105 protein-coding genes, 1 tRNA gene and 1 pseudogene (2 of these 107 running past the window's edge) are annotated in these 113,717 nt (G+C 63.6%); 57 read left to right on the plus strand and 50 right to left on the minus strand.

The genetic code is table 11. The features are described from left to right. The 6 genes from proB to rplU form a co-directional block, all read right to left on the minus strand. Positions 1–518, minus strand: the start of a protein-coding gene (gene proB, locus ACFHWW_RS12770) for a glutamate 5-kinase (RefSeq protein ID WP_275597185.1). 664 nt of this gene lie to the left of the window's left edge; only the first 518 of its 1,182 coding nucleotides appear in the window; it begins with the start codon at positions 516–518; the stop codon falls past the left edge of the window. 2 nt (positions 519–520) lie between these two features. Continuing rightward, complete coding sequence (gene obgE / locus ACFHWW_RS12775; protein ID WP_379938523.1) at positions 521–1,531, minus strand: GTPase ObgE; 1,011 nt, start codon at positions 1,529–1,531, stop codon at positions 521–523. A 176-nt stretch (positions 1,532–1,707) separates the two neighbouring features. Continuing rightward, positions 1,708–2,295: a GNAT family N-acetyltransferase gene (locus ACFHWW_RS12780; protein WP_379938525.1), complete on the minus strand. Its 588-nt coding sequence runs from the start codon at positions 2,293–2,295 to the stop codon at positions 1,708–1,710. Next, the gene (locus ACFHWW_RS12785) at positions 2,292–2,924 is read right to left on the minus strand and encodes a GNAT family N-acetyltransferase (RefSeq protein ID WP_018097332.1); all 633 of its coding nucleotides are present in this window, start codon (positions 2,922–2,924) and stop codon (positions 2,292–2,294) included. Before ACFHWW_RS12785 ends, ACFHWW_RS12780 begins: the two co-directional genes overlap by 4 nt. 130 nt (positions 2,925–3,054) lie before the next feature. After that, a complete protein-coding gene (gene rpmA / locus ACFHWW_RS12790) occupies positions 3,055–3,324 on the minus strand; it encodes a 50S ribosomal protein L27 (RefSeq protein WP_018097331.1) in 270 nt (89 codons plus the stop codon). Between the two features lie 33 nt (positions 3,325–3,357). Continuing rightward, on the minus strand, positions 3,358–3,729 hold the full coding sequence (gene rplU / locus ACFHWW_RS12795) for a 50S ribosomal protein L21 (protein ID WP_003531204.1): 372 nt from the start codon (positions 3,727–3,729) through the stop codon (positions 3,358–3,360). Between the two features lie 300 nt (positions 3,730–4,029). Between rplU and ACFHWW_RS12800 the strand changes: the two genes are divergently transcribed. Then, positions 4,030–4,119, plus strand: a tRNA-Ser gene (locus tag ACFHWW_RS12800). A 190-nt stretch (positions 4,120–4,309) separates the two neighbouring features. Here the strand turns inward: ACFHWW_RS12800 and ACFHWW_RS12805 are convergent. Next, positions 4,310–4,813 (minus strand): hypothetical protein, encoded by a 504-nt coding sequence (locus ACFHWW_RS12805; RefSeq protein ID WP_379938528.1) that lies wholly within the window; start codon positions 4,811–4,813, stop codon positions 4,310–4,312. Positions 4,814–5,090: 277 nt separating this feature from the next. Here ACFHWW_RS12805 and ACFHWW_RS12810 point away from each other — a divergent pair, with 277 nt between their 5' ends. Beyond that, positions 5,091–5,252, plus strand: a complete 162-nt coding sequence (locus ACFHWW_RS12810; RefSeq protein WP_100672764.1) for a hypothetical protein — start codon at positions 5,091–5,093, stop codon at positions 5,250–5,252. A 60-nt stretch (positions 5,253–5,312) separates the two neighbouring features. Here ACFHWW_RS12810 and ACFHWW_RS12815 read toward each other — a convergent pair whose 3' ends face one another. Continuing rightward, positions 5,313–6,620: an amidase gene (locus ACFHWW_RS12815; protein WP_379938530.1), complete on the minus strand. Its 1,308-nt coding sequence runs from the start codon at positions 6,618–6,620 to the stop codon at positions 5,313–5,315. Positions 6,621–6,743: 123 nt separating this feature from the next. On the opposite strand from ACFHWW_RS12815, the gene ACFHWW_RS12820 reads away from it, so the two are divergent. From ACFHWW_RS12820 to ACFHWW_RS12835, 4 genes are all read left to right on the plus strand, one after another. After that, the gene (locus ACFHWW_RS12820; RefSeq protein ID WP_100672766.1) at positions 6,744–6,965 is read left to right on the plus strand and encodes a KTSC domain-containing protein; all 222 of its coding nucleotides are present in this window, start codon (positions 6,744–6,746) and stop codon (positions 6,963–6,965) included. A gap of 330 nt (positions 6,966–7,295) precedes the next feature. Beyond that, entirely contained in the window at positions 7,296–8,858 is a 1,563-nt protein-coding gene (locus ACFHWW_RS12825; protein ID WP_379938532.1) for an alkaline phosphatase D family protein, read from the plus strand. Positions 8,859–8,993: 135 nt separating this feature from the next. Then, positions 8,994–10,820 (plus strand): translational GTPase TypA, encoded by a 1,827-nt coding sequence (typA, locus tag ACFHWW_RS12830; protein WP_338284009.1) that lies wholly within the window; start codon positions 8,994–8,996, stop codon positions 10,818–10,820. Positions 10,821–11,131: 311 nt separating this feature from the next. Continuing rightward, on the plus strand, positions 11,132–11,638 hold the full coding sequence (locus ACFHWW_RS12835; protein ID WP_003531187.1) for a GNAT family N-acetyltransferase: 507 nt from the start codon (positions 11,132–11,134) through the stop codon (positions 11,636–11,638). Between the two features lie 46 nt (positions 11,639–11,684). Here the strand turns inward: ACFHWW_RS12835 and ACFHWW_RS12840 are convergent, their stop codons facing one another. Further along, a complete protein-coding gene (locus ACFHWW_RS12840; protein WP_379938535.1) occupies positions 11,685–12,287 on the minus strand; it encodes a hypothetical protein in 603 nt (200 codons plus the stop codon). A 157-nt stretch (positions 12,288–12,444) separates the two neighbouring features. Between ACFHWW_RS12840 and ppa the strand changes: the two genes are divergently transcribed. Next, positions 12,445–12,978, plus strand: a complete 534-nt coding sequence (ppa, locus tag ACFHWW_RS12845; protein ID WP_003531185.1) for an inorganic diphosphatase — start codon at positions 12,445–12,447, stop codon at positions 12,976–12,978. Between the two features lie 837 nt (positions 12,979–13,815). Here ppa and ACFHWW_RS12850 read toward each other — a convergent pair. Then, on the minus strand, positions 13,816–14,109 hold the full coding sequence (locus ACFHWW_RS12850; protein WP_003531184.1) for a YggT family protein: 294 nt from the start codon (positions 14,107–14,109) through the stop codon (positions 13,816–13,818). Between the two features lie 232 nt (positions 14,110–14,341). Here ACFHWW_RS12850 and ACFHWW_RS12855 point away from each other — a divergent pair, with 232 nt between their 5' ends. Then, positions 14,342–15,589 (plus strand): MFS transporter, encoded by a 1,248-nt coding sequence (locus ACFHWW_RS12855; protein WP_275597204.1) that lies wholly within the window; start codon positions 14,342–14,344, stop codon positions 15,587–15,589. Between the two features lie 10 nt (positions 15,590–15,599). Here the strand turns inward: ACFHWW_RS12855 and ACFHWW_RS12860 are convergent, their stop codons facing one another. The 6 genes from ACFHWW_RS12860 to hemC form a co-directional block, all read right to left on the minus strand. Continuing rightward, positions 15,600–16,373: a glutamine amidotransferase gene (locus tag ACFHWW_RS12860; protein WP_100672772.1), complete on the minus strand. Its 774-nt coding sequence runs from the start codon at positions 16,371–16,373 to the stop codon at positions 15,600–15,602. 2 nt (positions 16,374–16,375) lie between these two features. Further along, positions 16,376–16,855 (minus strand): TerB family tellurite resistance protein, encoded by a 480-nt coding sequence (locus ACFHWW_RS12865; protein ID WP_018097317.1) that lies wholly within the window; start codon positions 16,853–16,855, stop codon positions 16,376–16,378. A gap of 35 nt (positions 16,856–16,890) precedes the next feature. Further along, positions 16,891–18,543 carry a heme biosynthesis protein HemY gene (locus ACFHWW_RS12870; RefSeq protein ID WP_379938538.1) on the minus strand — a complete coding sequence of 551 codons (1,653 nt, stop codon included), beginning with the start codon at positions 18,541–18,543 and terminating at the stop codon, positions 16,891–16,893. 18 nt (positions 18,544–18,561) lie between these two features. After that, on the minus strand, positions 18,562–19,863 hold the full coding sequence (locus ACFHWW_RS12875) for a COG4223 family protein (RefSeq protein WP_379938540.1): 1,302 nt from the start codon (positions 19,861–19,863) through the stop codon (positions 18,562–18,564). Positions 19,864–20,079: 216 nt separating this feature from the next. Continuing rightward, positions 20,080–20,787: a uroporphyrinogen-III synthase gene (locus ACFHWW_RS12880; RefSeq protein ID WP_379938542.1), complete on the minus strand. Its 708-nt coding sequence runs from the start codon at positions 20,785–20,787 to the stop codon at positions 20,080–20,082. A gap of 4 nt (positions 20,788–20,791) precedes the next feature. Then, the gene (hemC, locus tag ACFHWW_RS12885; protein ID WP_324762464.1) at positions 20,792–21,721 is read right to left on the minus strand and encodes a hydroxymethylbilane synthase; all 930 of its coding nucleotides are present in this window, start codon (positions 21,719–21,721) and stop codon (positions 20,792–20,794) included. A gap of 171 nt (positions 21,722–21,892) precedes the next feature. Between hemC and tsaD the strand changes: the two genes are divergently transcribed. The 5 genes from tsaD to ACFHWW_RS12910 are packed head-to-tail and all read left to right on the plus strand — an operon-like array spanning position 21,893 to position 25,430. Further along, complete coding sequence (gene tsaD, locus ACFHWW_RS12890) at positions 21,893–22,990, plus strand: tRNA (adenosine(37)-N6)-threonylcarbamoyltransferase complex transferase subunit TsaD (protein ID WP_379938544.1); 1,098 nt, start codon at positions 21,893–21,895, stop codon at positions 22,988–22,990. Between the two features lie 10 nt (positions 22,991–23,000). Then, a complete protein-coding gene (locus tag ACFHWW_RS12895) occupies positions 23,001–23,999 on the plus strand; it encodes an NAD(P)H-dependent glycerol-3-phosphate dehydrogenase (RefSeq protein WP_338284014.1) in 999 nt (332 codons plus the stop codon). A gap of 17 nt (positions 24,000–24,016) precedes the next feature. Then, positions 24,017–24,310 (plus strand): YciI-like protein, encoded by a 294-nt coding sequence (locus tag ACFHWW_RS12900; protein WP_100672779.1) that lies wholly within the window; start codon positions 24,017–24,019, stop codon positions 24,308–24,310. Positions 24,311–24,316: 6 nt separating this feature from the next. Then, entirely contained in the window at positions 24,317–24,748 is a 432-nt protein-coding gene (locus ACFHWW_RS12905) for an EVE domain-containing protein (RefSeq protein WP_100672780.1), read from the plus strand. Positions 24,749–24,761: 13 nt separating this feature from the next. Next, entirely contained in the window at positions 24,762–25,430 is a 669-nt protein-coding gene (locus ACFHWW_RS12910; protein ID WP_379938547.1) for a class I SAM-dependent methyltransferase, read from the plus strand. A gap of 16 nt (positions 25,431–25,446) precedes the next feature. On the opposite strand, the gene ACFHWW_RS12915 is transcribed toward ACFHWW_RS12910, so the two are convergent. After that, a complete protein-coding gene (locus ACFHWW_RS12915) occupies positions 25,447–26,070 on the minus strand; it encodes a hypothetical protein (RefSeq protein ID WP_379938549.1) in 624 nt (207 codons plus the stop codon). A gap of 304 nt (positions 26,071–26,374) precedes the next feature. Between ACFHWW_RS12915 and sdhC the strand changes: the two genes are divergently transcribed. The 5 genes from sdhC to msrA all read left to right on the plus strand — a co-directional run bounded on the left by sdhC (position 26,375) and on the right by msrA (position 30,554). Then, a complete protein-coding gene (gene sdhC, locus ACFHWW_RS12920) occupies positions 26,375–26,767 on the plus strand; it encodes a succinate dehydrogenase, cytochrome b556 subunit (RefSeq protein ID WP_018097306.1) in 393 nt (130 codons plus the stop codon). An 11-nt stretch (positions 26,768–26,778) separates the two neighbouring features. Next, positions 26,779–27,159, plus strand: a complete 381-nt coding sequence (gene sdhD / locus ACFHWW_RS12925; RefSeq protein WP_100672783.1) for a succinate dehydrogenase, hydrophobic membrane anchor protein — start codon at positions 26,779–26,781, stop codon at positions 27,157–27,159. A gap of 7 nt (positions 27,160–27,166) precedes the next feature. Continuing rightward, positions 27,167–29,008, plus strand: coding sequence for a succinate dehydrogenase flavoprotein subunit (gene sdhA, locus ACFHWW_RS12930; protein ID WP_026168837.1), 1,842 nt, complete (start codon positions 27,167–27,169; stop codon positions 29,006–29,008). A gap of 18 nt (positions 29,009–29,026) precedes the next feature. Continuing rightward, on the plus strand, positions 29,027–29,806 hold the full coding sequence (locus ACFHWW_RS12935) for a succinate dehydrogenase iron-sulfur subunit (RefSeq protein WP_003531162.1): 780 nt from the start codon (positions 29,027–29,029) through the stop codon (positions 29,804–29,806). A gap of 151 nt (positions 29,807–29,957) precedes the next feature. Next, positions 29,958–30,554 (plus strand): peptide-methionine (S)-S-oxide reductase MsrA, encoded by a 597-nt coding sequence (gene msrA, locus ACFHWW_RS12940; RefSeq protein WP_275597211.1) that lies wholly within the window; start codon positions 29,958–29,960, stop codon positions 30,552–30,554. 175 nt (positions 30,555–30,729) lie between these two features. Here msrA and ACFHWW_RS12945 read toward each other — a convergent pair whose 3' ends face one another. The 5 genes from ACFHWW_RS12945 to ACFHWW_RS12965 all read right to left on the minus strand — a co-directional run bounded on the left by ACFHWW_RS12945 (position 30,730) and on the right by ACFHWW_RS12965 (position 34,594). Then, a complete protein-coding gene (locus ACFHWW_RS12945) occupies positions 30,730–31,137 on the minus strand; it encodes a hypothetical protein (RefSeq protein ID WP_345774898.1) in 408 nt (135 codons plus the stop codon). After that, positions 31,109–31,372, minus strand: a complete 264-nt coding sequence (locus ACFHWW_RS12950) for a type II toxin-antitoxin system prevent-host-death family antitoxin (RefSeq protein WP_275597212.1) — start codon at positions 31,370–31,372, stop codon at positions 31,109–31,111. The genes ACFHWW_RS12945 and ACFHWW_RS12950 overlap by 29 nt, the downstream gene beginning before the upstream one ends. Before the next feature lie 209 nt (positions 31,373–31,581). Then, complete coding sequence (locus ACFHWW_RS12955; protein ID WP_018097300.1) at positions 31,582–32,223, minus strand: ThuA domain-containing protein; 642 nt, start codon at positions 32,221–32,223, stop codon at positions 31,582–31,584. Positions 32,224–32,245: 22 nt separating this feature from the next. Beyond that, positions 32,246–33,346 carry a Gfo/Idh/MocA family protein gene (locus ACFHWW_RS12960; protein ID WP_379938555.1) on the minus strand — a complete coding sequence of 367 codons (1,101 nt, stop codon included), beginning with the start codon at positions 33,344–33,346 and terminating at the stop codon, positions 32,246–32,248. Between the two features lie 42 nt (positions 33,347–33,388). Next, the gene (locus ACFHWW_RS12965; protein ID WP_379938557.1) at positions 33,389–34,594 is read right to left on the minus strand and encodes an ROK family protein; all 1,206 of its coding nucleotides are present in this window, start codon (positions 34,592–34,594) and stop codon (positions 33,389–33,391) included. Positions 34,595–34,823: 229 nt separating this feature from the next. Between ACFHWW_RS12965 and ACFHWW_RS12970 the strand changes: the two genes are divergently transcribed. The 16 genes and pseudogenes from ACFHWW_RS12970 (at position 34,824) to lpdA (ending at position 52,687) form a co-directional block, all read left to right on the plus strand. Continuing rightward, a complete protein-coding gene (locus ACFHWW_RS12970; protein ID WP_379938559.1) occupies positions 34,824–36,128 on the plus strand; it encodes an ABC transporter substrate-binding protein in 1,305 nt (434 codons plus the stop codon). Positions 36,129–36,206: 78 nt separating this feature from the next. After that, positions 36,207–37,145: a carbohydrate ABC transporter permease gene (locus ACFHWW_RS12975; RefSeq protein ID WP_100672789.1), complete on the plus strand. Its 939-nt coding sequence runs from the start codon at positions 36,207–36,209 to the stop codon at positions 37,143–37,145. Next, the gene (locus ACFHWW_RS12980) at positions 37,138–37,986 is read left to right on the plus strand and encodes a carbohydrate ABC transporter permease (protein ID WP_018097295.1); all 849 of its coding nucleotides are present in this window, start codon (positions 37,138–37,140) and stop codon (positions 37,984–37,986) included. Before ACFHWW_RS12975 ends, ACFHWW_RS12980 begins: the two co-directional genes overlap by 8 nt. A gap of 36 nt (positions 37,987–38,022) precedes the next feature. Continuing rightward, the gene (locus ACFHWW_RS12985) at positions 38,023–39,093 is read left to right on the plus strand and encodes an ABC transporter ATP-binding protein (protein WP_100672790.1); all 1,071 of its coding nucleotides are present in this window, start codon (positions 38,023–38,025) and stop codon (positions 39,091–39,093) included. Between the two features lie 195 nt (positions 39,094–39,288). Further along, positions 39,289–39,828: a protease inhibitor Inh/omp19 family protein gene (locus ACFHWW_RS12990; protein WP_018097293.1), complete on the plus strand. Its 540-nt coding sequence runs from the start codon at positions 39,289–39,291 to the stop codon at positions 39,826–39,828. Positions 39,829–39,890: 62 nt separating this feature from the next. Further along, positions 39,891–40,034, plus strand: a pseudogene (locus ACFHWW_RS12995) (transcriptional regulator); the annotation flags it as partial. Between the two features lie 41 nt (positions 40,035–40,075). After that, on the plus strand, positions 40,076–41,230 hold the full coding sequence (gene zapE, locus ACFHWW_RS13000) for a cell division protein ZapE (protein ID WP_379938562.1): 1,155 nt from the start codon (positions 40,076–40,078) through the stop codon (positions 41,228–41,230). A gap of 183 nt (positions 41,231–41,413) precedes the next feature. After that, positions 41,414–42,376, plus strand: coding sequence for a malate dehydrogenase (gene mdh, locus ACFHWW_RS13005; RefSeq protein WP_018097290.1), 963 nt, complete (start codon positions 41,414–41,416; stop codon positions 42,374–42,376). A gap of 33 nt (positions 42,377–42,409) precedes the next feature. Next, a complete protein-coding gene (gene sucC, locus ACFHWW_RS13010; RefSeq protein WP_379938564.1) occupies positions 42,410–43,606 on the plus strand; it encodes an ADP-forming succinate--CoA ligase subunit beta in 1,197 nt (398 codons plus the stop codon). A gap of 6 nt (positions 43,607–43,612) precedes the next feature. Continuing rightward, positions 43,613–44,515, plus strand: a complete 903-nt coding sequence (gene sucD / locus ACFHWW_RS13015) for a succinate--CoA ligase subunit alpha (protein WP_003530262.1) — start codon at positions 43,613–43,615, stop codon at positions 44,513–44,515. A gap of 278 nt (positions 44,516–44,793) precedes the next feature. Next, positions 44,794–47,790: a 2-oxoglutarate dehydrogenase E1 component gene (locus tag ACFHWW_RS13020; RefSeq protein WP_018097288.1), complete on the plus strand. Its 2,997-nt coding sequence runs from the start codon at positions 44,794–44,796 to the stop codon at positions 47,788–47,790. 114 nt (positions 47,791–47,904) lie between these two features. Then, entirely contained in the window at positions 47,905–49,161 is a 1,257-nt protein-coding gene (gene odhB / locus ACFHWW_RS13025) for a 2-oxoglutarate dehydrogenase complex dihydrolipoyllysine-residue succinyltransferase (RefSeq protein WP_018097287.1), read from the plus strand. Positions 49,162–49,350: 189 nt separating this feature from the next. Further along, positions 49,351–49,995, plus strand: coding sequence for a LysE family transporter (locus ACFHWW_RS13030; RefSeq protein ID WP_018097286.1), 645 nt, complete (start codon positions 49,351–49,353; stop codon positions 49,993–49,995). Further along, complete coding sequence (locus ACFHWW_RS13035; protein ID WP_379938637.1) at positions 49,995–50,495, plus strand: hypothetical protein; 501 nt, start codon at positions 49,995–49,997, stop codon at positions 50,493–50,495. The genes ACFHWW_RS13030 and ACFHWW_RS13035 overlap by 1 nt, the downstream gene beginning before the upstream one ends. Then, positions 50,492–51,244 (plus strand): SDR family oxidoreductase, encoded by a 753-nt coding sequence (locus tag ACFHWW_RS13040; RefSeq protein WP_379938568.1) that lies wholly within the window; start codon positions 50,492–50,494, stop codon positions 51,242–51,244. Before ACFHWW_RS13035 ends, ACFHWW_RS13040 begins: the two co-directional genes overlap by 4 nt. Before the next feature lie 36 nt (positions 51,245–51,280). Further along, the gene (gene lpdA, locus ACFHWW_RS13045; RefSeq protein ID WP_379938570.1) at positions 51,281–52,687 is read left to right on the plus strand and encodes a dihydrolipoyl dehydrogenase; all 1,407 of its coding nucleotides are present in this window, start codon (positions 51,281–51,283) and stop codon (positions 52,685–52,687) included. A gap of 41 nt (positions 52,688–52,728) precedes the next feature. Here the strand turns inward: lpdA and ACFHWW_RS13050 are convergent, their stop codons facing one another. Together ACFHWW_RS13050 and ACFHWW_RS13055 are read right to left on the minus strand one after the other, a co-directional pair. Then, positions 52,729–53,805, minus strand: a complete 1,077-nt coding sequence (locus ACFHWW_RS13050; protein WP_379938572.1) for a TraB/GumN family protein — start codon at positions 53,803–53,805, stop codon at positions 52,729–52,731. A gap of 86 nt (positions 53,806–53,891) precedes the next feature. Next, positions 53,892–54,827 carry a tyrosine recombinase XerC gene (locus ACFHWW_RS13055; RefSeq protein WP_164866960.1) on the minus strand — a complete coding sequence of 312 codons (936 nt, stop codon included), beginning with the start codon at positions 54,825–54,827 and terminating at the stop codon, positions 53,892–53,894. A gap of 177 nt (positions 54,828–55,004) precedes the next feature. On the opposite strand from ACFHWW_RS13055, the gene ACFHWW_RS13060 reads away from it, so the two are divergent. Beyond that, positions 55,005–55,928, plus strand: a complete 924-nt coding sequence (locus tag ACFHWW_RS13060; RefSeq protein WP_100672795.1) for a GNAT family N-acetyltransferase — start codon at positions 55,005–55,007, stop codon at positions 55,926–55,928. A 9-nt stretch (positions 55,929–55,937) separates the two neighbouring features. Continuing rightward, positions 55,938–57,074: an AAA family ATPase gene (locus ACFHWW_RS13065; protein ID WP_100672796.1), complete on the plus strand. Its 1,137-nt coding sequence runs from the start codon at positions 55,938–55,940 to the stop codon at positions 57,072–57,074. Positions 57,075–57,242: 168 nt separating this feature from the next. Here the strand turns inward: ACFHWW_RS13065 and fsa are convergent, their stop codons facing one another. Continuing rightward, entirely contained in the window at positions 57,243–57,896 is a 654-nt protein-coding gene (fsa, locus tag ACFHWW_RS13070) for a fructose-6-phosphate aldolase (protein WP_003530290.1), read from the minus strand. 175 nt (positions 57,897–58,071) lie between these two features. On the opposite strand from fsa, the gene ACFHWW_RS13075 reads away from it, so the two are divergent. From ACFHWW_RS13075 to ACFHWW_RS13105, 7 genes are all read left to right on the plus strand, one after another. Continuing rightward, positions 58,072–60,276 (plus strand): primosomal protein N', encoded by a 2,205-nt coding sequence (locus ACFHWW_RS13075; RefSeq protein ID WP_379938575.1) that lies wholly within the window; start codon positions 58,072–58,074, stop codon positions 60,274–60,276. 122 nt (positions 60,277–60,398) lie between these two features. Then, entirely contained in the window at positions 60,399–60,785 is a 387-nt protein-coding gene (locus tag ACFHWW_RS13080) for a hypothetical protein (RefSeq protein ID WP_003530294.1), read from the plus strand. A 238-nt stretch (positions 60,786–61,023) separates the two neighbouring features. After that, positions 61,024–61,590 carry a F0F1 ATP synthase subunit delta gene (locus ACFHWW_RS13085; RefSeq protein ID WP_010970368.1) on the plus strand — a complete coding sequence of 189 codons (567 nt, stop codon included), beginning with the start codon at positions 61,024–61,026 and terminating at the stop codon, positions 61,588–61,590. Continuing rightward, positions 61,590–63,119, plus strand: coding sequence for a F0F1 ATP synthase subunit alpha (gene atpA, locus ACFHWW_RS13090; protein WP_018097277.1), 1,530 nt, complete (start codon positions 61,590–61,592; stop codon positions 63,117–63,119). The genes ACFHWW_RS13085 and atpA overlap by 1 nt, the downstream gene beginning before the upstream one ends. A 27-nt stretch (positions 63,120–63,146) precedes the next feature. Beyond that, the gene (locus ACFHWW_RS13095; protein WP_018097276.1) at positions 63,147–64,028 is read left to right on the plus strand and encodes a F0F1 ATP synthase subunit gamma; all 882 of its coding nucleotides are present in this window, start codon (positions 63,147–63,149) and stop codon (positions 64,026–64,028) included. A gap of 24 nt (positions 64,029–64,052) precedes the next feature. Next, on the plus strand, positions 64,053–65,567 hold the full coding sequence (gene atpD, locus ACFHWW_RS13100; RefSeq protein WP_018097275.1) for a F0F1 ATP synthase subunit beta: 1,515 nt from the start codon (positions 64,053–64,055) through the stop codon (positions 65,565–65,567). Between the two features lie 121 nt (positions 65,568–65,688). Then, on the plus strand, positions 65,689–66,093 hold the full coding sequence (locus ACFHWW_RS13105) for a F0F1 ATP synthase subunit epsilon (RefSeq protein ID WP_379938579.1): 405 nt from the start codon (positions 65,689–65,691) through the stop codon (positions 66,091–66,093). Between the two features lie 358 nt (positions 66,094–66,451). On the opposite strand, the gene ACFHWW_RS13110 is transcribed toward ACFHWW_RS13105, so the two are convergent. Beyond that, entirely contained in the window at positions 66,452–67,555 is a 1,104-nt protein-coding gene (locus tag ACFHWW_RS13110) for a saccharopine dehydrogenase family protein (RefSeq protein WP_127710640.1), read from the minus strand. A 124-nt stretch (positions 67,556–67,679) separates the two neighbouring features. On the opposite strand from ACFHWW_RS13110, the gene ACFHWW_RS13115 reads away from it, so the two are divergent. Further along, entirely contained in the window at positions 67,680–68,111 is a 432-nt protein-coding gene (locus tag ACFHWW_RS13115) for an Lrp/AsnC family transcriptional regulator (protein WP_033047599.1), read from the plus strand. Between the two features lie 14 nt (positions 68,112–68,125). Here ACFHWW_RS13115 and ACFHWW_RS13120 read toward each other — a convergent pair whose 3' ends face one another. The 5 genes from ACFHWW_RS13120 to ACFHWW_RS13140 form a co-directional block, all read right to left on the minus strand. Next, positions 68,126–69,010, minus strand: coding sequence for a DUF6030 family protein (locus ACFHWW_RS13120; RefSeq protein ID WP_379938582.1), 885 nt, complete (start codon positions 69,008–69,010; stop codon positions 68,126–68,128). A 128-nt stretch (positions 69,011–69,138) separates the two neighbouring features. After that, a complete protein-coding gene (locus ACFHWW_RS13125; RefSeq protein WP_379938584.1) occupies positions 69,139–69,993 on the minus strand; it encodes a metal ABC transporter permease in 855 nt (284 codons plus the stop codon). Then, entirely contained in the window at positions 69,990–70,847 is an 858-nt protein-coding gene (locus tag ACFHWW_RS13130; protein ID WP_338284025.1) for a metal ABC transporter permease, read from the minus strand. The genes ACFHWW_RS13125 and ACFHWW_RS13130 overlap by 4 nt, the downstream gene beginning before the upstream one ends. Then, positions 70,844–71,779 (minus strand): manganese/iron ABC transporter ATP-binding protein, encoded by a 936-nt coding sequence (locus ACFHWW_RS13135; protein WP_338284026.1) that lies wholly within the window; start codon positions 71,777–71,779, stop codon positions 70,844–70,846. Before ACFHWW_RS13135 ends, ACFHWW_RS13130 begins: the two co-directional genes overlap by 4 nt. Continuing rightward, positions 71,776–72,681, minus strand: coding sequence for a metal ABC transporter substrate-binding protein (locus ACFHWW_RS13140; RefSeq protein ID WP_379938587.1), 906 nt, complete (start codon positions 72,679–72,681; stop codon positions 71,776–71,778). The genes ACFHWW_RS13135 and ACFHWW_RS13140 overlap by 4 nt, the downstream gene beginning before the upstream one ends. Before the next feature lie 121 nt (positions 72,682–72,802). On the opposite strand from ACFHWW_RS13140, the gene ACFHWW_RS13145 reads away from it, so the two are divergent. Continuing rightward, positions 72,803–73,231: a Fur family transcriptional regulator gene (locus ACFHWW_RS13145; RefSeq protein WP_379938589.1), complete on the plus strand. Its 429-nt coding sequence runs from the start codon at positions 72,803–72,805 to the stop codon at positions 73,229–73,231. A 6-nt stretch (positions 73,232–73,237) separates the two neighbouring features. On the opposite strand, the gene ACFHWW_RS13150 is transcribed toward ACFHWW_RS13145, so the two are convergent. From ACFHWW_RS13150 to ACFHWW_RS13200, 11 genes are all read right to left on the minus strand, one after another. Beyond that, complete coding sequence (locus tag ACFHWW_RS13150) at positions 73,238–74,143, minus strand: DMT family transporter (RefSeq protein WP_379938591.1); 906 nt, start codon at positions 74,141–74,143, stop codon at positions 73,238–73,240. 124 nt (positions 74,144–74,267) lie between these two features. Then, positions 74,268–75,752 carry a nucleobase:cation symporter-2 family protein gene (locus ACFHWW_RS13155; protein ID WP_338284028.1) on the minus strand — a complete coding sequence of 495 codons (1,485 nt, stop codon included), beginning with the start codon at positions 75,750–75,752 and terminating at the stop codon, positions 74,268–74,270. Positions 75,753–75,942: 190 nt separating this feature from the next. Then, positions 75,943–77,415: a nucleobase:cation symporter-2 family protein gene (locus ACFHWW_RS13160; protein WP_018097263.1), complete on the minus strand. Its 1,473-nt coding sequence runs from the start codon at positions 77,413–77,415 to the stop codon at positions 75,943–75,945. Between the two features lie 258 nt (positions 77,416–77,673). After that, positions 77,674–79,398, minus strand: coding sequence for an ABC transporter substrate-binding protein (locus ACFHWW_RS13165; protein WP_018097262.1), 1,725 nt, complete (start codon positions 79,396–79,398; stop codon positions 77,674–77,676). An 81-nt stretch (positions 79,399–79,479) separates the two neighbouring features. Then, on the minus strand, positions 79,480–79,899 hold the full coding sequence (locus tag ACFHWW_RS13170) for a DUF2160 domain-containing protein (protein ID WP_379938594.1): 420 nt from the start codon (positions 79,897–79,899) through the stop codon (positions 79,480–79,482). Then, on the minus strand, positions 79,899–80,723 hold the full coding sequence (locus ACFHWW_RS13175) for a carbohydrate ABC transporter permease (RefSeq protein WP_010970356.1): 825 nt from the start codon (positions 80,721–80,723) through the stop codon (positions 79,899–79,901). The genes ACFHWW_RS13170 and ACFHWW_RS13175 overlap by 1 nt, the downstream gene beginning before the upstream one ends. Before the next feature lie 20 nt (positions 80,724–80,743). Further along, positions 80,744–81,610, minus strand: coding sequence for a carbohydrate ABC transporter permease (locus ACFHWW_RS13180; protein WP_003530331.1), 867 nt, complete (start codon positions 81,608–81,610; stop codon positions 80,744–80,746). Position 81,611: 1 nt separating this feature from the next. Continuing rightward, positions 81,612–82,682, minus strand: a complete 1,071-nt coding sequence (locus tag ACFHWW_RS13185) for an ABC transporter ATP-binding protein (RefSeq protein WP_275597230.1) — start codon at positions 82,680–82,682, stop codon at positions 81,612–81,614. A 24-nt stretch (positions 82,683–82,706) separates the two neighbouring features. Beyond that, a complete protein-coding gene (locus tag ACFHWW_RS13190; protein WP_018097259.1) occupies positions 82,707–83,777 on the minus strand; it encodes an ABC transporter ATP-binding protein in 1,071 nt (356 codons plus the stop codon). Positions 83,778–83,815: 38 nt separating this feature from the next. After that, a complete protein-coding gene (gene glpD, locus ACFHWW_RS13195; RefSeq protein ID WP_275597231.1) occupies positions 83,816–85,327 on the minus strand; it encodes a glycerol-3-phosphate dehydrogenase in 1,512 nt (503 codons plus the stop codon). Positions 85,328–85,454: 127 nt separating this feature from the next. Further along, positions 85,455–86,219 (minus strand): DeoR/GlpR family DNA-binding transcription regulator, encoded by a 765-nt coding sequence (locus ACFHWW_RS13200; protein WP_018097257.1) that lies wholly within the window; start codon positions 86,217–86,219, stop codon positions 85,455–85,457. Between the two features lie 165 nt (positions 86,220–86,384). Between ACFHWW_RS13200 and ACFHWW_RS13205 the strand changes: the two genes are divergently transcribed. The 7 genes from ACFHWW_RS13205 to ACFHWW_RS13235 all read left to right on the plus strand — a co-directional run bounded on the left by ACFHWW_RS13205 (position 86,385) and on the right by ACFHWW_RS13235 (position 94,768). Beyond that, positions 86,385–87,155 (plus strand): SDR family NAD(P)-dependent oxidoreductase, encoded by a 771-nt coding sequence (locus ACFHWW_RS13205; protein WP_275597232.1) that lies wholly within the window; start codon positions 86,385–86,387, stop codon positions 87,153–87,155. Positions 87,156–87,275: 120 nt separating this feature from the next. Further along, complete coding sequence (locus ACFHWW_RS13210) at positions 87,276–88,172, plus strand: LysR family transcriptional regulator (protein WP_010970351.1); 897 nt, start codon at positions 87,276–87,278, stop codon at positions 88,170–88,172. Positions 88,173–88,347: 175 nt separating this feature from the next. Further along, positions 88,348–88,827, plus strand: coding sequence for a formate dehydrogenase subunit gamma (locus tag ACFHWW_RS13215; RefSeq protein ID WP_275597233.1), 480 nt, complete (start codon positions 88,348–88,350; stop codon positions 88,825–88,827). Continuing rightward, on the plus strand, positions 88,824–90,380 hold the full coding sequence (locus ACFHWW_RS13220; RefSeq protein WP_275597234.1) for an NADH-quinone oxidoreductase subunit NuoF: 1,557 nt from the start codon (positions 88,824–88,826) through the stop codon (positions 90,378–90,380). Before ACFHWW_RS13215 ends, ACFHWW_RS13220 begins: the two co-directional genes overlap by 4 nt. 376 nt (positions 90,381–90,756) lie before the next feature. After that, entirely contained in the window at positions 90,757–93,636 is a 2,880-nt protein-coding gene (gene fdhF / locus ACFHWW_RS13225; RefSeq protein WP_018097252.1) for a formate dehydrogenase subunit alpha, read from the plus strand. A gap of 8 nt (positions 93,637–93,644) precedes the next feature. Beyond that, complete coding sequence (fdhD, locus tag ACFHWW_RS13230) at positions 93,645–94,517, plus strand: formate dehydrogenase accessory sulfurtransferase FdhD (protein WP_100674606.1); 873 nt, start codon at positions 93,645–93,647, stop codon at positions 94,515–94,517. Between the two features lie 17 nt (positions 94,518–94,534). Beyond that, entirely contained in the window at positions 94,535–94,768 is a 234-nt protein-coding gene (locus ACFHWW_RS13235; protein ID WP_275597236.1) for a formate dehydrogenase subunit delta, read from the plus strand. 302 nt (positions 94,769–95,070) lie between these two features. Here ACFHWW_RS13235 and ACFHWW_RS13240 read toward each other — a convergent pair whose 3' ends face one another. From ACFHWW_RS13240 to rocF, 3 genes are all read right to left on the minus strand, one after another. Further along, positions 95,071–96,852 carry a PAS domain-containing methyl-accepting chemotaxis protein gene (locus tag ACFHWW_RS13240; protein ID WP_275597237.1) on the minus strand — a complete coding sequence of 594 codons (1,782 nt, stop codon included), beginning with the start codon at positions 96,850–96,852 and terminating at the stop codon, positions 95,071–95,073. 282 nt (positions 96,853–97,134) lie between these two features. Then, the gene (locus ACFHWW_RS13245; RefSeq protein WP_003528560.1) at positions 97,135–97,614 is read right to left on the minus strand and encodes a chemotaxis protein CheW; all 480 of its coding nucleotides are present in this window, start codon (positions 97,612–97,614) and stop codon (positions 97,135–97,137) included. 173 nt (positions 97,615–97,787) lie between these two features. Continuing rightward, positions 97,788–98,711: an arginase gene (gene rocF, locus ACFHWW_RS13250; RefSeq protein WP_100674604.1), complete on the minus strand. Its 924-nt coding sequence runs from the start codon at positions 98,709–98,711 to the stop codon at positions 97,788–97,790. A 156-nt stretch (positions 98,712–98,867) separates the two neighbouring features. On the opposite strand from rocF, the gene ACFHWW_RS13255 reads away from it, so the two are divergent. Together ACFHWW_RS13255 and ACFHWW_RS13260 are read left to right on the plus strand one after the other, a co-directional pair. After that, positions 98,868–99,302 (plus strand): Lrp/AsnC family transcriptional regulator, encoded by a 435-nt coding sequence (locus ACFHWW_RS13255; RefSeq protein ID WP_275597238.1) that lies wholly within the window; start codon positions 98,868–98,870, stop codon positions 99,300–99,302. A gap of 205 nt (positions 99,303–99,507) precedes the next feature. Beyond that, the gene (locus tag ACFHWW_RS13260; RefSeq protein WP_275597239.1) at positions 99,508–99,987 is read left to right on the plus strand and encodes a VOC family protein; all 480 of its coding nucleotides are present in this window, start codon (positions 99,508–99,510) and stop codon (positions 99,985–99,987) included. A gap of 194 nt (positions 99,988–100,181) precedes the next feature. Here ACFHWW_RS13260 and ACFHWW_RS13265 read toward each other — a convergent pair whose 3' ends face one another. From ACFHWW_RS13265 to ACFHWW_RS13280, 4 genes are all read right to left on the minus strand, one after another. Next, positions 100,182–100,574 (minus strand): hypothetical protein, encoded by a 393-nt coding sequence (locus ACFHWW_RS13265; protein ID WP_275597240.1) that lies wholly within the window; start codon positions 100,572–100,574, stop codon positions 100,182–100,184. 143 nt (positions 100,575–100,717) lie between these two features. Further along, entirely contained in the window at positions 100,718–106,327 is a 5,610-nt protein-coding gene (locus ACFHWW_RS13270; RefSeq protein ID WP_379938605.1) for a translocation/assembly module TamB domain-containing protein, read from the minus strand. A gap of 122 nt (positions 106,328–106,449) precedes the next feature. Continuing rightward, positions 106,450–108,363, minus strand: a complete 1,914-nt coding sequence (locus ACFHWW_RS13275; protein WP_100674599.1) for an autotransporter assembly complex family protein — start codon at positions 108,361–108,363, stop codon at positions 106,450–106,452. 271 nt (positions 108,364–108,634) lie between these two features. Then, positions 108,635–109,510 (minus strand): alpha/beta fold hydrolase, encoded by an 876-nt coding sequence (locus tag ACFHWW_RS13280; protein ID WP_275597242.1) that lies wholly within the window; start codon positions 109,508–109,510, stop codon positions 108,635–108,637. A gap of 207 nt (positions 109,511–109,717) precedes the next feature. On the opposite strand from ACFHWW_RS13280, the gene ACFHWW_RS13285 reads away from it, so the two are divergent. Continuing rightward, the gene (locus ACFHWW_RS13285; RefSeq protein ID WP_275597243.1) at positions 109,718–111,490 is read left to right on the plus strand and encodes an adenylate/guanylate cyclase domain-containing protein; all 1,773 of its coding nucleotides are present in this window, start codon (positions 109,718–109,720) and stop codon (positions 111,488–111,490) included. 77 nt (positions 111,491–111,567) lie between these two features. Here ACFHWW_RS13285 and ACFHWW_RS13290 read toward each other — a convergent pair whose 3' ends face one another. Beyond that, positions 111,568–111,819 carry a glycine zipper domain-containing protein gene (locus ACFHWW_RS13290; RefSeq protein WP_003528572.1) on the minus strand — a complete coding sequence of 84 codons (252 nt, stop codon included), beginning with the start codon at positions 111,817–111,819 and terminating at the stop codon, positions 111,568–111,570. A gap of 420 nt (positions 111,820–112,239) precedes the next feature. Here ACFHWW_RS13290 and ACFHWW_RS13295 point away from each other — a divergent pair, with 420 nt between their 5' ends. Further along, positions 112,240–112,728 carry a (2Fe-2S)-binding protein gene (locus tag ACFHWW_RS13295; RefSeq protein ID WP_275597244.1) on the plus strand — a complete coding sequence of 163 codons (489 nt, stop codon included), beginning with the start codon at positions 112,240–112,242 and terminating at the stop codon, positions 112,726–112,728. Positions 112,729–112,829: 101 nt separating this feature from the next. Then, positions 112,830–113,717, plus strand: partial view of a xanthine dehydrogenase family protein molybdopterin-binding subunit gene (locus tag ACFHWW_RS13300; RefSeq protein WP_275597245.1) — the 5' end (the start) only. Its footprint extends 1,458 nt past the window's final position; the window shows 888 of its 2,346 coding nt (coding positions 1–888); its start codon is at positions 112,830–112,832; the stop codon falls past the right edge of the window.

The raw sequence follows: 113,717 nt of genomic DNA on the forward strand, positions 1-113,717 counted from the left end.
ACCAGAAGGTCGGCGCCGACCATGGTCGCGACCCTGGCTGCGAGCCGGTCGTTGTCGCCATAGCGGATTTCGGTGGTCGCGACCGTGTCGTTCTCGTTGATGATCGGCACCGAGCCGAGCTTCATAAGCTGGCCGATCGTCGCGCGGGCATTGAGGTAGCGTCGTCGTTCCTCGGTGTCGCCGAGGGTCAGGAGGATCTGGCCGGCGACGATCGCATGGGTCGAGAGGCTCTCAGACCAGGCACGCGCCAGCACGATCTGGCCGACGGCGGCGGCCGCCTGGCTTTCTTCGAGCTTCAGCGCACCCGCCGGCAGATCGAGCACCGTTCGTCCAAGCGCGATCGCTCCCGAGGAGACGACGAGGACTTCCACGCCCTTGGCCCTGAGGGCCGCAATATCGGCGCAGAGCGCGTCGAGCCAGCTCTTCTTGAGCCCCGTCTTGCGGTCGACGAGGAGTGCCGAGCCGATCTTGATGACGACCCGGCGGTATTTCTCGAGCGCTTTGCGGGCCTTGTTCATGCCTAAGCTTCCTCTTCGCCCGCCTTGGCAGCGGCGATGACGCTGCGCAATGCTCTCAGCGCCTCGGTCATACCCTTGTTGGTCACGGCGGAGATGAGAAGCGGCGGCGTGCCGCAGGCTTTGCCGAGCGCCTTGGCCTTCGCCTTCAATTCGTCCTCGTCCAGCACGTCGATCTGGGAAAGAGCCACGATCTGGGGCTTCTCCTCGAGCCCACCGCCATAGGCTTCGAGCTCGTGCTTCACGGTCTTGTAGGCCTTGGCGACATCCTCTTCCTGCGCGGAGACGAGATGCAGCAGCACCCGGGTGCGCTCGACATGGCCGAGGAAACGGTCGCCGATGCCGACGCCCTCATGCGCCCCTTCGATCAGCCCCGGAATGTCGGCGATAATGAACTCCTTCTCGTCGATGGTGGCAACGCCGAGATTGGGATGCAGCGTCGTGAAGGGATAGTTGGCGATCTTCGGGCGAGCCCGGGTGCAGGCGGCGAGAAAGGTCGACTTGCCGGCATTCGGCAGGCCGACGAGGCCGGCATCGGCTATCAGCTTCAGCCGCAGCCAGATCGTCTTCTCCTCGCCCTCCAGGCCCGGATTGGCCCAGCTCGGCGCCTGATTGGTGGAGGATTTGAAATGTGCGTTGCCAAAGCCGCCATTGCCGCCGGCGGCGAGCCGGTAGCGCTGCCCTTCCGCCACCATGTCGACGATCAGCGTCTCGTTGTCCTCCTCGAAGATCTGCGTGCCGACCGGCACCTTCAGCGTCACGTCGCCGCCCTTGGCCCCGGTACGGTTGCGTCCCATGCCGTGCGTGCCGGTCTTGGCCTTGAAATGCTGCTGATAGCGGAAGTCGATGAGCGTGTTGAGGCCATTGACGGCTTCCACCCAGACATCGCCGCCGCGGCCGCCGTCGCCGCCATCAGGGCCGCCGAACTCGATGAACTTCTCGCGGCGGAAGGAAACGGCGCCCGCGCCGCCATCCCCTGACCGGATATAGACTTTCGTTTCGTCGAGGAATTTCATCGGTTCGCCATTTCTGAGTGATCGCTTCGAGTCGAGGACGGAATGCGGGGCAGCCCGCGCACGTTCCCGATCCCGCTCTGCTTTTGCGCCATCGATATAGGCGCTTCCGGCAGAGGTCAAAGATTATCGACATGAAGAACCCCGCCAGGACTGTACCGGCGGGGTTTCCTATCCGTTCAGTCCGGCCGGCGCAGGTCCTCGGCCGCAAGCCGGGTTTCGATATGCGCGACCATCGCATTGCGGGCGAGCGCATAGATCTGGCTGCAGCCGGTGATCCGGAAGCCCAGCTTTTCCTGCACCTTCAGCGAGGCCGGGTTGTCGGCGAAGACGCCCGAATGCAGCACCGTTTCCGGCATACGGCGGAAGAAGCGCTCGACCGCGGCATGGGCCGCCTCGCTCGCCAGCCCCTTGCCCCAGTAGAACCGGTTCAGCCAGTAGCCGACATGCCATTGGCCGTGCCGGAGCTCGATGCCGATGCAGCCGATATGAACGTCGTCGCCCGGGGTGGTGATGGCGAGCGTCCAGTCCGGCAGCACATCGGCCGTCTGGCGGTTGAGCCAGTCGAGCGCATCCTGGTGGTGGTAAGGCGCCGGAACGCGCGAAAGCATCCGCGCGACCTGGAAATCCCCGAGCGAGTCGGCGATCGCTGCCGCATCGGAAAGCCGGTGCGGCCGCAGCCGCAGCCGTTCCGTTTCGATGACCGGCGCCGGGCCGGGGCCGGGATGGGCGACCGCCCGGGCGCGCTCTGTGACCAGGGCGTTCATCGGACACCTCCCCAGCTTCTCAACGAGACCCAGGTCTTGCGGTCGAGCCTGTACCATTCGACCGGGACCATGCCGCCGAGCGCCAGGCTGCCGACCATGCCGGAACCCTGGAACTGGAAGCCGCACTTCTGGATGACCCGGCGCGACGCGATGTTCATGACCCGGCAGCGGGCATCGATCTGGTCGATGTCGCGGGTGCGGAAGGCCATGTCGGTCAGAGTCTGTGCCGCCTCGGTCGCATAGCCCTGGTTCCAGTAGGGCTCTCCGAGCCAATAGCCGAGCTCGACGGTTTTTTCGTCGGCGTGCGGCTCGACACCGCAGCAGCCGAGGAATGCGCCATTGTCCGCTTTCGTGATCGCATAGACGCACTTGCCAATCGTGCCGGCTTTTGCGCGTCGCACGAAATCGGCCGCATCCGCCGTCGTATAGGGGTGCGGCATGCGCGAGACCATGTTGGCGATGTTGGCATTGTTGGCAAGATGGGCAAGGGCGTCGATATCGTCTTCATGGGGCGCGCGCAAAACGAGCCTGGGCGATAACAATATCGGGCAATCGGTCCTTGACCGCTGAGGCCTCAGCCTTTGTTCGGGAGACCGGGATTGGTCTTCCCTGACGAGCTCGGTTTGCATGGTTCTTCCTCCAGACATGCGAAAAGGGGAGTTGGGTATCGCCCCATCTCCCCTTTGAAGTCTGGCTTTGGAACCTTGCGGTGCGTCAGCCGGGTCGATGAGACGCCGGCTGTTTTAGAGCGCTACCGGCTTATTCCGCTGCTTCGGCTTTCGGCATTACAGACACGTAGACTCGGCCGTTGGCCTTCTTGCGGAAGTCCACGTTGCCCGTCGTAAGCGCAAAAATCGTATGGTCCTTGCCGAGGCCTACATTGACGCCGGCATGCCACTTCGTGCCGCGCTGGCGCACGATGATGTTGCCTGGAATGACGGCTTCGCCGCCGAACTTCTTCACGCCAAGGCGCTTGGACTCGGAATCGCGACCGTTACGCGACGAACCGCCAGCTTTCTTGTGTGCCATTGGTGTTCTCCTTTAAACCTTCGATCCCGGAACTCAGTTTGCAGCTTCAGCGGCGGCTTCGGTCTTCTTCGAAGCCTTCTTCGCCTTGCCGCCGGCGGCAGCGATGTCCAGGATGCGGACGATCGTCTGATGCTGGCGATGGCCGCGCGAGCGCTTGGAGTTCTGGCGGCGGCGCTTCTTGAAGGCGATGACCTTCTTGGCGCGGCCCTGATCCACGACTTCGGCGCTGACGACGGCACCTTCGACAAACGGAGCACCGATGGTGGCATCGGCGCCGACGCCGACCATCAGGATCTCGGTGAATTCGATCTTGTCGCCAGCAACGCCTTCCAGCTTTTCGATGGTAATGACGTCATTGGCCGCCACGCGGTACTGCTTACCGCCGGTCTTGATGACTGCGAACATATTTTGTCCTTTCATGTTCGGTCCGGCTCTTTGCCCGAAGACAAGGCCGTCTTTTTGTCAGTCGCTACATGGAGCGAAGCGCCTCGGAAATCCTCGACCTTCGCCAGTGAACGGGCACAACACTTACCCGGCGCGGCACGGGCTAAGCCCACACCAACTCATGGCGCGGATTACGGGAACGGCCCTTGCTTGTCAAGGCGAAAGCCACCATATCGCAGATATTCTTATCGCAAGCCCTTGCCAGCGGCAGAAACTGCCGCTATGAACCGGCCGCGCTGAACAAGCGCCAACCGGCCCCGCGGAGAGGTGGCAGAGTGGTTGAATGCACCGCACTCGAAATGCGGCATGGGTGCAAGCCCATCGGGGGTTCGAATCCCCCCCTCTCCGCCAGATGTCTTACTGCGTCTTTCCGAGTTTTTCATCGTTGCCATAACTCCCGGCACGCTCGATCTTATGAGGCGGGGTGAAATTGCACACCGGTTTTGCATCCGTCGTAGGCTTCACCAAGCCAGAGGCGGATCTCAACGCGGTCTTATTCTGTGAGGACACAGATCGAAGCGCCCTTATGCATCTCTCAGCGTCACGCCCCCGCATTCCTGCTGAGCCACGCCTCCAATCCCGCGATCACCGACAGCCTCAAACTGGCGTTGCGCGTCAGCGCCCGGGCAAGCGGGCGGCCGTCGGGTGGGAAGCCCATTTCGGCCATGACGTCGGCAGGTTTCAGCCCGCGGCGGGTCATTATCGTTCTGATCCCGGCAATTGTTGAGGGAAGCAGATAGCGGCCGCTGGCGATCGGGGTTCCGGCGGGCTGCGGGCCGGCTTCCAGCGGGGCGGTGGCGGGCGCGGACAGCGCGCCTTTGGAGACGAGCCAGGCGAGAAAGCTTGCACGTTCGGCATCGCTTGCCTTCGCCCAGGAGTTCTTGAGCTTCTCCAGACGGCTGCGCTCCGGCTTCAGGCCGGCGAGGACCAGCGCCTGGCGCAGCGAGGGGATTTTGCCGGTGGCAAGCGCGGCGTGGATTTCCGGAAATTCGGCCTTGAGGCGGTGCAGGTAGGGGGCGTCGTCGCCTTTGGTTTTCTTCGCCATCTTGGCTCCGCTTGTGACTTTCCCGGGCGGTGTAGAGCATTTCACCGTTTCATAGAAACACTGAAATTCTCTAACGGGTCCAACGCAGTTTCGGACGGAAAACCGTTACGCACTTTCCTGGAAGTGCTCCAGCGCGCCGGGAGAATGGGGGCGAGCGAAATATCCGGTGTCCGCCGAACCTTGGTTTGAAAGCCGGTCTCGCTCCAGTTCTGCACAAGTCAGCCTTTCTAACGTCGCCCGACAGCCGTAATGAATGCGGCGAAGGAAGGACGATTCGATGTCTGACGATGTTGAGCGCTACGGCGAGCCGCAGGATGCGACCGTGGCCCTGTACCTCATGAACAATGACGGCGGCGAGCTGACCGACGTGCTGGTCGCTGCGCTCGAAGACGCGTTTCGGATTCTCAATGAGGAATGGTCGAGCCGGTCGATGCATTGAGGCATCGCCGGTAAAGCCTGCACGCAAACGGCCATCCTGCGCGCGGAAACGCGAAGCCGTTCACCCGCTCTTGAGCAGACCCTCCATTGCGGCCGCAGCGCCAAGCAGCATCGCGTCCGCGCCGTGCCGGCCCATCAGCATCAGCCCTGCCGGCCGGCTCGAGCCTGGCATCGGCAGGGTTATTGCGGTCAGGTCGAACTGGTTGGCAACCTGAGTGTTGCGCAGCAGCAGGTCCTCCACGCGGCGGTATTCCCTCCTGTCCTCTTCGACCGAGGCGATGCTGACGGCGGGGATGGGGGTGGTCGGCAGCAGCGTAAGATCGAAGGGTGCCAGCCGCTCGTCCATGGCGCGCATGAGCTCTTGCCGCGTCCGCAGCAGGTCCTGGATCGCTGCGTCGGGGACCGTGAGGCGGCGGCGCAATGTGGATTTTACGCGGATGTCGACCGGCGCATTGTCGTCCAGGAGCCAGCCCGCGTGCACACGGCTTGCCTCGAGGCCGGCGAGCGAGCCGATCGCGGTTGCCTCGGCGAAGCGGGCAAGCAGATCGTCGATCCTGCATGCGGCGAGTTTCGCACTCGCACGGGAGAGTGCCTGCAGGCTTCTTTCGAAAGCCGCCGCAATCTCCGGCGCAAGCCCTTCGAGAAGGGCGCCTTCGGGAATGCCGAGCTTCAGGCCGGCGAGCGGCACGGGCTCGAGCGGTCTCGGCGTCTCGCCGGCCATGACCGCGTCGGCGGCCGCGCAATCGGCGACCGTGCGCGCAAGCGGGCCGATCGAATCGAGGCTGGGGGACAGGGGAAAGGCGCCCTCCAGAGATACGCGGCGGGCGGTGGGCTTGAAGCCGACCAGGCCCTGCAGGGCGGCCGGAATGCGCACCGAGCCGCCGCTGTCGGAGCCGATGGCGATCTCGCTCGTGCCCTCCGCCGCCGAGACAGCGGCACCCGAGGAGGAACCGCCGGGAATGAGGCTCGGATCGACGGCGTTGCCGGGCACCGGGTAATGCGGATTGAGGCCGACGGCGGTAAAGGCGAATTCCGTCATGTGAGACTTGCCGATGATGACGGCGCCGGCCGCGCGGAGACGCCGGACGATCGCCGCGTCCGCTGTTGCCGGAGGCGCCGCGCGGCGGATGATGGAGCCCGCAAGCGTCGGCTCGCCGGCGATGTCGAAGAGGTCCTTGATGGAGACGATCCGCCCGTCGAGGGGCCCGAGACTCGTGCCCTCGCGCCGCCTCCCGTCGGCAGCGTCCGCTTCCGCGCGGGCTCGCTCCCGATAGAGCTTTACAAAAACGCGTTCATCGTTCCGCCGCCCGTCAAGTCGGGCGAGAACGGTTTCGAGTCGGTCGCGGCAGGGCATATCTGACGGGGGCAAGGAGGACCTCGTGAATTGCGGGCCAAGTCCGGAGGGAAGTCCTTGGAAGCGCTCCAATATTTAAAGGATCGTACGATTGATGTACAATAGGGGCGATAGCGACAAGCAATCGGGAAGACGCCGATGCGAATTCTACGATCCTCCGCAATCCTCGACTCCTCCGCCATCCACGAGGTCAGATACGATGCGCCGCGCCGGACGTTGAGCGTCTGGTTCCTCGGTAACCGCAGGCCCTATCACTACCTCGACGTTCCGGAAGAGGTTTACGAGGAACTGTTGCATGCGGATTCCGCCGGCAACTATTTCAACCAGCACATACGCCATCACTACGGGTTCCTGCATTAGGGCCTGTTTCATTACTGAGATTCATTTCGGAGGACTGCAATCTCTCCTCCCTCGTCATCTCCGTGCTCGTCACAGAGATGAGAGCGGCGCCGCGTCTGCGGCGCGGGAAGCGTTCTTTCAGCCCAAGGACTTGGTCTGGCTGGATTCCTGTGACAAGCACAGGAATGAGGGAAGTCAAACGAGCCGCCGCGGGTAGCCCGAGCCCGTTTCACAGAACTGTCGCCAAACCGTCCGAATAGTTTCATCCGTCTGTAAAGCCGCTGACATCCGGCTGGCCAATGGTCCGCTCGCGAGAACCGACGATTCGCGAAACGGAACCGGAGGCAGGGATTGGCCGCTCTTCGAAACACCCTCACTAGGCGTTCTTTCCTCTTCTCTGCCGGCGCCGCCGGTCTTGTCGCTTCTTCCGGTCTCGCCACGCCGTTCTATGCGCGCGGCTACGGGCGGCCGGAATTCGCCCATGGGGTGCAGTCCGGCGATGTCGATACGGGCTCGGGGATGATCTGGACGCGGGTCGATCGGCCGGCGCGCGTTTCCGTCGAATATTCGACCACCGAGAGCTTTTCGAATGCCGTCATGCTTGCCGATATCGATGCGACGCCGCTGACCGACTGCGCCGTCAAGTGCCGGCTCGACAAGCTGCTGCCGGACCAGGACATCTTCTATCGCTTCGTCGCGACCGATCTCTACGACGCCAATCGCGTCTCCGAACCGGTCGTCGGGCGCTTCCGGACGGCTCCCTTGCGGCGCCGCTCCGTGCGTTTCGTCTGGTCCGGCGACACGGCGGGGCAGGGCTGGGGCATCGACGAGATCGGCATGAAGACCTATTCGACCATGCGGCTGCACGAGCCGGATTTCTTCATTCATTCCGGCGACACGATCTATGCCGACAATCCCATCCCCGACGAGATCAGGCTGCGCGACGGCGGCATGTGGAAGAACCGGATCGTCACGCCCGAGAAGCGCGACGTTGCGCGCACGCTCGAGGAATATCGCGGCCAGTGGAAGTACAACCTGCTCGACGAGCATGTGCGGAGGCTCCATGCCGAATGTCCCACCTTCTATCAGTGGGACGACCACGAGGTCCTGAACAACTGGTCGGCCTCGACCGATCTCAGCGACGACCCGCGCTATCCGGAGAAGGATGTCGCCGTCTATGCCGCCCGCGCGGCCCGGGCCTTCCACGAGATGACGGCGATCCGCACGCTCCCGACCGAGCCCGGCCGCATCTTCCGCAAGATCGCCTATGGTCCGCTGCTCGACGTCTTTTTCGTCGATCTGCGCTCCTATCGCGGCCCCAACCAGGGCGAGGGGGGTGGCGACCTCTTCGGCTGGCGCCAGGCGGACTGGCTGAAGCGCGAGCTTGCGGCGTCCAGCGCCACCTGGAAGGTGATCGCCTGCGACATGCCGATCGGTCTCATCGTCTGGGACGACTATTCGGCAAGGCGCGGATCGGATGCCATCGCCAATGGCGACAATGGCGCGCCGAAGGGGCGCGAGACGGAATTTGCGGATCTCCTGCGTTTCGTCCGCGACAACGCGATCGAGAACATCGTCTGGCTGACGGCGGACGTGCATTACACGGCGGCGCATCACTACGATCCCTCGCGGGCCGCCTTCAAGGACTTCTCGCCGTTCTGGGAGTTCGTCTCCGGGCCGCTTCATTCCGGCACCTACGGACCGAAGGAGCTCGACATGACCTTCGGCCCCGAGGTTCGCTTCATCAAGGCGTCGGGCGGAGGAATCGACAGCAACCTGCCGCCGTCGGCGGGCCTGCAATTCTTCGGCATCGTCGATATCAGCGGCCAGACGCGGCAGATGACGGTGCGGCTGATGGACCGGCAGGATCGGGAACTCTGGCGGGTAATCCTGGATCCGGCGGTGTCCGTTTGAACCGGCGGCGCTTCACGCAGGTCAGCCCTGCGTGCCGGCCCCCTTTCGCTTCCGGGAAAAAACCTGTATGAGCGCGGCAACTGAAAAGCGGTACCTGCCTCGTCGCGCGTGCCCACGAACTTTCCGAGACAAAAAATGAGCATTCGCAACATCGCGATCATCGCGCACGTCGACCATGGGAAAACCACGCTCGTCGACGAACTCCTGAAGCAGTCGGGCTCCTTCCGCGAAAACCAGCGCGTCGCCGAGCGCATGATGGATTCCAACGAACTGGAAAAGGAACGCGGCATCACCATCCTCGCCAAGGCGACTTCGGTCGAGTGGAAGGGTACGCGCATCAATATCGTCGATACCCCCGGCCACGCCGACTTCGGCGGTGAAGTCGAGCGCATTCTGTCGATGGTGGACGGCGCCATCGTTCTGGTCGACGCCGCCGAAGGCCCGATGCCGCAGACGAAATTCGTCGTGGGCAAGGCCCTCAAGGTCGGTCTTCGGCCGATCGTGGCGATCAACAAGATCGATCGTCCCGATGCCCGTCACGAGGAAGTCATCAACGAGGTATTCGATCTCTTCGCGGCGCTGGACGCGACCGATGAGCAGCTCGACTTCCCGATTCTCTACGGTTCCGGCCGTAACGGCTGGATGAACGTCGCGCCGGAAGGTCCGCAGGATCAGGGCCTGGCACCGCTCCTCGATCTCGTTCTCGATCACGTTCCGGAGCCGAGCGTCGGCGAAGGTCCGTTCCGGATGATCGGCACCATTCTGGAAGCCAATCCCTTCCTCGGCCGCATCATCACCGGGCGCATTCATTCCGGTTCGATCAAGCCGAACCAGGCGGTCAAGGTCCTCGGGCAGGACGGCAAGGTGCTCGAATCCGGACGCATCTCCAAGATTCTTGCATTCCGCGGCATCGAGCGTCAGCCGATCGAGGAAGCCCATGCGGGCGACATCGTGGCGATCGCCGGCCTCTCCAAGGGTACCGTCGCCGACACGTTCTGTGATCCGGCCGTCAACGAGCCGCTGAAGGCACAGCCGATCGATCCGCCGACCGTCACCATGTCCTTCCTCGTCAACGATTCTCCGCTCGCCGGCACCGAAGGCGACAAGGTCACTTCGCGCGTCATCCGCGACCGCCTGTTCAAGGAGGCCGAGGGCAACGTCGCGTTGAAGATCGAGGAATCGTCCGAGAAGGATTCGTTCTACGTGTCGGGCCGAGGCGAACTGCAGCTCGCGGTCCTGATCGAAACGATGCGCCGCGAGGGCTTCGAGCTCGCCGTCTCGCGTCCGCGGGTGGTCATGCACAAGGATGAGAACGGGCAGCTTCTGGAGCCGATCGAAGAGGTCGTCATCGACGTCGACGAGGAGCATTCGGGCGTCGTCGTCCAGAAAATGTCCGAACGCAAGGCCGAAATGGCCGAGCTTCGCCCGTCCGGCGGCAACCGCGTGCGGCTGGTGTTCTTCGCGCCGACCCGCGGTCTCATCGGCTATCAGTCCGAGCTTCTGACCGATACGCGCGGCACGGCGATCATGAACCGTCTGTTCCACGACTATCAGCCCTACAAGGGCGAGATCGGCGGCCGGGTGAACGGTGTTCTGCTCTCGAACGACGCCGGCGAATCCGTCGCCTATGCGATGTTCAATCTCGAAGATCGCGGCCCGATGATCATCGACGCAGGTGAAAAGGTCTATGCCGGCATGATCATCGGCATCCACACGCGCGACAACGATCTGGAAGTCAACGTCCTCAAGGGCAAGAAGCTCACCAATATGCGCGCGTCCGGCAAGGACGAGGCGGTAAAGCTGACGCCGCCGATCCGCATGACGCTCGACCGGGCGCTGTCATGGATCCAGGACGACGAACTGGTCGAGGTCACGCCGAAGTCGATCCGGCTCCGCAAGATGTATCTCGATCCGAACGAGCGCAAGCGCTTCGAGAAGTCGCGGACGGCCGGCGCGGCTTAAGGGCTGGACGAGGAACCGGAACGTCCCTCATCCGGCCTGCCGGCCACCTTTTCCCGTTCTGACGGGCAGAAGGCGGCTCCCGGCTGAACCCGAGGAGAGGGCGAGTCCGACCCTTCTGATTTCGTCGATCTTACGAACCCCGGAGCCATCCGGGGTTTTTGCTGTGTGTGCCTTTCGCGGGCGGCTTGCGGATAAAGTTAAAAAGGCGTTAACCTTGGGGCAGGTGCCGTTAAAGTTGCCTGTGGGTTAACGCCGCGCGACAGTCCGGCGGGATTCCTGTCCGCCGCGTCGTGTGTTTAGAGTCGCAAGTCATGAAGACTGTTTCGATCGAGGTTCGGCCTGGGGAGCCGCATGAGGCGGCGGCAATCGCCGACGTGCATCGCGTTTCCTGGTTGCAGGCCTATGGCGGCATCATTCCGCACCGCCCCCTTGTCCGAATGGTCAATCGGCGCGACGAGACCTGGTGGCGCAAGGCCACGCGCGGACCGGCGACCCTTCTCGTCGTCGACGTCGCCGGCACGATAGCCGGCTATGCGACGCTGGGCCTGAGCCGGGCGCGAGCGCTGCCGCAGGAAGGCGAAATCTACGAGATATATCTCAGGCCGGAATATCAGGGCATCGGCCTCGGACGTGTCCTTTTCGGGGAAGCAAAGAGCCTTCTAAAGTCGCTCGGCTGCGAAGGGCTGGTCGTCTGGTGCCTGGAAGACAGCGCGAACGCCTATAATTTCTTCCATTCGGCAGGCGGTCGCGATATTGCCGAAGGGATGGAGGATTTCGGCGAGAAGCACCTGAAGAAGGTCGGTTTCGTCTGGAGTTGAGGAGTGCCGCGAGGCGCTGTCATCGGTCCGGGCGTTTAGGATAGCCTCATTTCGGCAGGAAGTGCATGGGTTCGCCCGCCTTGTCGCCGCGATTTCCGTGATAGGATGCCTGGTCCGTGCCGCAGCGGAAGCTTGCGGCTCTTTCGTCGGCTATCCTGCGCGCCAGCGTGTTCGCATCGGCATTGGCGAGCGCGTCGACATAGCCGATGACGCAGCCGTCGCCGTCCTCCTTCTGCGCGACCTTCGAAATTACCAGAACCTGTCCCTGGAACGCCTTCGTGCTCCTGTCCGTCTGCGGATCCGGGTTCTCAATAATCCAGCGCAGGATGGCGGCGACCGGCTTCCTGCTGTCGTCGAGGCGCCATTCGACGGTGGTTTCGGCATGGTTGAAGGGACCGAAACTCTCGAAGCCGTTCTCCAGATAGCTTTGCCTGACATGGCCGAAGAAGAAGCTCTGGCGGATATCGCTCTCGATGAAATGGACGGGATAGTCACCTATCCCGGGACAAAGGCTTTGCGACGAGGCGCCTTCCCACTCGCGCAGGAGCCGGCACTTGTCGCGGCTGGCGTCTGTGTAGACGCTGTCATTGGCAAGTGCAGGCGCAGAGATCAGGGCGGCGGAAAGAAAACAGCGAAGTTTCGGGCGCATTGTCTCTCCTGCGAAGATAAATATCAGCCCCGCCCCTTTTTAGCCGCGTGGCGTGCCTAGAGCAAATCCGCCCGCCCGGAACCAAAGTCATGTTGCATCGCGGCATGTTTCCCTTTATCCGACGGGACGACTTTTCAAACGACCCCTGGAGGTGCTCATGCGGATCGACGCGATTTCCATCGGAAAGAATCCACCGGAAGATGTCAATGTAATCGTGGAAGTCCCGGTCGGCGGACATCCGATCAAATACGAAATGGACAAGGAGGCCGGCACGCTGGTGGTCGATCGCTTCCTCTACACGCCGATGACCTATCCGGGCAATTACGGCTTCGTGCCGCACACGCTTTCCGACGACGGCGATCCGATCGACGTGCTGATCTGCAATACCCGTCCGCTGGTTCCGGGCTGCGTCATCAATGTCCGCCCGATCGGCGTGATGATGATGGAAGACAATTCCGGCCAGGACGAAAAGATCATCGCGGTTCCCTCCGCCCATCTGACCAAGCGCTACGACAAGGTGCACGATTACACCGACCTGCCGGAAATCACCCTCAAGCAGATCGAGCATTTCTTCGAGCACTACAAGGATCTGGAGCCCGGCAAGTGGGTGAAGATCTTCGGCTGGAAGGATGCCAGCATGGCCAAGCAGCTGATCCGGGAAGCGGTCGAGCGCGCCAAGACGAAGAAATAATCGTTTCGTTGTTTTTCCGAAACTGAAAACCTCCGGCTCGACCTCGATCCGGAGGTTTTTTGCGCTTTGGATCAGGACGATCTTAGGTCGGGTCGCCGTAAACTCTCGAATAGGTCGACAGGCGGGACGCGGGCGAAACCGCACAAACTTTTACTCATCCCTGCTCTGGGGCGTGTTGAGATCCGGGCCACCCGCCGCCGCTTGTTTGATCTCCTCATTCCTGTGCTTGTCACAGGAATCCAGCCAGACCAAGTCCTTGGGCTGAAAGGCTCTTCCGCGCCGCAGACGCGGCGCTGCTGGATCCCTGTGACGAGCACAGGGATGAAGGTGGAGAGGGTGCGGTCCTCGGCGCGTCTCATGAACCGTGAAGAGAGTGAGGCGGCGCGGAAGGCGGGCACGCCCGTGTACAGCGTTCCGCTTCGCTTCGATGCAGATGTAGACGTAGCCCTTTATCGCGTGGCAGGTTGGCCATTCCCTCGCACATTGGCAAGCGAAAGTTATAGTAGCCGCACATCTCCCGGTCCCTCATTCCTGTGCTTGCACAGGAATCCAGCCAGACCAAGTCCTTGGGCTGAAAGAACTCCTTCCGCGCCGCAGACGCGGCGCTGCTCTCATCCCTGTGACGAGCACAGAGATGACGCAAAGAGGAGAGAATGCAGTTTCCGAAAAGTTTCCTACAGCGCCGCGCGTCTTAGGAGACGCGCAAAGGTCGCTGCAGCACTTTGAGCTGCTGTATGTTTTTGTCCTTTGATCGGCTAGGATCAAAGGAAACATGCAGGTGGCGCACGGTCGGTACTCAAGAAATTCAAGCGCATCGCCATGCGTGCCGACATCTCCTTAGCGCAGCAGCGCAGGAGCGATGGTGGTGTTCAGGAAGAGCTGGATGAAATAGAGGATCACCAGCACGACGAGCGGCGAAAGGTCGACGCCGCCCATGTCGGGCAGGACGCGCCGGATCGGCCGGTAGAGCGGTTCGGTCAACTGATAGAGCGAGCGGCCGATCATGTTGATCGCCTGATTGTTCACGTTGATCACGTTGAACGCATAGAGCCAGGAGAAGATGGCCGAGGCGATGATCAGGAACCACGCAATGTTGATGATGAAATTCAAGGTGCCGATGACAGCAAGCATGCCAGTCTCCAATTCGTTGTTGACAGACATGTAGACATTAGGAACTAAACGAGCAAGTACGCCGGCCCGTCTCGCGCGATCATGTCAATGGCACGGAGCGCGCCTTTCTTCCCTTCCCTGCAGTGCTCAGCGGTCTTCCGATGCGCAAGGATCGCTGCAGGATTCAATTTCCGCACGCTCCCGCTGTTCGATCGGCGACGATATCAGGAGCCTGCAGCAGGAGCATTTCAGCATGTCGGCCGTCCATGCCGCGCACCGCTTCGCCGCCTTCAGGCATGTCGGCTACCGGCGTTATTTCTTCTCCCGCCTGCTCGCCTATTTCGCCGTCCAGATCATGTCCGTGGCCGTCGGCTGGCAGATCTACGATCTCACGCGGGATCCTTTCTCGCTCGGTCTCATCGGCCTTTTCCAGTTTCTGCCCTCCCTCGCCCTCATTCTCGTGACGGGCAGCGTGGCGGATCGCTACAATCGCCGGGCGATCATGGGCATCTGCATGCTGGTCAGCACGCTCTGCGGCGCAGCACTTCTGCTTTTGACGGTGACGGGGCTGTTTTCACCCTGGCCGGTTTACGCGATCCTTGTCGTCTTCGGCATAGAGCGGGCTTTTCTGGGGCCCGCTTCCCAATCGCTGGCGCCCAATCTGGTGCCTGCGGAAGACCTGCCCAATGCAATCGCCTGGAACTCGACCTCCTGGCAGACGGCGATGATCGTCGGCCCGGTGGCTGGTGGGCTCCTCTACGGATTCGGCCCGACCGTGCCCTATGCGGTCAGCCTCGGCTTCTTCGCCGCCGGCGCCCTGATGGTCTTCGCCGTGCCGAAGCCCGCGAGGCGCTCGCCGCCGTCGGCCGCAAGCTGGCAGACGATCACCGCGGGTTTCCGCTACATCAAGGCCGAGAAGATCGTGCTGGGGGCGATCTCGCTCGATCTGTTCGCCGTGCTGCTCGGCGGCGCCGTCGCGCTCATGCCGGTCTTCGCGCGGGACATCCTGACGCTCGGGCCGTGGGGCCTCGGCCTCCTGCGGGCCGCACCCGGTGTCGGTGCGGTCGGCATGGCGGTGTGGCTGGCCGCCCACCCGATCCGCAATCGGGCCGGTCTCTATATGTTCGTCGGCGTCGCCCTTTTCGGCCTCGCGACGGTCGTTTTCGGCCTTTCGGCGACGCCCTGGATATCGATCGCCGCACTCGTCGTCATGGGCGCTTCCGACATGATCTCGGTCTATGTGCGCGAGATCCTGATTACGCTCTGGACCCCGGATGAGCTGCGCGGCCGCGTGAACGCCGTCAACATGGTGTTCGTCGGTGCTTCCAACGAACTCGGCGAGTTCCGCGCCGGCATGATGGCGTCCGGCTTCGGCGCGGTCTTCGCGGTCGTCTTCGGCGGCGCAGGCACGCTTTTCGTGTCGCTGCTGTGGGCACTCGGCTTTCCGCAATTGCGCCGGATCGACACGCTGGATGTGCCGGAGGCGCAGCGGAGGGGGTGATTGGGAGGGCTCAGGAAGCGGGCAATTGCTGCTGCACGCCGCGATCGCGCCCTCTCACAGCCCCGCCCTCCATAAAAATCAGCTCCAGAAAATTCTCCATCCATGTCCGCAAGGGATGGTCGTGCAGCATGCGGCCCTCCAGATGCGCTTTGCCCAGCTGGGCACCGGGGAGCTCGAAGCGATGGGCGCCGTGCACCACCCAGCGATGCATCATCGCCCGCGTCAGCTCGCCGTGGAACTGGATGCCCCAGGCATTTTCGCCGTAGCGGAAGGCCTGGTTGGGGTAGGTATCGCCGGTTGCCAGCAATTCGGCGCCCTTCGGCAGGTCGAAGCCTTCGCGGTGGAAGTGATAGACCATCGCCGGCCAGTCCATCAGGGCCTTGCCGGCCTGCGTGGCTCTCAAGGGATACCAGCCGATCTCGGTGATGCCTTCGTGATGGGCTGCGACCTTGCCGCCGAGATTTCGGGCCAGCATCTGCGCCCCGAGGCAGATTCCGAGATAGGGCTTGTTTTCCAGAAGCGGCACGGACAGCCAGTCGATTTCGCGCCGTACGAACTCCTCCTCGTCATTGGCGCTCATCGGTCCGCCGAAGATGATCGTCCCCGAATGCGCTTCCAGCGTGGGCGGCAGCTCGTCGCCGAGCGCGGGGCGGCGGATGTCGAGCGAAAAGCCCTTCCGCTCGAGAATGTGGCCGACACGGCCGGCGCTCGAGCGCTCCTGGTGAAGCACGATGAGGATGGGTCTCTTGGCGTCTCTTTGGGTGTCTGGGACCTCTGGCGGCATCGTCAGCTTTCCTGTTGCGCCTCGTTTTCCTCCACCATGTCGATCTTGGCGGCTGCTTCCTGGCGTTTCAAGACCCGGTCACGCCCGGAAACGCCGAGGAGGTCGGCAATCCGCCAGATCACGTGATCTTCCATCTCGCTGCGCGCACCGTCCGCGTAAACGATTTCCCACAGCATGCCGACGAGCTCGATGCGTTGCTCCTCGGGCAGGTGCCGCTTTATATCCGACGTGAACTGGTAGAAATCGATCGCTTCGCTCTCGGCGCTCTCGCCGGCCGCGACCAGGGCGTTGAGAGCGGCATCGTCAAGCTTGTAATGCTCCTTGATGAGCTTGCGCATCTTGCGGCGCTCGGAGCTGCGGACCGCGCCGTCCGCTTCCATGACCTGAAAGCAGAGGCCGATCACCGCCACGCGGGGGTCTCCCACTTCAATCCGCGCCGAGCCCGTCATTCCTTCCAGAAATGCGCGAAAACGTTCAAACATGCACTATCGCCTGCAGCCTGTGGATATGTCGGGGTTCAGAAAAGACGGAAGTTGGCGGTGGTCCGTTCCGCCGCCGCCGGTTCGCGCACGCCCGGATCGTCCGGGGGGCGGCCGAAAAAGGGATCCGGCGCCTCCTCCGCATCCTTGTCCTTTGCGGGCGATGCGGCCGGTTCCTTCCGGTCGGGAACGGTGATCGCCTTCTCCGGCTCGACCCGTTCTTTCTCGTCCCGCTCTCCTTCGGCCCGTTCTCTGTCAGTTTGCTCGCGCTCCGCTGGCGGGGCAGCCTCGACCGTCCGTTCAGAAGCCGGTTCCTCGGCGGGGCGGAGCACCGTCGCGACTGGCGGGAGGCTGCGAATTGCCTGGTCGGGGTTCAGATGCCCGTCCTCCGTTGCCGCCGCGATCTGCGACGGCGGAGCCTTCCACTCGAAAGCGTCGAGTCTGCCGCTGACCGGCGAGACCGGCAGCCAGACGGGCGAGGTGACGCCGTCGGCGGTCCAGGCCGGATCACGCGGGCTCTTCAGTGCCTGCGCCATCCAGTGCCGGATACGGCCCTCGTCGCCGGTGTCGGCCTCCTCGATATCCGCGAGCAGCAGAAAAATGCTCTCCCTCGGCTCGAGCCGGGCGGCGGCCTCTGCCTTTGACCGGGCAAGAGCGAGCTCGCGCGCATCGAGCGCCGCCTCGGCGACGGTCGCCAGTGCGACGGCATTGTTGCTGCGGAGCGATTCGAGCTTCTTCGCCCGCTTCAGACGGTCCAGGGTGGAATCGCCGCCGCGCGCCCGCACATAGAGGCGCGCAATGTCCGGATGCGGATCCGATTTCCACATCCTCTCGAGGATCGAAGCACCCTTGCGCAGATTGTCCTCGCGAAAGAGCGCCTTGGCGGCAACGAGGGCCGCCGGCACGAGGCGGTCGTCCAGCTTCAGCGCCGCCTGCGCGTCGTCCCGCGCGGATTTCGGGTCTGCATCCAATCTTTCCATTGCCCGCGCCGTCAGAAGAACGGCCTTTTTCCGGTCCGCTTCCTTCCTTTCGAGCACATGGGCGGCGTGGCTCTGATCGAGCAGACGGATCGCCTCATCCCACTGGCGCGCCTGGCTGCGATGGTCGAGCGTTGCCAGGGTCGCCCACGGCAAGTGCGGCGCCTTCTCGGAGGCACGCTCGGCGTATTGGCGCGCGGCCTCGTTGGCGCCGAGGCGCTTGGCTTCAAGATAGAGCCCGCGCAGGCCGAGTTCGCGCGTCTCCGGGTCGTCCGCCATTGCCTCGAATTTCTTGCGTGCGTCGTCGTATTTGCCTTCGATCAGCGCGGTCTGCGCCTCGAGCAGATGGATGAGCGGCTCCTGATCCGAGCTGATGAGGTTCCGCGTGCGTGCGGCCATCTTGCGGGCGAGATTGGCGTCGCCGGCGCCGGCCGCGATCAGGCCGGTCGACAATGCCTGATAGCCCCGGTCGCGCTTGCGGGCGCGAAAGTAACGCGTGACGGTGTGCGGCGACAGCCAGATCGTGCGAAGCAGCCAGACGACGATCAGAACGGCAGCGAAGAGCGAGATCAGGATCGAGGCGGCGCGCATCAGGCTCATCTCGATGAGCTGGCCCTGCCAGATCAGCGACAATTCCCCCGGACGATCCGCGAGCCAGGCAAAGCCGAGAGCCAGGCAAAGGACGAGGAGTACGAAGAACAGTATCCGGATCATATGGTCTTCTTTCTCCCGCTAACCTTGCTTGCCCGTGCGCGTCATGGTGCCGGCGACGGCGGCATCGATCACCGTTTCGACGCCAAGCCGCCGGTCGAGCTTCTCTTTGAACCCCTGGCCAGCGGATTTCGCGGCTTCGGGAAGGCTGTCCCATTCGAGCGATGCGCCCTTGAGATCGCCGTTGTCGAGCTTGTCTTCGATGCGGGCGATCACCGCTTCCGGCGTGTCGCCTTCGACGCTGCCGACCGGCCGCACGCGAATGCCCGACATGGCGCTGGAGACGAGGCGATCGAAAATGCCCTGATCGGGATTGGGCCGATGCAGCGCGTCCAGCATCGCGTCCGCCGCCGGCCGGAAACTTTCCCTCAATTCCGTCCGTGTGGGGACCCCCGTCGCGGCGACATCGGCCAGCTCTTTGACGACCGGATCCTCGGGGGCGATGCTGCGCAATGCGTCGAGTTCGGCGAGGAACGGCCCGCCGCGATCGATCGCCGTCTTCAGCGCGGTGACGGCAACGGCTTTCGCCATCTCGATATCGTTCGCAGGCTCGTTGAGCTTCTGCTCCGCCTGGTCGATACGGCCGGCAAGTTCTGCCCTGGCGGCGTCCGCTGCCTGGCGAGCCTCGGCAAGCTCGGTCTTCAGGGCGGCCATTTCATTCGTCAGATTGGCAACCTCCGCTTCGAGCGCCTTGATTTCGGGAGCGTCCGCCGCAGCTGCGCCGGGCTCTCGGGCCGCCTGTTCCAGAGCGGCGAGGCGGTTTTCCAAAGGGGCGACGTCCACTGTCGCGGCCGGAGCCTGCGCCTGAAGCTCGGCCTTGATCGCTTCGATCTCGCTCGCAAGGTTCTGCTCGGTACCCGGCTGCTCCGGTCCGGGCGCCGGAACGTAGCCGGCATATTGCAGCACGCCGGCACCGGCAAGCGCTATGAGACCGCCGAGGATGCCGGCTGCAAGCGCACCTGCGCCTGTGGCCTGTCTCCTCTTTGCCTCGGGCTGTTCGCCGTTGGCCGCGTGCGGAAGCTCCGCGTCGAAGGCGGCCGCAGCCGCGTCGGCGCGTGCCTCCTCCGTCTCGGTCTCCTCTTGCGGATCGCCCGCCGGCAAAGGAGGTTCGCCGATGCCGGCTTCGTTGCTTTCGACTTCGCCGGTCCTCACTTCGCCGGCTTCAGCCGCCTCGCTTGTCGAAATATCCGCCGGCTTGCCCGGTGCCGCATCCGGCCCGGCCGCTGCCTCGCCCGCTGCAGGTTCGGTCTTCTCCGCCTCGAGATCGATCGTCAACGGTTCTTTCCCGGGTTTCGAGCGGCGCGGCGGCTTTTCCGATGCCATGGTCACCTCTTTTACCGTTTCATTGCCTGTCGGTCGGGCCTGAGCGGATCTGCAGCAGGAACGCTCCGCACCTTCCTCCGTTCTAAACGCAAACCTAGTCAGCGAGGATGACGAGGGAAAGCCCCAGACCATGCTTTTTGACGGAAATGGCCCAGATGACCCGAGCAATGTGCATAAGGCAGGCGGAAAACCGGCGCCGACTTTGCTGATTTGGCCTCAAAGAAGCCGCAAGAGATTTTCCTCGTCCGGCGCTGCCGCGACCCCGCAGACAAGACCGTCCGGCAGGGTCTCTCTTATCGGCCAGCTCAGGCAGAGAAAGCGCGAGGCGAGGTCCGCGGGTTCAAGCCCGCTCTCCCGCAATGCTGCATCCAGGCGCCGCGCGCTCTCGCGGGAATAGAGCATTACCGCATCGAAGGGGCCCGCGCGGAGGAGCCCCGGCAGCGTCTCCGCAGGATAGTGGACCGGCGCCATCCGGTAGCATTCGGCGGTCCTGTGCTCGATTCGCCGTTGGTGCAATGCCCGTTCAAAACCCTCGGTCCGCGGTGAACCGGCGAGATAGACCAGCATTTCGCCTGGGGGGAGAAGGGCAGCGACCGTCTCGGCGAGTCCCTCGCCGGTTCCCGGTCCGATGCGGATGTCGGTAAATCCGAGATCGCCTGCGGCGCGCGCCGTCGCTTCGCCGACTGCAAAGAGCGGTGTTGCAAGGTGTGGCTCAAGCGCCGGACCGAGCGCGCCGAGGACGCGGACCGCCTCCCCGCTGGTGACGGCGATCGCCTGGTGGGGCTCGCTCAATGCTGCCCGAACCGCGCCGGCGAGATGCTGCGCCTGCATAAGCGGCAGGATGACCGCTTCATGACCCATGGCGCTGAGCCTCGCCGCCGTCCTTTCGGCGGCCGGGCGTGGCCGGGTCACGAGCACGCGCATCGGATCAGCTCCAGGTCGAGAAGAAACCCGGCCCCGCCTTGGCGCGGATCCGCTCGCCGGCCTCCTGCCCAAGCCTTTCCGCGTCTGCCGCTTTGCCGTCGATTTCGATCTGGTGGAAGGTGGTGCCGTCGGGCGTCAGGATCATGCCGGCAAAACGGATATGTGTCCCGTCCGATTGCGCGTAGCCGGCGATCGGCGTACGGCAGGAGCCGTCGAGTGTCGCCAGGAAGCCGCGCTCGCAGGAGACCGCCTCGTGTGTGCGGGGGTCGTCGATTGCCGCAAGCAGTGTGTTGATACGGTCGTCGCCGATGCGGGCCTCGACGCAGATCGCGCCCTGAGCCGGCGCCGGCGGAAATTCTTCCGGGTCAAGCAGCTCCGTCGGCACATGCTCCATGCCGAGACGCTTCAGGCCGGCGAAGGCCAGAAGCGTGCCGTCGACCTGACCTTCGGCAAGTTTGCGCAGGCGTGTCTCGACCTGTCCGCGATAGGTGATCACGTCGATATCGGGCCGAAGCCGCCGGATCAGCGCCTGACGGCGCAGCGAAGACGAGCCGACGGTGGCGCCTTGCGGGAGATCGGCGAGCCTTTCGGCCGAACGGCCGACAAAGGCGTCACGGATGTCCTCGCGCGGCAGGAAAGCCGAAAGGAACAGCCCGTCCGGCAGCTTCGTCGGCATGTCCTTGGACGAATGTACGGCGAAGTCGAGGTCTCCCGACAGAAGCTGCTCCTCGAGCTCTTCGGTGAACAGGCCCTTGCCGCCGATCTCCGCAAGCGACCTGTCGGTGATCCGGTCGCCCTTCGTGGAAAGAATGACGATCTCGAACATTTCCGGTGGCAGACCATGGGCGGCGGCGAGCCGGTCGCGCGTTTCATGCGTCTGGGCCATCGCCAGCGGGCTGCCGCGCGTGCCGATGCGGAAAGGTTTCGTTTGCATCCTTCGCCATCCGTTGTTACTGCATGCTTCCTTGGATCGGAACCGGTTCAGGACAAAACCATGCAGCAGTTCAAAGCGTTACAGCGTCCCTTGTGCGTCTGAAGGCGCACGGCGCTGTTTGAGTTTCGTGTAACCACCTTTCACTGCGACCGCAATCTTTGAGTATAGCACGTGACGTCCCCGCCTTTGCGCATCCTCGGCATTGAGACAAGCTGCGACGAAACCGCCGCTTCGGTCGTGCTGCGTGACGAAGAGGGCCACGGCCGGATTCTCGGCGACGTGGTGCTGAGCCAGCTGGAAGAGCACAGTGCCTATGGCGGCGTCGTTCCAGAGATCGCGGCACGCGCCCATGTCGAGGCGCTCGACACGCTGATCGAGGAAGCGCTCCTGCGCGCCGGCGTGACGCTCCGTGACATCGACGCGGTCGCTGCGACAAGTGGTCCCGGCCTGATCGGCGGGCTCATCGTCGGGCTGATGACCGGCAAGGCGATCGCGCGGGCGACCGGCAAGCCGCTCTTTGCGGTCAATCACCTCGAAGGTCATGCGCTGACGGCGCGGCTGACCGACGGCCTTTCATTTCCCTATCTGATGCTGCTCGTCTCGGGCGGCCATACACAGTTGATCCTCGTCAAGGGCGTCGGCGAATACGAACGCTGGGGCACGACGATCGACGATGCGCTCGGCGAGGCCTTCGACAAGACCGCAAAGCTGCTCGGTCTTCCCTATCCGGGCGGGCCGGCCGTCGAGCGGGCGGCGCAGGCCGGCAATGCGGAGCGCTTCGATTTTCCCCGGCCGCTCGTGGGTGACGCCAGGCTCGACTTTTCTTTTTCGGGCCTCAAGACCGCCGTCCGCCAGGCCGCACAGTCGCTGGAGCCGGTGACGGATCAGGATATCGCCGACGTCTGTGCCTCTTTCCAGCGCGCCATTTCCCGCACGCTCAGGGACAGGGTCGGGCGCGGCTTGAAGCGGTTCAGGGCTGACTTCGCTTCCGTCGACCAACCGGCTCTCGTCGTGGCCGGCGGGGTTGCCGCGAACCAGACATTGCGCCGGACATTGCAGTCGCTTTGCGACGAGCACGGCTTCCGCTTCATCGCGCCGCCGCTCTCGCTTTGCACCGACAATGCCGCGATGATCGCCTGGGCCGGTGCGGAGCGCCTCGCGGCGGGCCTGCCGGCGGACGGGCTCGATGCGGCTCCGCGTTCGCGCTGGCCGCTCGATTCCGAAGCCAAGGCATTGATCGGCTCCGGCAGACGCGGCGCCAAGGCATGATGGACGGAAGATGAGCGGCAAATCGAAGAGCGCGCAAAAAATCGTGGTCGTCGGGGCGGGCGCCTTCGGAACGGCGCTTTCGGCCGTCGCGGCAGCGAAGGACAAGGCGAATGTCACTCTGCTTGCCCGGCGGGAGGAGGCGGCCGCGCAATGTCGCCGTACCGGGCGGAATGACGCCGTTCTCCCGGGAATTCCGCTTCCCCCGCGCCTTGTCTATTCTTCACAGGCGGCCGCGCTCGAAGACGCCGACATCGTGCTTTTTGCGATGCCTTCGCAAGCGCATCGGGACGCGGCGCGGTGCTACGGTGCCGCGATCGGCGCCAGGGCGATCGTCGTCACCTGCGCCAAGGGCATGGAGCAATCGACCGGCCGACTCCTCACCGACGTTCTCGAAGAGGAGTTGCCGGGCCGCCGCGTCGGGGTGCTTTCCGGCCCGGGCTTTGCCGCCGATATCGCTCGCGGCCTGCCGACCGCCATGGTGATCGCCGCCCCCGATACCGCGATCGCGACGGAGCTTGCGGAGGCGCTTTCCGGGCGGACGTTCCGGCTTTATCCCTCGGCGGACCGCACCGGCGTTCAGCTTGGCGGGGCGCTCAAGAACGTGCTGGCGATCGCCTGCGGCATCGTAGAAGGCGCCGGTCTCGGCGATTCGGCCCGAGCTGCGCTGATCTCGCGCGGGCTTGCGGAAATGTCGCGCTTCATCGTCGCGAGGGGCGGCGAGGCGGACACTGTGCGTGGCCTTTCGGGATTGGGTGACCTCGTGCTGACCGCGACGAGCCACCAGTCGCGCAACCTGCGCTTCGGCATAGCCCTCGGTAAAGACGGCCGGGCTGCCGCCGGCAGCGAGTTGGTGGAGGGCGCTTTTGCCGCATCCGTCGCCGCCCGCGTGGCGGGCGGACTCGGCATCGAGATGCCGGTCACCGAGGCCGTCGCAGCCATCGTCGACGGAAAGCTGGATGTCCGCTCGGCTCTCGAACAACTGATGTCCAGACCGATCACCCACGAATGATGTTTTCAGGAGGATCCATGCTCTTCGCACTGCTCTGCACCGACAAGCCCGGCGCGCTGCAACTCAGGGTCGACACGCGGCCTGACCATGTCGCCTATCTCAACGACCTCAATGCCCGGGGCATCCTGAAGATCGCAGGACCTTTCCTGGGCGCCGACGGCAAGCCGACGGGGAGCCTCGTGATCGTCAAGGCCGACACGCTCGAAGAGGCCAGGGCGCTTGCCGAGGCCGATCCCTATGCGAAGGCGGGTCTCTTCGCCAATGTCGAGATCAAGGCCTACAACTGGGTCTTCAACAATCCGGAGGCTTGAGGGGCGATGGCGTTCTGGCTCTACAAATCCGAACCGGCGAAATGGTCCTGGCAGATGCAGAAGGATGCCGGCGAGAAGGGCACCGAATGGACCGGCGTGCGCAACTACCTGGCGCGCAACAACATGCGGGCGATGAAGATCGGCGACAAGGGTTTCTTCTATCACTCCAACGAGGGGCTCGAGATAGTCGGCATCACCGAGGTCTGCGCGCTGTCGCATCCGGACTCGACGGCAGAGGGCGACGCCCGCTGGGACTGCGTCGACATCCGCGCCGTCAGGGACATGCCACGGCCGGTTTCACTCAAGGAAATCAAGGAAAATCCGAAGCTCGCCAAGATGTCGCTCGTCACGTCGATGCGTCTTTCGGTGCAGCCGGTGACGGATGACGAGTGGATCGAGGTCTGCCGCATGGGCGGGCTGGACAATCCGCCTCGATAGCGACCCGAATGTCGTGAAGACCGATCCCGAAAGCTTCATCCGCGCCAACACAGACATTCTCGCGCCGCCGCACGTGCCGGAAATCCGCCTGCATCTTGCGGGCGAGGCGCATGAATTGTGGCTGAAGACCGAGGAAGAGCTGGAACGGATCGGTCTGCCGCCGCCCTTCTGGGCCTTCGCCTGGGCGGGAGGGCAGGGGCTTGCCCGCTATGTCCTCGATCATCCTGAAACGGTGCGCGGCCGCCGCGTCATCGATTTCGCCTCCGGTTCCGGCCTCGTCGCCATTGCGGCGAAGTTGGCCGGCGCCGATGAGGTCACCGCCGCCGACATCGACCCATGGTCAGAAACGGCCGCGCGGCTGAATGCCGGGCTCAACGGCGTATCGCTCGCCTTCACCGGAGACGATATCGTCGGCTCGGAACGGGCGGCCGACGTCTACCTCGCCGGAGACGTCTTCTACGACAAGAGCTTCGCCGATCTGCTTCTGCCCTGGTTCGACGCGCTCGAACGTGCCGGTGCCGTCGTTCTCGTCGGCGATCCGGGCCGGGCCTATTGTCCACGCGGGCGGATGACTGACCTTGCGACCTACGAGGTGCTGGTGACCCGGGCGCTCGAAGACAGCGAGGTGAAGCGCACGACGGTCTGGCGGTTCGGTCCGGCTGTCGCCGCGGGCGACGATTGAGGGGAACGTCCGCCCTCTACGGCCGGACGACGCAGACGCCGTGCTCCCAGGAGCAAGCGCTGGCGTTTACCTGCGGCGAGACGATGATGATCTTCGCGCGTTTCGAATATGGGCTGGCTGCTGCGGTTTCGCCTGCAAGATAGGCGTAGCCGCCGTCCCGGCTGAAATAGATGCCGTTTCCTTCATCGCGGAACGCCGAAAGGCCGCCGGCATAGGTGCCGATGTCCGGAATGGGTGTCGGGAAGTCGTAACTCCCATAGCTGCCGTAACCGCCGGACGCGTATCCGCCGCCATTGAGGACGATCACAGGACCACGATCGCGTCCGCGGTGAGCGTAACGATGCCGGGAGTATCCCGGCCAGGGATATCTCGGCCGGACATGCCGGGTGCGGGTCTGAACATCGGGCAGGCCCCTGGAATCGGCAGATGCGAAACCGCCGACGATCGTTACTGACCGGTGGCGCGCCTTGCGCCAGGTGTGATGGGGTGTGCGATGCTTGATCCGGACATGACGGGTTCGGGTCTCCACATTGCCGAAACCGTCGCTTTCGGCGGCCCGTGCCGGCAAACCGGCGGGCATCGCAAGTGCGAAGGCCACGACTAGAGCTTTGGCCGCGCGGACCATTTGCGAGGGGTTCATGTCTCGCTGCCTCCGGATCATCGTTAACAAACCGTTAAAGTGCATCCTGCGGCAACCGACGGGAAATGTCACGGATTCAGCTGGGTTTTTTCGTGCATATCGTTAAAAGGCCGGATGTCTCTCCGAGGCGGGAAAATGCCGTTTTCCGTCAAATCGATTAAATTGATTTTGCACTGCAAACACACTTGTCGTGAAGCCCTATGGTGATTAAAGGTCCGGGTGACTGAATTGCGCACAATCGGGTGCGATACCGGACGAAAGAGTCCAGTTTTGGACGCATATCCGGTCATCCCGCGAGGTTCCGATGACGAATGTCACAAGAAGCCGGCCGCTCTCGCCGCATCTTCAAATCTACAAGCCGATCCCCACCATGATCATGTCGATCATGCACCGCATCACCGGCGGCGCGCTCTATTTCGGCACCGTCCTGGTGGCGTGGTGGCTGATCGCCGCTGCTTCGGGCGCTGCCTACTACGACTGGGTGAACTGGCTGTTCGGCACGTTCATCGGCAAGGTCGTCCTCTTCGGCTATACCTGGGCCCTTGTGCACCATCTGCTGGGCGGCATCCGCCACCTCGGCTGGGATCTCGGCTACGGCTATGAGAAGCACTTCGCGACGAGAATGGCGAAGGCCATGATCGTCGCATCGGCGACGCTGACGCTCGTCATCTGGGTCGTCGGCTACCTCGCTCGTTAAGGGACTTCGACATGAATATGCGCACACCTCTCGGCAAGGTCCGGGGTCTCGGTTCGGCAAAGGAAGGCACGGATCACTTCTGGCGGCAGCGCCTCACGGCCGTCGCCAGCATTCCTCTCACGATCTTCTTCGTCGTCTTTCTCGCCCATTATGCGGGCGCACCGCATGCGGAACTGATCGCGGCCCTTGCGAACCCCTTCGTGGCGGTTGCCATGGGGCTGATGGTCGTCGCCGGCCTCGTTCACATGAAGATCGGCATGCAGGTCATCATCGAGGACTACGTCCATGCGGAGGGCGCCAAGATAGCGCTTCTCATGCTCAACACATTCTTCACGATCGCGGTCGGCGGGCTCTGTCTTTTCGCCGTCCTGAAGATCGCTTTTGCAGGGTAATTTCGTCATGGCATCGATCAGTTCACCCGCTGCAAACGGCAAGGCATATCAATATGTCGACCATTCCTTCGACGTCGTCGTCGTCGGCGCCGGCGGGGCGGGCCTGCGCGCGACGCTCGGCATGGCCGAGCAGGGCCTGAGGACGGCCTGCATAACCAAGGTCTTCCCGACGCGTTCGCATACGGTCGCGGCACAGGGCGGCATCGCCGCTTCGCTGCAGAACATGACGCCCGACTGCTGGCAGTGGCATCTTTATGACACCGTCAAGGGCTCCGACTGGCTCGGCGATGTCGACGCCATGCAGTATCTCGCAATGGAAGCGCCGAAGGCGGTCTACGAACTCGAGCACTATGGCGTTCCGTTCTCGCGCAACGAAGAAGGCAAGATCTATCAGCGCCCCTTCGGCGGCCACATGCAGAACTACGGCGAAGGGCCGCCGGTGCAGCGCACCTGTGCTGCCGCCGATCGTACCGGCCACGCGATCCTGCATACGCTTTATGGCCAATCGCTCCGGAACAATGCCGAATTCTTCATCGAATATTTTGCCATCGACCTGATCATGTCGGCTGACGGGCGCTGCACCGGCGTGGTCGCCTGGAACCTCGACGACGGCACGATCCACCGGTTCGCCGCCAAGATGGTGGTGCTGGCGACCGGCGGCTACGGCCGCGCCTATTTCTCAGCGACCTCGGCGCATACCTGCACCGGCGACGGCGGCGGCATGATTGCGCGCGCGGGTCTGCCACTGCAGGATATGGAATTCGTGCAATTCCATCCGACCGGCATTTACGGCGCAGGCTGCCTCATCACCGAAGGCGCCCGCGGCGAGGGCGGCTATCTGGTCAATTCCGAGGGCGAGCGCTTCATGGAGCGCTACGCGCCTTCTGCCAAGGACCTTGCCTCGCGCGACGTCGTTTCCCGCTGCATGACGATGGAAATCCGCGAGGGCCGAGGCGTCGGCAAGAACAAGGACCATATCTTCCTGCATCTCGACCATCTCGATCCCGCAGTGCTGCATGAGCGCCTGCCGGGCATTTCGGAATCGGCGAAGATCTTTGCCGGCGTCGACGTCACGCGCGAGCCGATCCCGGTGCTGCCGACCGTTCACTACAATATGGGCGGCGTGCCGACCAATTACTGGGGCGAAGTGCTGAACGCGGACGGCCAGAACCCGGAGCGAATCGCGCCCGGACTGATGGCCGTCGGCGAAGCCGGCTGCGCCTCGGTGCACGGCGCCAACCGGCTCGGCTCGAACTCGCTGATCGACCTTGTCGTCTTCGGCCGCGCGGCGGCGATCCGCGCCGGCCAGATCATCGACCGCAACGAGGCGGTGCCGGACGTCGACACGGCCTCCTGCGACCGCATCATGGAGCGTTTCGACCGGCTGCGGCACGCCAACGGCACCACGCCCACGGCAGTGCTGCGTGACAAGATGCAGCGCGCCATGCAGGAAGACGCGGCCGTGTTCCGTACGCAGGAGTCGCTCGAATCCGGCTGCCGTCGCCTGTCGGCGATCTGGAAGGAACTGCCAGACGTCAGGGTCACCGACCGCTCGATGATCTGGAACTCGGATCTCGTCGAGACGCTGGAGCTCGAAAACCTGATGGCTAATGCCATCACCACGGTCTACGGCGCCGAGGCGCGCAAGGAAAGCCGCGGCGCGCATGCGCGCGAGGACTACAAGGATGGCCCGCTCGCCGGTCGCGACGACGTCAACTGGCGCAAGCACACGCTTGCCTGGGTCAACGAAGCGGGCGACGTCCGGCTCGATTTTCGTCCGGTGCACACCGAGCTGATCGCCGAAGGCATCGATCCCTACAAGATCGAGCCGAAGGCGCGCGTCTACTGATCTCGAGGACTAAGGCACATGGTTGAACTCGCTCTCCCCAAGAACTCGCAGATCACCGAAGGCAAGGTGTGGCCGAAACCGGTCGGTGCGGCGAACCTGCGCGAATACCGGGTCTATCGCTGGAATCCGGACGATGGCAAAAACCCGCGGATCGATACCTATTACATCGATATCGACGATTGCGGCCCGATGGTTCTGGACGGTCTGCTCTACATCAAGAACAACATCGATCCGACGCTGACGCTGCGCCGCTCCTGCCGCGAAGGCATCTGCGGCTCCTGTGCGATGAATATCGACGGCACCAATACGCTCGCCTGCACCAAGGGCATGGATGAGGTGAAGGGCGCCGTGAAGGTGTATCCGCTGCCGCACATGCCCGTCGTCAAGGACCTCGTGCCCGACCTCACCAATTTCTATGCCCAGCACCGTTCGATCGAGCCCTGGCTGAAAACGGTTTCGCCGACGCCGGCCAAGGAATGGCGGCAGAGCCACGAAGATCGCCTGAAGCTCGACGGCCTCTATGAGTGCATTCTCTGCGCCTGCTGCTCGACCTCCTGTCCGAGCTATTGGTGGAACGGTGACCGCTATCTCGGCCCCGCCGTCCTCCTGCAGGCCTATCGCTGGCTGATCGACTCCAGAGACGAGGCGACCGGCGAGCGTCTCGACAATCTCGAAGATCCGTTCCGGCTCTATCGCTGCCACACGATCATGAACTGCGCCCAGGCCTGTCCGAAGGGGTTGAACCCCGCCAAGGCGATCGGCGAGATCAAGAAGATGCTGGTCGAGCGGCGGTTCTGACCCTTCCGTCCTGCAGGTGTTCTCAGCAGCATTTCAATGGCGGGCCCCGGCCCGCCGTTTTGCTTTCACGTCCGTCACATCGACGTGTTGCTAAGTGATTTGAAACGCGCAGCCAGGCAGTTAGGTAATAGCCGAGGATGGAGGGCCGCCGATGCTTCGCCTGCTGCTCGGTTTTCTCGTCACTTGTTTCCTGCTGCTGCCGGCGCGGGCGGCAGAACCGCAATATGCTATCTTCGCCGGCGGCTGCTTCTGGTGCGTCGAGAGCGACTTCGACGCCGTGCCCGGCGTTCTCGAAACGATCTCCGGCTATGCCGGCGGCAAGAGCGCGAACCCCACCTATGAAGATTATGCGACGGGTGGACACCGCGAGGTGGTGCGCGTGAAGTTCGACCCGGACCGGGTCTCCTATGCGGCGCTCGTCGGCGTCCTGTTCCGTACGACGGACCCGACGGATGACGGTGGCCAGTTCTGCGACCGGGGCTTCGCCTACACGACCGCGATCTATGCGCTGAACGAGCGGCAGGCGATGGACGCGAAGGCGGAAAAGATCAAGGCCGAGGCGGAGCTCGGCCGGCCGATCGTCACGCCCGTCGAAGGCGCAGCGAAATTCTGGCCGGCGGAAGACTACCATCAGGACTTCGGCAAGCGGAACCCGATCCGCTACTGGTACTATCGCAACGGCTGCGGCAGGAACCGAACGGTCGAGAAGCTCTGGGGCGATCGCGCCTATGCAGGCGTCGATCATTGATCGATTGCCCCTCATCCGCCCGTCGGCATCCTGCATAAGAAATGTTGTATAGGATCTCGGAATGCAACTGGCCGGTTTGCTTTCGCGCCTGGCCTCTCTTCAAGCCCATTTGCGGGCAGCCCGCGTCAATGCGTTTCTCAAGGCGCGCTCCTTCGCTGTCCGGAAGGCATCCTTTCTACTTTCGGATGACAACGCGCAGACGGCGTTGTGCCGCCGCTTGCTTGATCAGGGTGGCCACCTTGCGAACGAAAGCCGGACTGAAGGTGCCGATCGGCGTTGTCGACGCGAGATCATAGGCTTCGTCGAGACGGAGCAGATTGTACTCGTCCAGGATCAGCCAGGACGGGAAACGGAGCCCGCCACGGCGGCATTCGATTTCGCTGACGGTAATGTGGGCGATCGACGGATCCGGACTCCGTGAGGTGATCGGGAACAAAAACAGCTTCACCGGCTCCGTCGGTGTCTTCACCAAAAGGCAAACCGGCCGCTCCTTGCGGCCCGATTCCTCACCGTCGCCGGCTTGCCTCGCCCAAAGATAGTAGCAGCGAAGGACGTCACCGGCCTTGAACATCGTCGTGGTCATCGCTGGCAATGATCGCATCGAGGCCGGTCATGAGTTCATCATGAATATCGTCCGGCGCATTCTCGAGCGTGTAGGCGGCTGCGTGAGGTCGGCCAACCAGTTTCTGATACTGAGCAGCGGACAGGATGACGAGCTTTTCCTTTCCGCGCTTGGTAAGCGCTACGGGCTCGATCAACGCTGCCTCGAGGATCTCGCCGGACGCGCGATTCATTTCGCTGAAAGTGAATTGCTTCATCTGCGTCGCTCCGTTCCCAATATACGTAAAATACGTAAATTATGCGGCTACGTCCAGCGCTGAGTTGCCCCGTGGCCCGACTTGGTGAGCGCGTCAAACTGCGGCTCGATGTCCTCCGCCACTGCAGGCTTCTCCGGGCTGCATCGTAGACCTCGAGGGAGCGCCATCGACGAGCGCGGCGGACCCCGGTCGATCCGCCGTATCCCCCGTCAGCGCGCAGCCCAATTCGCGCCGCGGCGGAAGATCGTGCGCATCTCGGGCACCTCGAATTCCTTGGCCACATGGCCGAGCGAGGAGTAGAAGACCCGGCCCTTCCCATGCTTGCGCTTCCAGACCACCGGCATCGTCACGCCTTCGATCCAGGAGGCATGCTCGCCGGAGAAGGTGGTCGTCGCCAGCACCTCGTTGGACGGATCGACATGCATGTAATATTGCTCCGAGGTATAGGGAAAATCGGAGATGCCCTCCATCAGCGGATCGTCGGGGCGCGTGATGTTCACGCGATAATCGATGATGTTGCCCGGGTGGGCCACCCACTGGCCGCCGATTATGAACTGGTATTCGACGCTCTCGCGGAAGGCGTCACCCGCGCCGCCGTGATAGCCGGCGATACCGACGCCGCCCTCGACGGCCGCGGCAAGATTCTTTACCTCTTCCTTCTCGATCTTCGACATCGTCATGATCGGAACGATCAGCGACAGGTCGTGGATCGACGGATCGGCGAAGGCTTCGGTCGTGTGTTCCAGATAGACCTTGAACCCGTCCTCCTGCAGCATGTCGCGGATGATATGGGCGCATTCCTGCGGCTCGTGCCCGCTCCAGCCGCCCCAGACGATCAGTGCCTCGCGCATTCTCATTCCTCCTCAAATTAGACTAGCGGCCGATGCGGCCGTCGACGAGCGATTGCGATAGAGGGGCCGGCCGCTCGGCCTTCGTGCTGATGCTGACGGTGGAACCGGTATCGGCCGCCTTGTGGAACGCTTCCATGACCTCCAGCACGTGCAAGGCGAGGTCTCCGTTTGCCCGGTGCGGCCGGCCCGAGCGGATGGCATGTGCCATGTCGGCGACCCCGATCGAGCGGTAGTTGCCGTCGGCATAGGGCTCGCTCGTCGCGGTCTGCTCGAAGGTGCCGCCCTTTTTCAGTAGCTCGATCTGGCCGCCGAAATGGTTGGGATCCGGGACGATCAGCGTGCCCTCGGTTCCATAGAGCTCGAGAGGCACATGCCTGTGGCCCGCCACATCGAAGCTCATGCCGATCTGCACGACGGCTCCATTCTCGAAGGCCATGATGCCGGCGACATGGGTCGGCACGCGCACGGGGATGCGTTTGCCGTTGCGCGCCTCGCTGGTGATGGTCCGCTCCTTCCGTGCCGCCGTGGCAAATCCGGCAACCTTGGCCACGGGGCCAAGGAGGTTGACGAGGTCGGTGATGTAGTAGGGACCCATATCGAGCATGGGCCCGCCGCCGACGTCGTAATAGAAGTCCGGATTGGGATGCCAGCGCTCGTGACCCGGGCACATGAACGTGGCGGTGCCGCCGACGGGCGTGCCGAGCACGCCCGAATCGACGATTGCGCGCGCCGTCTGATGCGAGCCGCCGAGAAAAGTGTCCGGGGCGGCGCCGATCCGCAGGCCTTTCTCGCGAGCCAGCGCCACCAGCTTGCGTCCGTCAGCGAAGTCGGTGGCGAGCGGCTTTTCGGAATAGGTGTGCTTGCCGGCCTCGAGGGCCTGCATGGCGACGGCCACGTGCGCCTTCGGCACGGTCAGGTTGACGATGAGCTCGATCGACGGATCCGCGAGGAGATCGGCGACGCTGCGGGGCTCGACCTTGAACTCCGCCGCGCGCTCTTCGGCAAGGTTGCGGTTCAGGTCGGCGATGCCGCGGATGTCGAGGATCGGAAAGGCTGCCATCGCCTTCAGATAAGCCGACGAGATGTTGCCGCAGCCGATGATGCCGATACCGAGTTTTTCCATCAGTCTCCTCCCGAAATGGATACATAAGTTCGGCGCAGCGCATCAAAGGGCCGGCGCCGGTCCGGTCGTCCCCCAGGGGGACTCGTAGAGTTCGCAGAGCGCCACGACCGCCGCCCCCTGGGCCCAGGTCTCGTCGGCCGATTCGTCGAAGACGAGTTCGGCCACCGTCGAGATCGAGGGCGGGATCGCGTTCTGAAAGGACCGGCGGATGCTCTCCACGAAAACGGTGCCGAGCGACAGGCTCGAACCGACGATGACGACGCGCGGCGGTCCGAACAGCGTGACGATGTTGGCGACGGCGAGCCCGACCGCTTCTCCGGCCCGCGAGGCGGCCGTGGTCAGCGCTTCGTCGTCGGCCGCGATCAGCATCTGCGCATGCGTCATGCCCCGTCCGAGGCGCACCGCCTCGGCGAATCGCCCGTCCATCGGGTGTTCGCCGAGAATCGCGTTCTCCCCGGCGAGCGTCGAAAGGCGCACGGTACGGCTCTCGCGGACGCCGAGCACAAGATCGCCGAGATTGTGGCTCAGGCCCCCGGCGCCTCGGAAAAGCTGGCCGCCATGCAGCACGCCGAGCCCGAGGGTCTGCTCCAGCGAAACGAGAACCATGTCGTCGAGGTCGCGGGCGCGCCCGAACCAGTGATGGGCAAGCGTGATGGCGTGCGCGTCGCTCTCGACGATGGTCGGGACGTTGAGCCTGCTCGTCATTTCGCTTGCGAAGTCGACGTCCGTTTCCCGGAAGATCGGGCTGGAGCGGACGTGACCGGTGCGGTGTTCGACCACGCCCGGCAGGCCGATGCAGATCGAATCGATGTCGTCGAGCGAAAGGTCGGCGTCGACCACGCAGCGGCGCACGCCGTCCTCGATCAGATCGGCGATGACGGCGATCGGCTGGCGGTCGACCCGGATCGGCAATGTCAGGTCGGAGAGTACCTCGCCGCGAAAGTTGGTGACGGCGAAAACCATACGATTGGCGGCGATCTTGGCACCGACGACGCGAGCGGCCTCCGGGTCGAGCTCCAGCATGACGCGCGGGCGGCCCCTTGCGGCAGCGTTGCGGATATCGCCCTCGTGCCGGGTCAGGATGAGGCCATCGTCAAGCAGCGACGCGGTGATCGCGGAAACGGTGGTCGTGGACAGTTCGGTGCGTTCGCTGATCTCGACACGTGAAATGGGGCCGTGCCGGCGTATCGTATCGAGCACGTTGAAGCGATTTATCGCGCGCATCAGTTCGGGATCGGCGGTCTTCATCGGTCTTCAGTATGCTCGCATGCTGGATTGGCTGGCTGGGCGGGTCAGATTATTTAGCAGGAATACGAATTAAATAACGGGCAATTAGCGCCTCCTGTCAAGCGGAGCTCCCGAAATATTCGCGACGACTGTTGACATTTGCCGGCATCTCCTCTGAATTAATCCGCATCGGGGACAAAATGAAGAGGACGTTTTGCCCCCTTTGAAGGAGTTTGGGAGGAGAAAAATGATGATGCTCGAACGCGGGTCGGCGCCTCTGCGCGCCATCAGACTTTCCGCGCTTGCTGCCGTAGCCGGCATGGCGCTTCTCTTCGATGCGAGCCACGCATCCGCCGATACGGTGGTCAGGTGGCTTCATCTGGAGACTGTTCCGGCCTATTTAAAGATGTGGGAGGACATCGCCGCAAAGTACGAATCGGAACATGCGGGCGTCGATATTCAGCTCCAGTTCCTGGAAAACGAGGCATTCAAGGCGAAGCTGCCGACGCTTCTGCAGTCGGACGACGCGCCCCATTTCTTCTATAGCTGGGGTGGCGGCGTGCTGAAGCAGCAATCCGAGACCGGGGCGCTCATGGATCTGACGGAGGCGATGCGCGCCGACGGCGGCGCCTGGGAGAAGAGCTACAATCCCGCTGCGCTCAAGGGCTTCACCTTTGGCGACAGAATTTATGCGGTTCCCTTCAAAATGGGAACGATCAGCTTCTTCTACAACAAGGAGCTCTTTCAGAAGGGTGGCGTCAAGGCCGAGGACATCAAGACCTGGGACGATTTCCTCACGGCCGTGAAGACGCTGAAGGAGGCCGGCATTACGCCGATCGCCGGCGGCGGCGGCGACAAGTGGCCGTTGCATTTCTACTGGAGCTACCTGGTCATGCGCAATGGCGGCCAGCAGGTTTTCGAGGATGCCAGGAACAATGAGGGCGAGGGCTTCCTGCATCCGTCGATCATCAAGGCCGGCGAGCAGCTCGCCGAACTCGGCAAGCTCGAGCCGTTCCAGGGCGGTTATCTCGGCGCGAGCTGGCCGCAGACGCTCGGCCTCTTCGGCGACGGCAAGGCGGCGATGATCCTGAGCTTCGAGACGACCGAAGCCACCCAGCGCGCCAATTCCGGCGACGGCAAGGGCCTCGCGCCAGAGAATATCGGCCGCTTTCCCTTCCCCGCCGTCGAGGGCGGGGCGGGTGCTGCCACCGACACACTGGGCGGTCTCAACGGCTGGGCGGTAACCAAAAATGCTCCGCCTGAAGCGCTGGATTTCCTGCGCTACCTGACCAATGCGGAAAACGAGCGGCTAATGGCGGGCATCGGCATGATCGTCCCGGCGGCGGCAGGGGCCGAGGATGGCGTCACCAACCCGCTGGTGCGGGCTTCGGCCGACCAGCTCGCGGCCTCTACCTGGCACCAGAACTATTTCGACCAGGATCTCGGCCCCTCCGTCGGCCGCGTCGTGAACGACGCTTCGGTCGAAATCGTCTCCGGACAGATGTCCTCGGAAGAGGCGGCCCGGATGATCCAGGACGCCCGCGAACTCGAATGAGTGCGTAAGCGAGGGCGGCGGGAGCTCCCGCTGCCCGGCTTTCCTTCGACCATCCGGAACGAAAGGTGCGAGGACCAGATGACCGACGCGACTGCGACGATCACCGCGGTGCCGGCCACGGCAAGCCGCAAGAAAGTGCGGTACAAGAGCCCGACCGTGCGCGGGCGCCTGCCGGTGCTCATCCTCTTTCTGCCGCCGGCCCTGCTGCTGTTCACGGTCTTCGTCATCCTGCCGATGGGAGAGGCGGCCTGGTACAGCCTCTATCGCTGGAACGGCTACGGAACCCCGACGCAGTTCGTGGGCCTGCGCAATTTCGAGGTGCTGTTCAACAATGCGGCCTTCTCGCGGGCGCTGATCAACAACGGCATCATCATTCTCGTTTCGGTGCTCCTGCAGATTCCGCTCGCCCTCTGGCTTGCTATGATGCTCGCGCACAGGATCGCCGGCGTCGTCGCCTTCCGGCTGATCTTCTTTCTGCCCTACGTGCTGGCGGATGTCGCGGCCGGGCTCATCTGGCGTTTCGTCTATGATGGCGACTACGGGCTCGTGGCCGCGGTCGCCGGCTTCTTCGGCGTCGCCACCCCCTACGTGCTCGCCGACCGCAGCCTTGCCATCTATGCGGTGCTTGCCGTGATCATCTGGAAGTATTTCGGCTTCCACATGATGCTGTTCATCGCCGGCCTGCAGGCCGTCGACAGGAGCGTGCTCGAAGCTGCCGAGATCGACGGAGCGACCGGTTGGCAGAAATTCCGTTACGTGACCCTGCCGCTCCTCGGCTCGACCGTCAGGCTGTCGATCTTCTTCGCCGTCATCGGATCGCTGCAGCTCTTCGACCTCGTCATGCCCCTCACGGGCGGCGGGCCGTCGAACTCGACGCAGACCATGGTGACCTTCCTCTACACCTACGGCGTCACCCGCATGCAGGTGGGGCTCGGAAGCGCGGTCGGCGTGGTCCTCTTCGTCATCTGCGTCACGCTCGCTTTCGGCTACAAACGGATATTCATGCGCCATGACTGACACGACTTCTTCCGTTCGCATGACCGCAGCCACCCGCCTCTATCTCTACGTGTCGCTGTCGCTGGTGGCGATGCTGGTCCTGCTGCCCCTGGTCACCACGGCGCTCGGCGGCTTCAAGTCGCTCGGCGATCTGCGCGTCAATCCTTTCGGCCTGCCTTCCGAATGGCTGTGGTCGAACTATCTCGATATCCTTTTCGGCGACCGCTACTGGCGGCAGATGCTGAACTCGCTGTTCATCGCGGCCATAACGGTGGCGCTGACCGTCATCGTTTCGGCCATGGCCGCCTTCACCTTCGCCCATGTCAGGTTCTTCGGTTCGAACCATTTGCTGAACTACTTCCTGATCGGGCTCATGTTCCCGGCGGCAACGGCGATCCTGCCGCTCTTCATCCGCATCCGCGATCTCGGCCTGCTCGACACCTATTGGGGCGTGATCCTGCCTCAGGTCGCCTTCGGCCTCGGCATGAGCATCCTGCTTTTCCGCAATTATTTCCGGAACCTGCCGGAAGAACTCTTCCAGGCCGCCTTCGTCGACGGCTGCGGCTACATCCGCTTCTTCTGGTACATTTCCCTTCCGCTTTCCCGCCCCATCGTCTCGACGGTCGGCATCATCACCTTCGTGCATAGCTGGAACAGCTACATCCTGCCGCTGATCATGCTGAACACGGAGGCGAAATATCCCTGGCCACTCGGCATCATGGTCTATCGCGGCGAGTTCGGCACCGATTGGCAGCTCGTGCTCGCCTTCATCACGCTGACGATCCTGCCGACGGTGATCGTCTTCTTTCTCGCCCAGAAGCACATCATCGCAGGCCTGACGGCCGGCGCGGTGAAATCCTGAGCCCTTTCCTGACGCGTCGTTCCAAGGAGAAAGCACATGGCATCCGTCGAACTCAGGGACATCCGCAAGAGCTATGCTGCGCTCGAGGTGGTCCACGGCGTGTCTCTCTCGATCGCGGAGGGCGAATTCATCGCGCTCGTCGGTCCGTCCGGCTGCGGCAAATCCACGTTGCTGCGCATGATCGCCGGATTGGAAGAGATCAGCGACGGCGAGGTGCTGATCGGCGGCAAGGTGGTCAATCCGCTGACGCCGCGCGAGCGCAACATCGCCATGGTCTTCCAGTCCTACGCGCTCTACCCGCACATGTCGGTGGCCGAGAACATGGGCTTCAACCTCAAGCTCTCCGGTCTCCCGCGTCCCGAGATCGACAGAAAGGTCAGCGAGGCGGCGCGCATGCTGGCGCTGACGGAGCTTCTCGATCGCAAGCCGAGCCAGCTTTCCGGCGGCCAGCGCCAGCGCGTCGCCATGGGCCGCGCGATCGTCCGCGACCCGGCCGTCTTCCTGTTCGACGAACCGCTCTCCAATCTCGATGCCAAGCTCCGGGTGCAGATGCGCACCGAGATCAAGGCCTTGCACCAGAAGGTCGCCACCACCTCGATCTACGTGACCCACGACCAGATCGAGGCGATGACGCTCGCCGACCGCATCGTCGTCTTGAACGGCGGCAGGATCGAGCAGGTGGGCACGCCGCTGGAGCTCTATCGCACGCCCGCCAACCTCTTCGTCGCGGGTTTCATCGGTTCGCCGGCCATGAACGTGCTCGACGGAACGGTCGATGCCGATGACGGGGAGCCGGCGGTGCGCCTCGGCGACGGGTCGGCGATCCGCATCGCGCCCGAGCGCAAGGTGCGGCCCGGGCAGGCGGTCCGGATCGGACTGCGCCCGGAACATTTCGTCGCGGGCGGGGAGGGCAATGCCATTGCCGGCCAGACGCTGCTGGTCGAGCCGACCGGTGCCCAGACGCACGTGCTTTTCGAATTTGCCGGCGAACAGATAACCGCCGTCGTCGACGGCGACCACCCCGCCCGCCATGGTTCCCTCTTCAAGGCGGCGATGGACCGCAGCCAGGTCTATGTCTTCGACAGGCAGACGGGCGCGGCACTGTGAGCATTACACCCGGCTGTCCGCCGGGGGCGGGCCATGTCCGTGTGAAGGCACATGCGAGCGAATCCGCCGGGCGTCTCAATCCTGCAACTGCCGGACGCGAAATGGCTTGCCTTGATTTGAAAGGTGGTTTTGCTGTAATTCGGCCTATATTATCGCGTTGCGTTATGGTTCGCGGACAATGTCGGGGGTAAAGATATGCGGGTTTCACATGCGGCGGCCGGGTTGGCGGTTGTACTTGCGCTAGCCGGATGCCAGCGGACGTCCTTCGGTGGTTTCGGGTCTCAGGATGTTTCTCGCGCTCCCGCTCCCCTGCAGGCGCAGCCCGTACCTTCCGTCTCCGCGGGGCAACTGCCGCCTCCGGCGGGGGCGTCGCAGTTCCCGGCCGCACCGACGACGGGCACCGCAGCGCCCGGCGCGGCGGCCGGCACGGAAGTGGCCGCAGCCACCAATGCCCTCGACGTAACGAAGGAGTCGATGGTCGGCAACTGGCGCGTTTCGAGCGCCGGCAGTTCCTGCGACATGTTCCTGACCCTCACCAATCTCGGCAGCGGTTCGCGCGGCGGCACGCGCGGCTGCGCCGGCGAGCTGACGGCCATGGGATCCTGGGAAGTGGCGGGCAAGCAGGTCGTGCTCAAGGACCGCAGCGGCAATCCGATCGCCCGGCTCTACAAGACGGCCGATGCGCGCTTCGACGGCTCGACCAATGGCGGGCAGCCGGTCAGCCTCAGCCGCTAGCGCGGAGGAGAAGTGTGTGCGGTTTCGCCCGCATCCCGCATCTCAACTTGCAAGAATCGATCACGACCGGCGATACGGCTCTGCGGCTTTCCAAGGCCTTTGGTACGACGCCGGAATTCTGGATTAATCTCCAAAGCCATTATGAACTGGAACGCGCGCGTGATGCCGCAGGTGATCTGAGCATTTCTCCGCTTCACGCCGCATGATGGACCAAAGCCGCAAAACCACGAAACGATAGAAGCGCATCGTGCTCAATCCCGACGACAGCATTCTTCGCAAGCTCGAGGCGCTCGTTGCCGCCGGCGAGCGGCAGCGCGACCCGGCTCAATTCGCAATCGCAAGACGGCTAGACAGCCTGACGGCAAAGCTCCTGGCGAGCCGCCCCTCGCGCAAGACCAATGCGCTCGGCTGGCTCTTTGCGGCGCGCAAAAAGGACCAGCCGCCGGTCAAGGGCCTCTATATCCACGGCGGCGTCGGGCGCGGCAAGACCATGCTGATGGACATGTTCTTCGACGCTGTACCGATCCAGCGCAAGCGCCGCGCCCATTTCCACGAATTCATGGCCGATGTGCATGAGCGCATCTACCGGCACCGGCAGAAGCTCAAGAACGGCGAGACGAAGCAGGCCGATCCGATCCCGCCCGTCGCTTCCGATCTCTTCGGCGAAGCGCGGCTTCTGTGTTTCGACGAGTTCACCGTCACCGACATCGCCGATGCGATGATACTGGCGCGGCTCTTCGGCGAACTGTTCGCCAAGGGCTGCGTGCTTGTCGCGACCTCAAACGTCGAGCCGGACAATCTCTATCGCGACGGCCTCAATCGCGGTCTCTTCCTGCCGTTCATCGATCTTCTGAAGGCGAATGCCGAGATCATCCCGCTCGACACGGAAACGGATTATCGTCTGGGCAAGACCGATGGCACGCCCGTGTGGCTGTCGCCGCTCGGGCCCGAAACGGAAGCCGCCATGGATCGCGCCTGGTATCGTGAAACGGGCGGAGCGCCGGTCGCCTCGGCCGAGATCGGCCGCAAGGGGCGCACGATCCGCGTGCCGGCGGCCGCCGGCCGGGCCGCGCGATTCACCTTTGCAGACCTGTGCGCGCAGCCGCTCGGCGCCGCCGACTACCTTGCCATCGTCGCGCAGTACAGCACCATCTTCCTCGACCACGTTCCGCATCTCGGGCCGCACCTGCGCAACGAGACGAAGCGCTTCATCATCCTGGTCGACGCTCTCTATGATCAGGGCGCCCGCCTGTTCGCCTCGGCTGACGCCGAACCGCAGCATCTGCTGACCGCCAGGAAGGGCACCGAAGGCTTCGAATTCGACCGTACGGTTTCGCGTCTCATCGAGATGCAAAGCCAGGATTACGCTGCGGCTCACCCGCACAATTCAGCGGCGGAATGACGGTCAGGCGACAACAATTCTTACGTTTACGTAAGAATTTTACGATCTAACCGATTGAATTTGCTCTGCCCAAAAGTATCGATTGATATTTTTCACTTTGCCGTTTAAGGGCTTTCGGCGAAGGTTTGGCGTTTGCCGCGTTTCAGGCCTTGATCATTTTGGGATCACAAAGGAAGCACTTTCATGGCGCGCAACAAGATCGCACTTATCGGTTCGGGGATGATTGGTGGCACGCTGGCGCATCTCGCCGGCCTGAAGGAACTGGGCGACATCGTCCTCTTCGACATTGCCGACGGCATTCCCCAGGGCAAGGGCCTCGACATCGCGCAGTCCTCTCCGGTCGAGGGCTTCGATGCATCGATGACCGGTGCGAGCGACTATTCCGCGATCGAGGGCGCCGACGTCTGCATCGTCACCGCCGGCGTGCCGCGCAAGCCCGGCATGAGCCGCGACGATCTGCTCGGCATCAACCTCAAGGTCATGGAACAGGTCGGCGCCGGCATCAAGAAATACGCTCCGAACGCCTTCGTCATCTGCATCACCAACCCGCTCGACGCCATGGTCTGGGCGCTGCAGAAGTTCTCCGGCCTGCCGAAGAACAAGGTCGTCGGCATGGCCGGCGTGCTCGACTCTTCGCGCTTCCGGCTCTTCCTTGCGGAGGAGTTCAACGTCTCGGTCAAGGACGTCACCGCTTTCGTGCTCGGCGGCCATGGCGACACCATGGTGCCCCTCGCGCGCTATTCGACCGTCGCCGGCATTCCGCTGCCCGACCTGATCCAGATGGGCTGGACCACCAAGGAAAAGCTCGACCAGATCATTCAGCGCACCCGTGACGGCGGCGCCGAGATCGTCGGCTTGCTCAAGACCGGCTCGGCCTATTATGCGCCGGCCGCCTCGGCGATCGAAATGGCCGAGGCCTACCTCAAGGACAAGAAGCGCGTGCTGCCCTGCGCCGCTCATCTCTCCGGCCAGTATGGCGTCAAGGACATGTATGTCGGCGTGCCCACCGTGATCGGCGCCGGCGGCATCGAGCGCATCATCGAGATCGACCTCAACAAGGGCGAGAAGGAAGCCTTCGACAAGTCGGTCGCGGCCGTCGCCGGCCTTTGCGAAGCGTGCATCAACATCGCACCCAGCCTGAAGTAACCGCCATCCGGCCTATCAGACAGGAAAGAACCCATGAACATCCATGAATACCAGGCCAAGGCTCTGTTGAAGAGCTATGGCGCGCCGGTCGCGGAAGGCGTCGCGATCTTCTCCGCCGACGAGGCCGAAGCGGCTGCGAAGAAGCTGCCGGGACCGCTTTACGTGGTGAAGAGCCAGATTCATGCCGGCGGCCGCGGCAAGGGCAAGTTCAAGGAACTCGGCCCCGACGCCAAGGGCGGCGTGCGCCTGGCCAAGTCGGTGGACGAGGTCGTCGCCAATGCCAAGGACATGCTCGGCAATACGCTGGTGACCAAGCAGACCGGTCCGACCGGCAAGCAGGTCAACCGCCTCTATATCGAGGACGGCGCCGATATCGACCGCGAACTCTATCTCTCGATCCTCGTCGACCGCTCCGTGGGCCGGGTGGCCTTCGTCGTTTCGACCGAGGGCGGCATGGACATCGAAGCGGTCGCCGAACATACGCCGGAGAAGATCGTCACCGTCGCGATCGATCCGGAAAAGGGTGTGACCGCTGAAAATCTGAAGACGCTCGCCGACGCGCTGAAGCTCGAAGGCGAAGCGCGCGCCGATGCCGAGAAGCTCTTCCCGATCCTCTACAAGGCATTCGTCGAAAAGGACATGAGCCTGCTCGAGGTCAATCCGCTGATCGTCATGACGAACGGCCGGATGCGCGTCCTCGACGCCAAGGTCTCCTTCGACGGCAACGCCCTCTTCCGCCATGAGGACGTGGTCGCGCTGCGCGACACGACGGAAGAGGACGACAAGGAAATCGAGGCGTCGAAATACGACCTCGCCTATGTCGCCCTGGACGGCAATATCGGCTGTATGGTCAACGGCGCCGGTCTCGCAATGGCGACGATGGACATCATCAAGCTCTACGGCGCCGAGCCTGCGAACTTCCTCGATGTCGGCGGCGGTGCCTCGAAGGAAAAGGTCACCCAGGCCTTCAAGATCATCACGGCCGATCCGGCGGTGAAGGGCATCCTCGTCAACATCTTCGGCGGCATCATGAAATGCGATGTCATCGCCGAGGGCGTGCTTGCAGCGGTCAAGGAAGTCGGCCTCAAGGTGCCGCTCGTCGTGCGCCTGGAAGGCACCAATGTCGAGCTCGGCAAGAAGATCATCAATGAATCGGGCCTCAACGTGATTTCCGCCGATGATCTGGACGACGCCGCCCAGAAGATCGTTGCAGTCGTGAAGGGAGCCTGAGGTTTCATGTCCATCCTGATCAACAAAGACACCAAGGTTCTCGTTCAGGGCCTCACCGGCAAGACCGGTACCTTCCACACCGAGCAGGCACTCGCCTATAACGGCACCAAGATGGTCGGCGGCATTCACCCGAAGAAGGGCGGCGAGACCTGGACCGGTGCCAAGGGCGAGCAACTGCCGATCTTCGCGACGGTCGCCGAAGGCCGCGATGCGACCGGCGCCAACGCTTCCGTGATCTATGTCCCGCCGGCCGGTGCCGCTGCGGCGATCATCGAAGCGATCGATGCGGAAATCCCGCTCATCGTCTGCATCACCGAGGGCATTCCAGTCGCCGACATGGTGAAGGTCAAGGCCCGGCTCGAAAAGTCGTCTTCGCGCCTCATCGGCCCGAACTGCCCGGGCGTGCTGACGCCGGACGAGTGCAAGATCGGCATCATGCCGGGCAACATCTTCCGCAAGGGTTCGGTCGGCGTGCTTTCGCGCTCCGGCACGCTGACCTACGAGGCGGTGTTCCAGACCACCAATGAAGGCCTCGGCCAGACGACGGCAGTCGGCATCGGCGGCGACCCGGTCAAGGGCACCGAGTTCATCGACGTGCTGGAAATGTTCCTCGCAGACGACGAGACCAAGTCGATCATCATGATCGGCGAGATCGGCGGCTCGGCCGAAGAGGAAGCGGCGCAGTTCCTGAAGGACGAGGCGAAGCGCGGCCGCAAGAAGCCGATGGTCGGCTTCATCGCGGGCCGTACCGCGCCTCCCGGCCGCACGATGGGCCATGCCGGCGCCGTCATCTCCGGCGGCAAGGGTGGTGCGGAAGACAAGATTGCGGCGATGGAATCGGCCGGGATCCGCGTCTCGCCTTCGCCCGCACGCCTCGGCAAGACGCTGGTCGAAGTCCTGAAGGGCTGACGAACAATCCCACGGCGCCCGCGCGTCCTGCCGGACGCATAAAGGTCGCCGTGGCACTTTGCAGCGGGGCGGCGGCCATGCCGCCCCAATGGAGCCACGAAAGATACGATGATGAGCGTCAAGTCCGGTGCAGATGGCGAACAGCCGGAACCGGGCCGACGCAGCCGGAACGACGCGCCTGACCGTTGAAGGCGCCGATCCGGCAGAAGGCAAACACGACCGGGACAACCCGGCACACCAACTTAAGTCAGGAGGCGGGCTGAAGTCCGCGATAGACCATGACAAGGCAAGAGGCCAACGAGCAATTCCAGCTCACATCCTTTCTGGACGGCGCCAATGCCGCCTATATCGAGCAGCTCCATGCGCGCTATGAAGCGGACCCCTCATCCGTTTCGGCCGAGTGGCAGTCCTTCTTCAAGGCGCTTGCCGACCGGCCCGAAGATGTGGTGAGGGCGGCCAAGGGCGCCTCCTGGAAGAAGCAGAACTGGCCGATTCCCGCCAATGGCGAACTCGTCTCGGCCCTCGACGGCGACTGGGGCACAGTCGAGAAGGTCATCGAAAAAAAGGTCAAGGCCAAGGCCGAGGAGGCCGCAGCCGCTGCCGGCGTGGCGCTCAGCGAGGCCGAGGTGCATCAGTCGACGCGCGATTCCGTCCGCGCCATCATGATGATCCGCGCCTATCGCATGCGCGGCCACCTGCACGCCAAGCTCGACCCGCTCGGCCTTGCGGATCCGGTCGAGGATTATGACGAACTCTCCCCGAAGACCTACGGCTTCGAAGAGAAGGACTACGACCGCAAGATCTTCATCGACAACGTGCTCGGCCTCGAATATGCGACCGTGCGCGAGATGGTCGAGATCCTCGAGCGGACCTATTGTTCGACGATCGGTGTCGAATTCATGCATATGTCCAACCCGGAAGAGAAGGGCTGGATACAGGAACGCATCGAAGGCCCGGACAAGGGCGTCGAATTCACCCCCGAGGGCAAGAAGGCGATCCTGCAGAAGCTCATCGAGGCGGAAGGCTTCGAGCAGTTCATCGACGTCAAGTACAAGGGCACCAAGCGCTTCGGGGTCGACGGCGGCGAATCCCTGATCCCGGCGCTCGAGCAGATCATCAAGCGCGGTGGCCAGCTCGGCCTCAAGGAGATCGTGCTGGGCATGGCGCATCGCGGCCGCCTCAACGTTCTCTCGCAGGTCATGGCAAAGCCGCACCGCGCCATCTTCCACGAGTTCAAGGGCGGCTCCTATACGCCCGATGACGTGGAAGGCTCCGGCGACGTCAAATATCACCTGGGCGCTTCCTCGGACCGCGAGTTCGACGGCAACAAGGTCCACCTGTCGCTGACGGCAAACCCGTCGCATCTCGAGATCGTCAATCCGGTCGTCATGGGCAAGGCGCGCGCCAAGCAGGACCAGATGGCGACCGTATTCGAAGGCGACATCATTCCGCTGCGCGAACGCGTCAAGGTCATGCCGCTGATCCTGCACGGCGACGCGGCCTTTGCCGGCCAGGGTGTGGTCGCCGAAATTCTCGGCCTCTCCGGCCTGCGCGGGCATCGTGTCGGCGGCACGGTGCATTTCATCATCAACAACCAGATCGGCTTCACCACGAACCCGGCCTTCTCGCGTTCCTCGCCCTATCCGTCGGACGTGGCGAAGATGATCGAGGCGCCGATCTTCCACGTGAACGGTGACGATCCGGAAGCGGTGGTCTATGCGGCCAAGGTCGCGACCGAATTCCGGATGAAGTTCCACAAGCCGGTGGTCATCGACATGTTCTGCTACCGCCGCTTCGGTCACAACGAGGGCGACGAGCCGGCGTTCACGCAGCCGAAGATGTACAAGGCGATCCGTGCGCACAAGACCGTCGTCCAGCTCTATTCGGACCGGCTGATCGCCCAGGGCCTGATCAGCGAAGGCGAAGTCGAGAAGATGAAGGCCGATTGGCGCGCCCATCTCGAACAGGAATTCGAGGCGGGTCAGTCCTACAAGCCGAACAAGGCCGACTGGCTCGACGGCGCCTGGTCGGGCCTGCGCACGGCCGACAACCAGGATGAGCAGCGCCGCGGCCGCACCTCGGTGCCGATGAAGCAGTTGAAGGAGGTCGGTCGCAAGCTGTCCGAAATTCCGGCCGGCTTCAGCGCGCACCGCACCATCCAGCGCTTCATGGAAAACCGCGCCAACATGATCCAGACCGGCGAGGGCATCGACTGGGCGATGGCGGAAGCGCTCGCCTTCGGTACGCTCGTGACCGAGGGCACCAAGATCCGCCTGTCCGGTCAGGATTGCGAGCGCGGCACCTTTTCCCAGCGCCATTCGGTTCTCTACGATCAGGAGACCGAAGAGCGCTACATTCCGCTCGCCAACCTGTCGCCGACCCAGGCACGCTACGAGGTCATCAACTCGATGCTCTCGGAAGAGGCCGTCCTCGGCTTCGAATACGGCTATTCGCTCGCTCGCCCGAACGCCCTGACGCTCTGGGAAGCCCAGTTCGGCGACTTCGCCAACGGCGCGCAGGTGGTCTTCGACCAGTTCATCTCGTCGGGTGAGCGCAAGTGGCTGCGCATGTCGGGCCTCGTCTGCCTGCTGCCGCACGGCTACGAGGGTCAGGGGCCGGAGCATTCCTCCGCCCGGCTGGAACGGTTCCTGCAGCTTTGCGCGGAAGACAACATGCAGGTCGCCAACGTCACGACCCCGGCGAACTATTTCCACATCCTGCGCCGTCAGGTGAAGCGCGATTTCCGCAAGCCGCTGATCCTGATGACGCCGAAGTCGCTGCTGCGTCACAAGCGGGCGGTCTCCAGCCTGTCGGAAATGGCCGGCGAGAGCTCCTTCCACCGTCTCCTCTGGGACGATGCCGAGGTCATCAAGGACGGTCCGATCAAGCTGCAGAAGGATTCGAAGATCCGTCGCGTCGTCATGTGCTCGGGCAAGGTCTATTACGACCTTCTGGAGGAGCGCGAGAAGCGCGGCATCGACGACATCTACCTGCTGCGCGTCGAGCAGCTCTATCCGTTCCCGGCCAAGGCGCTCATCAACGAGCTCAGCCGCTTCCGCAACGCGGAGATGGTCTGGTGCCAGGAAGAGCCGAAGAACATGGGCGCCTGGGCATTCATCGATCCCTATCTGGAGTGGGTCCTTGCCCATATCGATGCCAAGTACCAGCGGGTGCGCTATACCGGCCGTCCGGCCGCCGCTTCGCCGGCGACCGGCCTGATGTCCAAGCATCTGGCCCAGCTTGCCGCCTTCCTCGAGGATGCGCTGGGTGGCTGACCAAGCCCTCACGGTCTGCCGCTCGCTGACGCGCTTTCAGCGTAGCGGTTTTCCGTCCGGGAGCGCGTAACTCAAAGAGCTAGAAACAGAAATCTGATCAACGGAACAAAACTCATGGCAACAGAAATCCGCGTTCCCACCCTTGGCGAATCCGTCAGCGAAGCGACCGTCGGCACCTGGTTCAAGAAGGTCGGCGACGCGATCAAGGCCGACGAGCCGATCCTCGAGCTCGAGACCGACAAGGTGACGATCGAAGTCCCGGCCCCGGCCGCCGGCACGCTCAGCGAAATCGTCGCGCAGGCGGGTGAAACCGTCGGCCTCGGCGCGCTGCTCGGCCAGATCTCCGAGGGCGGCGCGGGTGCTGCCGCCGCTGCGCCGGCTGCGGCCGAGAAGAAGCCTGAACCTGCGGCGGCTACCGCTGCTCCGGCTGCGGCCGCACAGCCGGCCGCCGCTGCCGCGACGCAGACGTCCACGTCGATGCCGCCGGCACCGGCGGCTGCCAAGCTCATGGCCGAGAACAGTCTTTCCGCCGATCAGATCGACGGCTCGGGCAAGCGTGGCCAGGTGCTGAAGGGTGACGTGCTCGCGGCCGTCGCCAAGGGCATTTCGGCTCCGGCTGCAGCCGAGCCGGCCAAGATCCAGGCCCGCGCGCCGGCACCGGCGGAAGATGCCTCTCGCGAAGAGCGCGTGAAGATGACCCGCCTGCGGCAGACGATCGCCCGGCGCTTGAAGGACGCGCAGAACACCGCGGCTATGCTCACCACCTATAACGAGGTGGACATGAGCGCCGTCATGAGCCTGCGCTCGAAGTACAAGGACATCTTCGAGAAGAAGCACGGCGTGAAGCTCGGCTTCATGGGCTTCTTCACCAAGGCCGTGACGCATGCGCTGAAGGAGTTGCCGGCTGTCAACGCCGAGGTCGACGGCACCGAGATCATCTACAAGAACTTCTGCCACGTCGGCGTCGCCGTCGGTACGGACAAGGGCCTCGTCGTGCCGGTCGTGCGCGATGCCGACCAGATGTCGATCGCCGAAATCGAGAAGGAAATCGGCCGTCTCGGCAAGGCAGCGCGTGACGGAACGCTGGCCATGGCCGACATGCAGGGCGGCACCTTCACCATCTCCAACGGCGGCGTCTACGGTTCGCTGATGTCCTCGCCGATCCTCAACGCTCCGCAATCGGGCATCCTCGGCATGCACAAGATCCAGGACCGCCCGGTCGCGATCGGCGGTCAGGTCGTCATCCGGCCGATGATGTATCTGGCGCTCTCCTACGATCACCGCATCGTCGACGGCAAGGAAGCGGTGACCTTCCTCGTGCGCGTCAAGGAAAGCCTCGAGGATCCGGAACGCCTGGTGCTGGATCTCTAGATCGCGGTGATTTAGGCCGGGTCGGCCTGAATGGCGGGGGCCGTGTGCCCCCGTTTCCATCTCCACCGATGCCCGGACCGGGACGCACGTCTGACGGGCATCGACAGCCACGGAACCAGAGGTTAGGTTTTGGGGGCACGCTATGCGCGCATCCCGGACAGTTGGGCATCGTAAGCACCGGTCGCAACCATGATGAGCTATCTGATCGAACTCGCTTCGCTAATGGCGATCTTCACCTTCGCCATCGTTTCGCCCGGCGCCGACCTCGCCATGGTGCTGCGCCAATCGCTGGTGCACGGCCGCCGCGCGGCGATCGTCACCTCCTTCGGCATCGGCGCGTCGCTGATGTTCCACGTGACCTACACCATTCTCGGCCTCGGGCTGATCATCTCGCAGTCGATCTACCTCTTCAACATCGTCAAGTGGTGCGGCGTCGCCTACCTGATCTACATCGGCATCAAAGCCCTTCGCGCCGGCCAGACGGAAATCGCGGTCGAGGCAGCGGCCGAGACCGGCGAAGCCCGCAGGCAGCAGTCGGCGCTGAAGGCCTTCGGCCTCGGCTTTGCCGCCAACGCGCTCAATCCCAAGGCGGTCTTCTTCTTCCTGTCCATCTTCTCGACGGTCGTCAGCGCCCATACGCCGATGACGGTCAAGTTCGGCTATGGCTTCGTCATGGCGAGCGCGCTGATCCTCTGGTTCGTCGGGGTCAGCCTGTTCATGACGACGCCGCGGATGCGGGCGGCCTTCACGCGCGCGAGCAAATGGATCGACCGGGCGAGCGGCATGGTCTTCATCGCTCTCGGACTGAAGCTGGCGACGGAAAAGGCCGCGTGATGATCGGCGGCCGCAACGTTCTCTTCGCTTCGCTTATGCTTTCGGCAGCACCGGCCCTTGCGGACGAGTGCACCCAGGCGCAGGCGGTCTACGCCGATCCGGCCGGAACCTATGAGCTGCGCTTCGAGCCCGTCGGATCGGAGGCAGCAGTCACCAGCAATCACTTCAAGATCAGGATCGGGGACACCGGCCTTCTGCTCGATGGCGTCGTGATGCAGTCCGGCGAACCGCTGCGGGCGAACGGGATCGTCATGAACGACTGCCCCACCGGCGACGTGACCGGCGCGGAACTCGAGGCCTGCACCGTCTGGCAGGGCCCGATCTATGCGGTCGACAAGGCCGGCCAGATCGGGCTGCTTCAGCCGGAGGACGCGCCCGCAGCCGATCGGATCCTGCTTCCGGATTTCGGACCGTCGCTGCGTGGATCGAGTGCCTGGGGCGAAGGCAAGGGGACCACCGACAGTTCGGATGTCTTCCAGTTCAAGGGGTGTGGATCATGAGCAGCGGACCTGTGCTTCTCGTCACCGGGGGCAGCCGCGGCATCGGCGCCGCGGTCGCGCTTGCCGCGGCCAAAGAAGGCTGGAGGGTCGCCGTCAACTATGCGTCCAGTCGCGATGCGGCCGAGGACGTGGTCCGCTGCATCGCGGAGGCCGGCGGCACGGCCGTTTCCGTCGAGGGCGACGTGGGCAGGGAAGAGGGGGTGAAGGCGATCTTTGCAGCCGTCGACACCGCCTTCGGCCGTCTCGACGGCCTCGTGAACAATGCCGGGATCATCGGTCCGCCGCAGCGCGTAGACGAGGTTTCGCCCGAGCGGATCGAGCGGCTGTTCCGCACCAACGTGACGGGCTCCATCCGTTGCGCCGCCGAGGCGGTGCTCCGGATGTCGACGCGCCACGGCGGGCGGGGCGGCTCGATCGTCAATCTCTCCTCCATCGCCGCCGTGCTTGGCGCGCCGGGGCAATATGTCGACTACGCCGCCACGAAGGGCGCGATCGACAGCTTCACGGTCGGCCTGGCGCGTGAAGTTGCCACAGAGGGCATACGCGTGAACGCGGTCCGGCCCGGCATCATCGATACGGAAATTCATGCCTCCGGCGGGCTGCCCGACCGCGCCCGCGACCTCGCACCCACGATCCCGATGCAGCGGCCCGGAACGGCCGGCGAGGTTGCCGATGCAATTCTCTATCTCCTGTCCGACAAGGCGACTTACGTGACGGGAACCATTCTCACCGTCAGTGGCGGGCGGTAGCCCTCCCAAGACCGTCCTCCCAAGAAGGATTATCAAATGGCCTATGATCTCATCGTTATCGGAAGCGGCCCCGGCGGCTATGTCTGCGCCATCAAGGCGGCGCAGCTCGGCATGAAGGTTGCCGTGGTCGAGAAGCGCAGCACCTATGGCGGCACATGCCTGAATGTCGGCTGCATCCCCTCCAAGGCGCTGCTGCATGCTTCCGAAATGTTCCATCAGGCGCAGCACGGCCTGGAGGCGCTGGGAGTCGAGGTCGCAAGCCCGAAGCTCAACCTTCAGAAGATGATGGCCCACAAGGACGCGACTGTTAAGTCCAATGTCGACGGCGTCTCCTTCCTCTTCAAGAAGAACAAGATCGACGGCTTCCAGGGTACCGGCAAGGTTCTCGGCCAGGGCAAGGTCTCGGTCACGAACGAAAACGGAGAGGAGCAGGAGCTCGAGGCGAAGAACGTCGTCATAGCCACCGGTTCGGATGTCGCCGGCATTCCGGGCGTGGAGGTCGCGTTCGACGAAAAGGTGATCGTCTCCTCGACCGGGGCGCTCGCGCTCGAAAAGGTCCCGGCGAGCATGATCGTCGTCGGCGGAGGCGTCATCGGCCTCGAGCTCGGCTCCGTCTGGGCGCGCCTCGGCGCAAAGGTGACCGTGGTCGAATTCCTCGACACGATTCTCGGCGGCATGGACGGCGAGGTTGCCAAGCAGCTTCAGCGGATGCTGACCAAGCAGGGCATCGACTTCAAACTCGGCGCCAAGGTGACCGGTGTCGTGAAATCCGGCGACGGTGCCAAGGTCACCTTCGAACCGGTTAAGGGCGGCGAGGCCACTGCGCTCGATGCCGAGGTCGTGCTCATCGCTACCGGACGCAAGCCCTCGACGGACGGCTTGGGTCTCGCCAAGGCGGGCGTCGTGCTCGATTCGCGCGGTCGCGTCGAGATCGACCAGCATTTTCAGACGAGCATCACCGGTGTCTATGCGATCGGCGACGTCGTGCGTGGGCCGATGCTGGCGCACAAGGCCGAGGACGAAGGCGTTGCCGTCGCCGAGATCATCGCAGGCCAGGCCGGGCATGTGAATTACGACGTCATTCCAGGCGTCGTCTATACCCAGCCCGAGGTCGCCTCCGTCGGCAAGACCGAGGAAGAGCTGAAGGCCGCGGGCGTCGCCTACAAGGTCGGCAAGTTCCCCTTCACCGCCAATGGCCGCGCCCGCGCCATGCTGCAGACGGACGGTTTCGTGAAGATCCTCGCGGACAAGGAGACCGACCGCGTGCTCGGCGGCCACATCATCGGCTTCGGCGCCGGCGAAATGATCCACGAGATCGCGGTGCTGATGGAGTTCGGCGGATCGTCGGAGGACCTCGGCCGCACCTGCCACGCCCATCCGACGATGTCTGAGGCGGTAAAGGAAGCGGCGCTCGCCACCTTCGCCAAGCCGATCCACATGTGATTATCGGGAGGGCCTGCCCTCCCACCGCATTGACCGGCCGATCATTCCACCTGCGTCACAGTGAACCCCTGCTGACGCAGGAGTTCGACGAGGCCTTCCTTCCCGGGAAGGTGCAGCGCGCCCACGGCCATGAACACGCCGCCGCCCTTCAGGAGGGGCGCGGCGCGATCTGCCATGATCCTGTTGCGATCGATGATGATGCGCTGCTCGAACTCGGCATAGCCGGCGTCGTCGGATGAAATCCCGGCGGAGGCGAGTTTCATCATGGGCATGATCGTGCCCGTCTCGCCGGAGAGGTAGAGATCGGTGGTCGTCGTCATCACGTCGTCGATCGTCTTGCCGAGAGCAAGCGTTTCGATCAGTGCCTTGAGATGCATTTCGACCGGCAGCGAATCCATTGCCGAAAGCTGTTCGACCAGCGTTTCAAGACCCTTGAGCGTCTTGCCCTCCCTCAGAGCGTCCTCGGCGAGCTTCTTGTCGAGGAAGGAGGCACCGGCCGCCTTGCGCGAGAACTCGCAGGCCGGCAGGGCGACGAAGCTGGCAATCATCCACGGCTTCATCTTGGTGACGAGCGGCAGCGGGATGCCGCGCGCCCTGAGACCGCTTTCGAGTAGCGCGCGGTCCTCCGGCTTCAGGAAATCGTTGATCGTCTTGTCGCCGGTGAACATGGTCAGTTCCGGCTGCATCATGATCGCGGCGGTTGCCCTGTTCTGGTCGACGATCTCGTCGGACTCGACGATCACCGTCTCAGCCCTTGCGAAGGCCTCCGTCGCGCCGCCGGGCATCGCCAGCACGCGCGGATCGGTGACATGCATGGTGCCGAGCAGGAAGGAGGGCGCCTGACCGTGCCCTTCGATCTTCCAAAGCAGGCCCTTTCCGTTGGGCACCGCCGCCGCTTCCGCGCGCAGCGCCGCCAGGCGGGCCGGATCCGAGTGTTCGAGGCCCGTCAAGATGTTGCTGCCGGCGCAGTCCGTCTCTTCCGCCCGTGCCTCCGACACATGGAGCAGGGCGGCAACGAGGCTCGCTGCCGTCAGTAGATTGAGCAGTGCCGTCAGCCACAACAGGCCGTCGGCCGCCTTGGCCGCGAGATCGCGGACGGGTCTGGTGAAAGTGTTCATGGATGCCCCCGGCATTGACGGAACCCTACTCCCCCACGGTCACGGGTTCCTTAACACGCTTGGTTAACGGCCAAGGACGTCAGATTTTAGGCGCGCGGATGGGCGCGGTCGTAGATTTCCAGAAGCCGTGCCGAATCGACGCCGGTATAGACCTGCGTGGTCGACAGGCTGGCATGGCCGAGCAGTTCCTGGATGGTGCGGAGATCCCCTCCGCCCGCCAGAAGATGCGTCGCGAAAGAGTGGCGCAGCGCGTGCGGTGTCGCCGAATCCGGCAGGCCGAGTGCGGCGCGCAGCTTCTGCATCTCGCGCTGGATGATCGCCGGCTGGAGCTTCGCGCCGCGGGCGCCGCGGAAAATCGGCTCTCCGGGCTCGATATGGTAGGGGCAGAGCTTTCGATAGGTCTCGACCGCTTCGGCGGCGGCGGCGATCATCGGCACGATCCGTGTCTTGCCGCCCTTTCCGGTGACCCTGAGCGACGTCACCGGTCCTGAGAAATCGGCGGGGGTCAGGTCCAGCGCCTCCGCTATCCGCAGGCCGCAGCCATAGAGCAGGGTCAGCACTGCGGCATTGCGCGCCGCGATCCAGGGTTCCTCGGCCAGTTGCGCGTCCGCGGTGACGACCTTCAGGGCCTCCCGGTCGGTCAATGCCTTGGGGAGAGACTTCGGCTGCTTCGGGGACCGCACCGCCCCTGCACCCGCCGCATTGGCGAGCCCGTTTCTCTCGAGATAGCGCAGGAAAGAACGCAGACCTGCCAGGCCGCGGCCGAGCGTGCGCGCGCCGGCGCCTCCCTTGCGGCGCTGCGCCAGGAAGCCGCGCAGATCCGCGGGGCGAAGGGCGCGAATATCCGACAGCCGCGGCGGACCGGCGAGGTGCCCGGTCAGGAATGTCAGGAACTGCCGCGTGTCGCGTTCATAGGCGTCTACCGTCTTTTCGGACAACCGGCGTTCCTCGGCGAGGCTCGCAAGCCAGCGCCTTCGTTCCGCCATCACTTCGGGATGGCCTATGGCAAGAAGTTCGTTCATCATCGGGCCCGGCGGGTTCATCAGCGCGGTGCGCTCACTGATCCAGGCTCGGAGCATCGCATCGGGCGTGTTATGTTTTTGCTAACGTGCTGAAGTTTGCTGCTGCGGCCCCTTGGAATTTGTCATTGTTCGATCATATTGAACTGCAATGTTCGGCCAGCAACAGCGGATGGGACAATGTCGAGACGTGATTCGGCGAGCGCTCTGGCGCATTTTGCAGAGGCGGTTGCGCTGGTCTCGCAAGGGCGTCCCGGCCATATCGTCGATACGCTGATCGCGGAACGCGGCCAGAAGATCGTCTGCCATCCCCTGTGGCCCGTCATGCGGCCCTTTCTCTACACGCTGCTCAACTACCGCAAGGCGATCGAGTTCGCCAATGCCGTCGCCAATATGCCGGGTTTCCAGGCCTTCGAGCATCTGAGTTCGCTTCTCGCTCTCGAGATCCGCGCCGACAAGCCGGAGCGCATTCCCGAGAAGGGCGGGTTCCTGCTCGTCAGCAACCATCCGACGGGGATCGCCGACGGCATCGCCGTCTTCGATCTCCTGAAGAGCCGGCGGCCGGACATGATGTTCTTTGCGAACCGCGACGCGATCCGCGTCAATCCGCGCTTCGTGGAAATGGTCATTCCGGTCGAATGGCGCGAGGAATACAAGTCGAAGCTCAAGGCGCGCGAAACGCTGCAGGTGACGAACAGGGCCATCGAGGCGGGCAAGGCGACCGTGCTCTTCCCCTCCGGCCGCATCGCCTATTGGGCCGAGGGACGGCTCAACGAGCGCCCCTGGAAGAGCTCGGCGGTCGGCTTCGCGCGCAAATACGGCCTGCCGATCCTGCCGGTGCATATGAGCGCGCGCAATTCCGGCCTCTTCTACTGGTTTGCCAAATGGTCGACGGAACTGCGCGACATGACGGTGTTCCACGAACTCCTGAACAAGAAGGGCGACCGCTTCGACTTCCGGATCGGCAATCTCATTCCGGCGGATGCGCTCGACGGCGATCCGGTGGAGGTGACGCGTGCGCTGGAGCGTCATACGGTACACGCACTGGCTGCCGACAGCGATGCGGCGTTCGAGCTGTCTGCCAGGGCGGTTGTAGCGGGCTAAGCCGTCACCATGATGCTTCGCTCGATGTTCGCCGAGAACTACCGGTCGCTGCGCTCGATCCGAATGGATTTGGCCGGCGTCAATCTTTTCATCGGAGAGAACGGCGTCGGGAAGTCCAACCTCTATCGTGCCCTGCAGCTGGTTCAGGCTGCCGTGAGAGGCCATCTCGCCCGCGAGATTGCGGAAGAAGGCGGCATGGCGTCCGCCATCTGGAGCGGCCCGCAGCGCGTCGGCAAGCCGGCGCGTATTCGGCTGGACGCCGAACTGATCGACGAGGAGCGAGCGATCACCTTCCGCTACCGGATCGAGGCGGGTTTCCGCCCGCCAAAGGCGGCGGCGGGTTTCGCCTATGAGCCGCAGGTCAAGGAGGAGGAGCTCACGATCGAGACGGGCCGGCGTCCGGTTCCGGTGATGAAGCGCACCGGCCCCGGTATCTTCGTGCGCGGCGAGGGCGGCCGGATGGTGGACTATCCGGAGCAGGCGATGACCTCGGAGACGGCTATCGCGCTGCTCGGCGACGCCGGCCACTACCCTGAAATCGGCAGCTTCCGCCGGGCGGTCGACCAATGGCGGTTCTTTCACGGCTTTCGCACCGACCGCGAATCGCCGCTGCGGATGCCCTGCCTCGCCATCACCGCGCCATTGCTGGACGAAACCGGCGCCAACATGGCCGCCGTCTTCGCGACGCTCCGGCACACGAGGCAGGATACGGTCGATCTCGATCGCGCGGTTGCCGACGCCTTTGCAGGCGCCCGCCTGCAGGTGCCCGAACCCGGCCAGTTCGCCGAATTCTCGCTCGTCTTTCCGGACTTTCCGCACCGGGCATTTTCGCCGCGCGAGCTTTCGGACGGGCAGATGCGTTTTCTGGCACTTGCGGCGGCGCTGTTGTCCTATCGCCGTCCCCGGTTCATCGCGCTCAACGAGCCCGAGACGAGCCTTCATCCCGATATGCTGCCGGCACTGGCTGCCATGGTCGCCAGTGCCGCTGGGGAGAGCCAGATCTGGATCGTCACGCATTCCGAACGCCTGGCCGAGCTGGTCCGGCAGCAATGCGGCGTTCGCCCGCGGCGTGTAATTCGCAAGGACGGAGCCACCTGGATCGACGGCATGCGGCTTACCGGCGCGGTCGAAGAGGAGGACGAATAAGGGCTCTCTTATCTGGCCTGCCGGCCACCCTGCAGGCAAGGCAACATGACGGCCGCGTACTCGTCCCCTCGCCCGCCTGCAGAGCGACCTTTAGAAGACGGGCGAACTCGGAAAAAAGGCCCCGCATCACTGCGAGGCCCCTGGTCAGTTCCGTTCGACGCCGGAGGATCAGGCGATCTTCTGGCCGGTCTTGGCCCAGTCGGCGAGGAACATTTCGAGGCCCTTGTCGGTCAGCGGGTGCTTGACCAGGGCTTTCAGCGTTGCCGGCGGGGCGGTGACGACGTCGGCGCCGATGAGGGCGGCCTCCTTGACGTGGTTGACCGTGCGCACCGAGGCGGCGAGGATCTCCGTCTCGTAGCCGTAATTGTCGAAGATCTGGCGGATTTCGCGGATCAGGTCCATGCCGTCGACGGCGATATCGTCGAGGCGGCCGATGAACGGCGAGACGAAGGTCGCGCCGGCCTTGGCGGCGAGCAGCGCCTGGTTTGCCGAGAAGCACAGCGTCACATTGGTCTGGTGACCGTCCGAGGTCAGTGCCTTGCAAGCCTTGAGGCCGTCGAGCGTCAGCGGCAGCTTGATGCAGATATTGTCGGCGATCTTCGAAAGGGCGGCCGCTTCCTTCATCATCGCGCTGTATTCGGTCGCGGTCACTTCGGCCGAAACCGGACCTTCGACGATCGAGCAGATTTCCTTGGTAACCTCGACGATGTCGCGGCCCGCCTTCAGGATCAATGACGGATTTGTGGTGACGCCGTCGAGCAGGCCGAGATCGTTCAGTTCCCGGATGTCCTTCACATCGGCGGTATCAACGAAAAATTTCATCGGAGTCTTCCTTTGGCACTCAGCCGTTTCGGGCGCATCTCCACAGCAGGAAATTCCATGGCGGATATCGCGCGCGTTGAAACTCGGTTGGAACCGTGACAAACCCTGCTTTCCGCAAGGCAGCGGTTCGCTGCGAGTTTTCTTTAACTGAAAGCGGTGGCAAGGTCACGGCAAAATGACTCTTGATTCAACCGATTTATTCGGCCCCGTACTCGACCGCCGGGTGGTGCCCGTCCTGGTGCCCATGCCGGCGCCGAGGGCCTATTCCTACGCGGTGCCCGACGGCATGGCGGTCGAGCCGGGATCGATCGTCCAGGTGCCGCTCGGCCCCCGTTTCGTCGTCGGCGTCGTGTGGGACGGCGAAGACGACGGCGGCGTCGATCCGAAAAAGCTGAAGCAGATCGAGAAGGTCTTCGACTGCCCGCCGCTCGGCCCGGACATGCGCGCCTTTCTCGATTGGGTGGCGAGCTACACGCTGACGCCGCCGGGCCTCGTCGCCCGGATGGCACTCCGGGCGCCGGCCGCGTTCGATCCGGAGCCGATGGTGGAGGCCCTGCGTCTGACCGAGATTCGGCCGGAACGAATGACTGCGGCGCGCGAGCGCGTCCTCGCCACCGCGAGCGACGGGCTTTCCTGGACCCGCTCGGGGCTTGCCCACGCCGCGGGCGTCTCGTCCAGCGTCATCGACGGCCTGACGTCGCAGGGCGTGTTCGAGACCGTCTTCATGCCGCCGCCGCCGGTCGTCGCCGCGCCGGATCCGGCTTTCGCCGCGCCGCGCCTCGAAGGCCCGCAGAGACAGGCGGCTGCCGACCTGCTGGTCGCCGTCGAGGAGCGGAAATTCTCGGTATCGCTGATCGACGGCATCACCGGTTCCGGCAAGACGGAGGTCTATTTCGAGGCGATAGCGGCGACGTTGCGCGCCGGCAAGCAGGTCCTGATCCTGCTGCCGGAGATCGCGCTGACCGCAAGCTTCCTCGAACGCTTCCAGGAGCGCTTCGGCGCGAAGCCCGCGGAGTGGCATTCCGATCTCGCGCCGCGCACGCGGGAAAAGGTCTGGCGGCAGGTGACGACCGGCCAGGTGCGCGTCGTCGCCGGCGCCCGCTCGGCGCTGTTCCTGCCCTTCGAGGATCTCGGCCTCATCATCGTCGACGAGGAGCACGACCCCGCCTACAAGCAGGAGGACCGCGTTTTCTACAATGCGCGCGATATGGCCGTGGTGCGCGGGCGGATCGGCAATTTTCCGGTCGTGCTCGTCTCCGCCACGCCGTCGGTCGAGAGCCGGGTGAACGGCGAGGTGGGGCGTTACCGGCCGATCCATCTGCCCACCCGCTTCGGCGATGCGGCGCTCCCCGATCTCGGCATAGTCGACATGCGCCGTCATCCGCCGGAACGCGGCGGCTTTCTCTCGCCGGTGCTCGTGAACCAGATCGGCAAGACGATCGGCCGGCGCGAGCAGGCGCTCCTGTTCCTGAACCGGCGCGGCTATGCGCCGCTGACGCTCTGCCGCGTCTGCGGCCATCGCTTTCAGTGCCCGGACTGCTCGAGCTGGCTGGTCGAGCACCGTTTCCGCGGGCAGATCCAGTGCCATCATTGCGGCTATTCGGAGAGGACGCCGGAAGCCTGCCCGGAATGCGGCACGCTCGATCATCTCGTTGCCTGCGGCCCAGGGGTAGAGCGCATCGCCGAAGAGGTCGAGCGGCATTTCCCCGAAGCGCGCACCATTGTGCTCTCCTCCGACCTGATGGGCGTCAAGCGGCTGCGGCTGGAGCTCGAGGCGATCGCCCGCGGGGAGGCGGACATCGTCATCGGCACCCAACTCGTCGCCAAGGGGCACAACTTCCCGAACATGACGCTCGTCGGCATCGTCGATGCGGATCTGGGTCTTGCCAATGGCGACCCGCGCGCTGCGGAACGGACGTTCCAGCTCCTTTCCCAGGTGACGGGGCGTGCCGGCCGGACGGGCCTCAAGAGCCTCGGGCTTCTGCAGACGTATCAGCCGCAGCATCCGGTCATGCAGGCGATCGTGTCCGGCGATTCCGACGCTTTCTACGAACGCGAGATCCATGAGCGGGAAAGGGCGGTGCTGCCCCCTTTCGGCCGGCTCGCCTCGATCATCGTTTCGGCCGATACGCGCGGCGATGCCGAGGGCCACGCCCGCGGACTGCGCAATGCCGCGCCGCGCGTCGACGGCATCGCGATCCTCGGACCGGCGGAAGCGCCGCTCGCGCTCATCCGCGGCCGACATCGCTTCCGGCTTCTCGTCCACGGGCGGCGCAACAGCGACATGCAGTCCTTCGTCCGGGCGATGATCGCCGCCGGCCCCAAGGAGCGCGGATCGGTCAGCGTCCAGCTCGACATCGATCCGCAGAGTTTTTTGTGATCACTGTCGGATCTTCGTCCTTCGACCGATTCACATCCGGAAGGACATAGGCTAGACCTCTTTCACGCATCGCGTCGGCTCGGCGCGAGGCGGAGGGTCCACAGCAACGGGCGGGGACGGAGATGGAGTTCTACATACCGACGGAAACCGGGGAGCTGCTGGCTTTTTGTGCGGCCGCGCTCGCGGCGCTGATCGGGCTCGTCATGCTCTTTGCGCCGCGCCTGACCTTTCGTGCCGCCGGGATCGGCATCGCCGAGGGGCGGCGGGGAGGGCTGGCGGAGGCCCGCTCCACCATGGGCGGCATGCATCTGGGCCTGGGCCTCGGCGCCATCCTGCTTGCCCAGCCAATGGTCTACCTCGCCGTCGGCGCGGCTTTCGCACTCGCGGCGTTCGGTCGCATCCTGTCGATCATGAGCGACAACGGCGCGACCCTCTTCAACTGGCTCGCGCTCCTGGTCCAGGCGGCGCTCGCGATCCTGCCTCTTGCCTATGTTTTCGGGCTGATCTGATCGCCGACAAGGGCCTGCGACACTATTTACGGCAAAATTCGGCCGAAGCGGCCGGGTAATGCCGCATTCCTGCCGTTGGCGTGTTGCGAGTCCAAACATCCTATGCTAGACGAACCGCGAACTGCGGGGGAAGTGGGTCGACCGGCCTCGATATCCTGCGAGTTATTGCAGCAAATTCAAGATGTTAGGTCGACGGTTCGCCTGTCCTGGCATTCCTGGATGATTTTGAGAGAAGCTTGTGCCCGTGGCAGACACATCCCAGCTCATTTCCGGTGTTGCAGAAAGATATGCCTCCTCGCTTTTCGAGCTTGCCCTTGATGCCGGGTCGATCGAAGCAGTCGGCGCCGATCTGACGCGCATCCAGGCGCTGATCGACGGCAGCGACGATCTGAAGCGGCTGATCGTAAGCCCGGTCTTTTCCGCCGACGACCAGTTCAAGGCCATTTCCGCCCTCGTCGAGAAGTTCGGCTTCTCCGGGCTGGTCGGCAACTTCCTGAAGGTCGTCGCGCGCAATCGCCGCCTCTTCGTGCTGCCGGGCATCATCAAGGCGTTCCGTCTGCTCGCTGCCCGTCACAAGGGCGAAATCACCGCCGACGTCACGTCGGCACATGCGCTGACGCTGGCGCAGGAAATCGAATTGAAGGCGGCGCTGAAAGGCGTCACCGGCAAAGACGTGGCGGTAAACGTCACCGTCGACCCGTCTATTCTTGGAGGTCTGATCGTGAAGGTCGGGTCCCGCCAGATTGACACCTCCCTTCGCACCAAACTCTCTACCCTTAAGCTTGCACTGAAAGAGGTCGGCTGATGGATATCCGCGCCGCGGAAATTTCCGCAATTCTTAAAGATCAGATCAAAAATTTCGGCCAGGAAGCGGAAGTTTCCGAAGTCGGCCAGGTGCTTTCCGTCGGTGACGGTATCGCCCGCGTCTACGGCCTCGACAACGTCCAGGCAGGCGAGATGGTCGAATTCCCAGGCGGAATTCGCGGCATGGCGCTGAACCTCGAAGCCGACAATGTCGGTGTGGTTATCTTCGGCTCGGACCGGGACATCAAGGAAGGCGACACGGTCAAGCGGACCGGCGCCATCGTGGACGTTCCCGTAGGTCCGGAGCTGCTCGGCCGCGTCGTGGACGCGCTCGGCAACCCGATCGACGGCAAGGGCCCGATCAATGCCAAGCAGCGCGCCCGCGTCGACGTCAAGGCGCCCGGCATCATTCCGCGCAAGTCGGTCCATGAGCCGATGTCGACCGGCCTCAAGGCCATCGACGCCCTCATCCCGGTCGGCCGCGGCCAGCGCGAGCTCGTCATCGGCGACCGCCAGACCGGCAAGACCGCGATCATTCTCGATACGATCCTCAACCAGAAAGCCATTCACGACAATGGCCCGGAAGGGGATAAGCTCTATTGCGTCTACGTCGCTATCGGCCAGAAGCGCTCGACGGTCGCTCAGTTCGTCAAGGTGCTCGAAGAGCGCGGCGCGCTGCAGTATTCGATCATCGTCGCTGCAACGGCTTCCGATCCGGCGCCGATGCAGTATCTGGCTCCGTTCGCCGGCTGCGCGATGGGCGAATATTTCCGCGACAACGGCAAGCACGCCCTGATCGGCTATGACGACCTTTCCAAGCAGGCCGTCGCCTATCGTCAGATGTCTCTGCTGCTGCGCCGCCCGCCGGGCCGTGAAGCCTATCCGGGCGACGTCTTCTACCTGCATTCGCGCCTTCTGGAGCGCGCCGCCAAGCTCTCCGACGAGCGTGGCGCCGGCTCGCTGACGGCTCTGCCAGTCATCGAGACGCAGGGCAACGACGTGTCCGCGTTCATTCCGACCAACGTGATCTCGATCACCGACGGCCAGATCTTCCTCGAAACCGACCTGTTCTACCAGGGTATCCGTCCGGCCGTTAACGTCGGTCTGTCGGTTTCGCGCGTCGGCTCCTCCGCCCAGATCAAGGCGATGAAGCAGGTCGCCGGCTCGATCAAGGGCGAGCTCGCCCAGTACCGCGAAATGGCGGCCTTCGCACAGTTCGGCTCGGACCTCGATGCCGCGACGCAGCGTCTGCTCAACCGCGGTGCCCGCCTGACCGAACTTCTGAAGCAGCCGCAGTTCTCGCCGCTGAAGACGGAAGAGCAGGTCGCGGTCATCTTCGCCGGCGTCAACGGCTATCTCGACAAGCTGCCGGTCAGCGAGGTCGGCAAGTTCGAGCACGGCCTCCTTTCCTACCTCCGTTCGGAAGGCAAGGCCGTTCTGGATACCATCCGTACGGAAAAGGCTATCTCGGACGACACCAAGGCCAAGCTGAAGGGCGCAATCGACAGCTTCGCCAAATCCTTCGCCTGAGCGGACCTCAACTAGGACGGACAACGGATGCCTTCACTTAAGGATCTGAAGAACCGGATCGCCTCCGTCAAGGCGACGCAGAAGATCACCAAGGCGATGAAGATGGTCGCCGCGGCGAAGCTTCGGCGTGCGCAGGAGGCGGCCGAGGCCGCCCGGCCCTATTCGCAGCGCATGGCTGCCGTTCTCGCCAATATCGCCCAGGCGGTCGGCGCGGACGACAGCGCGCCGCGGCTGATGACGGGAACCGGCAAGGACGACACGCACCTGGTGATCGTCTGCACGGCCGAGCGCGGTCTTTGCGGCGGCTTCAACTCGCAGATCGCCCGCTTTGCCCGCGACCATGTGCGCAAGCTTCTGGCCCAGGGCAAGACGGTCAAGATCATCTGCGTCGGGAAGAAGGGCTTCGATATGCTTCGGCGCGACTTCGCGTCGCTGATCATCGACCGTGTCGACCTGCGCGAAGTCAAGAAGATCGGTTTCGAGAACGCGGACCGGATCGGCCACAAGGTCATCGAGCTCTTCGACAACGGCGAGTTCGACGTCTGCACCCTGTTCTATTCCGAGTTCAAGTCCGTCATTTCCCAGATCCCGACCGCCCAGCAGCTCATCCCGGCATCGGCCGGCGAAGTGGCCGCCGAAGGCGAAGGGGCATCGGCGATCTACGAATACGAGCCGGAAGCCGGCGCGATCCTCAGCGATCTCATCCCGCGCAATATCTCCGTGCAGATCTTCCGGGCCCTGCTCGAGAACGTCGCGGGTGAAATGGGCGCGAAGATGAGTGCCATGGACAATGCGACGCGCAACGCGGGTGAGATGATCGACAAGCTGACGCTCAGCTACAACCGTCAGCGGCAGGCGCAGATCACCAAGGAACTCATTGAAATCATCTCTGGCGCGGAAGCGCTCTAAGGTTACGAGAAGAGGGTAAGAATTATGGCTAAGGCAGCTACCCCGAAAGAAACCGCAGCGGCGAAGAAGCCGGCTGCTCCGAAGAAGGCAGCTTCCGCCAAGACAGTCGTTGCGGCTACGGGTGCTGTCGGCCGCGTGACGCAGGTCATCGGCGCCGTCGTCGACGTCGCATTCGAAGAAGGCCAGCTCCCGCAGATCCTGAACGCGCTGGAAACCGACAACAACGGCAACCGCCTCGTTCTCGAAGTCGCACAGCATCTCGGCGAAAACTCCGTCCGCACGATCGCCATGGACTCGACCGAAGGTCTCGTTCGCGGCCAGAAGGTCGCCGACACGGGCGGCCCGATCGCGGTTCCGGTCGGCAAGGAAACGCTCGGCCGCATCATGAACGTCATCGGCGAGCCGGTCGACGAAGCCGGTCCGCTGAAGACTTCCGCCCGCCGCGCCATCCACCAGGACGCTCCGGCCTATGTGGAACAGTCGACCGAAGCGCAGATTCTCGTCACCGGCATCAAGGTCGTCGACCTGCTCGCTCCCTATGCCAAGGGCGGCAAGATCGGCCTCTTCGGCGGCGCGGGCGTCGGCAAGACCGTTCTGATCATGGAACTGATCAACAACGTCGCCAAGGCGCACGGCGGTTACTCCGTCTTCGCAGGCGTCGGCGAGCGGACCCGCGAAGGCAACGACCTCTATCACGAAATGATCGAATCCGGCGTGAACAAGCACGGCGGCGGCGAAGGCTCCAAGGCCGCACTCGTCTACGGCCAGATGAACGAGCCGCCCGGCGCCCGCGCACGCGTCGCGCTGACCGGCCTGACGGTCGCCGAACAGTTCCGTGACGAAGGTCAGGACGTTCTCTTCTTCGTCGACAACATCTTCCGCTTCACCCAGGCGGGCTCGGAAGTGTCGGCTCTGCTCGGCCGTATTCCTTCGGCCGTGGGCTATCAGCCGACGCTTGCAACCGACATGGGCCAGATGCAGGAGCGCATCACCACCACGACCAAGGGCTCGATCACCTCGGTTCAGGCGATTTACGTTCCCGCCGACGACTTGACCGACCCGGCACCGGCAACCTCGTTCGCGCACCTCGATGCGACGACGGTTCTGTCGCGTTCGATCGCCGAAAAGGGCATTTATCCGGCCGTGGATCCGCTGGATTCGACCTCGCGCATGCTGGACCCGATGATCGTCGGCGAAGAGCATTACGAAGTGTCGCGCAAAGTGCAGTCGACCCTGCAGCGCTACAAGGCCCTGCAGGACATCATCGCGATCCTGGGCATGGACGAGCTTTCCGAAGAGGACAAGATCGCCGTCGCCCGCGCCCGCAAGATCGAGCGTTTCCTGTCGCAGCCGTTCTTCGTCGCCGAAGTCTTCACCGGCTCGCCGGGCAAGCTGGTTGCGCTCGAAGACACGATCAAGGGCTTCAAGGGCCTCGTCAACGGCGAGTACGACCACCTGCCGGAAGCTGCCTTCTACATGGTCGGTTCCATCGAGGAAGCCGTCGAGAAGGCCAAGAAGCTGGCTGCCGAAGCCGCCTGATCTGCATCAGGAACCGTGGCGCGGAGTTCCTTGCGCCACGGCTTTCATCCCGCCCGACAGTTGAGGCGGAGAACGTGCACAGCCCGCCGACCAGCGGCGCGCTCACCAGAAGTGAATGGTCATGGCCGAAAGTTTCAATTTTGAGCTTGTTTCCCCCGAGCGTCTGCTTGTTTCGGAGAAGGTGACCGAAGTCGTCATTCCGGCGACCGAGGGCGAGATGACCGTGATGGCCAATCACGCGCCGACCATGACGACCGTCAAGCCGGGCGTCGTGGCGGTGAAGACCGCCGCCGGCAAGACCGAACGCTACGCCGTCTTCGGCGGCTTTGCCGATATCCTGCCTTCCGGCTGCACGCTTTTGGCCGAATCTGCCGTCCATGTCGACGAACTGGACGGCACGGTTCTCGAAAACCGCATCGAAGCGGCACGCGCCGAACTCGAAGGCGCCGGTGACGAGAAGAAGACGCGTCTGGAACAATTCATCGCCGAACTCACGAAGCTCGGGGAGATCGTGATCCCGGCCTGAAAGGGACATCCCGATAAGGGATAATGCCTATCGAACCCCGCCTCGAGCGGGGTTTTTCGTCTCCGCGAGTTCGTTTCTCCCCGCAAGCGGCCGATAGAGCGTCTCAAGACAGCGGGTACTTTCCACCCGTTGCCGCCCCTCATCCCGCTGCCGCGACCTTCTCCCCGCAGGCGGGGAGAAGGGGCAAGCCGCGAGGGCCCAGCCCCATCCCGCCACTCGCTTCGAGGAAAGAGAACGGGCCGCCGCGTGTCTCTCGCCCCGCTTGCGGGGAGGATGAGGGGGGGCTGCAAGCAGAAGCGAAAATGCCCGGACGAGAGGTCCGGGCATTTCGGTAATCGACCTAGCCTCGGCCTCGGCCTCAGCTCGCGGCGCGTTCCGTCTCGTGCTTCTGGGCGTAGTAGTGGCCGAAGCGGTTGGCGAGGAAGGCGTCGAGCGCGATGTCTTCCTGGCGCACGAAGCCCTTGGTGGGGATCTTGCCCTGGGCGAGCATGTCGAGAACGGCGCAGATGCTGCCGGCGGTGGTGATCTGGATGCCGCTCTGCATGCGTCCTGCAACGACGCCGCTATAGACCTTGTTGGCGTAGGTCTCCTGCACCAGGCGACCTTCGCGGAAGCCCGAAACGGTGACGAAGATCACGACCACGTCCTGGGTGGTGGTAGGCAGGGCGTTTTCGAGGATGTCCTTCAGTACCTCGCGGCGATGACGCAGGCCGAGGTCGTTCAGGAGCGCCTTGAAGATCGCGGCATGGCCGGGATAACGGATCGTCTTGTAATTGAGCGTCCGGACCTTGCCCTTCAGCGTCTCGCAAAGCGTGCCGAGGCCGCCGGAGGTGTTGAAGGCCTCGTAGGTGACGCCGTCGAGCGAGAACTCCTCGCGCTCTTCCATGGCGGGAACTTCGATCAGCGAACCTTCGACGATTGCCTCGCAGGGCTCGATATATTCGTTGATGACGCCGTCGGTGCTCCAGGTGAGATTATAATTCAAAGCGTTCGACGGGTATTGCGGCAGGGCGCCGACGCGCATGCGCACGCTTTCGAGCGTATCGAAATGCCGGCTGAGATCGTTGGCGACGATCGAAATGAAGCCCGGTGCAAGGCCGCATTGCGGAATGAAGGCGGTGTCGGCCTCAGCTGCGATCGCCTTGACCTGGCGGGTGGATTCGACGTCTTCCGTCAGGTCGAGATAGTGGATTTTCGCCTCGGCTGCGGCTTCGGCGATCGCGACCGTCAGATGGAACGGCGCGGCGCTGAGCACGGCGAATTTTCCGGAGAGCAGGGCGACGAGCGCCTTTCTGTCGGCAATGTCGACGACTGCGGTCGAGACGGCGTCGTGCTTCTCGACCTGCTGCAACTGCTCGGCGCTGCGATCGGCGACGCAGACGCGGTAGTCGCCGCTATGTGCCAGCATGCGCGCGATGGTGGAGCCGATCTTGCCGGCACCGATGACGACGATGTCTTTCATTTTGTATCCCCGGGGTATGAGCCTCTTTCACCACCATTGTCTCGCGGCCGAATATTGATTTGAAGCGTCGATATGGCTAAATCGTCGGTCTGTATTCGGCGTTTTGCCGATCAAGGTCGACGATATGCATGTAACGGACAAGGATCGCGAACTCCTCGCCATACTGAGCGAGAACGCCCGCATGCCGACGGCGACGATCGCCCGCCGGCTCGGCCTGTCGCGCACCACGGTGCAGGCGCGCATCGAGCGGCTGGAGCGCGAGGGGGTGATCGCAGGCTATGGCGTGCGCCTCTCGGAAAACTACGAGAAAGGCCTCGTGCGAGCGCATGTTCTGATCACGATTGCACCGCGGGCGCTCGGTCGGGTCACGCCCGAGCTCGCCGCCATTCGCGAAATCCGCATGCTGCATTCCGTCAGCGGCAGCTTCGATCTGATCGCGGTCGTCGCTGCAGCTTCGATCAGCGAGCTGGACCTGTTGATCGACCGGATCGGCGAAATCGAGGGTGTCGAAAAGACCCTGTCCTCCATCATTCTCTCGACGCGCATCGATCGCTGATATGCAGGTTCGCATCAATGCTCGGGCGTTGCGCCCCGACCGGCAGGCTGCCCCGCTGCACTCTGCGGTTCTGCCGATTGGACCGGCCGCGTCCAGGCGCTTGGGCCCCGGATATAGGAAACGCTCGCGCCGTCGCCCGGGATCAGCCATTTTTCGCGGTCGAAATAGAGCTCGGCGATGCTCTTCGGCCGCGCGCGTGCGGCCTGATTGGCAAGGAAGTTGTAGCGGGGCGTGTCCCCCATCTCCCGCTTGAACTGGATACGACTGCCGAAGCGCTTGAGGTCGAATTCCTGGAGGCCCTGGATCTGGAGAGTGACGCTTGCGCCCCCGGCCCAACGGACCTCCCTCAAGAAGACGGATGCCGCCTTGGCAGCAGCGCTGGTGACGACCGGTGTGTCCCCGCTGTGCTCGATATTGAGTTTTACGCGAAAGGAGGTGATCTCCTCCTCGCCACGGCCCTTGACCAGGATAAAGATGGACGAGCTCGGCTCCTGGCCCGGGCGGGCAAAGGGAACGAGCGACGAGCACTCCCAGCGGCCGCTCTCGGCTGATTTCCATTCGAGGTCGCGGAAGCCGGCTTCCCTTAGTCCCTCGCAAAGCGCCCGCGGGTCGCTGCGGATCTGACGGATGAACTGCTGTTCCGGCGTTGCAAGGTCCGCGAAGATGTGGGCGGGCAGGAGTGCCTTTGGCGGTTCGGGCTTTTTGCGTGGACCGCGGGCAGTCTCCGGCGGCCGCTCCGCTTGCGGCGGCGTCGTGACGAAACCCAGCCCCGCGAGCAGCTGCTTCAGGTGGCGCTGTTCGTTGGCCAGGAGCACGGTCGCGGCGATCGCCGTAAAGACGAGCCCCACGGCGACGAAGAAGAAAGCGATGCCGGAACGGCTTTGCTGTTTCCTCTCCATCTTGCGCCGTCGCTCCGCCACGGAAGGTCACGGCATTCCACCGGACCGCTCCAAACCTTCAGTCGTGGCGCACCATAAGGGATCATGGCGCCGGCGTCCAAGAGGTGAAAGAGAGGTCTTCCTTCCTTCTATTCCACGCTTGTCCGCTGCGCTTCGGCGCGTGCCACCTTCCAGGTGGAATAGGCGAAGGCGAGCAGGAATATCGCCGTCATCAGAAGGACGATGGTGGGTGCCGGTGCGCTGTCGATGAAGAAGGAGAGATAGACGCCGCAGAAGGAGGCGGCGACGGCGACGATCACCGCGACCGCCAGCATGTGGCCAAACGTCCGCGTGACGAGATAGGCGATCGCGCCGGGGGCAATGAGCATGGCGATGGCCAGGATCAGCCCGACGGCCTTGAGGGCGCCGACGATCGTCAGCGACAGGATCGCCAGCAGTCCGTAGTGCAGCCAACCGACCCTCAGACCGATCGCGCGTGCCTGAGCCGGATCGAAGGCGTGGAGCAGCAGATCGCGCCACTTCAGGCCGAGAATGCCGGCGGCGAGAAGCGCGATGAGGCCCGTCTCCAGAATGTCGCCCCAGCCGATGCCGAGCATGTCGCCGAAGAGGATGTGATCGAGATGCACGTCGCTCTGGATCTTGGTGTAGAGCACAAGGCCAAGGCCGAACATGCCGGAAAAGACGACGCCCATCACCGTGTCCTGCTTGATGCGGCTGTTTTCCTTCAGATAGCCGGTCAAGAGTGCGCAGCACATGCCGGCCGTAAAGGCGCCGACGGCGAGCGGCAGGCCGACAATGTAGGAGACGACGACGCCGGGAAAGACCGCATGCGAGATCGCGTCGCCCATCAGCGACCAGCCCTTGAGGACCAGGAAACAGGAGAGCATCGCCGTCGGAATCGCGACCAGGACCGAGATCAGGAGCGCATTGCGCATGAACTCGAACTCGAAGACGGCAAGGAGCATGTCGAGCGAAGGCATCATGCGGTCTCCAGAGCCTCGGATGCGCGGCGGCGTGCGGCGAGAAGCCCGTGTTTCGGGGCAAATACGAAGGCGAACAGAAAGATCGCGGTTTGCAGGACGATGATGATGCCCCCGGTTGCGCCGTCGAGGAAGTAGCTCGCATAGGCGCCGACGAAGCTCGTCAGGGCCCCGATTGCGACGCTGATCACGATCAGCCGCGGAAAACGGTCGGTCAGGAGATAGGCGGTGGCGCCGGGGGTGACGACCATGGCGATGACCAGGAAGGCGCCGACCGTCTGCAGCGCCGCCACGGTCGAGGCCGAAAGGAGCGTGAAGAAGAGCACCTTCAGGAAGGTGGTGTTGATGCCGATCGAGCGGGCGTGGCTTTCGTCGAAGAAAGTCACCATCAGGTCCTTCCACTTCGCGGACAGGATCAGCAGCGAGACGATGCCGATGATGGCGAGCTGCAACGTGTCGGCCGGCGTGATGGCGAGGATATTGCCGAGCACGATCGTCTGGATGTTCACCGAGGTCGGCGACAGAGACACCATGAACAGGCCGAGACCGAAGAAGGAGGTGAAGATCAGGCCGATGATCGTGTCCTCCTTCAGCCGCGTGCGCTGGTTGAGGAACAGCATGGCACCGGCGGCAAGCGCACCGGAAAAGAAGGCGCCCAGCGAGAAGGGAAGCCCGAGCATGTAGGCCCCGGCGACGCCCGGCACGATCGAGTGAGAGAGCGCATCGCCGATCAGCGACCAGCCCTTCAGCATGAGATAGGCCGAAAGGAACGCGCAGACTGCGCCCACGAGTGCGCTTACCCACATGGCATTCACCATGTAGCTATAGGCGAACGGCTCGATGAGCGTGGCGGTCATTCGGAGTCCGCCTCGGAATCCGATTCCGGTTTGGCCGGCTGCGCAACCATGCGGTCGCGGGCGCCATACATGACGAGCGGACGCTCGTCGTCGCTGATGACAGAGAGCTGGCGTGGATCGGCATCGTCATGGAGGTTCTCTCCGCCGAGCACGAAGTGACGCAGGACGCCCCCGAAGGCGAGCTCCAGGTTTTCGCGGGTGAAGGTGGTTTCCGTCGGACCGTAGGCGAGCACCGTATTTTTCAGAAGGATGGTGCGGTCGCAGAATTCCGGCACGCTTCCGAGATTATGGGTGGAGACGAGCATCACGCGACCCTCTTCGCGAAGCGCGACGAGCAGGCGGATGATAGCGTCCTCCGTCTTCACGTCGACCCCGGTGAAAGGCTCGTCGAGCAGGATGACGCGGCCGTTCTGGGCAAGTGCCCGGGCCAGGAAGACCCGCTTCTTCTGGCCTCCGGAAAGCTCGCCGATCTGGCGCTTGCGGAACTCGCTCATGCCGACCCGTGCCAGCGCCGTCTCGACCGCCTCGTAATCGGCCTTTTTGGGGATGCGCAGCATGTTCATATGGCCGTAACGGCCCATCATCACCACGTCTTCGACCAGGACGGGAAAATTCCAGTCGACCTCTTCGGCCTGCGGGACATAGGCGACGAGGTTCTGTTTCAATGCCTGCGTCACGGTGAGGCCCAGGATCGAGATGTCGCCCTTGGCCAGTCGGACGAAGCCCATGATCGCTTTGAACAGCGTCGACTTGCCGCTGCCGTTTACGCCGACGAGGGCCGCGATGGTGCCCGTCGGGATTTCGAAGGAGGCGTCGCGCAGCGCCCGGTGGCCGTTGCGGTAGGTCACCGTAGCACCGCTGACGCGAATGCCGCCATCCTCGTCTTGCGGAGCAGCTCCCGGATAGGCGCGGGCCTTTTCCTGAAGGTTCATTGCGACAAGCCTTTCGCAATCGTTTCCGATGTAACGCGCAGCAGATCGATATAGGTCGGAACGGGGCCGTCGGCCTCGCTCAAGGAGTCGACATAGAGCACGCCTCCGTATTTTGCACCCGTCTCCCGCGCGACCTGCTCAGCGGGGTCCGGCGAAATGGTGCTTTCGGAGAAGACGACGGGTATCCGATTCGCTCGAACGACGTCGATCACCTTGCGCACCTGCTGCGGCGTGCCTTGCTGGTCGGCATTTATCGGCCAAAGATAAAGCTCCTTCATGCCGAAATCGCGGGCGAGATAGCTGAAGGCGCCCTCGCTCGAAACGAGCCATCGCCTTTCCGCCGGGATCCTTTCGAGCTCGGCGCGGATGGGTGCGACCGCCGCCTCGATCTTCTTCTTGTAGGCCTCGGCATTGGTCTTGTAGACCTCGGCATTGGGGGGATCGTGTTGCACGAAGGCGTCGCGAATATTGTCGACATAGATCAGGGCGGCCGATGGCGACATCCAGGCATGCGGGTTGGGTTTGCCGGTATAGGGGCCCTCGGCGATGCCCATCGGCTCGATGCCTTCGGAGACGACGACGCCGGGAACGCCGTCGAAGTTCTGGAAGAACCTTTCGAACCAGAGCTCGAGGTTCAGCCCGTTCCAGAGAATGAGGTCGGCATCATGCGCCTTGAGGATATCGCGGGGCGTCGGCTGGTAGTTGTGGATCTCGGCGCCCGGCTTGGTGATCGATTCGACCACCGCGGCGTCGCCCGCGACGTTCTGCGCCATATCGGCGATGACCGTGAAGGTGGTGACGGCCTTGAGCTTTTCCGCCGCCCGGGCGGCCACCGGCAGAAGCGATAGAGCAGCCATCGCCGCTGCGGCCGCCACGATCATGCGCCTCGTTGGATGGATCATCCGGCTCTCCTCTTTGCGAACCATAATATGGGTAGGCGAATGGTCTGCATAAGTCAATGCAAATGAGAAGCATTTGCAACTAGCTATTTCCAAAAGGCGTCCCCTTGGCTAGTGTCGCGGGATGAGCCAGAGCAAGAATCGGATCGAGGAACTGGAAGGAATCCTGCGGGACGGCGGCGTGCGTGTGACGCGCCAGCGCGCCGCGATTCTCAAGATCCTGGCCGAGGCCGCGGACCACCCGGATGCCAGCGAACTTCACCGGCGCGCGAAGGAAATCGACGCGACGGTGTCGCTCTCGACGGTATACCGGACGCTTTCCGCGCTGGAGCAGCAAGGGGTGGTGCAGCGGCATGCCTTCGAGAATGCGACTGCCCGCTTCGAGACGGCGGATGCGCCCCACCACGATCACCTGATCGATATCGAAACGGGTGCGGTGATCGAGTTTCGCTCCGACAAGATCGAGCAGTTGCAGGCGGAGATCGCTGCCGAACTCGGCTACGACCTGGTGCGCCACCGGCTGGAGCTCTATTGCCGGAAGCGCAAGGACTGAGCGGAATTACCCTCCAACGGCGGCAATCTTGGGGCGCGTCGGCATGGTCATGGCGGCGACGCCGGCAATGACGCAGCCGAGGCCGAGCCATGCGGTGGTCGAAAGCGTTTCCCCGAGAAACACCACTCCGATCGCAACGCCGATCGGAACGCGTACATAGGCCTGTGCCGTCGCGCCGACGGAACCGAGCGTGTGGATCAGGCGGAAATAGATGACGAAAGCGAGCGCGGTCGAGAAGACGGACAGGCAGAGGAGCGCGATCAGCGATTCCGGCGAGGGATCGAGCGTCCAGGGCCGATCGACGACGAGGCTTGCCGGGATGAGCAGGGCCGCACCCGCGAGAAGCGATCCGCAAGCGGGCATCATCGGATCGAGGCCCCTGAAGCCCTTCCCGAATATCGCCGCGCCGGCATAGCAAACCGTCGCAAGAACGACCGCAAGCTGCGGGATGAGCTGATTGCCGATGCCGCGGAAGGCCTCGAGACCGATGATCAGCGCGATTCCGGCGAGGCCCGCAAGGACGCCCAGGAACTTGCGGGCGGTAACGGGCTCGTGCCGGGTGATCAGGGCCGTCAGGAGAAAGGCGAAGATCGGCGTCGTGGAGTTGAGGATGGCCGCGACGCCGGCATCGATCGTACGCTCCGACCAGGCGATCAAGGTGAATGGGACGACGCTGTTGAGGCAGGCCTGGAACAGGAACCGCCGCCACATCGCCCCGTCGCGCGGCAATGTCAGGCCGCGCCATGCGATCAGCGCCAGAAGAGCCATGCCGGCAAGCAGCGTTCGCGCGGCGATCAGCGTCACCGGGGGAATGGTTTCGACGCCGATCTTGATGAAGGTGTAGGAGGCGCCCCAGAGCGTTGCCAGGGCGACAAGCAGAAGCAGTTCGAGAGTGAGACGTGGCCTGTCCATGAATGCGGTCCTTGTGAATCGTTGTTCATCGGACCATTCCTAACGTCCGGAGCCCCTGCAATGCTTCGGTGCCGATCGAAGTATGGCGCATACCCCGCGGGTCTTCGCCCGCGGGGTATGCGGTTCAATGGCCGTCTGCCAGCCGCGCGGCCTCGACGCATGCGGAACGCTCGATGCTGAGGCCGTTGAAGAAGGCATTGAGCACGACGGCCGAGGCCGCGGCCAGCACTATGCCGGACTCGATGATGGGATGGATCGCATGCGGCATCCACATCAGGAAGTTGGGTGCGATCATCGGAATGAGGCCGAAGCCGACGGAGACGGCGACCACGAACAGGTTGTTTCGCGAGGACTTGAAGTCGACCGTCGAGAGTATCCTGACGCCGGTTGCCGCCACCATGCCGAACATCACGAGCCCCGCGCCGCCGAGAACGAAGGTCGGAACCGCCTCGACCAGCGCGCCCATCTTCGGGACAACGCCCAGCAGGATCATGATGACGCCGCCCATCACGCAGACGTAGCGGCTCTTGACGCCGGTGACGCCGACGAGGCCGACATTCTGCGAAAAGCTCGTATAGGGAAATGTATTGAAGAGACCGCCGATGATGGTGCCGAGACCGTCCACCCGAAGTCCGGCGGTCAATTGCTGTTGCTTGACCTCGCGGTTCGTCATCTCGCCGAGTGCCAGGAACATGCCGGTCGATTCGATCATCACGACGATCATGACAAGCGACATGGTGGCGATCAGCACCGGATCGAAGATCGGCATGCCGAAGCGCAATGGGGTCACGACGGCGAACCAGCCGGCGCTCGCCACGCGATCGAAATGCATCATGCCGAGCATGGCTGCCGCGACGCATCCGATCACGATGCCGATCAGAACCGCGATGTTGCTGATGAGCCCCTTGCCGAAACGGGCTACTACGAGAATGGAGACCAGCACGAAGGCGGCAAGCGCCACATGGCCCGGTTCAGCATAGATCGGGTTCGGAACCGTGGCACCCAGGACCAGCCCGTCCGGCACGGCCGGACCGCCGGTTGCGGCGAGCTGCTTCAAATCGGCGAGCCATTGCGCGTGAGCCGGATCGACGAGTTTCGGCGCCGTCGGACCGAAGGGGTTGCCGAATATCCAGTTGACGCCGACGCGCATCAGGGTCACCCCGATGACGAGAATGATGGTGCCTGTGACGACGGGCGGGAAGAACTTCAGCAGGCGTCCCATGATGGGCGCGATGAGAAGCGCGACGAGGCCGGCGCCGATGATCGCGCCGAAGATCGTCCTTGCTCCGTCGATGCCGGGCGTCATGGCGGCCATGGAGACCATCGGGCCGACGGCGGCAAAGGTGACGCCCATCATCACGGGAAGGCGGATGCCTATACCCCTGGTCAGCCCGAGCGACTGAATGATGGTGACGATGCCGCAGACGAACAGGTCCGCCGAGATCAGGAAGGCGACGTCCTCCGGGCTCAGCTGCAGCGCCCGGCCGACGATCAGGGGCACTGCGACGGCGCCGCCATACATGACAAGAACATGCTGTATCCCGAGGGTCGCCAGCCTGCCGATCGGCAGGCGCTCGTCCACGGGATGTATGCTGGATGCGTCGTTCATGGTTCCTCCTCCATCGCCGCCACCGTCCGTTCCCGTCCTCCAACGGGGAGGGGAATTTTTCGCGCCGCAGGAGCATGCCGCAAGGGTGCAGGAAGTGAAAACACTTTCGGATTTTCGAGGGTAATCGGGCGCATCGCGGGCGATCCGGACATGCGCCCGGATCGCGTTCAGGGGAACGGCTTGCCGGCCGTCAATGCGCTTCCGCGGCAAGCACGCGCACTTCCGTGCCGTTGGCGTCGTAGAGCTTGCCGTTGAGGAAATAGTCGCCGTCGTGCAGTCGCGCGATGTCCTGGTAGCGGAGCGTCCGCTCCGTCCCGGCGACGAACACCGATTGCTGGTCCGAGTTCCCGGCGGTCATATGGTTGAAGATCAGGTTGAGGCCGATCGCCATCAGCGCGGCGGAGCTGATGCCGGAATGGAAGATCGTCTCGACCCAGGCCGGGAAATGCTCGTAGAAGGTCGGCGAGGCGATCGGGATCATGCCGAAGCCGATCGAGGTCGCGACGATGACGAGGTTCATGTTGTTGGCGTAGTCCACCTTCGACAGAGTTCGGATGCCGCTCGCAGCGACCGTGCCGAAGAGCACGATGCCGGCGCCGCCGAGCACCGAACTCGGAACCGCCGCGACGATGCGGCCCATGACCGGCAGAAGACCGAGCGTGACGAGAAACAGGCCGCCGGTTGCAACGACATAGCGGCTCTTGACCCCGGTGACCGCCACCAGCCCGACATTCTGGGCAAAGGCGCTCTGGGTGAAGGAGCCGAAGATCGGTGCGAGCAGGCTCGACAGCATGTCGGCCCTGAGGCCGTCTCCGAGCCGGCGCGAATCCACCTTCGTTTCGATGATCTCGCCGACCGCCAGAATGTCCGCCGAAGTCTCGACCAGCGTCACCATGATGACGATGAACATCGAGGCGATCGCCGCGACTTCGAAGGTCGGATAGCCGAAGTGGAAGACCAGCGGAAGCGCGAAGAAAGGCCCTTCGGTTACCTGCGAGAAATCAGCCATGCCGGCGAAATAGGCTATCACCGTACCGATGATCAGAGCGAGCAGGATCGAGAGCCGCGAGATCGCGGCGCTTCCGAGCTTGCTGAGCAGGAGCACGATGACGAGCGTGACCGCTGCAAGCTGGATATTGGCGGGACTGCCGAAATCCGGGGCACTGCTGTTCCCGCCCATGGCCCAGCGCGCGGCCACCGGCATCAGCGTCAGTCCTATGGTGGTGATCACGATTCCGGTGACGAGCGGCGGAAAGAAGCGGGTGATCCGCGAAAATACAGGCGTTATCAGCAGGCCGATCAGCGAGGCGGCAATGACGGCGCCGAGCACCGACTGAAGCCCCCCATTGCCGGAAATGGCGATCATCGTCGCCACGCCGGAAAAGGAAACGCCCTGGACCAGCGGCAACTGGCTTCCGAAGAAGGGCAGGCCGATGGTTTGCAATATGGTGGCGAGGCCGCCGGCAAATAAGGAGGCCGTGATGAGCAGGCCGATGTCGCCGGGGCCGAGGCCTGCGGCCTGGCCCAGTATCAGGGGCACGGCGACGATGCCTCCATACATCGTCAGCACGTGTTGCAGGCCATAGGCCAGATTGGCGCCGATTCCGAGCTTCTCATCCTCCGGACGCGTTGGTGATAGGGTTTCCTCTGCACTGTTTGCCAAGGTAATCTCCTCCAATACCTTTGCATGTCATCCACTTCTTACGAAGAAGGTGGCGAATAATGTCAGCGACGATGAGGCGCTGCCTTACCGAAATAGGGGAAACAGTTTTCGTCTGGCGGGCGGTAATGCTGCGGTGAGCGCAGCGGCGAGCGTGGGGTGGCCCCCTCGATTCGAAACGAAAAAACCGGGGCCGTTTCCAGCCCCGGTGCCGCATCTCCCTTTAAGAACGCCGCCGACGGATCGCGCAGCGTCTGTCGATCAGTTCGTCTGCCAGCTCTTGACCAGCTCGTCGTAGTTGACGGTGGTCGGCTTTTCCTTCTCGTTCTCGATCTTGAGCTGCGGTGCGAGGTTGCCGGCCTTCACGGCTTCGGCGTTCCAGTATTCCAGATCGTGCTCTTCGGCGAGCTTCGGACCGATGTCGCCCTGGACGCCGGCACGTTCCAGGCGCTGCAGCACCTTTTCCTGCTCGGCGCAGAGCGAGTCCATGGCTTCCTGGGCGGTTTTCGCGCCGGAGGAAGCGTCGCCGATCGCCTGCCACCAGAGCTGTGCCAGCTTCGGATAGTCGGGCACGTTCGTTCCGGTCGGCGACCACTGCAGGCGGGCCGGTGAACGGTAGAACTCGATCAGGCCGCCGAGCTTCGGGGCGCGGTCGGTGAAGCTCTGATGGTCGAGCGTCGACTGGCGGATGAAGGTCAGGCCGACATGGCTCTTCTTAACGTCCACCGTCTTCGACGTCACGAACTGCGCGTAGAGCCAGGCGGCCTTGGCGCGATCGTCCGGCGTCGACTTCAGCAGCGTCCAGGACCCGGCGTCCTGGTAGCCGAGCTTCATGCCGTCTTTCCAGTAGACGCCGTGCGGGCTCGGGGCAAAACGCCACTTCGGTGTGCCGTCCTCGTTCACGACCGGCAGGCCTTCCTTCACGAAATCGGCGGTGAAGGCCGTATAGGTGAACATCTGCTGGGCGACCTCGCCCTGCGATGGTACCGGACCGGATTCCGAGAAGGTCATGCCCTGGGCAGCAGCCGGCGCATAGGCCTTCATCCAGTCGAGATATTTCTGGATGGCGTAGACCGAGGCCGGGCCGTTGGTGTCGCCGCCGCGCGCGACGCAGGATCCGACGGGCCGCGAGTTTTCGTCGACCTTGATGCCCCACTCGTCGACCGGCTTGCCGTTCGGGATGCCCTTGTCGCCGTTGCCGGCCATCGACAGCCAGGCATCGGTGAAGCGCCAGCCCAGCGACGGGTCCTTCTTGCCGTAGTCCATGTGGCCATAGACCTTCTTGCCGTCGATCTCGCGCCCGGTGAAGAACTCGGCGATGTCCTCATAGGCCGACCAGTTGACCGGAACGCCGAGTTCGTAGCCGTACTTGGCCTTGAAGTCCGCCTTGTTCTTCTCGTCGTTGAACCAGTCGTAGCGGAACCAATAGAGGTTCGCGAACTGCTGATCGGGAAGCTGGTAGAGCTTGCCGTCCGGCGCGGTCGTGAAGGATTTGCCGATGAAGTCGTCTATGTCGAGGTTGGGGTTGGTGACATCCTTGCCCTCGTTCGCCATGAAGTCGGTCAGGCTGCGGGCCTGCTGGTAGCGCCAGTGCGTGCCGATCAGGTCAGAGTCGTTGATATAGGCGTCATAGACGTTCTCGCCCGACTGCATCTGCGTCTGCAGTTTTTCGACCACGTCGCCTTCGCCGATCAGGTCATGGGTGATCTTGATGCCGGTGATCGCGGTAAAGGCGGGTGCCAGAACCTTCGATTCGTATTCATGCGTGGTGATCGTTTCGGAAACGACCTTGATCTCCATACCGGCAAAAGGCTTTGCCGCATCGACGAACCATTGCATTTCCGCTTCCTGGGCGGCGCGGTCGAGCGAGGACATGTCGCCGACTTCCTTGTCCAGGAACTGCTTTGCCTCGTCCATCCCGGCAAATGCCGAGCCGGTAAATGCCAGCAGCATAGCCGCCGTCGTTGTCAAAAGGTGCCTTCGCATTAAATCCTCCCTTGGGTTTTGCGATTGCGTTCACTTGCAGTTTCAAAGGGCGCCCGCGGTGAGCGCCCTTCGTTTGGTTCCTCAGACGTAGCGGAAGACGCCGACCGCGTAGATCACCGACAGGGCGACCGCCCACCAGAGATTTGCGCCGACCAGCCCCAGCCAGGCGAGGTGAATGAATGCGCTTCCGAGCAGCGACACGAAGAGCCGGTCGCCGCGGGTCGTCTCGAAGCGCAGGATGCCGACGCGCGGGTTTCCGCCCGGCCGGGCATATTCCCAGACGGCCATCAGCGACAGGAGCGCGAAGATCGTCAGAAAGAACATGGCGGTGGGGAAAGACCAGGCCATCCAGCCGCCGGGAATCAGCGGGGCGAACCAGTCGGTCTTGCCGTCCTTGGCCGGCAGAACGGAAAAAAGCAGGCCGGCCGCGGTGAGGTAGACGACGAGCACGGCGGCAAGCGCGACGGGCCAGCGGTTCCTGCGAGTGGCAATGGTTGCCATCAGACCCTCCCCAGGGCGAAGCCCTTGGCGATGTAGTTGCGAACGAAATAGATGACGAGCGCGCCGGGGATGATCGTCAGAACGCCGGCGGCGGCGAGCACGCCCCAGTCGAGACCGGAGGCGGAGACCGTGCGCGTCATCGTCGCGGCGATCGGCTTGGCGTCGGTCGTCGTCAGGGTGCGGGCGATCAGCAGCTCGACCCACGAGAACATGAAGCAGAAAAAGGCGGCCACGCCGATGCCGGACGCGATCAGGGGCACGAAGATCTTCACGAAGAAACGCGGGAAGGAGTAGCCGTCGATATAGGCGGTCTCGTCGATCTCCTTCGGCACGCCGGACATGAAGCCTTCCAGGATCCACACGGCGAGCGGCACGTTGAACAGGCAATGCGCGATCGCCACCGCGATGTGCGTGTCGATGAGACCGAAGGCGGAATAGAGCTGGAAGAAGGGCAGCGCGAAAACCGCCGGCGGCGCCATCCGGTTGGTGAGCAGCCAGAAGAACAGGTGCTTGTCGCCGAGGAAGCGGTAGCGCGAAAAGGCGTAGGCTGCCGGCAGCGCCACCGTCACCGAGATCAGCGTGTTCAGGACGACATAGGTGATCGAGTTGATGTAGCCGTTGTACCAGGAGGGATCGGTAAAGATCACCGCATAGTTCCGAAGCGTCGGATTCTGCGGCCACAGCGAGAAGGTGCTGAGGATCTCGCTTGTCTCCTTGAAGCTCATATTGACGAGCCAGTAGATCGGCAGGAGCAGGAAGACGATGTAGATCGTCGGCACCAGCCAGGAGAGGCGCTGCGAAAGTGGTTGCTTGTTGGTCATCATGATGTCTCCTCCCACCTTTCTCAGCCTTGCGCGTCGCTCGTGGTCATCACCGTGTAGAAGATCCACGACAGGAGCAGGATGATGAGGAAGTAGATGATCGAGAGGGCTGCGGCCGGGCCGAGGTCGAACTGGCCGATTGCCGTCTTGACCAGATCGATCGACAGGAAGGTCGTCGAGTTGCCCGGGCCGCCGCCGGTCACGACGAAGGGTTCGGTATAGATCATGAAGCTGTCCATGAAGCGCAGCAGGAAGGCGATCAGGAGCACGCGCTTCATCTTCGGAAGCTGGATGTAGCGGAAGACCGACCAGCGCGAGGCGCCGTCGATCTTGGCAGCCTGGTAGTAGGCGTCCGGGATCGAGACGAGGCCGGCATAGCAGAGCAGCACGACGAGGCTCGTCCAGTGCCAGACATCCATGACGATCAGCGTGACCCAGGCGTCGAGCGGATTCTGAACGTAATTATAGTTGATGCCGAGCGAGGCGAGCGTGCGCCCGAGCAGGCCGATGTCGACCCGGCCGAAGACCTGCCAGATGGTGCCGACGACGTTCCACGGAATGAGCAGCGGCAGCGCCATCAGAACGAGGCAGATCGGCACGCCGATGCCTCTCTTCGGCATGTTGAGCGCGATGACGATGCCGAGCGGGATCTCGATCGCGAGAATGATCGCCGAGAAGATCAGATTGCGGGTGAGCGCATCCCAGAAACGGTCGGATTCGAGCACGTCCAGGAACCAGTCGGTGCCGGCCCAGAAGAACTCGTTATTGCCGAAGGTGTCCTGTACCGAATAGTTGACGACGGTCATCAGCGGGATCACCGCCGAGAAGGCGACGAGCACCAGTACCGGTAGGACCATGAACCAGGCCTTGTTGTTCCAGGTCTTTTCCATGTCAGGCCTCCCCGCCGACGCGCCAGGAATCGGCGTAGATGTTGATTGCCTTCGGATCGAAGGTCACGCGCGGCTCGGCGGGGATATCGCCGTCCTCGTCGACGATGATCGAGATCGGCCGGTCGGCGAAGCGGGCGCGTACGACCTTGTGGCGGCCGATATCCTCGACCTTCGTGACGGCGACCGGCATGCCTTCGCGGCCGAGGGAAATGAATTCCGGACGGATGCCGAGTTCGGTTCTGGCGCCCGGCTTGATCTGCGGCTGGAAATCGAGCGCGATCCTCTGGTCGCCGACGGCGGCCGTGTTGCCGGCGATCTCGGCCGGCAGGACGTTCATGCCCGGCGAGCCGATGAAGTAGCCGACGAAGGTGTGACGCGGCCGCTCGAAGAGCTCGGCCGGCGTGCCGATCTGGACGATCTGGCCGTCATACATGACGACGACCTTGTCGGCGAAGGTGAGCGCCTCGGTCTGGTCGTGCGTCACATAGACCATGGTGAAGCCGAACTGCTTGTGCAGCCGCTTGATCTGCGAGCGCAGGACCCATTTCATTTCCGGATCGATGACGGTCAGCGGCTCGTCGAAGAGGATGGCGCTGACGTCCGAGCGCACGAGGCCGCGGCCGAGCGAGATCTTCTGCTTCTGGTCGGCGGTCAGCCCGCGCGCAGTCTTCCTGGCCCAGCTGCCGAGTCCGGTCATCTCGAGGATTTCCTTGACGCGGCGGTCGACCTCCGTTTCGGGCACATGCCGGTTGCGCAGCGGAAAGGCGAGATTGTCGTAGACGGTCATCGTGTCGTAGATGACCGGGAACTGGAACACCTGGGCGATGTTGCGCTGCTGCGTCGTCAGATGCGTGACGTCGGTTCCGTCGAAGAGAATGCGCCCTTCGGAAGGGTTGATCAGCCCCGAAATGATGTTGAGCAGCGTCGTCTTGCCGCAGCCGGAGGGCCCGAGCAGAGCGTAGGCGCCACCGTCGTTCCACTCGTGATGCACTTCCTTCAGCGCGTAGTCCGCTTCCGATTTGGGCCTGGCGCCGTAGGCGTGGCGGATATGTTCGAGATTGATGCGTGCCATGGTTTCCTCCCCGACGCCCTTTCCTCAGGCCGTCCCACCGACCGCCCTGCCGTCCGGCCCGAAGGCCATGAGGTGGCGTGTGTCGACGAAGACATTGAGCGTTGCGTCCGGTTCGATCTCGTGAATGCCGGGTGCGAGCATGACCCAGCGTGCGCCCGCGAAGGCGACGTGAATGAAGCTTTCGGACCCGGTGATTTCCGAGATCGCCGTCTTGACCGTCAGCGGTTCGTCGCTGCCGTTCGGCTGGCCGAAAGAAAGATGGTGCGGCTGAAAGGCCACCGTGCAAGGGCCATCCCCAAGGGAACGAAGATGTGCGGGAACGGGAAGCACCGGTTTGCCTTCGAGCGCAAAATGCGTTCCCGCCTTCACGAGGCCGATGGTGTTCAGCGGCGGATCGGCGAATGTGCGGGCCGTGACGATGTCGACCGGGCGGCGATAGACGTCGATGGTGCGGCCGAACTGGGTGATCCTTCCCTCGCTCAGCGTGGCGGTGTTGCCGCCGAGCAGAAGCGCTTCCGACGGCTCTGTCGTGGCGTAGACGAAGATCGCGCCGGATGCGGCGAAGATCTTCGGCAGTTCCTCGCGCAATTCCTCCCGCAGCTTGTAGTCGAGATTGGCAAGCGGTTCGTCGAGCAGCACCAGATCGGCATTCTTGACGATGGCGCGGGCGAGCGCGGTGCGTTGCTGCTGACCGCCGGACAGGTTGAGAGGCGTGCGGTCGAGATAGGGCGTGAGCTTCAGGAGTTCCGCCGCCTTACGCACTTCGCGGTCGACGGCGGCGCTGTCGGCGCGCTTGATCCGCATCGGCGAGGCGATGTTCTCGTAGACCGTCATCGCCGGATAGTTGATGAACTGCTGATAGACCATGGCGACCGAGCGTTTCTGCACGGGAACGCCGGTCACGTCGGCACCGTCGAGATGGATCGAACCGGAGGCGGGCTTGTCGAGACCGGCCATCAGCCGCATCAGCGACGTCTTGCCGGAGAGCGTCGGGCCGAGCAGCACATTGAGCGACCCCCTCTCCAGCACAAGGTCGGTCGGGTGGATGTGCGTCTCTCCACCCACGACCTTGGATATCTTCTTCATTTCAAGCATTGAATTCTCCACCCCAACGGCAGTTCGGCCGTGGTACCTCAGGCGGCCGCGTTGACCGCGCCCCGCATATATTCCTCCAGTTCCGCGGTTTGCGCCCGCGAAAACTTCAGTCCCAGTTTCGTGCGGCGCCAAAGCACGTCGTCCGCGCGCAATGCCCATTCCTGGCCGATCAGCCAATCCACTTCCGCCGCATAGAGATCCGCCCCGAAGTGCTTTCCGAGGTCGGCCTCGCTCGCGGCATTGCCGAGAAGCTGCGCCGCCCGCGTGCCGTAGAGCCGTACCAGCCGGCGGGCGTGGGAGGCGGCCAGGAAAGGATAGCGCGTCTTGAGCTTCGCGACCTCGTCGTTATAGCCGCCGGTCGGAAAATCGCCCCCTGGGAGCTGCGAGCCGGCCGTCCACTTCCTGCCCTTTTCCCCGATGGTCTCGCCGATCTTCTCGAGCGCCGATTCCGCAAGCCGCCTGTAGGTGGTGAGCTTGCCGCCGAAGACGTTGAGCAGGGGTGCATCGCCGTTCTCGACGCGCAGCACATAGTCGCGGGTCGCCTCCTGCGCCTTGCTCGCGCCGTCATCGAAAAGGGGGCGCACGGCGGAATAGGTCCACACGATATCCTCTCTGCCCACCGGGTCGCTGAAATATTCGCTCGCCGCTTTGCAGAGATAATCGATCTCTGCATCGCTGATGCGCACGTCAGCCGGATTGCCGGTGAAATCGCGATCGGTGGTTCCGATCAGCGTGAACTCGTCCTGGTAAGGAATGGCGAACATGATCCGCCCGTCCGGGTTCTGGAAGAAATAGGCGCGCGGATCGTCAAACTTCTTCTTAACGACGATATGGCTGCCCTGGACCAGGCGGACATTGCGGACGTCGTTGTTGCCGACCGTCTCGGAGAGAACCCGGTCGACCCAGGGGCCCGCGGCATTGACGAGCATGCGGGCGCGTATCGTCTCGCGCGCGCCTGTCGCCGTATTCTCGATTTCGATCGCCCAACGGCCGCTCTCACGGCGCGCCGAGACGACGCGGGTGCGCGCCATGATCCTGGCGCCGCGGTCGGCGGCGTCGCGCGCGTTCAGCACCACGAGGCGAGCATCGTCGACCCAGCCGTCCGAATATTCGAATGCTTTGGTGAAGAGGCGCTTCAGCGGTGCGCCTGCGGGATCGCGCGTCATGTCGAGCGTCCTCGTCGCCGGCAGAAGCTTGCGGCCGCCTATGTGATCGTAAAGAAAGAGGCCGAGGCGGATCAGCCAGGCCGGCCGCGGACCACCCTTGTGGAAGGGCAGCACGAAGCGCATCGGCCAGATAACGTGCGGCGCCATCGCCCAGAGGACTTCGCGCTCCATCAGGGCTTCGCGCACCAGGCGGAATTCATAATGTTCGAGATAGCGCAAGCCGCCATGGATGAGCTTGGTCGAGCCTGAGGATGTTCCGGAGGCGAAATCGCTCATCTCCGCAAGCGCGACGGAATATCCGCGGCCAGCCGCATCACGCGCGATGCCGCATCCGTTGATGCCGCCGCCTATGACGAAGACGTCGAATATCGTCTGCTCTGACACTCTTGTTTTCCCCTCCACGCTCCGCGACACAAATTTTGTGCAATCGCGAAAGTGAAACAGTTAAAGCGAAAATATTTCGAATGTCAAACGAATGTTCGGGCTTCGCGCTCGGGAATCGGAGAACGGATCACACCTCGGTCTCGACCAGCCTCACATCCTGGTCGGCACAGATTTTCCGAACGTTTTCAACGATGCAGCGGTCGGTGATGAATGTCTGTACCTGCGAGATATGGCCGATGCGCACCGGCGCGGTGCGTTCGAATTTCGTCGAATCCGAAACGAGGATGACATGGCGCGCATTGGCGATGATCGCCTGCGCAACTTTCACTTCGCGATAATCGAAATCGAGCAGGGCCCCGTCAGGGTCGATCGCCGAGGCGCCGATCACCGCGAAATCCACCTTGAACTGCTTGATGAAGTCGACGGCGGCCTCTCCGACGATGCCGCCGTCGGAGCCGCGGACGACCCCGCCGGCGATCACCACCTCGATCGAGGGGAAGACCCGCAACCTGTTGGCTACGTTGATGTTATTGGTGATGATCATCAGTTCCCGGTGGTCGAGGAGCGCCTCTCCCACCGCTTCCGTCGTGGTGCCGATATTGATGAAGAGCGAAGAATTGTCCGGGATGAGCGCGGCCGCGGCCCGGCCGATCGCCTGCTTTTCCGCCGCGGCGATCTGGCGGCGGGATTCGTATCTGACGTTTTCCTTGCCGCTCGGAAAAATGGCGCCGCCGTGAATGCGGTTCAAAACCCTGGCGTCGCAGAGATCGTTCAGGTCCTTGCGGATCGTCTGCGGCGTAACGGAAAAGCGCTGGGCGAGATCCTCGACCAGCACGCGGCCTTCCGTTTTCGCCAGTTCCAAAATCTCCGCCTGTCGTCCGGTCAGATACATCCGCCCCTCGCGTTTCGTTTTCTTTCATAATATGCAAAAACGAAAGCGGCGCAATTTCAGATTAGAAATATCCAGCGCGTTCGATTTTCGTTGCGGCTCGCGCCCGATCTGCGCTGTAATCGGTGGGGGCACGCCAGTCTGACGTTATCGGGAGGAAGAAAGCGCATGTATCATCCGGCCTTGTTCCAGGGCATGAACGTGGTGGTTACCGGCGGCGGAAGGGGCATCGGCCTCGAGGTCGTGCGGCTGTTCCTCGATTGCGGTGCGCGCGTGGTTGTGCATATGGGGCGGACGATCGCCGCCGACCGCCCCGAATTTCTCGACCTTGCAGCGGCCGAGGGCAGGGTGTTCCTCGCGGCGGCGGATTTCGTTGCCGACGGAGGCGTCGAGAGCCTCGCCGATGTGGTGAGGAGCCGCTTCGACAGCGTCGATGTCCTCGTCAACAATGCCGGCACGATGGTTGGCCGCTTTCCGGCGTCCGATCTCACCGATGAGCAATACCGCACGGTCGTGCAGCTCAACCAGACCTCGGTCGTCGAGATGACCCGGACGATGCTGCCGCTCCTGCGCAAGGGCAGACATCCTGCGATCGTCAACACGGTTTCGATCTCGGCGCGCATGGGCGGCAGTCCCGGCTCCTCGATCTACTCTGCCACCAAAGCTTTCGTCGCAACCTATTCGAAGGCGCTGGCGCGTGAACTTGCGCCGGACGGCATCCGTGTCAACTGCGTCTCGCCCGGCACGATCACGACGGATTTCCACGAGCGCTATTCGACGCCGGAGAAGCTGGAGGCGACGCGCAAGACCATCCCGCTCGGCCGGCTCGGGACGGCGGAGGATTGCGCGCCGGCCTATCTCTTCCTCGCCGCACATGCGCTTTCGGGCTATATCACCGGCCAGGTCCTGGAGGTGAATGGCGGGCAGCTCATCGCTTAAGCGCGCGTCCGCCCCTCATCCGGCTGCCGGCACCTTCTCCCCGCTTGGCGGGGGAGAAGGCCAGTCCTCGGGTCAAACTCGAGGAGAGGCGCAAAAACGTGTGAACTGAGTGATCCGGATATGATCGACAAGCTGGAATTCTTTCTCGCACTGGCCCGCGAACGGCATTTCGGCCGGGCGGCGGAGGAGTGCGGGGTAACGCAGCCGACGCTTTCGGCAGCGATCCGGCAGCTCGAAGAACAGCTCGGCGTTATTCTGGTCAATCGCGGATCACGCTTCCAGGGACTGACGCCCGAAGGGCAGCGGGTGCTGGAATGGGCACGGCGGATCGTCAGTGACAGCCGTACCATGCGCGAGGAGATGCGCGCAGCGCGAAAAGGTCTTTCGGGGCATATGCGCCTCGCCGCGGTGCCGACGACGCTCTCCATGGTGCCGCTCATCACCGCGCCCTTCCAGGAGAAGCATCCGGACGTCACCTTCTCGGTGCTTTCGACCACATCGCTGCAGATCCTCGCGCTTCTCGAAAACCTCGAGATCGATGCCGGTCTGACCTATCTGGAGAACGAGCCGCTCGGCCGGGTGACGAGCGTGCCCCTGCAGATCGAACAATATCATCTGGTTACGGCCGCCGGTACGGCGCTTTCGGATCGCGAAAGCGTGACCTGGAAGGAAGTGAGCGACATTCGGCTTTGTCTATTGACGGCCGACATGCAGAACCGGCGCATCATCAATCAGCACTTTGCCGAGGCGGGCGCGGTTCCGAAGCCGACCCTCGAATCGAATTCGATGATCGTGCTCTTTTCCCACGTCCGGACCGGCCGGTGGGCGAGCATCATGCCTTATAACGTCGCGAAATCGTTCGGTTTTCATGAGGATATACGGATGATTCCGATCGTCGATCCGGACGTCCGCCATACCGTCGGCCTGGTCGCCACCTATCGTGAGCCGTTCACGCCGCTCGTCTCCGCGCTGTTGCACGAGGCGCGTATCCTCGGTGAGCGCAACCAGGTTCAATAGAAATTTTCTATCGATCGACGGAACAGCCATATTGACCCATGGAAGCATAAGCGCGAAGCTTGTTTCATGGGCAAAGAGCGTGGAATCTCCGATCTTTGCCAACTGGTTGAGACAGCGGCACGACGACGGTCGGGAGATCCTGGCGGCGCGGCCGCGAGCCGGGAGGGCTCCTTCAGTGAATATCCATCTGCCGCGCGCAGACGTGACCGAACGGACGCTGGCGATCGTCGGCGAGCTCAAGGGGCTCGAAGGCCCGCTTATTCCCATCCTGCACGAAATCCAGGACGAGTTCGGCTATGTGCCGGAGGAGAGCCTGCCGGTGATCGCGCGGGAACTCAATCTGTCGCGCGCCGAAGTCTATGGCGTGGTTACCTTCTATCACGATTTTCGCGAGCACCCGGCCGGGCGCCATGTGTTGAAGCTCTGTCGCGCCGAGGCCTGCCAGTCGATGGGCGGCGACCGGCTTGCGGAGCGCGCCAAGGCGCTTCTCGGGATCGATTTCCATGAGACGACGCCGGACGGCGCCGTGACGCTGGAGCCGGTCTACTGTCTCGGACTCTGTTCCTGCTCGCCGTCGGCGATGCTCGACGGCGAGGTTCATGCGCGCCTCGACGAAGCAGAGCTCGAAGCGCTGGTTGCGGAGGCGCGCCGATGACCGTCAGGATCTACATTCCCCGGGATGCGGCGGCCATTGCGCTTGGCGCCGAAAAGGTGGTGGAGGCGATGGCCGGCGAGATCTCCGCACGCGGGCTCGACGCCACGATCGTGCGTAACGGCTCGCGCGGCATGCACTGGCTGGAGCCGCTGGTCGAAGTCGAAACGGCCGCAGGGCGCGTCGCCTACGGTCCGGTGAAGGCGCGCGACGTCGCCTCTCTTCTCGATGCCGGGCTGATTTCGGGTGGCGCGCATCCTCTCTGCCTCGGCAAGACCGAGGAAATTCCGTTTCTCAAGCGACAGACCCGGCTTACCTTCGCCCGTTGCGGCGTCATCGATCCTCTCTCGCTCGAAGACTATCGCGCCCATCGGGGCTTGCTCGGTCTCGAGCGGGCAATCGCAATGCAACCGGCGGCGATCGTTGCCGAGGTCACGGAAAGCGGCCTTCGCGGCCGCGGCGGCGCCGGCTTCCCGACCGGCATCAAATGGAAGACCGTCCTGGAAGCACGAGGGCCGCGCAAATACATCGTCTGCAATGCCGACGAGGGCGACAGCGGGACCTTTGCGGACCGGATGATCATGGAAGGCGATCCCTTCGTGCTGATCGAGGGTATGGCGATCGCCGGTATCGCGACCGGTGCGACCAAGGGCTACATCTATACCCGTTCGGAATATCCGCATGCGATCGCGGTGATGAGCGCGGCGATCGAGATAGCCCGTGCCGCCGGTGTGCTCGGTGCTTCGGTGCTCGGCTCGGCGCACGCCTTCGACATGGAAGTGCGCACCGGCGCCGGCGCCTATGTCTGCGGCGAGGAGACCTCGCTCCTGAACAGCCTCGAAGGCAAGCGCGGGCTCGTGCGCGCCAAGCCGCCGCTGCCGGCACACAAGGGCCTTTTCGACCGCCCGACCGTCATCAACAACGTCATCTCGCTCGCTTCCGTGCCGGTGATCCTCGACAGGGGCGCCGGTTACTATCGCGATTTCGGCATGGGCCGGTCGCGCGGAACGATCCCGCTGCAGATCGCCGGCAACGTCAAGCATGGCGGCCTCTTCGAAACCGCATTCGGCCTGACGCTCGGCGAGATCGTCGACGAGATCGGTGGCGGCACGGCGAGCGCCCGGCCGGTGAAGGCCGTCCAGGTTGGCGGCCCGCTCGGTGCCTATTTCCCGCGGGCGCTGTTCGATACGCCTTTCGACTACGAGGCATTTGCCGCCAGAGACGGGCTCATCGGTCATGCCGGCATCGTCGTCTTCGACGACACGGCCGACATGTTGAAACAGGCGCGTTTCGCCATGGAGTTCTGTGCGGTCGAAAGCTGCGGCAAGTGCACCCCTTGCCGCATCGGGTCGACGCGCGGCGTCGAGGTGGCCGACAGGATCGCCGCCGGCATCGAGCCGGAGAAGAACCGCGAACTGCTCGCCGATCTCTGCAACACGATGAAGTTCGGCTCCCTCTGCGCCCTTGGCGGCTTCACGCCCTATCCGGTGATGAGCGCCATGACGCACTTCCCGGAGGATTTTTCACCGGTGCCGGTGGTGGAGGCTGCGGAATGAAGGCTGCATTGGCACTTGAATTTTTGCCCCTCACCCTAACCCTCTCCCCGCAGGCGGGGAGAGGGGACCGGAAGGGCACGGCATACTCCTTCTCCCCGCCTGCGGGGAGAAGGTGGCGGCAGCCGGATGAGGGGCGGACGTCGGTATCGGCGGCGGCGCGTACCCCCCTCTGGCCTGTCGGCCATCTCCCCCACAGGGGGGGAGAATGGATGCGGCCCGCTCGGCGTCTTGACCGGAGCGCCCCACGTGCAGAAGCGTTTGTTTTGGAGCGAGTGGCCGGCCACGATTCGATCTCCCCGCTTGTGGGGGAGATGCCCGGCAGGGCAGAGGGGGGTGAAGCCGCCCCCTTGAACGCAATTTCTCAGGAGGCCCGCTAATGTCTCTCATTCACGAAATCGACTACGGCACCCCTGCCTCCAAGTCCGAGAAGACGGTGACGCTGACGATAGACGGGCGCGAGATCACGGTTCCGGAAGGCACGTCGATCATGCGTGCGGCAATGGAAGCGGGCATCGAGGTGCCGAAGCTTTGCGCTTCCGACATGATGGATGCCTTCGGCTCCTGCCGGCTCTGTCTCGTAGAAATCGAGGGACGCGCCGGCATGCCGGCCTCCTGCACGACGCCGGTGGCGGCAGGCATCAGCGTTTCGACGCAGACGCAGCGGCTGAAGGATGTCCGCCGCGGCGTCATGGAGCTCTATATTTCCGACCATCCGCTCGACTGCCTCACCTGCGCAGCCAATGGCGATTGCGAGCTGCAGGACATGGCCGGTGCCGTGGGCCTGCGCGACGTGCGCTACGGCTATGACGGCGAGAACCATGTGACGGCGCGCAACAATGGCGAGATCAACGCAAAATGGGCGCCGAAGGACGAGTCGAATCCGTATTTCACCTATGATCCGGCGAAGTGCATCGTCTGTTCGCGCTGCGTGCGGGCCTGCGAGGAAGTGCAGGGCACCTTCGCGCTGACGATCAGCGGCCGCGGCTTCGATTCGCGCGTCTCCGCCGGCATGAACGAGGATTTCGTTTCCTCCGAATGCGTCTCCTGCGGCGCCTGCGTGCAGGCTTGCCCCACGGCGACGCTGACGGAAAAATCGGTGATCGAGATCGGCCAGCCGGAGCACTCGGTCGTCACCACCTGCGCCTATTGCGGCGTGGGCTGCTCGTTCAAGGCGGAGATGCGCGGCGAGGAGCTGGTGCGCATGGTGCCCTGGAAGGACGGCCAGGCGAATCGCGGCCATTCCTGCGTCAAGGGCCGCTTCGCCTATGGTTATTCCAACCACAGGGACCGCATCCTCAATCCGATGGTCCGCGAGAAGGTCACCGATCCCTGGCGCGAGGTCACCTGGGAAGAGGCTTTCGCGCATATCGCCTCCGAGTTCCGCCGCATCCAGTATCAGTACGGCCGTGATTCGGTCGGCGGCATCACGTCTTCGCGCTGCACCAATGAGGAAACCTTTCTGGTGCAGAAGCTGGTGCGCGCCGGCTTCGGCAACAACAATGTCGACACCTGCGCCCGCGTCTGCCATTCGCCAACCGGTTACGGCCTCAACCAGACCTTCGGCACCTCCGCCGGTACGCAGGATTTCGACAGTGTCGAGCACACGGATGTTGCGGTCATCATCGGTGCCAACCCGACCGACGGCCACCCGGTCTTCGCCTCGCGGCTGAAGAAGCGGCTGCGCCAGGGCGCCAAGCTGATCGTCATCGATCCGCGCCGGATCGACCTCGTCCGCTCCGCCCATGTCGAAGCGTCGTACCACCTGCCGCTGAAGCCCGGCACCAACGTTGCCATCCTGACGGCGATTGCGCATGTCATCGTCACGGAAGGCCTTGCCAACGAAGCCTTCATTCGCGAACGCTGCGACTGGTCGGAATTCGAGGATTGGGCCGCCTTCGTGGCAGAGCCCCATCACAGCCCGGAAGCAACCGAAGCCTATACCGGCGTTTCACCGGAACTTGTGCGCAGGGCTGCGCGGCTTTACGCCACCGGCGGCAACGGCGCGATCTATTACGGCCTTGGCGTCACGGAGCACAGCCAGGGCTCGACGACGGTGATGGCGATCGCCAACCTCGCCATGCTCACCGGCAACATCGGCCGGCCGGGCGTCGGCGTCAATCCGCTGCGCGGCCAGAACAACGTCCAGGGCTCCTGCGACATGGGCTCCTTCCCGCACGAGCTTCCCGGCTACCGACATATTTCCGACGATGCGACGCGTGAGATCTTCGAGAAGCTCTGGGGCGTGACGCTCAATCACGAGCCGGGCCTGCGCATCCCCAATATGCTCGACGCCGCCGTCGAGGGCACCTTCAAGGGCCTCTACGTGCAGGGCGAGGATATCCTGCAGTCGGATCCGGACACCAAGCACGTCGCCGCCGGCCTTGCGGCGATGGAATGCGTCGTGGTGCACGATCTCTTCCTCAACGAGACGGCCAACTACGCCCATGTCTTCCTGCCCGGATCGACCTTCCTCGAAAAGGACGGAACCTTCACCAATGCCGAGCGCCGCATCAACCGCGTCCGGCGCGTCATGCGGCCGAAGAACGGCTATGCCGATTGGGAGGTGACGCAGAAGATGGCGCAAGCCATGGGGCTTGCCTGGAACTATCGCCATCCGTCCGAGATCATGGACGAGATCGCGGCGACGACGCCGAGCTTTGCCATGGTCTCCTACGACTATCTGGACAAGATGGGCTCGGTGCAGTGGCCGTGCAATGAGAAGGCGCCGCTCGGCTCGCCCATTATGCATGTCGACGGTTTCGTGCGCGGCAAGGGCAAGTTCATCCGCACCGAATACGTGGCGACCGACGAAAGGACCGGTCCGCGCTTCCCGCTGCTTCTGACGACCGGCCGTATTCTCAGTCAGTACAATGTCGGCGCCCAGACGCGTCGCACGGAGAACGTCGTCTGGCATGCGGAAGACCGGCTGGAAATCCACCCGCACGACGCCGAGCAGCGCGGCATCCGCGACGGCGACTGGGTCAGGCTCGCCAGCCGCTCGGGCGATACGACGCTCCGCGCGTTGATCACCGACCGTGTTGCGCCGGGTGTCGTCTATACGACCTTCCATCACCCCTCGACTCAGGCGAACGTCATCACCACCGACTTTACCGATTGGGCGACCAACTGCCCGGAATACAAGGTGACCGCGGTGCAGGTCTCGCCGTCGAACGGTCCTTCCGACTGGCAGCGCGACTATGACGAGCAGGCTCGCCGGTCGCGTCGCATTTCCGGCAAGCTGGAGGCGGCGGAATAGGAGCGAGAATGGCGGGCAAGCGAGTTTCGTCCTCTCCATCCGGAACGACGGCGACGGTGCCGGAGGCTGCACGGCGCGGCGGCATCCTCGTCGCGCAGTCGCGCGTCGTGCCCGAGGAAACGCCGGTCGCCTTCACCTATGGCGGTTCGACGCATGCGGTGATGATGGCGACACCTGCCGATCTCGAGGATTTCGCCACCGGCTTCAGCCTGACCGAAGGGATCATCACCCGTCCAGAACAGATCGACGACATAGACATCGTCGTCGAGGACAAGGGCATCGATCTGCAGATCAGTCTCGAGGACGAACAGAACGATATTCTGCGCCTCAGACGTCGCCACATGGCCGGGCCGGTCGGTTGCGGTCTCTGCGGTATAGAGTCGATCGAGGAGGCCGTTCGCCCGACGCCCGACGTCTCCGCCTCGCTGCTTCGCCTTTCCGATCAGGACGTGGTGGACGCAGTTGCGCTTCTCAATGGACAACAGCCGCTGCATTTCGAGACACGGGCGGTGCACGGTGCCGCTTTCTACGTGCCCGGACGCGGACTGATCGCGGTCCGCGAGGATGTCGGGCGTCACAACGCGCTGGACAAGCTGACCGGAGCGGCCGCGCGCGCCGGGTTCAGGGGCGCTCAGGGCGCGGTTGTCGTCACGTCCCGCGTATCGGTCGAGATGGTGCAGAAAACCGCGATCGTCGGGAGCCCTGTGATCATTGCCATTTCTGCGCCGACGGCGCTCGCCATCCGCACGGCGGAAGGGGCGGGCATGACCCTCATCGCACTTGTTCGCGGCGACGAGTTTGAAATCTTCACCCATGCGGAGCGCATCATCCGGAATGACGAGGAGCCTGCGTCCTTGTCCGCCCGCGTGCCGCTATTCTGAATGCGGAGCAATCGTCCATGTCTGAAAACCGCCCCAACGCCAAGCTCGTCTATATGGCGAACCAGATTGCCACCTTCTTCCTGACCCAGCCGGCGGAGGGGGCGGCCGAGGGCGTGGCCACGCATATCAACAAATATTGGGAGCCGCGCATGCGCCGCAAGCTCTTCGAGCATATCGCGCATGGCGGTGAAGGGTTGAACCCGCTGGTGCTCGAGGCGGCTGAGAAGATCCGCCGTCCGGAGGCGGTTTAAGGCCTGTTGGTCTGGCTGGATTCCTGTGACAAGCACAGGAATGAGGAAATCAAACAAGCGGCGGCGGGTGGCCCGAATCTCAACACGCCCTTAGAGCGCTTCCAGGAAGTTTGTCCTTCGATCCTCGTTCCTGTGCCTTCACAGGAATCGAGCCAGCCCAAGTCCCTGGGCTGGAAAAGACCCTTTCCGCCCCGCAGGCGCGTCGCTGCGCTCATCCCGGTGACAGGTAGAGGAGGGAGAAGCTTATGCTCTTCCCCACCGGGCGCCGTTGCGTTCGAAGAAGAGTGCGGGTGGGAGTGCGGTCAGAAATTCTCCCAGTTGTCCGAGGCGGGAGCGAGCGCGAGATTGGACCTCGTGCCGCTACGCAGCGCCTTTGCAGTTGCGTGCAGCCGCGTGGGCGAATGGGGCGCTTCCATCCTGTTGTCGCTTGCGGGTGAAGCGTCCCGTCCGATGCGGAACTGACGCAGCAGGGCGTGCAACGCGTCCGCCTCCTGCGACATCCGATGGCTCGCCGCCGTGCTTTCCTCCACCATGGCGGCGTTCTGCTGCGTAGTCTGATCCATCGCATTGACCGCCAGGTTGATTTCCTTGAGCCCGGTCGACTGTTCGCGGGCGGCTTCCACGATCGCCGAGACGTTGTGATTTATCTCCTGCACCTGCGCCAGGATGGTTTCCAGGGCGGTGCCGGTCTGGCCGACCAGCGATACGCCGTTCCTCACATGCTCGCCTGAAGCGGTGATCAGGGATTTGATGTCCTTTGCCGCGCTGGCCGATCGTTGCGCCAGTTCGCGGACCTCCTGGGCCACGACGGCGAAGCCCTTGCCGGCTTCTCCGGCACGCGCCGCCTCGACACCGGCATTGAGGGCCAGCAGGTTCGTCTGGAAGGCGATGTCGTCGATGACGCCGATGATGTTGCTGATTTCGCGCGAGGATTGCTCGATCTGGCCCATGGCGCCGATCGCGCTTTTGACGACAAGTCCGGAGCGCTCGGCGCCATCCTTCGTCTTTGCGACCAGATTGCCCGCTTCCTCGGCTCGGCGGCTGGAATCCGCGACGGTCGTGGTGATCTCGTCCAGCGCTGCGGCCGTTTCTTCGACGGAGGCCGCCTGCTGTTCTGTACGTTTCGACAGATCGTCGGCTGCAGACCGGATCTCGCGTGCGCCGCCGGCGATCGCGCTTGCATTTTCGCCGACCGTCTGCATGGCCCGACAGAGGCGGACAAGCGCTTCGTTGAAGTCCTTGCGCACCGTTTCCATGCTGGGAACGAAGGGCGTGTCGAGCGATTGAGCCAGATCGCCGTCGGCAAGCGCTCGCAAGCCGGCTCCGAGCGCATTGATCGCGGCCATACGTTCGGTCACGTCTGTCGCGAATTTGACCACCTTGTAAACCCGGCCGTTCGGATCGCGAATGGGGTTGTAGGCGGCCTGGATCCAGACCTCCTTGCCGGCCTTGCCATAGCGCACGAATTCGTTGGCGATGAATTCGCCCTGGGCCAGGCGCTTCCAGAAATCGGCATATTCGGCCGTGCCGGTATAACCGGGCTCGCAGAACATGCTGTGGTGTCGGCCCTGGATTTCGGAGAGCTGATAGCCGAGCGTGTTGCAGAAGTTCTCGTTGGCTGTGAGCACCTCTCCGGCGGGCGTGAACTCGATCATCGCCTGCGAGCGGGAAATGGCGTCGAGCTTGCCCGCATCTTCCGTGGCCCGCATCTTGACGGCGGTGATGTCGGTTGCGAACTTGACCACCTTGTAGGGCTTGCCGTTTCGGGAGACCGGGTTGTAACTCGCCTGGATCCAGATCTCCCGTCCGCCCTTGGCGAGGCGCCGGTAGCTGTTGCTGTCGAATTCGCCGCGGCCGAGGCGTGCCCAGAACTCACGATACTCCTCAGTCGCCACGAATTCCGGCGCGCAGAAGATGCGATGGTGCTGTCCCACGATTTCCTGCAGACTATAGCCGAGCGCCTTGCAGAAGTTCTCGTTGGCGTCGAGGACGTTGCCGGCGAGGTCGAATTGAATGATGGCCTGCGATTTGGACAAGGCTTCGATGATCTGCCGTGCGTCACGGCTTCTGGTAAAAGAAAACATGATCCCCTCTGAAATTTTCGCGAAGAAACGGCCGCGGAGCGGACGTTTGTGATCTGCTTCGCCGTCCTTCAGGAAAGGGCGGCTGGCGGTTGCTGGGGAGATTTCGAAATCACGAAGGGCTTCATGCCGCTGTGCGATCTAAATTAGTAAAGCGAGCTTAAAATCGCGTTAAAATAGAATTTTTGCTTACATACTCGTAAAAAGATGTAGTCCTTTGCCACGCAGAGCGACTCACTGTTTCAAGGAAATAGTGAATCGCTCCCGATATGCAGATGCGCAGGCTCAGGCCGCCAGTTCTTCGGTTTCCCGCTCCTTGAACATGCGGGCGAGATTGAGGAAGCAGATCATGCCCGATTCATTGGCGATGATGCCTTCCGCAAAGCTCTTGTCGAAGGATGCAGTGACTTCAGGCACAGGCTGTACCTGACTGCCCTGCACGGTCAGAATGTCGGAAACGCGATCGACGACGAGACCGATGACCATGTTGTGGACCTCGGCGACGACGATCGCGCTGCGTTCGTTGGTGACGGTCGATTTCATGCCGAGCTTATGGGCGAGATCGATGATCGGGATCACCGTCCCGCGCAGGTTCATCACGCCGATCACTTCCGGCGGGGCATGCGGGATGGGCGTCGAGGGGGCCCAGCCGCGTATCTCGCGGATCGTCGTCGTCTTGACGCAAAATTCCTGATCGTGGAGGCGAAACGCTATGATTTCGAGCGTCTCGCCGTCGAATCCGGCTGCTCTCTGCGTGCTTGTCATCGAAGGTCCTTCCAGCTTTCCGGTCGTGGTGGTCCGCCGATGACATCCGGCGAGGCGCAAGCCGCTTCATGCGCGGAAAATCCGCCTTGCGCTCTGTATGCCTATATTAGGCGCGGATTCGTTAAGCCTTTACTGAACGTTCCCCCCTCGCAGGAGAGCAGGCGGGCGTGGCTTCAGGCCGCGCGCGTCGGGCGGTCGAGGATACGGCGTCCGAAGAGGCTTGCCGTCAGTTCGACCAGAATGCGTGCGCTCTTGCCCCGGTCGTCGAGGAACGGGTTGAGCTCGACCACATCGAGGGAAGAGACGAGGCCGCTGTCGCACAGCACTTCCATGATGAGGTGAGCCTCGCGGAAGGTCGCGCCGCCCGGGACCGTCGTCCCCACGCCGGGGGCCAGTTCCGGATCCATGAAATCGACGTCGAGGCTCACATGCAGCAGGCCGTTAGCGGCGCGAACCTCATCGACGATCTGGCGGATGATATGGGCCATGCCCATCTCGTCGATGGTCCGCATATCGAAGACATTGACGCCGTGCTCGGCAATTTCCTCGCGCTCACGCGCGTCGACCGAGCGGATTCCGACCTGATAGACCTTCTTCGGGTCGACCAGCGGCCGGTCCTTCGGGAGGATCGGAGCGAACTCCGCTTCGCCGCAGAAGAAGGCGACGGGCATGCCGTGCATGTTGCCGGAGGGCGAGGTCGCCGGCGAGTTGAAGTCGGCATGCGCGTCCAGCCATAGGACGAAGAGGGGCCGGCCGACGTCCTGGGCGTGACGCGCCATGCCGGAGACGCTGCCCATCGAGAGCGCGTGATCGCCGCCGAGAATGATGGGGAAATGACCCTTGCGCGCGGTTTCATGCACGGCTTCGTCGAGCGCGCGCGCGAAAGCTGCGACGGATTGCAGATTGTTGGCGCCGGGATGGTTGGCGAGATCGCGTGCCGGCAACGGCCTCAGATCCCCCTCGTCATTGACCGTATGGCCGAGTTCGGCGAGAACCGTGTCTATTCCGGCGATTCTGAGCGCCGTCGGCCCCATGGCCGCGCCGCGGCGGCCCGAGCCTTCCTCGATGGGTGCGCCGATCAATGTGATGGTTTTCATGTCCGCCTCGTCCCTTGGCCCGGTTGCCGGGAAGCTCGGTTCCCGTGAAGTCCGGCGGATTATCGTCAAAAAGCGTGGCGGCAAAAAGATGGAAAACTGTCGATTGGGAAGATAAGATGCGCAAAGTGTAAAGTCCCCTTTGACGAAGTGATAAGAATGGATGATCTCGATCAGGCGCTCATCGGCGCTCTCCGGCAAAATTCCCGCATGCCCGTCTCCGCGCTTTCGGCGATGACCGGCGTCTCGCGTGCCACGGTTGCTGCGCGCATCGACCGGCTCGTCGCGAATGGGACCATTGCCGCTTTCACCATCCGCACGGGCGCGGAAATCCCCGCCTCCGGCGTCAGGGCCGTGGTGATGATCGAGGTTCACGGAAAGATGGCGGACCGCGTCGCCGACCAATTGCGCGGGCTGCCGCAGGTGCGGGCGCTGCACAGCACCAATGGAAGATGGGATTTCATTGCCGAACTCGAGGACCGGGATCTCGCGAGCTTCGACGAGACCTTGCGGCGCATCCGTTTGATCGATGGCATCAACGTGACCGAAACGAACATTCTGCTGAAGACCAGCAAGTTGACCGGGTCTTCGTGAGGCGATCGCCGCGACGCGAATTGGCGACGCACGGCTGCTTTTGTTCTTGATTTGTTCTCATCTTCGGATAAGATGTTCCTCTCAGCAAACAAGAGAGGCATGAGCACGGGCGCGGTCTCCGCGGCATGCGGTCTCATTTTGAACGATGGCGTATTTGATCGCGGGTTCCACCCGCTCGACATCATTGCGATCCAGGGAGATTGCCATGGCTAGTTATTCCGGCGGCCCGTCGGTACGGCAGATCTGCATAAAGCTCTTCGTCCGGCATGGTGACGAGGAGCGGGCGATTGCGTTCTACCGCGATGTCTTCGGCGCCGAGCTGCTGCAGCGGCACGAGTGGAGCGGCATTCTGACGAGTGCCGACCTCTGCATCGGCGACTCGGTCTTCCGGGTGGCCGGCGCCAATCCACGCCGGGACGCCGAACCGAGGCTCGGCGGCCCGCGATCGCCGCACGCGCTCGGAACAACGGCGGCGATCCTGGAACTGCACGTCGACGACGTGGACCGCGTGCTCGAAAGGGCGATGGGCTCCGGCGCCAGTCTGCGCAATGTCGCCGAAACGCTGCCGACCGGCGACCGGGTCGGCGCCCTCATCGATCCGTTCGGTCATATCTGGGCGCTGTTCACGGCAACGGACGAGAGCGAGGTACTGGATGCGTTCGGGGTCGATCGCAACGCGGCGTGAAGGGGCGCTCCTTCACGCCTTCACGCCTGACCCGAGCTCCCCTGTTCGCTTCAGAAAAATTCGTCCAGCAGCCGGTAAAGGGCGAATCGGATCATTTCACTGAAACAGCGAGATGATCCAGCCCTTGAGATTACGCACCTCCGGACGGAAGTGCTCTGACCCTTTGACCCAACGCACTTCCGGACGGAAAACCGTTATACACTTTTCCTGGAAGTGCTCTGGAAGCGGGTGAATCCCGCAAGTGGTTTCATGATGTGTCCGCGGCCGTCGCCGAAGAATTGGGATAGGCCGGCTGCGACCTCGTCGCTCGGATTGCCGTAAACCTCGAACTTCTCGACGCTGCAATGCTCCGATACCGCTCGGATGTGAGGGTCCGATATTTCCCAATGGCGCAGAACGTCTTCGCTATTCCGGTAGAGCTGAAAGCTGACCGCACGCATTTCCTGCTCGTCGATGAATGTCTGGACCATGAGTTGAGGTCCGTTTCGCTCGACGAACTCGATCGCTTGCTTCACCGCTTCGCGAAAGGGTTCCAGGCTGCCTTCCGTGATCTTCATCACGTTCCGGAAGAGTATCTGCTCAGTCATGTCGTACCTCCGTGTCCGTTACACGGAGTGATTTCTGCAACCTCAACCGTGCTTGAGGTCAAGACTCCGGTTCGAAAAATAATGGGACGACCCAGAAGATGGACCCGTCCGCCGGATCGGCCGGCGGGCGGCATCGTCAGGCCTCAATATTCCCTTTCGAAGAAGATGCCTCCGGCGGCCGAGCCGTCGCCGGCCGCTTCTCCCTTCAGCTTCACGCCGCGGCCGATGTCGAGGTTGATGACCGCCTTGCTGGAAGCGGAGTCCGAGCCTTGTTGCAATTCGAGATAGGTGCGGTCGTTGAGATATTTGCCGGCGCGGACCTGGGCGCCGCCGCTCTCGTCGGTCGTGATGTCGAGATCGTCGACGCCGAGCTTGTTGCGCAGGCCGTCGAGCAGCGACGTCGATCCGCCGCCGGCAAGCTGGCCCACGGCCGAGGCGAGCTGCGCGATCTGGAAGGCGGAGAGATTGTTCAGCGACCGGTTGAAGATGAGCTGCGCCAGGATCTCGTCCTGCGGCAGGGCGGGCGACGAGGAGAAGGTCACCGTCGGGTTGTTGGCCGGGCCTGCAACGTTGACCGTGATCGTCGTCGATCCGGCGCTCGAGGTCGCGTCGAGATCGAGCGTCGGGATGAGGTCGCCGCCGAAGCCGATGTGACCGTCGGTGAAGGTCAGGCGCTTGCCGAGAATCTCCAGGCGCCCGCGACGCATGTCGAATCCACCGGAAACGATCGGCTGGACGGCGGTGCCGCGGATGGTCAGATCGCCGCCGAGTTCGGCATCGATGCCGCGACCGCGTACGAAGAACTGGCCCGGGGAACTGACGGCGAGATCGAAGGCGATCGCGCCGCTTGCCTCGGTGCCGGCGGACGTATCCCGGCGCAGATCTTTCGTCATCCGCTGTACGCGTGCCGGGGCGTTGCGGTGCTTGATGTCGATCTGCGAGAGCGAGGCCGGCAGCTTCTCCGGTATGGTGATCGCGGCCCTGCGGATCGTCAGCCTTCCGCCAAGTACGGGCGTCGAGACGAGCGGCCCGTTGAGCGTCAGGTCGCCTGCAAGGTTGGCGGTGAACAGCGTGCCGTCGACATAGGTCGCATCGTTGAGCCGGATTCTGAGATCCGCCGGGAAACCTGAACCGGGAACGATGCCCACGGTGCCGCTCGCCTCGATCGATCCGCCGCTGGCCAGATTGGCCGAGAGCCGAGAGATGGTCGCCTGCCTGCCGTCCAGTGCGACATTGGCGGTGAGGTCGTTGAGGGCGAGATTGCGGCGAACGTCCACGAGCCGGGCGCCGGCGGTCGAGACCGTGCCGGCAATCTGCGGCGCCTTGGCCGGGCCGGAGAGCGAAAGGTCGACCTTGGCCGATCCGGTCAGGGTGAAACCCTGTTGCGCCATGATATTGGCGAGCAGCGCGAAAGGTACGTCGCCGGCGAATTTCATCGAGATCGGCATGTTGCCGCCAAGCTCGACATTGCCGCCGCCCCGGAAGGAAAGGTCTCCAGGCCCGGAGACCGTGGCATCGACGGTTACCCGGTTGTCGGCGAAGCGCCCGTTTGCAGCAATCGCCAGCGACGATACGCCGGCGCCGCGCGCCGCTGCGACCGAGGCGTTGCTCCATCTGAGGTCGTAGACGACGACCGGAGCCGCCGCAGTTCCGTCCACGTCCACCGTCCCGGCGATCGTGCCTTCCGCCCCGAGCGTCGGGGCGAAGGTGTTGATCAGTGCGGCAGGCAGCGCGTTGAGTCTTGCTGAAATATCGAGCGTCGGTCCCGCAGAGCCGGCAACCGTGATCGTTCCCCTCAAAGCCTCGATGGTCAGGGCATCGAGGAGCACCGTGCCGTTCTCGATCGCGACGACGGTCGGGCGTGCAAGCTTCAGCGGTATCCGCTTGGGCGTTGCCGCGAAAGAGGCGAGACGGACTTCGGTGCGGCCGCCGCTTGCGACCATGTCGCCTTTGGCCGAAAGAGGGCCGCCGTCATATCTGCCGTCGACGGTAAAGCCGGTTCTGCCGCCCTGCTGATCGAAGGTGAGATTGAAGCCGGTGACACGGTTTTGACCCTGAGCGACGTTTTCCGCCTTGACGCTTCCCCGGATCGCGAGTGCCGCCACATCGGCGACGCTGATATCGGCGACCGGCTTTGTGATCGTCAGATCGCCACGCTTGATTCCGCTGCCGTTCGCTTTCAGCGTAAGGGAGGTCACACCGCCCACCGTTCTGATCGCTGCCGAGCCGGAGAGGTCTCCCGAGACCTTCTCGCCGGCCATGGCGGCAAGAAGGCCGAGATCGGGCAGATTGAAGTCGATCGTGCCCTCGGGCTTGAAGTCTGCCGTCAGATCGATCGCACCCGTCAATCTGTTGTCGCCGACCTTCGCCTCCAGGGTCGGGATCGAAGTGCGGCCGTCCTTCGAGACCACCTCGGCCTTCACGTCGATCGCCTGGCCGTCCAAAGCTCCCGTCGCCGTCAGCTTCGCCTGCGGACTGCCGGCTTTCGCCGTCGCATCGGCTGTGATCACGAAATCCGAAAGCGTGCGTCCCGCGAGGACCGCGCCGCTGGAGGTCACTTCCGCCTTGACGCCGAGCGCGTCGAGCGGCCCGGACAGGTCGGCGGTGAAGGCGGCCTTGCCTTCTGCCTCGGCGAGCAGCTTGCCGAGATCCGGTAATGCGCCCTCTATCTTGGCGGTCAACGCGCCCTCGGCAAGGGCGGCCGAACCGGTGGCGTTGACCGTCCCGGATTTGACTTCGAGTGCGCTCAGTTCGACGGCGCCGCCGGCCCCTGTCTCGACCTTGCCGGAGACGGTGATCGGCGCATCGAATTTTGCGCCGATGCCGGGCGGCAGCGCGGCGGGTTCGGCAACGAACTGGAAATTCGCCTCGGCCGTGTTGCCGGCGCGGTTGAGGCTAGCCGTCACATCGCCGCGAAAGCCGGCGCGTTCGATGACCAAGGGGTCGAGGCGGATGGTGTCGTCAGCGACGGTCACGGTTCCCTTCGCCGACAGGTCTTCCGCCGTTATGCCGGCCGACCGCACGGAGGCTATCGAGGCGCCGCTCCAGGTGAGATCGTAGCGGACGACCGGTGCCGCGCCATTCCCGGCAATGTCCACCTTGCCCGCAATCGTGCCCTCGGCCCCGAGCGTCGGCGCGACGGTGTGGATCAAGGTGGCTGGCAGCTCGCTGATATCCGCCGAAATATCAAGCGTCTCGCCTGCCGTACCGGTGACAGCGACCGTACCCGTCGATGCCTGGATCGTCAGCCCATCGATATGCACGACGCCGTTCTCGATGGCGATGACGGTCGGCCGGGCAAGCTGCAAGGGAATGCGCTTGGCTGTCGCCGAGGCCGATGCAAGGCTTATCTCGGTCCGGCCGTCACGGCTCGCCAGATCGCCGGTCGCTGCGAGCGGAGAGCCCTCATATTCGGCACCGACCGAGAAGCCGGTTCTTTCCGCCTGTTGCTCGAAGGCGATATCGATGTCCGTCAGGCGGTTTTCGCCTTGGACGACGCTTTCGGCCCTGACACTGCCCTTGATCGCCAGGCTGGCAAGATCGGCGACGTCGACGTCGACCACGGGCTTGGCAATGGTCAATGCGTCCCGCCTGATGCTTTCGCCGCGGGCCGTCAGCGCGAGCGACGTGACGCCGTCGGCGGTCCGGATTGTCGCGGAGCCGGCAAGGTCGCCCGATGCCTGCTGCCCGGCCATGGCGGCAAGGAGGCCGAGATCGGGCAGGTTGAAGTCGATCGTCCCGTTCGGCTTGAAGTCGGCTGTAAGCTCCATCGCACCGGTCAGCCGGTTTTCGCCGATCTTTGCCTCGAGGGCGGGGATCGAGGTGCGGCCATCCCGGGTGACGACGTCGGCGCGGACGTCGATCGCCTGGCCGTCGAGGGTACCGGTTGCCGTCAGCTTCGCTTCGGGGCTCCCCGGCGTCACGGTAGCGTCGGCATTGACGACGAGATCGTCCAGTGTGCGGCCAGCGAGCGTCGCTCCGCTTGAGGTTATCTCTGCTTCGATACCGAGCTTGTTCAGAGGGCCTGAGGCGACCGCGTGGAAGGCGGCCGAGCCCTTCGCATCGGCGAGCAGCCGTCCGAGATCGGGCAGCGTCCCCTGGATGTCCGCAGTCAATGTGCTTCCGGCAAGCGCAACGGAGCCGGAGGCGTCGACCGCACCGGACTTTATGTCGAGTTCGCTCAACCGGACGCTGCCGTCCTGTTCCACGACCGCATTGCCCGCAAGGGCGATGGTCCTGTCGAACTTGTCGGCGAGCCCCGGCGGCAGGACCTCTCTGACGGCAAAGGCCTTGAATGCCGCCTCGAGCGTCGTTTCGACGCGATCGAAGCTGCCGGTGACCGTGCCGCCGATGCTCGCGCTTTCGATCTCCAGCGGGTCGAAACGGATGTCTTCCGGAGCAACGGCGATGGTGCCGTCGAGCTTCAGGGGCGCCTGCACCGCCCGATCGAGATCGGCATTTGCAAAGCGGCTCTCGGCGATTTCTACGGTCGTCTTCAGAGGACCGGACCGGGTCGCCAGATTGAAGGCGTCGCTCTGTGCCGACAGCCGGATGCCGCCCAATCGTCCCTGCGGCAGATTCACGGACGGCACATTGGCGGCGATGTCGAGGATTGCCGACTGCCCGTCGCCGATCAGCGACAGGTTTGCGGTGTCGACGAGCGCCTGCAACTCGCCGTCTTTCAGCGGCCAGCGGAAATCGAATGGCCCGCTCGTACCGGCGAGCCTTGCCTGGAGGTTGTTCTCACCGCGGCTGTCGACCGTGCCGGAGACATCGAGCGTCATGGCGCCGGTCGAAATCTTGCCCGCATCGATCCGGACCTTGCTCGTGCCGTCGAAGGCGGCCCTCAGGTCGATCCTGCTCTCGCCTTCGAAGAGCGGCCTGAAGGCCGGCGGCGTCAGCGTGGCGAAAGCGCCGCCGCCGGATACGGTAAGCATGTGCATTCCGTCGGCCGCGAGCACGTGCTGCCCGTCGAGCCGAAGGATCTCGCTTCCGTCGAGCGTAACCGTACCCGAGCCCGCCCAATCGGAAAGCGGTCCCTGTCCGGTCACGGTCATGTTGACGGCAGGTTCTCCCGGCAGGCGGAGCAGCCTCGCCAGAAGGCCGCCCTTCGGCTCCGCAAGCTCGGCTTCAAGCTTCAGCTGGTTGCCGGCCGGGTTGAAGACGACATCGGCTGTCGCGCGCGCATCAGGGCGGTCCCGTTCGGCGGCATCGAGCTCGAGAGCGATGCTGGAATTCGTCGCGTAGAGCTTGCCCTTGGCCGTCAGGAAATGATCTTCGCCTGCGATCTGTTTGCCGAGCACGATTTCCTTGAGGTCGAAGGCATCGATCTTCACGTCCACCGGAAGGGCAAATGTCGAGCGCACTTCCTGGGTCTCGGTCGAGGGGACGGGCAACCGTTCGACGCGGACCGTGCCGGCCGAAATCCTGCTGGCGTCGAAGCGAAGCGAGAATAGTTCTGCGGGCGACCAGTCCACCGAAAGGTCGCGGACCTCCGCATAAATGCCTTCGCCATCGAAGAGCGTAATGGTGCCGGCCGTGAAGTCGCCGGTCAGAAGCGCGCCCGGGTCGGCGATGCGTACGATCTGGTCGGGGGTTGCCGCATATTTCTCGATCGCCCAGGCGACGACGCGGGCGCCGGGCACCGTGAAGCCCAGAAAGCCGACGAGCAGGAGGAGCACGACCACGAGCGTGCCGAGGGCGGCGAAGAAGTACCGCAGCGCAGATCGAAGGAAAAAGGTGACCTGATTCATGTCCTATCCATAGTCCATGTTGCGCCGCTCTGGAATCGGTAGAGTGCCGGCACATCGCCCGGCAGGCGGGACTTCGCTCATCTTACCACGGTGTCGCGCGCATGCAGCAAATAGTCCGGGCATTAGAAGGACTGGCCGATACCGGCATAGATTCCGTAAGTGGTGCCCCCCGGATATTTGTTGAGCGGCACGGCGAAGTCGAGCCGGATCGGGCCGAAGGGCGTCGCATAGCGCAGACCGATGCCCGCGCCGGCCCGGATGTCGGAGAAATTGGGCGCCGTGTTTTCCGAAACGGTGCCGGCGTCGATGAACGGCACGATGCCGATCGTATCGGTGACGGCGATGCGGGCTTCGAGGGAGCCGCTCACATAGGAGCGTCCGCCGGTCAGTTCGTCATCGGCGTCGCGGGGGCTGATCTCCTGATAGGAATAGCCGCGCACCGACCCGCCACCGCCGAGGAAAAACCGCCGGGTCGCGGGAATATCGGAGAGTTCGTCGCCACCGACGAGCACGCCGGCGCCGAGCTTGCCGGCCAGCACGAAGCGCTTTTCCGTTCCAAACGCGTAATAGCCGGACGCGGAAGCTTCGAAGGAGCTGAAAAAGGTCTTTCCTTCGATTTCGTAGCTCGGTTTGGCATTGATCAGCGCCCGGTAACCCTCCGTCGGGTTCAGCTTATCGTCGCGTGCGTCGCGGACATATTCGAACGGGAGGGCGGCGGTGATATAGGAATTCGAACCGAAAGCGTCGTCGACATCCGCCCAGCCCACTTCCGCGCCGACGGAGAACGTGTCTTCGGGCGAAAGCTCGAAAGCGGCGCCAGCCGCAGCGGTAACCGTTTTGGCACTATAGGCGTCCGGATCGACGATCGCGGCCTTGACGCTTGCGGTAAAGGTCGATGCCGGTCCGAAGGCGCCGGGTTTCGCAAAGAGAATGCCGGCCGAATAATCGAGCCCGGCGACATCGGTGGTCTCGCCGAGGCGGTCGACCGAGCCTTCGATCCGAAGCGATTCTGCGCGTCCGAAGAGATTGCGGTGTCCCCAATAGCCCTGAAGTCCAAGGCCGTCCGTGGTCGAGACCTGTCCGCCGAAACCGAAATAGCGGTGCTTGCCTTCGGACACCTGGATGTTCATCGGGATCGTGCCGTCGGGCGCGAGCCCGTCGGCTTCGTTGATGGTGACGCTGGAAAACACGTTCAACTGCCGCAGCCGCTCGGCGGCCTTGCGAATATTCTCCGGCGAATATGGGCGGCCGTGGTTCAGGCGGGAATAATCCTTGACGAAATCCGGGTCGACCGTTCTGGCGCCGCTGACGGTCAGGTCGCCGACGGGCGCGACCGGCCCGCCATCGGCGCGGATCGTTACATCGACCGTGGAAGTCGCGTGATCGGCAACGACGCTGCGCTCGGCGAGCTTGGCCAGCGGCCTGCTCTGTTCCTTGAGATCGTTCACGATCTGCTCGCCCGCCTTGATGATCAAGGTCGAGTCGGCGCGGGCGCCACGCTTGAGGTCGTAGGCGGCTGGGTCGAGCCGCGCGGCGTCTCCCTCGAGCCTGACCGAGCCCAGCGTGAATGCCGGCCCGGGAGCAACGCGAACCACGACCGGTACGGGCTGGCCGTCGGGGAAAGCCGGGTCCGGGGGGAGGCTGTCGATGTCCTGGCCGTTGACCAGAATGCTGACGGTGCCGCCGTAACGCGCCTTTTCGTAGAGGACGGCGAGGAGCCGATCGCGGTCGTCGCGCGCCTTGATCGCCAGGCCAAGATCGCCCGAGACCGGTTCTTCCTGATCCTGAACGAGCCGCGAGCCGTTTTCCAGCGCCTCCCGGAGCTCCTCGTCATCCGTTCCCGGCTCGAAAGTCAGCGTATAGCGAACCGGGTCTATGACCTGAACTTCTTCTTCCGCGCTTTCGAAAAACCGCATGCCGAAAATCTTGAACGCGTGGGCCTGCTCGACGGAAACCGGGCCGAGCACGGCCGATGCCACGATTGTGAGCGCGGTCGCTGTCTTCCAGTGCGCAATACTCGATCGTGGTGGAGACATTCCTCTCCGCATCCCGTTTCAGGCGACTCTGTACCAACTGCCTGCATACGCGGCGTCGGCCAAGCTAGCAGGACATAGTTTTCCATCTGTTAACGATGACCGCTCGCCGCATCCACCCCGAAGCGGCGATTCCAAGACGATTTTTTGGCAGAAAGGACTCCCCTGTGGTGCTTCAGGCACAACGGAATACTTTTAAGCGGTAAGCGGCTTCTGCCGCGAAGCAGGCCCGCACCGAGGTCAGCTTACGAAGCGACCGGTGGAAGCGGGGGCGTCATTTCGCCGAAGCGCGCGAAAGGAAATCTCGGCAGAGGGAGACGACCTCGGACAGGTTGGTCTCCAGCAACCAATGGCCGCCGTCGATGAGATGCAGTTCGGCATCCGGCAGGTCGCGGAGATAGGCTCGGGCGGAGGCCTCGGGCATGTAGCCGTCCTGCGGACCCCAGACGATCAGCGTCGGCGGTCGATGTTCGCGCAGGTAACTCTGGTAGCGCTCGAACCAGGCGAGATTTTCCCGCAGCCCCGCGATGACGTCTATGGCGATCTCACGCCGCTTGGCCGTTGTCATGGACCAATGGAGCTTCCACAGGTCGGGAGAAATCCGCTCGGCAAGCTCGGGCCGGACGTCGTTGAGGTACTCGTCGCGGTATCCTTCCTCGCTTACGGCTTCGCCGAGTTTGGTCCGGCCCTCCGGCGTGGGATTGCGGAAATACTCCTGCAACGGTGCGTATTTAGGTCCGAGCTCATCCTCGTAAATGTCGCCATTTTGAATGATCAGTGCGGAAATGCGCTCCGGCCGGCGAATGGCCAGCCGAAGGCCGATCTGAGAGCCGAAGTCATGTAGATAAAGTGCGAAACGATCGAGGCCCAGGCGCCGGATGAAGGCTTCGAGAAAGTCTGCGAAGCCGTCGAAGCCGTAGGCGAAGTCGTCCGGCGTGTCGCTGTATCCGGATCCGGGGAAATCCGGAGCGACAAGCCTCCACCGGTCGGCCAGCAGCGGCATGAAATTGCGAAACTCGTAGGATGAGCACGGGTAGCCGTGGGGAAGGAGCACGATCGGCGCGTCCGGCGGTCCTGCCTCCCGGTAGAAGACCCGGATGCCGTCCAGATCGAGGAAGCGGTGTTTCACGGAGCCTGGCGAATCGATCATAGGAGCACCTCACATGCGCTGACCAGTGCCGAACAATGAGCGCATGCGATGGTTCCATGCCTGTCGGCAGGCTGCTCCGCAGCTTCTTTTCAAGTGGCTGCTAATTTAGATAGGCGATCACGTCGGGGTGCTATAGAATCGCCCTGGACCGCTTGAACCCGGGAGTCCGGAAGAAGGTGCTCCCGCCAAACGTTTGTTGGCAAACCGATGGAACAGAGACTAGCCGCAGTGCTGGCAGCCGATATGGCAGGCTATAGCCGCCTGATGGAGGCCGATGAAGCCGGTACGATCGCCCGCCTCAGGACTCATCGGATAGAACTGATCGATCCGGCCATTGCAAAGAACAAGGGCCACCTCATCAAGACCACGGGCGACGGTATGCTGGTCGAATTCCAGAGCGTGACCGACGCGGTAAAATGCGCCGTCGAGATCCAGAGCCGCATGAAGCGGCGCAATGCCGACGTGGCGCAGGACCGGCGGATCGAATTCAGGATCGGCATCAATCTCGGCGACATCATCTTCGAGGAGGACGACATCTTCGGCGACGGCGTGAACATCGCCGCCCGTATTGAGCAGCTGGCCGATGTGGGCGGCATCTGCGTGACGGCTGCGGTGGCGACGCAGGTCGCCGACCGGATCGATGTCCCCATCGAGGATCTGGGCGAGAAGATGCTGAAGAACATCAGCCGCCCGATTCATCTCTTCCGAGTCGGGATCGAGGGGCCTGTCCTGCCATCCTTCCCGGAGGCTACGGATGCGCCGCGCTCCGTTTCCAAACCTTCGATCGTGGTGCTGCCGTTCGACAATATGAGCGGCGATCCCGACCAGGAGTTTTTCGCAGACGGCCTGACGGAGGACATCATCACCGAGCTGTCCCGCCGGCACGAGCTGTTCGTCATCTCGCGCAACTCCAGCTTCGTCTACAAGAACCAGCCGGTAAACGTGCGCGAGGCGGCCGAGAAGCTCGGAGCGCAATATCTGGTGGAGGGCAGCGTCCGCAAGATCGGCGACCGGGTGCGCGTGACGGTCCAGCTCATCGACGCGGTCAACGACGCTCATATCTGGGCAGACAAATACGACCGGAGACTGGACGACATCTTCGCCATCCAGGACGAGGTGACGGCGGCGATAGCGGCAACGCTTCCGGGGCGCGTCGAGGCCGCGCAGCGGGACCTGCTCGCCCGCACGAAGCCGGCCAATATGGCGGCCTACGAATGTGCCCTTGCCGCCAAGGTGCTGCATCACCGGAGCACCGTCGCGGATAACGAGCAGGCCCGGGCCCTCATCGACAGGGCTGTCGCGCTCGATCCCGACTATGCGCATGCCCATGCCTGGCGGGCCTGCATCCTCGGGCAAGCCTGGGTCCACGGCTGGTGCGAAGACAAGGATGCGGTCTGGGCCGAGATCGTTGCGGAGCTGGACCGGGCGCTGGCGCTCGACGACAACGACGCCGACGTGCATCGCATCCTCGCGGCGGTAAACGTGAACAACAATGCGCTGACGACGGCGCGCTACCATCAGGAGCGTGCCCTTTCCCTCAATCCCAATTACGACCTGGTTGTGGTCCAGCAGGGCGAACTGCTGACCTGGCTGGGGCGACCGGAAGAGGGGGTCGAGTGGATCCGCAAGGCCATGCAGCTCAATCCTCATCATCCGGAACGCTTCTGGAGCCACCTCGGCAAGGCTCATTTCGCCGCCCGGCAGTATGGAGAGGCGGTCGAGGCCTTCATGCACCTCTCGGTGATGGACCACGTCCAGCATGCATTCGTCGCGGCCTGCTACGGCTGGCTCGGGGATGACATTGCGGCTCACGCCCATATGGAGAAGGTCCGGGCGCTCGCCCCGGATTTCGACCGCGACGCGTTCCTCGCCACGCAGCACTACGTCCAGGAATCGGACCTGCAACACCTCAGCGAAGGGCTTGTCAAAGCGGGAGCGAAGGGCGGATCGGCGGCGGCGAACGGGATCGCAGCGCAATAGCGCTCCTTCGGGAACATTCCGGCGGACATGAAGGGCCCCGGATCGTTCCGGGGCCGTCGATCCGGCCGTTGCGGCACTCAGCAGCGGTCGATGTAGCGGCGGCCGTAGCGGTCGCGGTAGTAGCACTGGCCCGGCTGGTCGGTGACGTGGCCGATAACGGCGCCGGATACGCCGCCGATCGCCGCGCCGACAGCCGCGCCGCGGACGTCGCCGGTGACCGCGCCCCCGATGATTGCCCCCGATACGGCGCCGATACCGGCACCCTTTTCGGTTTGCGTGCAGCTCGCGACCGACAGGGCGACCAACACAAGCGCGATGGCTTTCTTCATGATGTCCTCTCCGATTTCGACGGATTCAGCGTCCGCCTCGTCCGTCCTATAGTGATGGGAGGGTGCGAACCGCGGCCCTCCACTTGAACTTGCATTCGAACATAACCCGCCGCCGAGGAAAATGCACGGATACGGCGAGATCGTTCTTATGCCACATAATGCGATCTTTCCTGAACGGAACATGAAGGAGCTGTTGCCGGGGTTACATACGCGCTCGCATTTTTTTGCCCCTTGTGGCGCGAAACGGTTGCGGCGGCCCGAAAAAAAGACAAATGTTACAACGTCGCCACGCGGGCTCGGGAGGAGCGGACCGCTGGCGGAAGGGCAATCGATATCGGTCGGCGCGTACTTCGAGTCGCGTGAACGCATCTCACCCGATTTGAAGCCGCGCTCGACTCTGGACCGACCCGGAGGAGCGAAATGGCGAAAATAACGATGACGGTCAACGGCCGCCAGGTAAGTGGTACCTGCGACGACCGAACGCTGCTGGTGCACTTTATCCGCGAAAATCTCGGCCTGACCGGGACCCATGTCGGCTGCGACACGACGCAGTGCGGCGCTTGCGTCGTTCACATGGACGGGCAATCGGTGAAAAGCTGTTCCATCCTTGCCGCTCAGGCGGCCGGCTCGACGATCACGACGATCGAGGGCCTGGCGTCGAACGGCGAGCTTCACCCGGTCCAGGCGGCTTTCAAGACGTATCACGGACTGCAATGCGGCTTCTGCACGCCGGGCATGGTTATGACCGCCGTCGACATGATCCGTCGACATGGCGGCAATCTTGACGAGGCGACGGTCCGCGCCGAGCTGGAAGGCAACATCTGTCGCTGCACCGGCTATCACAACATCGTCCAGGCGATCCTGGCCGCCGCGGCCGGGACGGACGGCGTTCGCCAGGCGGCAGAATGAGGAAACCCAAAGGGAGCGCGATGCCAGGCGAGCATCGCACGTGATTTTCGTCATTCCGCTCGAGCGGAAATTCGTTGCAAGACTTCGGGAGGAGATAGGCAATGGGCGTTGAAGGCATCGGCGCGCGGGTGGCGCGCAAGGAAGACAAGCGCTTCCTGACCGGCAAGGGGCGTTATACGGACGACATGGTCGTGCCCGGCATGAAATATGCGGTTTTCGTGCGCAGCCCGCATGCGCATGCGACCATCAGGAGCATCGACGCGACGTCGGCCAAGGCGATGCCGGGCGTGATCGACGTGCTCGACGGCAAGCAACTGCTGGCGGATGGGATCGGCAATCTCATCTGCGGTTGGATGATCCACTCGAAGGACGGCTCACCGATGCGCATGGGCGCCTGGCGGCCGCTTGCCCACGAGACCGTGCGCTATGTCGGCGACGCGGTGGCGATCGTCGTCGCCGACAGTGTTGCGCAAGCCCGCGATGCGGCGGAAGCGGTGGTCGTGGATTACGAAACCCTGCCGGTCGTCACCGATACGCTCCAGGCTCTGGGCGAAGGCGAGCCGCAGATCCATCCGGAAGCGCCGGGCAATCTGATCTTTGATTGGGAGCTTGGCGACGCGGGCGCGACCGACCAGGCGATCGCTGCTGCGGCGCATGTCACGGAACTGAAGATCATCAACAACCGCCTGTCGCCGAATGCGATGGAGCCGCGCGCGACACTCGGTATCTATGATGCCGGCGACGACCATTTCACCTGCTATACCACCAGCCAGAACCCGCATCTTGCCCGGCTGGTGATGAGCGCCTTCTACAATGTCGCGCCCGAGAACAAGCTCCGGGTGATCGCTCCGGACGTCGGCGGTGGCTTCGGCTCCAAGATTTTCATCTATCCGGAAGAGATCGTCTGTCTGTGGGCCTCGAAGCGTACCGGCGTGCCGGTGAAATGGACCGCGGACCGCACCGAGGCCTTCCTGACGGACGCGCACGGC

The sequence above is a fragment of the Sinorhizobium sp. P24N7 genome, assembly GCF_042436655.1.
Taxonomy (GTDB): domain Bacteria; phylum Pseudomonadota; class Alphaproteobacteria; order Rhizobiales; family Rhizobiaceae; genus Sinorhizobium; species Sinorhizobium meliloti_A.

Bases quoted from the DNA above. Each gene is read 5' to 3' on its own strand.
- obgE (WP_379938523.1), bottom strand. From the start codon at position 1,531: ATGAAATTCCTCGACGAAACGAAAGTCTATATCCGGTCAGGGGATGGC.
- ACFHWW_RS12780 (WP_379938525.1), bottom strand. From the start codon at position 2,295: ATGAACGCCCTGGTCACAGAGCGCGCCCGGGCGGTCGCCCATCCCGGC.
- ACFHWW_RS12785 (WP_018097332.1), bottom strand. From the start codon at position 2,924: ATGCAAACCGAGCTCGTCAGGGAAGACCAATCCCGGTCTCCCGAACAA.
- rpmA (WP_018097331.1), bottom strand. From the start codon at position 3,324: ATGGCACACAAGAAAGCTGGCGGTTCGTCGCGTAACGGTCGCGATTCC.
- rplU (WP_003531204.1), bottom strand. From the start codon at position 3,729: ATGTTCGCAGTCATCAAGACCGGCGGTAAGCAGTACCGCGTGGCGGCC.
- ACFHWW_RS12805 (WP_379938528.1), bottom strand. From the start codon at position 4,813: ATGGCGAAGAAAACCAAAGGCGACGACGCCCCCTACCTGCACCGCCTC.
- ACFHWW_RS12810 (WP_100672764.1), top strand. From the start codon at position 5,091: ATGTCTGACGATGTTGAGCGCTACGGCGAGCCGCAGGATGCGACCGTG.
- ACFHWW_RS12820 (WP_100672766.1), top strand. From the start codon at position 6,744: ATGCGAATTCTACGATCCTCCGCAATCCTCGACTCCTCCGCCATCCAC.
- typA (WP_338284009.1), top strand. From the start codon at position 8,994: ATGAGCATTCGCAACATCGCGATCATCGCGCACGTCGACCATGGGAAA.
- ACFHWW_RS12835 (WP_003531187.1), top strand. From the start codon at position 11,132: ATGAAGACTGTTTCGATCGAGGTTCGGCCTGGGGAGCCGCATGAGGCG.
- ACFHWW_RS12840 (WP_379938535.1), bottom strand. From the start codon at position 12,287: ATGCGCCCGAAACTTCGCTGTTTTCTTTCCGCCGCCCTGATCTCTGCG.
- ppa (WP_003531185.1), top strand. From the start codon at position 12,445: ATGCGGATCGACGCGATTTCCATCGGAAAGAATCCACCGGAAGATGTC.
- ACFHWW_RS12850 (WP_003531184.1), bottom strand. From the start codon at position 14,109: ATGCTTGCTGTCATCGGCACCTTGAATTTCATCATCAACATTGCGTGG.
- ACFHWW_RS12855 (WP_275597204.1), top strand. From the start codon at position 14,342: ATGTCGGCCGTCCATGCCGCGCACCGCTTCGCCGCCTTCAGGCATGTC.
- ACFHWW_RS12860 (WP_100672772.1), bottom strand. From the start codon at position 16,373: ATGCCGCCAGAGGTCCCAGACACCCAAAGAGACGCCAAGAGACCCATC.
- ACFHWW_RS12865 (WP_018097317.1), bottom strand. From the start codon at position 16,855: ATGTTTGAACGTTTTCGCGCATTTCTGGAAGGAATGACGGGCTCGGCG.
- ACFHWW_RS12870 (WP_379938538.1), bottom strand. From the start codon at position 18,543: ATGATCCGGATACTGTTCTTCGTACTCCTCGTCCTTTGCCTGGCTCTC.
- ACFHWW_RS12875 (WP_379938540.1), bottom strand. From the start codon at position 19,863: ATGGCATCGGAAAAGCCGCCGCGCCGCTCGAAACCCGGGAAAGAACCG.
- ACFHWW_RS12880 (WP_379938542.1), bottom strand. From the start codon at position 20,787: ATGCGCGTGCTCGTGACCCGGCCACGCCCGGCCGCCGAAAGGACGGCG.
- hemC (WP_324762464.1), bottom strand. From the start codon at position 21,721: ATGCAAACGAAACCTTTCCGCATCGGCACGCGCGGCAGCCCGCTGGCG.
- ACFHWW_RS12895 (WP_338284014.1), top strand. From the start codon at position 23,001: ATGAGCGGCAAATCGAAGAGCGCGCAAAAAATCGTGGTCGTCGGGGCG.
- ACFHWW_RS12900 (WP_100672779.1), top strand. From the start codon at position 24,017: ATGCTCTTCGCACTGCTCTGCACCGACAAGCCCGGCGCGCTGCAACTC.
- ACFHWW_RS12905 (WP_100672780.1), top strand. From the start codon at position 24,317: ATGGCGTTCTGGCTCTACAAATCCGAACCGGCGAAATGGTCCTGGCAG.
- ACFHWW_RS12915 (WP_379938549.1), bottom strand. From the start codon at position 26,070: ATGAACCCCTCGCAAATGGTCCGCGCGGCCAAAGCTCTAGTCGTGGCC.
- sdhC (WP_018097306.1), top strand. From the start codon at position 26,375: ATGACGAATGTCACAAGAAGCCGGCCGCTCTCGCCGCATCTTCAAATC.
- sdhD (WP_100672783.1), top strand. From the start codon at position 26,779: ATGAATATGCGCACACCTCTCGGCAAGGTCCGGGGTCTCGGTTCGGCA.
- sdhA (WP_026168837.1), top strand. From the start codon at position 27,167: ATGGCATCGATCAGTTCACCCGCTGCAAACGGCAAGGCATATCAATAT.
- ACFHWW_RS12935 (WP_003531162.1), top strand. From the start codon at position 29,027: ATGGTTGAACTCGCTCTCCCCAAGAACTCGCAGATCACCGAAGGCAAG.
- msrA (WP_275597211.1), top strand. From the start codon at position 29,958: ATGCTTCGCCTGCTGCTCGGTTTTCTCGTCACTTGTTTCCTGCTGCTG.
- ACFHWW_RS12945 (WP_345774898.1), bottom strand. From the start codon at position 31,137: ATGACCACGACGATGTTCAAGGCCGGTGACGTCCTTCGCTGCTACTAT.
- ACFHWW_RS12950 (WP_275597212.1), bottom strand. From the start codon at position 31,372: ATGAAGCAATTCACTTTCAGCGAAATGAATCGCGCGTCCGGCGAGATC.
- ACFHWW_RS12955 (WP_018097300.1), bottom strand. From the start codon at position 32,223: ATGCGCGAGGCACTGATCGTCTGGGGCGGCTGGAGCGGGCACGAGCCG.
- ACFHWW_RS12960 (WP_379938555.1), bottom strand. From the start codon at position 33,346: ATGGAAAAACTCGGTATCGGCATCATCGGCTGCGGCAACATCTCGTCG.
- ACFHWW_RS12965 (WP_379938557.1), bottom strand. From the start codon at position 34,594: ATGAAGACCGCCGATCCCGAACTGATGCGCGCGATAAATCGCTTCAAC.
- ACFHWW_RS12970 (WP_379938559.1), top strand. From the start codon at position 34,824: ATGATGCTCGAACGCGGGTCGGCGCCTCTGCGCGCCATCAGACTTTCC.
- ACFHWW_RS12975 (WP_100672789.1), top strand. From the start codon at position 36,207: ATGACCGACGCGACTGCGACGATCACCGCGGTGCCGGCCACGGCAAGC.
- ACFHWW_RS12980 (WP_018097295.1), top strand. From the start codon at position 37,138: ATGACTGACACGACTTCTTCCGTTCGCATGACCGCAGCCACCCGCCTC.
- ACFHWW_RS12985 (WP_100672790.1), top strand. From the start codon at position 38,023: ATGGCATCCGTCGAACTCAGGGACATCCGCAAGAGCTATGCTGCGCTC.
- ACFHWW_RS12990 (WP_018097293.1), top strand. From the start codon at position 39,289: ATGCGGGTTTCACATGCGGCGGCCGGGTTGGCGGTTGTACTTGCGCTA.
- mdh (WP_018097290.1), top strand. From the start codon at position 41,414: ATGGCGCGCAACAAGATCGCACTTATCGGTTCGGGGATGATTGGTGGC.
- sucC (WP_379938564.1), top strand. From the start codon at position 42,410: ATGAACATCCATGAATACCAGGCCAAGGCTCTGTTGAAGAGCTATGGC.
- sucD (WP_003530262.1), top strand. From the start codon at position 43,613: ATGTCCATCCTGATCAACAAAGACACCAAGGTTCTCGTTCAGGGCCTC.
- ACFHWW_RS13020 (WP_018097288.1), top strand. From the start codon at position 44,794: ATGACAAGGCAAGAGGCCAACGAGCAATTCCAGCTCACATCCTTTCTG.
- odhB (WP_018097287.1), top strand. From the start codon at position 47,905: ATGGCAACAGAAATCCGCGTTCCCACCCTTGGCGAATCCGTCAGCGAA.
- ACFHWW_RS13030 (WP_018097286.1), top strand. From the start codon at position 49,351: ATGATGAGCTATCTGATCGAACTCGCTTCGCTAATGGCGATCTTCACC.
- ACFHWW_RS13035 (WP_379938637.1), top strand. From the start codon at position 49,995: ATGATCGGCGGCCGCAACGTTCTCTTCGCTTCGCTTATGCTTTCGGCA.
- ACFHWW_RS13040 (WP_379938568.1), top strand. From the start codon at position 50,492: ATGAGCAGCGGACCTGTGCTTCTCGTCACCGGGGGCAGCCGCGGCATC.
- lpdA (WP_379938570.1), top strand. From the start codon at position 51,281: ATGGCCTATGATCTCATCGTTATCGGAAGCGGCCCCGGCGGCTATGTC.
- ACFHWW_RS13050 (WP_379938572.1), bottom strand. From the start codon at position 53,805: ATGAACACTTTCACCAGACCCGTCCGCGATCTCGCGGCCAAGGCGGCC.
- ACFHWW_RS13055 (WP_164866960.1), bottom strand. From the start codon at position 54,827: ATGAACGAACTTCTTGCCATAGGCCATCCCGAAGTGATGGCGGAACGA.
- ACFHWW_RS13060 (WP_100672795.1), top strand. From the start codon at position 55,005: ATGTCGAGACGTGATTCGGCGAGCGCTCTGGCGCATTTTGCAGAGGCG.
- ACFHWW_RS13065 (WP_100672796.1), top strand. From the start codon at position 55,938: ATGATGCTTCGCTCGATGTTCGCCGAGAACTACCGGTCGCTGCGCTCG.
- fsa (WP_003530290.1), bottom strand. From the start codon at position 57,896: ATGAAATTTTTCGTTGATACCGCCGATGTGAAGGACATCCGGGAACTG.
- ACFHWW_RS13075 (WP_379938575.1), top strand. From the start codon at position 58,072: ATGACTCTTGATTCAACCGATTTATTCGGCCCCGTACTCGACCGCCGG.
- ACFHWW_RS13080 (WP_003530294.1), top strand. From the start codon at position 60,399: ATGGAGTTCTACATACCGACGGAAACCGGGGAGCTGCTGGCTTTTTGT.
- atpA (WP_018097277.1), top strand. From the start codon at position 61,590: ATGGATATCCGCGCCGCGGAAATTTCCGCAATTCTTAAAGATCAGATC.
- ACFHWW_RS13095 (WP_018097276.1), top strand. From the start codon at position 63,147: ATGCCTTCACTTAAGGATCTGAAGAACCGGATCGCCTCCGTCAAGGCG.
- atpD (WP_018097275.1), top strand. From the start codon at position 64,053: ATGGCTAAGGCAGCTACCCCGAAAGAAACCGCAGCGGCGAAGAAGCCG.
- ACFHWW_RS13105 (WP_379938579.1), top strand. From the start codon at position 65,689: ATGGCCGAAAGTTTCAATTTTGAGCTTGTTTCCCCCGAGCGTCTGCTT.
- ACFHWW_RS13110 (WP_127710640.1), bottom strand. From the start codon at position 67,555: ATGAAAGACATCGTCGTCATCGGTGCCGGCAAGATCGGCTCCACCATC.
- ACFHWW_RS13115 (WP_033047599.1), top strand. From the start codon at position 67,680: ATGCATGTAACGGACAAGGATCGCGAACTCCTCGCCATACTGAGCGAG.
- ACFHWW_RS13120 (WP_379938582.1), bottom strand. From the start codon at position 69,010: ATGGAGAGGAAACAGCAAAGCCGTTCCGGCATCGCTTTCTTCTTCGTC.
- ACFHWW_RS13125 (WP_379938584.1), bottom strand. From the start codon at position 69,993: ATGATGCCTTCGCTCGACATGCTCCTTGCCGTCTTCGAGTTCGAGTTC.
- ACFHWW_RS13130 (WP_338284025.1), bottom strand. From the start codon at position 70,847: ATGACCGCCACGCTCATCGAGCCGTTCGCCTATAGCTACATGGTGAAT.
- ACFHWW_RS13135 (WP_338284026.1), bottom strand. From the start codon at position 71,779: ATGAACCTTCAGGAAAAGGCCCGCGCCTATCCGGGAGCTGCTCCGCAA.
- ACFHWW_RS13140 (WP_379938587.1), bottom strand. From the start codon at position 72,681: ATGATCCATCCAACGAGGCGCATGATCGTGGCGGCCGCAGCGGCGATG.
- ACFHWW_RS13145 (WP_379938589.1), top strand. From the start codon at position 72,803: ATGAGCCAGAGCAAGAATCGGATCGAGGAACTGGAAGGAATCCTGCGG.
- ACFHWW_RS13150 (WP_379938591.1), bottom strand. From the start codon at position 74,143: ATGGACAGGCCACGTCTCACTCTCGAACTGCTTCTGCTTGTCGCCCTG.
- ACFHWW_RS13155 (WP_338284028.1), bottom strand. From the start codon at position 75,752: ATGAACGACGCATCCAGCATACATCCCGTGGACGAGCGCCTGCCGATC.
- ACFHWW_RS13165 (WP_018097262.1), bottom strand. From the start codon at position 79,398: ATGCGAAGGCACCTTTTGACAACGACGGCGGCTATGCTGCTGGCATTT.
- ACFHWW_RS13170 (WP_379938594.1), bottom strand. From the start codon at position 79,899: ATGGCAACCATTGCCACTCGCAGGAACCGCTGGCCCGTCGCGCTTGCC.
- ACFHWW_RS13175 (WP_010970356.1), bottom strand. From the start codon at position 80,723: ATGATGACCAACAAGCAACCACTTTCGCAGCGCCTCTCCTGGCTGGTG.
- ACFHWW_RS13180 (WP_003530331.1), bottom strand. From the start codon at position 81,610: ATGGAAAAGACCTGGAACAACAAGGCCTGGTTCATGGTCCTACCGGTA.
- ACFHWW_RS13185 (WP_275597230.1), bottom strand. From the start codon at position 82,682: ATGGCACGCATCAATCTCGAACATATCCGCCACGCCTACGGCGCCAGG.
- ACFHWW_RS13190 (WP_018097259.1), bottom strand. From the start codon at position 83,777: ATGCTTGAAATGAAGAAGATATCCAAGGTCGTGGGTGGAGAGACGCAC.
- ACFHWW_RS13200 (WP_018097257.1), bottom strand. From the start codon at position 86,219: ATGTATCTGACCGGACGACAGGCGGAGATTTTGGAACTGGCGAAAACG.
- ACFHWW_RS13205 (WP_275597232.1), top strand. From the start codon at position 86,385: ATGTATCATCCGGCCTTGTTCCAGGGCATGAACGTGGTGGTTACCGGC.
- ACFHWW_RS13210 (WP_010970351.1), top strand. From the start codon at position 87,276: ATGATCGACAAGCTGGAATTCTTTCTCGCACTGGCCCGCGAACGGCAT.
- ACFHWW_RS13220 (WP_275597234.1), top strand. From the start codon at position 88,824: ATGACCGTCAGGATCTACATTCCCCGGGATGCGGCGGCCATTGCGCTT.
- fdhF (WP_018097252.1), top strand. From the start codon at position 90,757: ATGTCTCTCATTCACGAAATCGACTACGGCACCCCTGCCTCCAAGTCC.
- fdhD (WP_100674606.1), top strand. From the start codon at position 93,645: ATGGCGGGCAAGCGAGTTTCGTCCTCTCCATCCGGAACGACGGCGACG.
- ACFHWW_RS13235 (WP_275597236.1), top strand. From the start codon at position 94,535: ATGTCTGAAAACCGCCCCAACGCCAAGCTCGTCTATATGGCGAACCAG.
- ACFHWW_RS13240 (WP_275597237.1), bottom strand. From the start codon at position 96,852: ATGTTTTCTTTTACCAGAAGCCGTGACGCACGGCAGATCATCGAAGCC.
- ACFHWW_RS13245 (WP_003528560.1), bottom strand. From the start codon at position 97,614: ATGACAAGCACGCAGAGAGCAGCCGGATTCGACGGCGAGACGCTCGAA.
- rocF (WP_100674604.1), bottom strand. From the start codon at position 98,711: ATGAAAACCATCACATTGATCGGCGCACCCATCGAGGAAGGCTCGGGC.
- ACFHWW_RS13255 (WP_275597238.1), top strand. From the start codon at position 98,868: ATGGATGATCTCGATCAGGCGCTCATCGGCGCTCTCCGGCAAAATTCC.
- ACFHWW_RS13260 (WP_275597239.1), top strand. From the start codon at position 99,508: ATGGCTAGTTATTCCGGCGGCCCGTCGGTACGGCAGATCTGCATAAAG.
- ACFHWW_RS13265 (WP_275597240.1), bottom strand. From the start codon at position 100,574: ATGACTGAGCAGATACTCTTCCGGAACGTGATGAAGATCACGGAAGGC.
- ACFHWW_RS13270 (WP_379938605.1), bottom strand. From the start codon at position 106,327: ATGAATCAGGTCACCTTTTTCCTTCGATCTGCGCTGCGGTACTTCTTC.
- ACFHWW_RS13275 (WP_100674599.1), bottom strand. From the start codon at position 108,363: ATGTCTCCACCACGATCGAGTATTGCGCACTGGAAGACAGCGACCGCG.
- ACFHWW_RS13280 (WP_275597242.1), bottom strand. From the start codon at position 109,510: ATGATCGATTCGCCAGGCTCCGTGAAACACCGCTTCCTCGATCTGGAC.
- ACFHWW_RS13285 (WP_275597243.1), top strand. From the start codon at position 109,718: ATGGAACAGAGACTAGCCGCAGTGCTGGCAGCCGATATGGCAGGCTAT.
- ACFHWW_RS13290 (WP_003528572.1), bottom strand. From the start codon at position 111,819: ATGAAGAAAGCCATCGCGCTTGTGTTGGTCGCCCTGTCGGTCGCGAGC.
- ACFHWW_RS13295 (WP_275597244.1), top strand. From the start codon at position 112,240: ATGGCGAAAATAACGATGACGGTCAACGGCCGCCAGGTAAGTGGTACC.